General features: G+C 60.8%; 112 protein-coding genes and 2 tRNA genes (1 of these 114 running past the window's edge). 56 read left to right on the top strand and 58 right to left on the bottom strand.

The window, feature by feature from the left end; genetic code table 11:
• Positions 1–370, top strand: partial view of a Hint domain-containing protein gene (locus tag JK176_RS00570; protein ID WP_211585901.1) — the 3' portion only. 1493 nt of this gene lie to the left of the window's left edge; only the last 370 of its 1863 coding nucleotides appear in the window; its start codon lies off the left edge, out of view; its stop codon occupies positions 368–370.
• Positions 371–473: 103 nt separating this feature from the next.
• On the opposite strand, the gene hemA is transcribed toward JK176_RS00570, so the two are convergent.
• The gene (gene hemA, locus JK176_RS00565; protein ID WP_211586138.1) at positions 474–1691 is read right to left on the bottom strand and encodes a 5-aminolevulinate synthase; all 1218 of its coding nucleotides are present in this window, start codon (positions 1689–1691) and stop codon (positions 474–476) included.
• A gap of 236 nt (positions 1692–1927) precedes the next feature.
• On the opposite strand from hemA, the gene JK176_RS00560 reads away from it, so the two are divergent.
• Positions 1928–2632 (top strand): pirin family protein, encoded by a 705-nt coding sequence (locus JK176_RS00560; RefSeq protein ID WP_211585899.1) that lies wholly within the window; start codon positions 1928–1930, stop codon positions 2630–2632.
• A gap of 164 nt (positions 2633–2796) precedes the next feature.
• Positions 2797–3186 carry a YidB family protein gene (locus JK176_RS00555; RefSeq protein WP_194266698.1) on the top strand — a complete coding sequence of 130 codons (390 nt, stop codon included), beginning with the start codon at positions 2797–2799 and terminating at the stop codon, positions 3184–3186.
• Positions 3187–3222: 36 nt separating this feature from the next.
• On the opposite strand, the gene JK176_RS00550 is transcribed toward JK176_RS00555, so the two are convergent.
• Entirely contained in the window at positions 3223–4194 is a 972-nt protein-coding gene (locus JK176_RS00550) for an EAL domain-containing protein (protein ID WP_322783032.1), read from the bottom strand.
• A gap of 289 nt (positions 4195–4483) precedes the next feature.
• Between JK176_RS00550 and JK176_RS00545 the strand changes: the two genes are divergently transcribed.
• On the top strand, positions 4484–5743 hold the full coding sequence (locus JK176_RS00545) for an MFS transporter (RefSeq protein ID WP_211585898.1): 1260 nt from the start codon (positions 4484–4486) through the stop codon (positions 5741–5743).
• 18 nt (positions 5744–5761) lie between these two features.
• Here JK176_RS00545 and JK176_RS00540 read toward each other — a convergent pair whose 3' ends face one another.
• From JK176_RS00540 to JK176_RS00530, 3 genes are all read right to left on the bottom strand, one after another.
• Entirely contained in the window at positions 5762–7369 is a 1608-nt protein-coding gene (locus JK176_RS00540; protein ID WP_211585897.1) for an NAD(P)/FAD-dependent oxidoreductase, read from the bottom strand.
• A complete protein-coding gene (locus tag JK176_RS00535; protein WP_099285501.1) occupies positions 7369–7998 on the bottom strand; it encodes a TIGR00645 family protein in 630 nt (209 codons plus the stop codon). The genes JK176_RS00540 and JK176_RS00535 overlap by 1 nt, the downstream gene beginning before the upstream one ends.
• Positions 7999–8062: 64 nt before the next feature.
• Positions 8063–8644: a DJ-1/PfpI family protein gene (locus JK176_RS00530; protein ID WP_206032996.1), complete on the bottom strand. Its 582-nt coding sequence runs from the start codon at positions 8642–8644 to the stop codon at positions 8063–8065.
• A gap of 174 nt (positions 8645–8818) precedes the next feature.
• Here JK176_RS00530 and JK176_RS00525 point away from each other — a divergent pair, with 174 nt between their 5' ends.
• From JK176_RS00525 to JK176_RS00515, 3 genes are all read left to right on the top strand, one after another.
• Positions 8819–9862, top strand: coding sequence for a cation diffusion facilitator family transporter (locus JK176_RS00525; RefSeq protein ID WP_211585896.1), 1044 nt, complete (start codon positions 8819–8821; stop codon positions 9860–9862).
• Positions 9863–9871: 9 nt separating this feature from the next.
• Positions 9872–10765: a cation diffusion facilitator family transporter gene (locus JK176_RS00520; RefSeq protein ID WP_194266703.1), complete on the top strand. Its 894-nt coding sequence runs from the start codon at positions 9872–9874 to the stop codon at positions 10763–10765.
• Positions 10766–10953: 188 nt separating this feature from the next.
• Positions 10954–12396: a chloride channel protein gene (locus JK176_RS00515; RefSeq protein WP_408874177.1), complete on the top strand. Its 1443-nt coding sequence runs from the start codon at positions 10954–10956 to the stop codon at positions 12394–12396.
• A gap of 28 nt (positions 12397–12424) precedes the next feature.
• Here the strand turns inward: JK176_RS00515 and JK176_RS00510 are convergent, their stop codons facing one another.
• On the bottom strand, positions 12425–13219 hold the full coding sequence (locus tag JK176_RS00510) for a phosphatase PAP2 family protein (protein ID WP_211585895.1): 795 nt from the start codon (positions 13217–13219) through the stop codon (positions 12425–12427).
• A gap of 127 nt (positions 13220–13346) precedes the next feature.
• Between JK176_RS00510 and JK176_RS00505 the strand changes: the two genes are divergently transcribed.
• Positions 13347–13646 carry a SelT/SelW/SelH family protein gene (locus tag JK176_RS00505; protein WP_211585894.1) on the top strand — a complete coding sequence of 100 codons (300 nt, stop codon included), beginning with the start codon at positions 13347–13349 and terminating at the stop codon, positions 13644–13646.
• Here JK176_RS00505 and JK176_RS00500 read toward each other — a convergent pair whose 3' ends face one another.
• The 6 genes from JK176_RS00500 to JK176_RS00475 all read right to left on the bottom strand — a co-directional run bounded on the left by JK176_RS00500 (position 13647) and on the right by JK176_RS00475 (position 19537).
• The gene (locus tag JK176_RS00500) at positions 13647–14018 is read right to left on the bottom strand and encodes a response regulator (protein WP_211585893.1); all 372 of its coding nucleotides are present in this window, start codon (positions 14016–14018) and stop codon (positions 13647–13649) included. It abuts the gene before it with no gap.
• A 25-nt stretch (positions 14019–14043) separates the two neighbouring features.
• Positions 14044–15636 carry an HWE histidine kinase domain-containing protein gene (locus tag JK176_RS00495; protein WP_211585891.1) on the bottom strand — a complete coding sequence of 531 codons (1593 nt, stop codon included), beginning with the start codon at positions 15634–15636 and terminating at the stop codon, positions 14044–14046.
• Positions 15637–15640: 4 nt separating this feature from the next.
• The gene (locus tag JK176_RS00490; RefSeq protein WP_211585889.1) at positions 15641–16114 is read right to left on the bottom strand and encodes a GAF domain-containing protein; all 474 of its coding nucleotides are present in this window, start codon (positions 16112–16114) and stop codon (positions 15641–15643) included.
• Positions 16115–16189: 75 nt separating this feature from the next.
• The gene (locus JK176_RS00485) at positions 16190–17230 is read right to left on the bottom strand and encodes a WD40 repeat domain-containing protein (protein WP_211585888.1); all 1041 of its coding nucleotides are present in this window, start codon (positions 17228–17230) and stop codon (positions 16190–16192) included.
• Entirely contained in the window at positions 17227–18225 is a 999-nt protein-coding gene (locus tag JK176_RS00480; protein ID WP_211585887.1) for a GTP-binding protein, read from the bottom strand. Before JK176_RS00480 ends, JK176_RS00485 begins: the two co-directional genes overlap by 4 nt.
• 19 nt (positions 18226–18244) lie before the next feature.
• Positions 18245–19537: an O-antigen ligase family protein gene (locus JK176_RS00475; RefSeq protein WP_211585886.1), complete on the bottom strand. Its 1293-nt coding sequence runs from the start codon at positions 19535–19537 to the stop codon at positions 18245–18247.
• Between the two features lie 90 nt (positions 19538–19627).
• Here JK176_RS00475 and JK176_RS00470 point away from each other — a divergent pair, with 90 nt between their 5' ends.
• The gene (locus tag JK176_RS00470; protein ID WP_211585885.1) at positions 19628–20626 is read left to right on the top strand and encodes an aldo/keto reductase; all 999 of its coding nucleotides are present in this window, start codon (positions 19628–19630) and stop codon (positions 20624–20626) included.
• Between the two features lie 5 nt (positions 20627–20631).
• Here the strand turns inward: JK176_RS00470 and JK176_RS00465 are convergent, their stop codons facing one another.
• Positions 20632–21777 (bottom strand): glycosyltransferase family 4 protein, encoded by a 1146-nt coding sequence (locus tag JK176_RS00465; protein ID WP_211585884.1) that lies wholly within the window; start codon positions 21775–21777, stop codon positions 20632–20634.
• Positions 21778–21837: 60 nt separating this feature from the next.
• On the opposite strand from JK176_RS00465, the gene JK176_RS00460 reads away from it, so the two are divergent.
• Positions 21838–23574 carry a bifunctional diguanylate cyclase/phosphodiesterase gene (locus JK176_RS00460; RefSeq protein ID WP_211585883.1) on the top strand — a complete coding sequence of 579 codons (1737 nt, stop codon included), beginning with the start codon at positions 21838–21840 and terminating at the stop codon, positions 23572–23574.
• Between the two features lie 224 nt (positions 23575–23798).
• Here JK176_RS00460 and JK176_RS00455 read toward each other — a convergent pair whose 3' ends face one another.
• Positions 23799–24464 (bottom strand): HAD family hydrolase, encoded by a 666-nt coding sequence (locus JK176_RS00455; RefSeq protein WP_349291885.1) that lies wholly within the window; start codon positions 24462–24464, stop codon positions 23799–23801.
• Between the two features lie 726 nt (positions 24465–25190).
• Here JK176_RS00455 and JK176_RS00450 point away from each other — a divergent pair.
• From JK176_RS00450 to JK176_RS00430, 5 genes are all read left to right on the top strand, one after another.
• Positions 25191–26642: a glycosyltransferase family 1 protein gene (locus JK176_RS00450; RefSeq protein ID WP_211585881.1), complete on the top strand. Its 1452-nt coding sequence runs from the start codon at positions 25191–25193 to the stop codon at positions 26640–26642.
• The gene (locus JK176_RS00445; protein WP_211585880.1) at positions 26639–28018 is read left to right on the top strand and encodes a glycosyltransferase family 1 protein; all 1380 of its coding nucleotides are present in this window, start codon (positions 26639–26641) and stop codon (positions 28016–28018) included. The genes JK176_RS00450 and JK176_RS00445 overlap by 4 nt, the downstream gene beginning before the upstream one ends.
• A 170-nt stretch (positions 28019–28188) precedes the next feature.
• Positions 28189–29286 (top strand): S-methyl-5-thioribose-1-phosphate isomerase, encoded by a 1098-nt coding sequence (gene mtnA / locus JK176_RS00440; RefSeq protein WP_211585879.1) that lies wholly within the window; start codon positions 28189–28191, stop codon positions 29284–29286.
• Positions 29283–29687 (top strand): hypothetical protein, encoded by a 405-nt coding sequence (locus JK176_RS00435; RefSeq protein ID WP_211585878.1) that lies wholly within the window; start codon positions 29283–29285, stop codon positions 29685–29687. Before mtnA ends, JK176_RS00435 begins: the two co-directional genes overlap by 4 nt.
• Before the next feature lie 44 nt (positions 29688–29731).
• Entirely contained in the window at positions 29732–30658 is a 927-nt protein-coding gene (locus JK176_RS00430; RefSeq protein ID WP_249194079.1) for a DUF2272 domain-containing protein, read from the top strand.
• Here the strand turns inward: JK176_RS00430 and JK176_RS00425 are convergent.
• Entirely contained in the window at positions 30634–31050 is a 417-nt protein-coding gene (locus JK176_RS00425; RefSeq protein ID WP_211585877.1) for a rhodanese-like domain-containing protein, read from the bottom strand. The genes JK176_RS00430 and JK176_RS00425 overlap by 25 nt on opposite strands.
• Before the next feature lie 68 nt (positions 31051–31118).
• On the opposite strand from JK176_RS00425, the gene JK176_RS00420 reads away from it, so the two are divergent.
• From JK176_RS00420 to JK176_RS00405, 4 genes are all read left to right on the top strand, one after another.
• Complete coding sequence (locus JK176_RS00420) at positions 31119–32162, top strand: cysteine synthase A (RefSeq protein ID WP_211585875.1); 1044 nt, start codon at positions 31119–31121, stop codon at positions 32160–32162.
• Positions 32163–32243: 81 nt separating this feature from the next.
• The gene (locus JK176_RS00415) at positions 32244–32969 is read left to right on the top strand and encodes a response regulator (protein WP_099285519.1); all 726 of its coding nucleotides are present in this window, start codon (positions 32244–32246) and stop codon (positions 32967–32969) included.
• Between the two features lie 5 nt (positions 32970–32974).
• Complete coding sequence (locus JK176_RS00410) at positions 32975–34588, top strand: ATP-binding protein (RefSeq protein ID WP_194261842.1); 1614 nt, start codon at positions 32975–32977, stop codon at positions 34586–34588.
• A gap of 88 nt (positions 34589–34676) precedes the next feature.
• Positions 34677–35723 (top strand): aldo/keto reductase, encoded by a 1047-nt coding sequence (locus JK176_RS00405; protein ID WP_211585874.1) that lies wholly within the window; start codon positions 34677–34679, stop codon positions 35721–35723.
• Between the two features lie 45 nt (positions 35724–35768).
• Here the strand turns inward: JK176_RS00405 and JK176_RS00400 are convergent, their stop codons facing one another.
• Positions 35769–37127 (bottom strand): RsmB/NOP family class I SAM-dependent RNA methyltransferase, encoded by a 1359-nt coding sequence (locus JK176_RS00400; RefSeq protein ID WP_211585873.1) that lies wholly within the window; start codon positions 37125–37127, stop codon positions 35769–35771.
• 57 nt (positions 37128–37184) lie between these two features.
• Between JK176_RS00400 and JK176_RS00395 the strand changes: the two genes are divergently transcribed.
• The 7 genes from JK176_RS00395 (at position 37185) to JK176_RS00365 (ending at position 44344) form a co-directional block, all read left to right on the top strand.
• Positions 37185–37883 carry a YggS family pyridoxal phosphate-dependent enzyme gene (locus JK176_RS00395; protein ID WP_249194077.1) on the top strand — a complete coding sequence of 233 codons (699 nt, stop codon included), beginning with the start codon at positions 37185–37187 and terminating at the stop codon, positions 37881–37883.
• 114 nt (positions 37884–37997) lie between these two features.
• Positions 37998–40025 carry a potassium transporter Kup gene (locus tag JK176_RS00390; RefSeq protein WP_194261839.1) on the top strand — a complete coding sequence of 676 codons (2028 nt, stop codon included), beginning with the start codon at positions 37998–38000 and terminating at the stop codon, positions 40023–40025.
• The gene (gene hemW, locus JK176_RS00385; RefSeq protein WP_211585872.1) at positions 40022–41200 is read left to right on the top strand and encodes a radical SAM family heme chaperone HemW; all 1179 of its coding nucleotides are present in this window, start codon (positions 40022–40024) and stop codon (positions 41198–41200) included. Before JK176_RS00390 ends, hemW begins: the two co-directional genes overlap by 4 nt.
• 36 nt (positions 41201–41236) lie before the next feature.
• Positions 41237–42325 (top strand): nucleoside hydrolase, encoded by a 1089-nt coding sequence (locus JK176_RS00380; protein WP_211585871.1) that lies wholly within the window; start codon positions 41237–41239, stop codon positions 42323–42325.
• Positions 42326–42352: 27 nt separating this feature from the next.
• On the top strand, positions 42353–42772 hold the full coding sequence (locus JK176_RS00375; RefSeq protein WP_194254172.1) for a DUF1489 family protein: 420 nt from the start codon (positions 42353–42355) through the stop codon (positions 42770–42772).
• Between the two features lie 142 nt (positions 42773–42914).
• Positions 42915–43889 (top strand): VOC family protein, encoded by a 975-nt coding sequence (locus JK176_RS00370; RefSeq protein WP_349291884.1) that lies wholly within the window; start codon positions 42915–42917, stop codon positions 43887–43889.
• A complete protein-coding gene (locus tag JK176_RS00365) occupies positions 43886–44344 on the top strand; it encodes a hypothetical protein (protein WP_211585869.1) in 459 nt (152 codons plus the stop codon). Before JK176_RS00370 ends, JK176_RS00365 begins: the two co-directional genes overlap by 4 nt.
• A gap of 51 nt (positions 44345–44395) precedes the next feature.
• On the opposite strand, the gene JK176_RS00360 is transcribed toward JK176_RS00365, so the two are convergent.
• The 10 genes from JK176_RS00360 to rimP form a co-directional block, all read right to left on the bottom strand.
• Positions 44396–46384: an FUSC family protein gene (locus JK176_RS00360; protein ID WP_211585868.1), complete on the bottom strand. Its 1989-nt coding sequence runs from the start codon at positions 46382–46384 to the stop codon at positions 44396–44398.
• Complete coding sequence (locus JK176_RS00355; RefSeq protein WP_211585866.1) at positions 46384–47802, bottom strand: nitronate monooxygenase family protein; 1419 nt, start codon at positions 47800–47802, stop codon at positions 46384–46386. The genes JK176_RS00360 and JK176_RS00355 overlap by 1 nt, the downstream gene beginning before the upstream one ends.
• A 65-nt stretch (positions 47803–47867) precedes the next feature.
• On the bottom strand, positions 47868–50018 hold the full coding sequence (gene pnp / locus JK176_RS00350) for a polyribonucleotide nucleotidyltransferase (RefSeq protein WP_099286145.1): 2151 nt from the start codon (positions 50016–50018) through the stop codon (positions 47868–47870).
• A 196-nt stretch (positions 50019–50214) separates the two neighbouring features.
• Entirely contained in the window at positions 50215–50484 is a 270-nt protein-coding gene (gene rpsO, locus JK176_RS00345; RefSeq protein ID WP_011253110.1) for a 30S ribosomal protein S15, read from the bottom strand.
• A complete protein-coding gene (truB, locus tag JK176_RS00340) occupies positions 50444–51445 on the bottom strand; it encodes a tRNA pseudouridine(55) synthase TruB (RefSeq protein WP_194261831.1) in 1002 nt (333 codons plus the stop codon). The genes rpsO and truB overlap by 41 nt, the downstream gene beginning before the upstream one ends.
• A gap of 98 nt (positions 51446–51543) precedes the next feature.
• Positions 51544–51972 carry a 30S ribosome-binding factor RbfA gene (gene rbfA / locus JK176_RS00335; protein WP_194266728.1) on the bottom strand — a complete coding sequence of 143 codons (429 nt, stop codon included), beginning with the start codon at positions 51970–51972 and terminating at the stop codon, positions 51544–51546.
• The gene (infB, locus tag JK176_RS00330) at positions 51969–54731 is read right to left on the bottom strand and encodes a translation initiation factor IF-2 (protein WP_211573971.1); all 2763 of its coding nucleotides are present in this window, start codon (positions 54729–54731) and stop codon (positions 51969–51971) included. Before infB ends, rbfA begins: the two co-directional genes overlap by 4 nt.
• Positions 54728–55405, bottom strand: coding sequence for an RNA-binding protein (locus JK176_RS00325; RefSeq protein ID WP_194261828.1), 678 nt, complete (start codon positions 55403–55405; stop codon positions 54728–54730). Before JK176_RS00325 ends, infB begins: the two co-directional genes overlap by 4 nt.
• A complete protein-coding gene (nusA, locus tag JK176_RS00320) occupies positions 55380–56933 on the bottom strand; it encodes a transcription termination factor NusA (RefSeq protein WP_099286149.1) in 1554 nt (517 codons plus the stop codon). Before nusA ends, JK176_RS00325 begins: the two co-directional genes overlap by 26 nt.
• A gap of 34 nt (positions 56934–56967) precedes the next feature.
• Complete coding sequence (gene rimP / locus JK176_RS00315) at positions 56968–57579, bottom strand: ribosome maturation factor RimP (protein ID WP_099286150.1); 612 nt, start codon at positions 57577–57579, stop codon at positions 56968–56970.
• A 217-nt stretch (positions 57580–57796) separates the two neighbouring features.
• Here rimP and JK176_RS00310 point away from each other — a divergent pair, with 217 nt between their 5' ends.
• The 3 genes from JK176_RS00310 to JK176_RS00300 are packed head-to-tail and all read left to right on the top strand — an operon-like array spanning position 57797 to position 60639.
• Positions 57797–58408: a hypothetical protein gene (locus tag JK176_RS00310; protein WP_211585864.1), complete on the top strand. Its 612-nt coding sequence runs from the start codon at positions 57797–57799 to the stop codon at positions 58406–58408.
• Positions 58409–58440: 32 nt separating this feature from the next.
• Positions 58441–59694 (top strand): AAA family ATPase, encoded by a 1254-nt coding sequence (locus tag JK176_RS00305; RefSeq protein WP_211586135.1) that lies wholly within the window; start codon positions 58441–58443, stop codon positions 59692–59694.
• Positions 59695–59697: 3 nt separating this feature from the next.
• The gene (locus tag JK176_RS00300) at positions 59698–60639 is read left to right on the top strand and encodes a hypothetical protein (RefSeq protein WP_211572967.1); all 942 of its coding nucleotides are present in this window, start codon (positions 59698–59700) and stop codon (positions 60637–60639) included.
• Between the two features lie 21 nt (positions 60640–60660).
• Here JK176_RS00300 and JK176_RS00295 read toward each other — a convergent pair whose 3' ends face one another.
• A complete protein-coding gene (locus JK176_RS00295) occupies positions 60661–62190 on the bottom strand; it encodes an ABC transporter substrate-binding protein/permease (RefSeq protein ID WP_194261825.1) in 1530 nt (509 codons plus the stop codon).
• Positions 62190–62936, bottom strand: coding sequence for an amino acid ABC transporter ATP-binding protein (locus JK176_RS00290; RefSeq protein WP_062030364.1), 747 nt, complete (start codon positions 62934–62936; stop codon positions 62190–62192). Before JK176_RS00290 ends, JK176_RS00295 begins: the two co-directional genes overlap by 1 nt.
• 248 nt (positions 62937–63184) lie before the next feature.
• Here JK176_RS00290 and ccmA point away from each other — a divergent pair, with 248 nt between their 5' ends.
• From ccmA to JK176_RS00275, 3 genes are all read left to right on the top strand, one after another.
• Positions 63185–63820: a heme ABC exporter ATP-binding protein CcmA gene (ccmA, locus tag JK176_RS00285; protein ID WP_211585863.1), complete on the top strand. Its 636-nt coding sequence runs from the start codon at positions 63185–63187 to the stop codon at positions 63818–63820.
• Positions 63817–64482, top strand: coding sequence for a heme exporter protein CcmB (gene ccmB / locus JK176_RS00280; protein ID WP_211585862.1), 666 nt, complete (start codon positions 63817–63819; stop codon positions 64480–64482). Before ccmA ends, ccmB begins: the two co-directional genes overlap by 4 nt.
• Positions 64483–64585: 103 nt before the next feature.
• Positions 64586–67906, top strand: a complete 3321-nt coding sequence (locus JK176_RS00275) for a S41 family peptidase (RefSeq protein ID WP_249194076.1) — start codon at positions 64586–64588, stop codon at positions 67904–67906.
• Positions 67907–67981: 75 nt separating this feature from the next.
• On the opposite strand, the gene JK176_RS00270 is transcribed toward JK176_RS00275, so the two are convergent.
• Entirely contained in the window at positions 67982–68530 is a 549-nt protein-coding gene (locus tag JK176_RS00270; protein ID WP_211585861.1) for a cytochrome b, read from the bottom strand.
• A 142-nt stretch (positions 68531–68672) separates the two neighbouring features.
• On the opposite strand from JK176_RS00270, the gene JK176_RS00265 reads away from it, so the two are divergent.
• A complete protein-coding gene (locus JK176_RS00265) occupies positions 68673–69251 on the top strand; it encodes a YqaA family protein (protein ID WP_211585860.1) in 579 nt (192 codons plus the stop codon).
• 5 nt (positions 69252–69256) lie between these two features.
• Here JK176_RS00265 and JK176_RS00260 read toward each other — a convergent pair whose 3' ends face one another.
• Both JK176_RS00260 and JK176_RS00255 read right to left on the bottom strand, forming a co-directional pair.
• A complete protein-coding gene (locus tag JK176_RS00260; protein WP_211585859.1) occupies positions 69257–71221 on the bottom strand; it encodes a transglycosylase SLT domain-containing protein in 1965 nt (654 codons plus the stop codon).
• Positions 71222–71403: 182 nt separating this feature from the next.
• Positions 71404–72261 (bottom strand): uracil-DNA glycosylase, encoded by an 858-nt coding sequence (locus JK176_RS00255; protein ID WP_211585858.1) that lies wholly within the window; start codon positions 72259–72261, stop codon positions 71404–71406.
• Between the two features lie 99 nt (positions 72262–72360).
• On the opposite strand from JK176_RS00255, the gene JK176_RS00250 reads away from it, so the two are divergent.
• Genes JK176_RS00250 through JK176_RS00240 form a run of 3 tightly spaced genes read left to right on the top strand, consistent with a single transcriptional unit; the run spans position 72361 to position 75475 of the window.
• Positions 72361–74136: a tetratricopeptide repeat protein gene (locus tag JK176_RS00250; protein WP_211585856.1), complete on the top strand. Its 1776-nt coding sequence runs from the start codon at positions 72361–72363 to the stop codon at positions 74134–74136.
• Positions 74133–75047, top strand: coding sequence for a 4-(cytidine 5'-diphospho)-2-C-methyl-D-erythritol kinase (locus JK176_RS00245; protein ID WP_211585855.1), 915 nt, complete (start codon positions 74133–74135; stop codon positions 75045–75047). Before JK176_RS00250 ends, JK176_RS00245 begins: the two co-directional genes overlap by 4 nt.
• A gap of 47 nt (positions 75048–75094) precedes the next feature.
• Positions 75095–75475 carry a hypothetical protein gene (locus JK176_RS00240; protein ID WP_194261949.1) on the top strand — a complete coding sequence of 127 codons (381 nt, stop codon included), beginning with the start codon at positions 75095–75097 and terminating at the stop codon, positions 75473–75475.
• 4 nt (positions 75476–75479) lie between these two features.
• Here the strand turns inward: JK176_RS00240 and JK176_RS00235 are convergent, their stop codons facing one another.
• From JK176_RS00235 to JK176_RS00190, 10 genes are all read right to left on the bottom strand, one after another.
• Complete coding sequence (locus JK176_RS00235; protein ID WP_211585854.1) at positions 75480–75818, bottom strand: hypothetical protein; 339 nt, start codon at positions 75816–75818, stop codon at positions 75480–75482.
• Complete coding sequence (locus tag JK176_RS00230) at positions 75811–76206, bottom strand: response regulator (protein ID WP_194261816.1); 396 nt, start codon at positions 76204–76206, stop codon at positions 75811–75813. The genes JK176_RS00235 and JK176_RS00230 overlap by 8 nt, the downstream gene beginning before the upstream one ends.
• Positions 76203–77264 (bottom strand): chemotaxis response regulator protein-glutamate methylesterase, encoded by a 1062-nt coding sequence (locus tag JK176_RS00225; protein WP_211573957.1) that lies wholly within the window; start codon positions 77262–77264, stop codon positions 76203–76205. The genes JK176_RS00230 and JK176_RS00225 overlap by 4 nt, the downstream gene beginning before the upstream one ends.
• On the bottom strand, positions 77261–78118 hold the full coding sequence (locus JK176_RS00220; protein ID WP_211585853.1) for a protein-glutamate O-methyltransferase CheR: 858 nt from the start codon (positions 78116–78118) through the stop codon (positions 77261–77263). The genes JK176_RS00225 and JK176_RS00220 overlap by 4 nt, the downstream gene beginning before the upstream one ends.
• Positions 78115–78537 carry a chemotaxis protein CheW gene (locus JK176_RS00215; RefSeq protein ID WP_194261813.1) on the bottom strand — a complete coding sequence of 141 codons (423 nt, stop codon included), beginning with the start codon at positions 78535–78537 and terminating at the stop codon, positions 78115–78117. Before JK176_RS00215 ends, JK176_RS00220 begins: the two co-directional genes overlap by 4 nt.
• A gap of 2 nt (positions 78538–78539) precedes the next feature.
• Positions 78540–80588, bottom strand: coding sequence for a chemotaxis protein CheA (locus tag JK176_RS00210; protein ID WP_211585852.1), 2049 nt, complete (start codon positions 80586–80588; stop codon positions 78540–78542).
• Positions 80585–80944 carry a response regulator gene (locus JK176_RS00205; RefSeq protein WP_211585851.1) on the bottom strand — a complete coding sequence of 120 codons (360 nt, stop codon included), beginning with the start codon at positions 80942–80944 and terminating at the stop codon, positions 80585–80587. The genes JK176_RS00210 and JK176_RS00205 overlap by 4 nt, the downstream gene beginning before the upstream one ends.
• The gene (locus JK176_RS00200) at positions 80941–81210 is read right to left on the bottom strand and encodes an STAS domain-containing protein (protein WP_211585850.1); all 270 of its coding nucleotides are present in this window, start codon (positions 81208–81210) and stop codon (positions 80941–80943) included. The genes JK176_RS00205 and JK176_RS00200 overlap by 4 nt, the downstream gene beginning before the upstream one ends.
• Entirely contained in the window at positions 81210–82682 is a 1473-nt protein-coding gene (locus tag JK176_RS00195) for a methyl-accepting chemotaxis protein (protein WP_211585849.1), read from the bottom strand. The genes JK176_RS00200 and JK176_RS00195 overlap by 1 nt, the downstream gene beginning before the upstream one ends.
• A 118-nt stretch (positions 82683–82800) precedes the next feature.
• Positions 82801–83730 (bottom strand): retroviral-like aspartic protease family protein, encoded by a 930-nt coding sequence (locus tag JK176_RS00190; protein WP_194266747.1) that lies wholly within the window; start codon positions 83728–83730, stop codon positions 82801–82803.
• Between the two features lie 201 nt (positions 83731–83931).
• Between JK176_RS00190 and JK176_RS00185 the strand changes: the two genes are divergently transcribed.
• Positions 83932–84008: transfer RNA gene (locus JK176_RS00185), tRNA-Asp, on the top strand.
• Between the two features lie 74 nt (positions 84009–84082).
• A complete protein-coding gene (locus JK176_RS00180; RefSeq protein WP_194261807.1) occupies positions 84083–84433 on the top strand; it encodes a DUF3147 family protein in 351 nt (116 codons plus the stop codon).
• A 9-nt stretch (positions 84434–84442) separates the two neighbouring features.
• Here JK176_RS00180 and JK176_RS00175 read toward each other — a convergent pair whose 3' ends face one another.
• Both JK176_RS00175 and JK176_RS00170 read right to left on the bottom strand, forming a co-directional pair.
• Complete coding sequence (locus JK176_RS00175) at positions 84443–85213, bottom strand: ABC transporter ATP-binding protein (RefSeq protein ID WP_211585848.1); 771 nt, start codon at positions 85211–85213, stop codon at positions 84443–84445.
• Positions 85214–85217: 4 nt separating this feature from the next.
• The gene (locus JK176_RS00170) at positions 85218–86057 is read right to left on the bottom strand and encodes an ABC transporter permease (RefSeq protein WP_194261806.1); all 840 of its coding nucleotides are present in this window, start codon (positions 86055–86057) and stop codon (positions 85218–85220) included.
• Positions 86058–86191: 134 nt separating this feature from the next.
• On the opposite strand from JK176_RS00170, the gene queE reads away from it, so the two are divergent.
• Genes queE through JK176_RS00155 form a run of 3 tightly spaced genes read left to right on the top strand, consistent with a single transcriptional unit; the run spans position 86192 to position 88094 of the window.
• Positions 86192–86833 (top strand): 7-carboxy-7-deazaguanine synthase, encoded by a 642-nt coding sequence (gene queE, locus JK176_RS00165; RefSeq protein WP_211585847.1) that lies wholly within the window; start codon positions 86192–86194, stop codon positions 86831–86833.
• A gap of 2 nt (positions 86834–86835) precedes the next feature.
• Positions 86836–87570, top strand: a complete 735-nt coding sequence (queC, locus tag JK176_RS00160) for a 7-cyano-7-deazaguanine synthase QueC (RefSeq protein WP_211585846.1) — start codon at positions 86836–86838, stop codon at positions 87568–87570.
• Entirely contained in the window at positions 87567–88094 is a 528-nt protein-coding gene (locus JK176_RS00155; RefSeq protein WP_211585845.1) for a 6-carboxytetrahydropterin synthase, read from the top strand. The genes queC and JK176_RS00155 overlap by 4 nt, the downstream gene beginning before the upstream one ends.
• Before the next feature lie 15 nt (positions 88095–88109).
• Here JK176_RS00155 and JK176_RS00150 read toward each other — a convergent pair whose 3' ends face one another.
• From JK176_RS00150 to JK176_RS00105, 10 genes are all read right to left on the bottom strand, one after another.
• Positions 88110–89009, bottom strand: a complete 900-nt coding sequence (locus JK176_RS00150; protein WP_211585844.1) for a fructose bisphosphate aldolase — start codon at positions 89007–89009, stop codon at positions 88110–88112.
• A gap of 191 nt (positions 89010–89200) precedes the next feature.
• Positions 89201–89806, bottom strand: coding sequence for a CatB-related O-acetyltransferase (locus JK176_RS00145; RefSeq protein ID WP_211585842.1), 606 nt, complete (start codon positions 89804–89806; stop codon positions 89201–89203).
• Positions 89807–89927: 121 nt separating this feature from the next.
• Positions 89928–90836, bottom strand: a complete 909-nt coding sequence (locus tag JK176_RS00140) for an NAD(P)-dependent oxidoreductase (protein ID WP_211585841.1) — start codon at positions 90834–90836, stop codon at positions 89928–89930.
• Between the two features lie 19 nt (positions 90837–90855).
• Complete coding sequence (locus tag JK176_RS00135) at positions 90856–91248, bottom strand: cupin domain-containing protein (RefSeq protein WP_249194072.1); 393 nt, start codon at positions 91246–91248, stop codon at positions 90856–90858.
• Positions 91249–91277: 29 nt separating this feature from the next.
• Positions 91278–91820, bottom strand: coding sequence for an Rrf2 family transcriptional regulator (locus JK176_RS00130; RefSeq protein WP_211585840.1), 543 nt, complete (start codon positions 91818–91820; stop codon positions 91278–91280).
• Between the two features lie 118 nt (positions 91821–91938).
• Positions 91939–92613: a GTP cyclohydrolase I FolE gene (gene folE / locus JK176_RS00125; protein WP_228120879.1), complete on the bottom strand. Its 675-nt coding sequence runs from the start codon at positions 92611–92613 to the stop codon at positions 91939–91941.
• On the bottom strand, positions 92610–93509 hold the full coding sequence (gene folK / locus JK176_RS00120) for a 2-amino-4-hydroxy-6-hydroxymethyldihydropteridine diphosphokinase (RefSeq protein ID WP_211585839.1): 900 nt from the start codon (positions 93507–93509) through the stop codon (positions 92610–92612). Before folK ends, folE begins: the two co-directional genes overlap by 4 nt.
• Positions 93506–94303: a dihydropteroate synthase gene (gene folP, locus JK176_RS00115; RefSeq protein ID WP_211585838.1), complete on the bottom strand. Its 798-nt coding sequence runs from the start codon at positions 94301–94303 to the stop codon at positions 93506–93508. Before folP ends, folK begins: the two co-directional genes overlap by 4 nt.
• A gap of 35 nt (positions 94304–94338) precedes the next feature.
• The gene (locus JK176_RS00110) at positions 94339–96732 is read right to left on the bottom strand and encodes a bifunctional diguanylate cyclase/phosphodiesterase (protein ID WP_211585837.1); all 2394 of its coding nucleotides are present in this window, start codon (positions 96730–96732) and stop codon (positions 94339–94341) included.
• Positions 96733–97141: 409 nt separating this feature from the next.
• Positions 97142–97900: a DsbA family protein gene (locus JK176_RS00105; RefSeq protein ID WP_228125396.1), complete on the bottom strand. Its 759-nt coding sequence runs from the start codon at positions 97898–97900 to the stop codon at positions 97142–97144.
• A 232-nt stretch (positions 97901–98132) separates the two neighbouring features.
• Here JK176_RS00105 and JK176_RS00100 point away from each other — a divergent pair, with 232 nt between their 5' ends.
• Positions 98133–99551, top strand: a complete 1419-nt coding sequence (locus tag JK176_RS00100) for a gamma-glutamyltransferase (protein WP_211585835.1) — start codon at positions 98133–98135, stop codon at positions 99549–99551.
• A gap of 52 nt (positions 99552–99603) precedes the next feature.
• Here the strand turns inward: JK176_RS00100 and fliP are convergent, their stop codons facing one another.
• Both fliP and JK176_RS00090 read right to left on the bottom strand, forming a co-directional pair.
• Complete coding sequence (gene fliP / locus JK176_RS00095) at positions 99604–100326, bottom strand: flagellar type III secretion system pore protein FliP (RefSeq protein ID WP_407925761.1); 723 nt, start codon at positions 100324–100326, stop codon at positions 99604–99606.
• 41 nt (positions 100327–100367) lie between these two features.
• On the bottom strand, positions 100368–100673 hold the full coding sequence (locus JK176_RS00090) for a flagellar biosynthetic protein FliO (RefSeq protein WP_211573938.1): 306 nt from the start codon (positions 100671–100673) through the stop codon (positions 100368–100370).
• 225 nt (positions 100674–100898) lie between these two features.
• On the opposite strand from JK176_RS00090, the gene JK176_RS00085 reads away from it, so the two are divergent.
• The 7 genes from JK176_RS00085 to recA all read left to right on the top strand — a co-directional run bounded on the left by JK176_RS00085 (position 100899) and on the right by recA (position 105576).
• Positions 100899–101291, top strand: a complete 393-nt coding sequence (locus tag JK176_RS00085) for a flagellar basal body protein (protein ID WP_099286187.1) — start codon at positions 100899–100901, stop codon at positions 101289–101291.
• A gap of 13 nt (positions 101292–101304) precedes the next feature.
• Positions 101305–101712 (top strand): flagellar basal body rod protein FlgC, encoded by a 408-nt coding sequence (flgC, locus tag JK176_RS00080; protein ID WP_194261792.1) that lies wholly within the window; start codon positions 101305–101307, stop codon positions 101710–101712.
• A gap of 5 nt (positions 101713–101717) precedes the next feature.
• Positions 101718–102065, top strand: a complete 348-nt coding sequence (gene fliE / locus JK176_RS00075) for a flagellar hook-basal body complex protein FliE (protein ID WP_194261791.1) — start codon at positions 101718–101720, stop codon at positions 102063–102065.
• A gap of 2 nt (positions 102066–102067) precedes the next feature.
• Positions 102068–102340 carry a flagellar biosynthetic protein FliQ gene (locus tag JK176_RS00070; protein ID WP_194261790.1) on the top strand — a complete coding sequence of 91 codons (273 nt, stop codon included), beginning with the start codon at positions 102068–102070 and terminating at the stop codon, positions 102338–102340.
• Between the two features lie 59 nt (positions 102341–102399).
• Positions 102400–103254, top strand: a complete 855-nt coding sequence (locus JK176_RS00065) for a flagellar biosynthetic protein FliR (protein WP_349291883.1) — start codon at positions 102400–102402, stop codon at positions 103252–103254.
• A 3-nt stretch (positions 103255–103257) separates the two neighbouring features.
• Positions 103258–104334 (top strand): flagellar biosynthesis protein FlhB, encoded by a 1077-nt coding sequence (locus JK176_RS00060; protein WP_194261789.1) that lies wholly within the window; start codon positions 103258–103260, stop codon positions 104332–104334.
• 204 nt (positions 104335–104538) lie between these two features.
• Positions 104539–105576, top strand: a complete 1038-nt coding sequence (gene recA, locus JK176_RS00055; RefSeq protein ID WP_206032902.1) for a recombinase RecA — start codon at positions 104539–104541, stop codon at positions 105574–105576.
• A gap of 65 nt (positions 105577–105641) precedes the next feature.
• On the opposite strand, the gene JK176_RS00050 is transcribed toward recA, so the two are convergent.
• Positions 105642–106616, bottom strand: coding sequence for a ferritin-like domain-containing protein (locus JK176_RS00050; protein WP_194261787.1), 975 nt, complete (start codon positions 106614–106616; stop codon positions 105642–105644).
• Positions 106617–106670: 54 nt separating this feature from the next.
• Entirely contained in the window at positions 106671–107348 is a 678-nt protein-coding gene (locus tag JK176_RS00045) for an ATP-dependent Clp protease proteolytic subunit (RefSeq protein WP_194261786.1), read from the bottom strand.
• 165 nt (positions 107349–107513) lie between these two features.
• Here JK176_RS00045 and JK176_RS00040 point away from each other — a divergent pair, with 165 nt between their 5' ends.
• From JK176_RS00040 to JK176_RS00010, 7 genes are all read left to right on the top strand, one after another.
• Complete coding sequence (locus JK176_RS00040; RefSeq protein ID WP_211585834.1) at positions 107514–108509, top strand: hypothetical protein; 996 nt, start codon at positions 107514–107516, stop codon at positions 108507–108509.
• Positions 108510–108620: 111 nt separating this feature from the next.
• Entirely contained in the window at positions 108621–109847 is a 1227-nt protein-coding gene (locus JK176_RS00035) for an LL-diaminopimelate aminotransferase (protein WP_211585833.1), read from the top strand.
• On the top strand, positions 109844–111133 hold the full coding sequence (locus JK176_RS00030; protein WP_194261783.1) for a homoserine dehydrogenase: 1290 nt from the start codon (positions 109844–109846) through the stop codon (positions 111131–111133). The genes JK176_RS00035 and JK176_RS00030 overlap by 4 nt, the downstream gene beginning before the upstream one ends.
• Positions 111130–112131, top strand: a complete 1002-nt coding sequence (gene glpX, locus JK176_RS00025) for a class II fructose-bisphosphatase (protein WP_194261782.1) — start codon at positions 111130–111132, stop codon at positions 112129–112131. Before JK176_RS00030 ends, glpX begins: the two co-directional genes overlap by 4 nt.
• Positions 112132–112141: 10 nt before the next feature.
• Entirely contained in the window at positions 112142–113941 is a 1800-nt protein-coding gene (recJ, locus tag JK176_RS00020; protein WP_211585832.1) for a single-stranded-DNA-specific exonuclease RecJ, read from the top strand.
• A 41-nt stretch (positions 113942–113982) separates the two neighbouring features.
• Positions 113983–114058: transfer RNA gene (locus tag JK176_RS00015), tRNA-Glu, on the top strand.
• A gap of 122 nt (positions 114059–114180) precedes the next feature.
• Positions 114181–115257 carry a tyrosine-type recombinase/integrase gene (locus tag JK176_RS00010; RefSeq protein WP_249194070.1) on the top strand — a complete coding sequence of 359 codons (1077 nt, stop codon included), beginning with the start codon at positions 114181–114183 and terminating at the stop codon, positions 115255–115257.
• Here JK176_RS00010 and JK176_RS00005 read toward each other — a convergent pair.
• Positions 115197–115343, bottom strand: a 147-nt coding sequence (locus JK176_RS00005; RefSeq protein WP_211586127.1) for a transposase, incomplete at its 5' end; no start/stop codon positions are given. The two genes, JK176_RS00010 and JK176_RS00005, sit on opposite strands and share 61 nt — an antisense overlap.

Here is a 115343-nt window from a genome sequence, read left to right as displayed (position 1 = left end):
AACAGTCCTGTATCCCATCCGCACCAACGGCGAACAGTTTGTTTTCATGCTACCCGAAGGCTGCCAGAGCGTCCGCATCCTGAGCCCGACCGCCCGGCCGTCTGACCGGATCGGGCCGTTCGTGGATGACCGCCGGATGCTGGGTCTTCTGATTGGCGACGTGACAGTGTGGAGCGATGAACAGACCCGGCATCTGTCCAGCCATCTATCAGACCCATACGCTGACGGCTGGTGGGGCGTCGAAGCCAGTCACGCCCGCTGGACGACAGGCAATGCGCGACTGGACCTCGGCGGGGCGCTCAGAACATCCGGGGGGATTCTGAGCCTCCATATTCTGTCACAGGGGGATCAGGCAGCCGTCGCCGCCTGATCCCCCGACGCCTCAACGAAAACAAAAAAAGGCAGCCCTTTTTCAAAGGCTGCCTTTTTTTGTGGCCTGAGAGAAAGGGCGGAAAAATCCGCCCTCACACCCTTCAGGCTGCCGCGGACTTTGACGTCTTGAGCTGGCGTTCTTCCCACAGCGTGGCAAGCGCCTCGACCAGTTCATCAATCATCTCGTTCGTATGAAGTGGCGTCGGCGTGATCCGCAGACGCTCCGTTCCGCGCGGAACGGTCGGGAAATTGATGGGCTGGATATAATTCCCGAAACGGTTCAGCAGTTCATCCGAGAGGCTGCGGCACAGTTCGGCCTCCCCCACCATGACCGGCACGATATGGCTCGGATTCATGACATGCGGCAGACCTGCCTTGTCCAGTGCCTGACGCAGATAGGCCACGGCCCGCTGCTGACCATCACGCTCGGCACTGCTGTTACGCAGATACCGCACACTGGCCAGCGCACCAGCCGCGATCATCGGCGGAAGAGCCGTGGAGAAAATGAATCCCGAGCCGAAGGAGCGAACAAAGTCACAAAGCGCGGCAGAAGCGGCAATATAGCCACCCACAACACCATATCCCTTGCCCAGCGTTCCTTCGATCACCGTCAGACGATGGGACAGACCAAGCTTCTCGGCCACGCCCGCGCCATGATCGCCATACATGCCAACCGCATGGACCTCATCGAGATAGGTCATGGCGCCATATTTATCGGCCAGATCGCAGAACGCCTCGATCGGGGCAATATCACCATCCATCGAATAAACGGACTCGAACGCGATGATCTTGGGAACGTCGGCAGGAAGTTCCTTCAGGCGACGTTCCAGATCCGCGACATCGTTGTGACGGAAGATCTGCTTCTCGGCCCGCGAATGACGGATACCTTCGATCATGGAGGCATGATTGAGTTCGTCAGACAGCACAACGCAGTTGCGAAGACGTCCTGCAATGGTCCCGAGCGTCACCCAGTTCGACAGGTAGCCGGAGTTGAAAAGCAGCGCGCTTTCCTTGCCATGCAGGGAAGCGAGTTCTCTTTCCAGCTCCACATGATAGTGGTTGGTGCCCGAAATATTACGGGTTCCACCAGCGCCAGCGCCCGTTTCGTCCAGTGCAGCGTGCATGGCCGTCAGGACCTCAGGGTGCTGCCCCATGCCGAGATAGTCGTTCGAACACCAGACCGTCACATCACGGCCCAAGCCATGATGGAAAGCTTTGGGAAAATGACCCGCCCGGCGCTCCAGATCCGCAAAGTAACGGTAGCTGCCATCCGCATGCAGACCGTCGAGAGCGGACTGAAACATCGCATCATAGTTCATCGCGTTTTTCTCCTGCCCGGCACTGTAATCCTGTGACACGGTCTCGCCAAGCTCTCCCGCCAGATAAGACCACATAGCAGCTGTTTATTTCTCAATACTGCAAACCATCCGACCTACATGGTGAGACTGATTTTCCAGCTCTTTTCTGGAAACCTTGTATTTCCATACTTTCCATTTTCTTCACGCACGCCCCATCCCATTATCTTTCACAAGACATCACTCAGGAGCATGCAGCCATGCTGGACATCAGACCTTTTGCCACTCTCGGCCACGCCGATCACGGGTGGCTCGACGCGCATTATCATTTTTCCTTTTCGGACTATCAGGACCGTAACCGGATGCACTGGGGGCGGCTGCGCGTGTGGAACGACGATCGTATCGCGCCCCATAACGGCTTCGGCGCCCATCCACATCGCGACATGGAAATCATCACCTATGTCCGCACGGGTGCCATCACGCATGAAGACAGCCTCGGCAATCGTGGACGAACCGAAGCTGGCGATGTGCAGGTCATGTCAGCCGGTAGCGGAATTACGCATTCCGAATTCAACCGCGAAGACGACGCCACGACGCTCTTCCAGATCTGGCTGATCCCCGATGAGATGGGCGGAAAACCGTCCTGGGGCACTCGCCCGTTCCCACGTCATGAGCGCAACGGGCGCCTCGTCCCACTCGCTTCGGGCTTTCCGGAAGACAACGCCCTTCCTATCCGCACCCGTGGCCGGGTCTCCGGTGCGACACTCAAGGCCGGAGAAACCCTGACCGTCCAGACGGACCGCGCCATGTTTACCTATCTTGTTCCCGCTACAGGCAGCGTGGAAATCGAAGGGCGGATCGTTGGGCACCGGGACGGTGCGGCCCTTCATGATGTAGAAAGCATCACGATCACCGCGCGGGAAGATGCGGAAATCGTCCTCGTGGAAAGCGCAGCCTTGCGCTGACACGACGGAGGGTAAGGTTTTGTGACAAAAGGAGGAAATTCTGTGACAAACAACACAGAAAGGTGTTTCTTCCTCCTCGCATCCTGATCAGGAGCCAGACGTTAGGAAGACAGGGCCACCAGCCCGGAAAAGGCCCGTTTTCTTCTGACAGAAGGAGCCTGACAATGACCATCCAGAGCACATACACACAGAAGTCCGGCAAGGGCCAAACCGAAGCCCAGGCCTCAACGTCGGTTTTCACCCGTTTTGGGGACTGGCTGAGTGGAGCCAGCACCGATCGCTCGGGACTGACTGAAGTCACCATCAAGATGATGAAAGATGACTGTCAGTTCGCGACGACGGTTAGTGAAATCCGCGTTCCCCCCTCAACCCCGCTTTCACCAGAGCAGGTCGAGGATCTCATGGGGGAAAAGAGGATAAACCATATCTGCGATCAGACCGGTCAGTCGCCGGAAGCTGTGGAAACAGCCCTGACCGAAGTGCTTCCGATGCTGGCGTCCATGCTGCGGGAAAATCCGGAACGTCTCTTCAGTTATCAATGTAAGATCAACTGAACACGATTTCCAGATTTCCGAACGGCGGAGGTCTCGTCAGAGACCCTCAGCCGTTCGTGCCATACGACGACGACGCGGTCGTCCGGCGTTTTCTTCAAACCGCTCACTGATCTGGGCCGTCGTTTCCGGGGCGGCCAAAACCGTCCCGGATGCTTCGACACATCCAACCTTCTGTGCAAACGCAAGAAGATCCGGAAAATCCAAACCAATACCTCGAACCTTGAGCCCCAGTGCTTTGACGGCTTCCAGAGCAGCCCGATAAAAAAGCACTGCACCCTCGTCCAGAAGGGGAGCCTCTCCCGACTGCCGCCAAGTCATGTCCGAAGGCGCCAGCAAAGACGTATCAAACTGCACGCCGTCCAGTAATCCTCCGACGGCCCGCTCACGCAGAAGACTCAGGCTGGAGGGGGCGCTTCCAAAGCCGCCAAGGAAAATCTGGCATCCCTGATCGCGCAGGGCTGAAAGCGTGTAACACGTTTCCTTGTCGTCCTGGGCCAAGCCACTTTCCTGAAAAACCAGATCCAGACGACTGACAGGGAAACCACTGTTCTGAAGAACTGTATTCAGTCGACCGTTAAAGTCTCCGTCAGGCGCCTGATCATCCTCCAGAGAAACCATCAGCCGCATCGCCTCCGGCCATGTCGCAGCCTGTGAACACGCGTTTCCCAGGAGATCGGAATCAAATTCCCGCTGTTGCTGTCCCAGACTCTTGCGTCGGCTCTTGCGTAGGGTTCGACGGGGAACCGAGAGCCAGAGCTGGCTCATATCCACCTGCGCCCCGATGACCTTGTCTGTTCCGTTGCGCCCCAGAACGAAACGTGGGAGCCATCGCAGGGGAGGCAGTGCGCTTTTTTGACGCGCCCTGCGACTCCGAAGTGTCGTGGCAAACATTCCCGCACTGGACTCTGCCATAGAGGCAGCATAGTCCGGTTTACCTTCGGGTAGTTCGGACAGCCCATCCACCCTGACTGTCTGGCCGACATGCAGGCCCTGAGGGGTTGTCGCCACCGAAGTCGCTCCCCGTCCTAGATCATCCAATGCGGACACCTCCGTTCTTCATGTCAGAACAATGCCGCTGAACCTCCTAATTTTTCCTTAATGGCGCAGGCATTTCTGCTGTCGTTTGAACCGTGATTGCTGGCTAATACCCGCCCGGCCTATCTGCTTTGGATCCATCCAAACTCTTCGTTCGATCAATCCGGACAAAGCTGCTACGGTTTCATGCCCGGACCTTCTTCCGGGCCTGTGACACCCTTGGGCGTGGGGTCTTTTCCCCTCCGAGACAGGACCATTCTGCATGACGGATGCCACAACCCGCTCCGCCGTATCTACATCTTCCCAAGGCTCTCTTACTGCCCTCCTGCCCTACTGGCAGGTCACTTTTGCCTCCTTTATGGGCTGGTTTCTGGACGCTTTTGACCAGACGACGCTCATGTTTACTCTTCCCGACATCGCCCATGATTTCGGATGCACGATTGCCGATCTGGGGGCCGTCCTGATGGGGCAGTCCATCGGGCGCGCCGTCGGCAATACAGGCTGGGGATGGCTGGCTGACCGCTATGGTCGCAAGCCGGCGTTTATGCTTGGTGTCGTCTGGTTTGCCGTCTTTTCCGCCATGACAGGCCTCTCTCATCACTTTTATGTGCTGATGGCCGTGCAGTTCCTGTTCGGAATCGGCTTTGGCGGCGAATGGACCGCATCGGCCGCTCTGCTGATGGAAAGCGTCCCAGCCTGGACACGTCCCATGGCCTCCGCACTCATGATGTCCGGCTATGAAGTCGGCTATTTCGCCGCGGCTGGCGTGCAGGCCCTGATCCTGCCGCATTATGGATGGCGCGTGCTGTTCTTCATCGGTCTCGTCCCTGCTGCGCTGGCGCTGTTCATCCGGATCGGCGTACCGGAAAGCCCGGTCTGGCTGCGGACCCACGAAGACCGTCTGACCAGAAAGCAGCACCACACAGCCCCGCCACCGCGTCCCAAATTCCGTCTGACGGGTGCAGCGCTTCAGGCGATCGCTTTTATGAGCTTTCTCGAATTCCAGAAAGCCGCGATCTACACCTATTACCCGACCATTCTGCGTGGCAGTCACCACCTGACGCAACAGGCCGTTTTCTGGCCGGTGACGCTCTATTGCCTTGGATCGTTTGGCGGAAAAGTCTTGTGCGGCTGGCTGGCAGAGCGTTTCGGGGAAGTCCGGGTCATGCTCAGCGCGCTGATCGTCGTGATGCTGACGATCTGGCCGTTCCTGAGCGCCCCCACCTGGACCATGCTGCTGGTTGCAGCCTTCGTTATGGGTGCCGCGGCTTCGGGGATTTTCGCTCTTGTCCCGCATTATCTGGCACAGCGTTTCCCGTCCGACACCCGCAGCTTCGGTATGGGGCTGGGCTATGCGCTCGGCTCTATCGGGCAGGGCATGGCGCAGAAACTCGTGCCCATGTTCGGCCCAACCATTCTTACACTGCCGCTCTCAGCCGAAATCTTCGTGCTGGGCACCAGTCTCGTGACGGGTGCCATCGCTCTGATCCGCCCCAAAGAACTTCCCGGCGAACATATGTGAGGGCTGTGCGGTGGTCTCTTAAAGAGAGGCCGCCAGCCACTCCGCCACCCGGATGCCATCAATTCCGGCGGAAAGAATACCACCAGCATAACCTGCCCCCTCGCCTGCCGGGAACAACCCGCGCAGGGTCGGGCTTTGCCCGTCACGGTCACGACGCAGGCGGATCGGCGAGGATGTGCGCGTTTCCACGCCTGTCATGACAGCATCGTCCATAGAGAAGCCGCGCAGCTTGCGTTCAAACTGCGGCAGCGCCTCACGGATGGCGTCCGTTACGAAGGGCGGCAGACACAGTGTCAAATCCGTCGGCGTCACACCCGGCTGATAGGACGGCACGACGTCCCCCAACGACGTGGAAGGACGCCCGGCCAGAAAATCCCCAACCCGCTGGGCAGGGGCGTTGTAATTGCTGCCCCCCGCGACGAACGCCGCCTTTTCCCACTGTCGCTGAAACGCCATGCCGCCCAGAACGTCGTCCGGGAAATCAAGCTCGGGCTTTACCTCAACAACGATGCCGCTATTCGCATTTCGCTCGGCCCGCGAATACTGGCTCATCCCGTTGGTGACGACCTGCCCTTCCTCGGAGGTTGCCGCCACGACCTGCCCGCCGGGGCACATGCAGAACGAATAGACCGCACGGCCATTCGAGGCATGATGGACGAGTTTATAATCCGCAGCCCCCAACATCTCATGCCCGGCACTGGCCCCAAAACGGGCCACGTCGATCACGGATTGCGGGTGCTCGATCCGTACGCCGATGGAGAACGGTTTGGGGTCCATTTCTACATGGGCTTCACGCAGCATTTCAAACGTATCGCGCGCCGAGTGTCCGACCGCCAGAATAACGCGCTCCGCCGGAAGCGTTTCACCGTTCGACAGATGCAGGCCGCGCAGACGACGCTCCGTTCCTTCGCCTGCCATGTCGAAACCCTCAACACGGGTCTCGAAGCGGTACTCGCCCCCCAGACGCTCGATTTCAGCGCGGATGAACATGACCATCGTAACAAGACGGAACGTGCCGATATGGGGTTTGGAGATCGTCAGAATTTCTTCCGGGGCACCCGCCCGGACGAATTCTTCCAGAACATGCCGCCCCAGATGTCGCGAGTCCGAAACCCCGGAATAGAGCTTGCCGTCAGAGAACGTCCCTGCCCCGCCTTCGCCGAACTGGACGTTGCTCTCAGGCGTCAGAACGGATTTACGCCACAGGGCGAACGTATCGACCGTCCGTGCCTTCACGTCCTTACCGCGCTCGATAATGATGGGTTTTAGCCCGGCCTGCGCCAGTGTCAGCGCCGCCATGATCCCGCAGGGACCCGCGCCGATGACCACAGGACGCGGTGCCCCCTCGGGCAAGGTCGCCTCGGGCAGATGATAGGTCGTGTCCGGCGTCGGGCGGATATGCTGATCGCTCGCATGGGCGGCCAGAACCGCAGCCTCGTCCGCGACATCACAATCCACGTTATAGACCAGCACGATATGGCCGCGTTTGCGGGCATCATAGCCGCGACGCGCCACAGTCAGGCTTTGCAGGTCTTCAGATGGAATGTTCAGACGCGCAAGCACGGCGTCGCGCAGCGCCTCCGCCGCATGATCGAGCGGAAGGCGCAGTTCGGTAATGCGGATCATCAGTGGTGCCCGTTCCCCGAATCATTCCCTGCTTTTCCTGCAACCGGCGGCGCAGGATCGGCATGATGCGTGTCGGGGGAGCCTTCCATGATCCGGTCCATGATGGCCATCAGCACGCCCGAGACCACGAAAGCGAGATGGATGCCCACGCTCCATTCCAGAGCGCGCGTCGAGGTCTCATCCACACGGATGAAATCCGCCAGCACATGGATCGCGGACATGGCCACGATCGAGGCCATGAGCTTGATCTTGATGTCCCCGAACGTGACATGCCCGATCCAGCTCGGATAATCCTCATGGCTGCGGATATCGAGCCGCGAAACGAAATTCTCGTAGCCTGAGAACATGACGATCAGCAGCAGATTGGCCAGCAGGACCAGATCAATCAGATCCAGCACGCCGACGAAGACGTCGTCGAAATCCAGCCCCGTCGCCTTCAGCACCAGTCCGATCAGTTGCTGGAAGAACTTGAACGCCACCAGCAGCAGCCCGATCGTCAGGCCGAAATAGAGCGGTGCGGCGATCCAGCGCGTGGCGAAAAACGCACGCTCCATGAAGCCTTCGGCACGGCCGAAACTGCCGGTGCGTCGGGTGGACTGCGGATCGGGAGAAGGAGAGGAAGTCGTCATGCTTCCTCTCTACGATTTCAGGGGATGTTTCGCCACAGTGTTGTGAACGCCGGGCGTAAATCCCTTATGGTGTGATCTGCGTGCCCAGAACCTTGAGGAACTGCCCGATCCAGGCCGGATGCGCGGGCCATGCCGGACCGGTGACGAACTGGCCGTCCGTCACGGCGCCATCCATCGGGAGGGACTGGTACTCTGCCCCAGCGAGCAGCACTTCCGCACGACAGGCCGGATAGGCCGAAATCTTCTTACCCTTGATGACGCCCGCCGCCGCCAGAAGCTGCGGACCATGACACACTGCTGCAACCGGCTTGCCGCTCTCAACGAATGCCCGGACCAGATCCAGCACGCTTTCGTCGGTGCTGAGCTGTTCTGGCGCACGTCCGCCCGGAATAATCAGTGCGTCGTAAGAATCTGCCGCCACACCTGCATAGGTCGCGTTCAGCGTGAAATTATGACCGCGCTTTTCGGTGTAGGTCTGATGGCCTTCGAAATCGTGGATCGCCGTCACAACCTGCTCCCCGGCCTTCTTGCCCGGCGACACCACATCGACCTTATGCCCGACCAGAAGCAGCATCTGGAACGGCACCATGATTTCGTAATCCTCAACGAAATCACCTGCGATGATGAGAATACGTTTTTCGGCCATCGTTTCCTGTCCTTCTTCGTAATCACAGCCCTGAAGACTGTGGTCATTCTTCACCCTCTAACGACACCACGCTCCGCACCGTTCGGCAATATCGTCACGCATGGGGATATAGAGATGGGACGGTCGCGTCACATGCGGTAAGGTTAGGTCTTCATTCTTGCAGCACTGGCCTCCATGACTTCAGATCCCCACCACGCCTGCGATCACGACCATCATGACACCGCGTCGCCGCATGATCATGCAGGACACGACCACGCGGGCCATGACCACCACGATCATGACCACGCGGATTGTGACGGGCACAGTCATGGCTTCGGATTCGGACACCAGCACGTCCATGCGCCGGCAAGTTTCGGCGCAGCCTTCGCCATCGGGATCGCCCTGAACACGGCCTATGTCGCCGGGGAAGCGCTGTGGGGCGTCTGGGCACATTCGATGTCCCTGCTGGCCGATGCGGGGCACAACCTGTCCGATGTGCTGGGTCTCGCGGGCGCATGGTTGGCGCAGGTTCTGGCGACGCGCCCGTCCAGCGCACGGTTCACGTATGGCCTGCGCCGCTCCACGATCCTCTCGGCTCTTGCGAATGCCACGATCCTGCTGCTCGTGACTGGCGGTATCGTTTGGGAATCCGTGCTGCGCCTGTTTTCCCACGAGATGGTACAGGGCGAGATCATCAGCTGGGTCGCACTGGTCGGAATCGCCGTCAACGCCGTCACAGCCCTGCTGTTCATGAAAGGCGCATCAAGCGACCTCAACATCCGCGGCGCTTTCCTGCACATGGCGGCAGATGCCGTCATGGCGTTCTCGGTCGTCATCGCCGGTCTGCTCATTTCGTTTACGGGCTATACGATCATCGACCCGATCATGAGCCTGATCGTCTCGGCTTCCATCGTGATCGGCACTTGGTCCCTGCTCCGCCGTTCACTGGATCTGGCGCTGGATGCGGTCCCGGCGGGGATCGATCCCGAGGCGGTTCAGACAGCGCTCCTTTCCGTCGAAGGCGTGTCCGGTCTGCATCATCTGCATATCTGGGCCATGAGCACGACCGAAACCGCCCTGACCGTCCATCTTCTCTGCGATCCCGCACATCCCGTCCCTCCGGACCGGATCATCGCCAACGCCGCCGCATTGCTGCGGACGCAGTTTGACATCGCCCACCCCACTTTCCAGCTTGAAACACAGCCCTCTGTCTGCGACACGCACCAGCCCTGCTGCTGAGGACGCGTCATGACATCAACCCGCATCAAGGTCGCCCGAGCTTCCATCGCGCTGAGCGTGGTGGTGCTCGCCATCAAATACGCGGCCTATGTGGTCTCGGGCTCCAGCGCCCTGCTTTCGGACGCGATCGAGACCATCCTGAACGTCGTGGCCGCTGTCGGAACGCTCTGGGCCATGTCCGTCGCGGCCCTTCCTGCCGATGACAACCACCCTTATGGCCACGGCAAGGCGGAATATCTGTCCGCCGTCCTCGAAGGCGTTCTGGTCGTTCTGACGGCGATCGGCATTCTGGTCATCGCCGTTCATGACTGGCGCCATCCCGAACCCATTCGCGCGCCCCTCTCCGGCGTGGCGCTGAACGCGCTGGCCGGGCTGGTCAATCTCATCTGGGGCCGCATTCTGATCACGGTCGGGCGCAAACAGGCCTCACAGGCGCTTCAGGCCGCAGGCGAACATGTTGTTTCGGATGTCTGGGCGACCGTGGCACTCGTGATCGGCGTCTCGCTGATCCCGCTGCTCAAATGGGACCGCCTCGACGCCGTGCTGTCCGGACTGGTCGCTCTGAACGTCATGCGCGCCGGTTTTTCCATGATGAAGCATTCCCTGTCCGGCCTGATGGACGAAGCGCCGTCGCCCGAACAGATGGAAGCGGTCAAGGCCGTGATTTCCTCCAGCGCAACCGGCGCGCTGGAAGCCCATGACCTCCGCATCCGCAAGGTCGGCGCCCTGTCCTTCGTGGAATTCCATCTCGTGGTGCCAAGCGCCCTGACCGTTCATGACGCCCACGAAATCTGCGACCAGATCGAAGCCGCCATCCGCTCCGAACTAGGCCGTGCCTCCATCCACATCCATGTCGAGCCTGAAGACAAGGCCAAACATTCTGGCGTTCTTGTCCTGAGCTGAAGATGGCCAAAGCGGCGCTGACTGTGCGGTTTATGACACAGCCCGGAACGGATTCGGTCCACCGCGCCTCATCGGCGGAGAACCCTTGACCCTCCTCCCGCGTTGGTGGCAGGTGCACATCATCAGCGCACGGGTCTGAACCGGGCGTATCCTCCACAGCCCGACCCTCCTTCCCGGACGTCCGAATATTGGCCGATACACCGCCTCCTTCTCCCGTTGCTGCTATTCCCGCAGAGCCTCCGGCCACGGACATACGTTCCTCTGCCCATGCCATGCGCCGAAAAGACCGCATTCTGCATCTGAAGCGTTCGGCACAAGTAACGACAAACCAGTGGCGCCGCACGGCGGTCTACTGGCTCGGCGCGGTTCTGGTCGGTATCGTGGCTGTGCTGTTCGCGAGAGTAGGCGACTGGGCGGCAGGTGTGCGCCATCAGATCATCGCCTGGCACCCTGCCGCCATGCTGGTCGTAGCCCCGGTCGGACTGGCACTCATCACATGGGCCACACGGACCATCTTCAAGGGCGCACAGGGCTCCGGCATCCCCCAGACAATCGCGACCCTGCATATCGAAAATGTCGCGGTCGTGGATCGTGTGCTGTCCCTCAAGACATCCCTTGGCAAAATCCTGCTGACGTCTTTCGGCCTGATCTGCGGCGCATCCATCGGGCGGGAAGGCCCGAGCGTGCAGGTCGGGGCATCCATCATGCACGCCTTCTCGCGCCTGCTGGGACAGTCAAACATCGCCGCACGACGCAGCATGATCCTTGCAGGCGGCGCGGCAGGCATGGCCGCAGCGTTCAATACGCCCCTCGCCGGGATCATGTTCGCCATCGAAGAACTCTCCCATTCTTTCGAACAGAAGACCTCGGGCCGCACTCTCACGGTTGTCGTCCTGTCTGGCGTCACGGCCATCGCCCTGATCGGCAACTACACCTATTTCGGCCATGCGGACGTGGACGTTCCTGTCGGCACGGCATGGATCGCGGTTCTGACCTGCGGGATTCTCGGCGGCCTTGCGGGAGGCAGCTTCTCGGCCATTCTCATCAAAGCCTCACGCGGCATTCCGGGTTGGGTCGGACACTTCGCCGCCACACGTCCGATCGCCTTTGCGGCATCCTGCGGCTTCATACTCGCTCTGATCGGCCTCCTTTCCAAAGGAGCGACCTACGGCACGGGCTACGATCAGGCCAGCGCCATTTTCAACGGCACCGAACACTATCCGGCCTCGTTCTTCGTCCTCAAATATCTGGCGATGATCGTCTCGTACTGCTCTGGCATCCCCGGCGGCATGTTCGCCCCGTCACTCGCCATCGGCGCAGGAATTGGCGGCTGGGTGGAGCAGTTCCTGCCGCACACCACGCCCGGCGCGGTCGTCCTGCTCGGTACGGTGGCGTATTTCTGCGGCATGTCGCAGTCCCCCCTGACCGCAACCATCATCGTCATGGAAATGTGCGACAACCAGCAGGTTACACTTGCGCTGCTGGCCACGTCCTTTCTGGCGTTCGGCGTGTCAAAAATGATCTGCCCGCATTCGCTCTATAGCTGCCTTGCCGACCGCTTCATGGAAGCGAACGATCGCGGCGCCCATCACACCCCGCCCCCGACGGACAAGCAAAAACCGGCACCCTGATTTTTTCAGGAGCGCCGTCCGTCCCGCCTCAGGGTTCGCTGAGCAAAGAGTGCGTCGCAGCCTCCTGTTCTACCGCGCAACGTGCCGCATCAGGCGCCACCGGATGCGCCTGCATCGCGAGCAGTTCGCGCCGTGCCGCTGTCAGATCGTCCTGAAGGTCCGGATTGGCCAAAAGCGCATCCATCAGGGACGACGCATTCAGATAACCGGCCTGAACGTCAGATTTCCAATGCGCGCCACAGACGATCCGGCTTTCCCCGAACACCCGACCACGCTGAAGCAGCGCCGTGGCATGTTCGGGCATCAGATGCGCCAGAAGCAGCGCCATGCCATATCCCGCCGTCGTATGGCCTGAAGGATAAGACGCGTGTAGCCCGAGCCCTTCAGGAGACGTGCAGATCGGCAGATTCGTGCCTACAAAGGGGCGCGTGCGGTGCCAGAATGTCTTGGCTTCGGATGTCCGACGGCCAACAGCATGGCGGATTCGCTCTAACACCCGCGCCAGATGGGGCACCTGTGCGAGGTCGAGATCGAACCCTGCCGCACACGAGAAATCCCGAACCAGATGCGCCGGATCTAGGTCCGCGTCGCTCTGCGCCAGTTGCCAGCGCGGCGTATCCTTCAGGGTGCGCGTGACACGGAACACCCGGTCATCGTCAAGCTGTGCCGCGCTGCCTGCCACGGGAGGGGGCGCCAGAACAAGCCGCTCGTCCGGTGCCGCACTTTCAGGCAATGCCTCGTTATGCCGCGCTGACGGAGCACAGGCAGAGAGAACAGTCGCACATAAAAGCAAGGCAACAGGCAAACGAATGGCAGAACGCATGGACCGGAACATCCCGTCAGAGAGTAATAACCCATACCCTTAACGACGGCCGCCTCTGATGCGAAGGCTTTTCCGCATGAAGCCCTCATGACAGTATCCAAGCTCCAGAGCCCGACAGGATCGCCCCATGACGTCCACTGCGCCCCGCATTTCCATCCGCTACTGCACCCAGTGCAACTGGCTGCTCCGTTCCGGCTGGATGGCTCAGGAACTGCTGTCGACATTCGGTCAGGCTCTAGGCGAAGTCGCGCTGATCCCCGATAGCGGAGGCCGTTTCGAAATTCATGTGGACGAAACGCTGATCTGGGAGCGTAAACGTGACGGAGGGTTTCCCGGCCCGAAAGACCTGAAACAGCGCGTGCGGGACATCATCGCCCCCGACCGGGACCTTGGGCATACCGACCGCCCCTCCAGTCAACAGTCCTGATCAGGTCATTGTTTCGAAAGTCTTTCTGACCTGATCGAGACTATAGGGTTTGGGAACGAACAGACCGCGTATCGGCAGTCGGACCTGATCTGCGGGCATGTCCGCGGATGTCAGGATGATTTTCACGGGAGGCCAGCGCTTGCGTGCAATTTCCGCCAGCTTCTGACCGTCTTCTCCATCAGGCAGATGAATATCGGCGAACAGGTAACGGATCGTCGGGTCCGTCTCAAGCAACGCAATGGCATCCGCCGCCGAACCCGCGCTCAGGGTTCTGAAACCGGCACCTTCGAAATAGTCTTCCGCCATCATGCGAATGAACACGATGTCTTCGACAATCAGGATGGTGGGCCGTGTCTCAGGGTCCTGGGGCATAAAATTCACAGGTCTCCGGTCAGTCTCAGAGTGTTGCGAGCGACAGGGTCGGCGCAGTCAGATCCGCACATAAACCCGTTGACGCGTAATGAAGTTCCGTTTTTCCGTGTCGGCCCAGTCCGGACCTGAGAAGACGGACGCCAAATCCGGTCCGCTTCGGCGGCGTGACGGGCGGCCCGCCTGTCTCCCGCCACTTCAGCGTCATCACGGCCTCTGCGCCCGTAATCGTCCAGCTCAGGGACACCTTCCCGTCCGGAACACTGAGGGCGCCATATTTCACGGCGTTGGTTGCCAGTTCGTGCAGCGCCATCGAAAAGGAGGTCGCCGTATCGGGTCCGAGTTTGAGAAACGGTCCGGACACCTCGACCCGCTCTTCAACGCCCAGCGGCGTCAGCACTCCGCGAACCAGACTGGCCAGATCAGTGGACTGCCAGTTCCGGCGCATCAGCAGATCATGCGCCGCACTGAGCGCCACCAGACGGGATGTGAACGTCGCAAGCGGCCCCTGATCATCCACGTTCCGGAATCCCTGATGCGCAAGACTCTGGACGATGCTGAGCGTATTCTTGAGACGATGCAGGATTTCATGATTAACGATTTCCTGCCGCGCCTCGGCCTCCCATTCGTCCAGCGCCGTAAAAATCCGGTCAGAGCCTGTGCGGATGAAAGAGGTCTCATCCAGCGTCCAGTCTCGTGGCGTGGCGCTATGGACAAACAGACAGCCCGTCAGTTCACCATGATCCATTTTTGGAACAATGATCTGCGCCTCCACACCCAACGCGCGACAGGCCTCCTGTTCTTCCTCCATCCAGGACGGATTGGAAAGATCGTCCAGAATAAGGACAGCGCCACTACGAAGAAAATTGGACGTGCGGCGAAATGTCTGAAATGTAAAAACCCCCGAAATCGGCGGCACATCAGGGCTGCACCAGCCGTGATCGATGGTGAAAACCTCATCACGCATTGTAATGGCCGCAAACCCGACACGCTGGACCTCAAGCCTGCGCCCGAGAAGTTCGCAGGCCTCTGTCAGAGCCTGCCTGCGGGTCGTGGCGGAACGCAGGGCATCCTCAACCGCGAGCAACGTGGTCAGACGACTGGTGGCGTTTTTCTCCGGGGTGATGTCCTGAAGCGTTCCGATCAGTCGGACCGGACGTCCGGTCGCGTCCCTGTCCAACACGCCCTGACGCAGAACCCAGCGCTCTTTGCGGTCATCATCCCGGACAATCCGGTACTCCAGTTTCAGGGGAGCAGAACCGTCCAGAAGTTCTGACAGAAGCGGAATCCGCGCCTTGTCATCCTCATGCACCCGCTGGGCCCATTGTGGTGCAGTCACGACTTCGGTGACGGGCATGCCGATAATACGACAGACTTCAGGAGAAACGGTGATGTCCCCACTGACCAGATCGTATTCATAAATACCCACGCCTCCTGCCGCGCCCGCAGCCTGATGGAGTGCATATTTTTCGCGCGCCTGCCGCCGTTCCGCTTCTGCCTGACGGGCCTCTCGGGCAACACGCTTGCGACGGAGCTGCTGCGCAGCCAGTCGCCGTTCCTGTGCGATCGTCGCCCGACGCAGTTCCATCAGCCGCATGGTCTGTCGGGCCAGAGCGGCCAAGCCGTCATGTTCGCGCTGTGAAAGCCCCTGCGGACGTTTTTGCAGATCTACGACGCATAAATGTCCCGAAAATCTCGTTTTCGGCTGTAAACAACGGATATCCCGCATAGAACCGCAGGCCCGGCGCACCGCAGACAAGACTGTTCCTGCGCGTCTCCGGATCGGCCATCATATCGGTGATCACCACCGGAGCCCGACGGGCTATGACAGCCGCACATCCGGAATTTTCCAGCGCGCCATAGGTCTGATCGGTTCCGACACGCGCGGAAAACCAGAGCTGATCTCCGTCCAGAATACTGACCAGTGCAATTGGCGTGCGGCATAATGATGCCGCAGCGATGGCAAGATCGTCCAGATCGAGATCAGAAAATGCTTCCAGGTCTCCGTAGGCGCCCAGCCCGGCAGAGTTGCCCGGTTGCACGGCGGACGATGATAGAGTCTCCAGATCCGCCTCCTGAACAGGAACCCTGTCCTGCATCAGACAGACATACCGCGTTTCCGCTGCAGCAACAATTGACCCGCTGCGTCAGTACGCATCGGGCACAAACATAGCTCAACCGCCGCTGGATAGATCGATTGCTGCCAGAACCCCGTCTTCTGTCCCGAAGACCAGCGCGCCACCCTGCGGCGTAAAGCCCAGCGACGTCACCTTGCCGCGCTTCGTATCCTGTCCCGAGCACAGCGGCAGCACGCGCTGGTCCCCTCCACCGATTTCCGCCAGAACGACCGTGCCGTCCTCATAACCCGCAGCGATGATGTCTTCCTTGGGATTGGGGCAGACCGCACTGACAAACAGACCCGGCAGCCGCGCCAGTTCCGCCGGAGCCTTGCCCATCGGGCCACCACCCGTGAACGGCCACAGCACAATCGCATCGGCTCCCGCCGTCGCAAGCCAGCGCCCGTTACGCGTGAAGCCCATGGACTTCACCTGCTTCGGATAGCCGCTCATACGCATATTGTGCCCGTCAGACAGGCGCCAGCCATGCAGATCGTTTTCCTGCATGGACGTCACCAGCGCCTCACCACCCGGATGGATGGCAATCGCAATATGGCTGCCCTTCCATTCGAACGGCCGCACGCTGTCGACCTTGGCCTGCACGAACCACATCGACACACCATTATAATGTGACGCCGCAATCCGCTTGCCCTTCGCATCGAACACGATGCCAGTCACGGTGGAGGGATGTTCCAGCACCTTGAGCGTCTGGTGGCCTTCCGCCGCACGGACCTCGATCTGCTTGCCCGACGAAAACGCCAGATGACCTGTCGTACTGGCCACACAGTCGATCCAGCGGCGACCTTCGTGCAACACGTCCGTGCGCCCATCGGCAAAAGTCCGGACGAGCTTCCCGTCCTCCCCGCCCGTCAGAAACGCATCCGGTTCGCAGCCCTGAGCCAGACATAACCCGCCATCATGCACGGAGACGACCGTCCAGCTTTCCGCATCCCGCAGACGATTCCGCGGAATAAGGACAAGCTCCCCATCCACCGTCAACGCCGCAAAGCTGAGCCCGTCACGGGACGACACCACATGAACGATCGGGCTCTCGAACCGGCGCTCAGCACCCCGGTCCGCCAGAAGATCCTGCATCATACCGCAATGCAGCTTTCAAAGCCGCGCCGAAGCTGCGGACGGTTCAGATTGCGCCCGATAAACACCAGACGGGACTCCCGACTCTCGCCCTCACGGAACGGGCCGATGAAATCCCCATCTGCCATCATATGCACGGCCTGAAATGCAAAACGGTTCTGCTCGCCCTTGAAATGCAGAATGCCCTTGGCCCGCAGAATGTCCGCGCCCTGCTCCTGAAGGATCGCCCCGATCCATGCCTGAAAACGGGGCTGGTCGATCGGCTCCTTGATGCTCAGGGAAATGCTGGTGATGCCTTCCTCGTGAGAATGATGGTCGTTCTCCAGAAAGTCCGGCATCGTCTTAAGCGCACGCGCCAGATCGAAGCCACCCCGATCCAGAATATCCGTCAGCTTCACGCCGCCATGCTGCGCCTCATGGATCTGCGCCACGGCGTTGATCTTCTTCAGACGCGCCACAATGTCCTTCCGGCGTTCTTCATCCGCAAGGTCGATTTTGTTCAGCACGATCACATCCGCGAACGCGATCTGGTTGATGGCTTCGGGACTTTCATCCAGCGTTTCCATGACGTTGAACGCATCCACAACCGTCACGACCGCGTCCAGACGCGCCTTCTCGCGGAGGTTTTCGTCCACGAAGAATGTCTGCGCGACCGGGGCCGGATCGGCCAGTCCGGTCGTTTCGACGATGATGCCGTCGAATCGGTTGCGACGCCGCAGCAGACTGCCCAGAATGCGGATCAGATCTCCGCGCACCGTGCAGCAGATGCAGCCGTTGTTCATTTCGAACACTTCCTCGTCAGCATCCACCACGAGGTCGTTGTCGATCCCGAGTTCGCCGAACTCGTTCACAACAACCGCATATTTGCGACCATGCTCGGCCGTCAGGATATGATTGAGAAGCGTCGTCTTGCCGGCGCCAAGAAAGCCGGTGAGAACCGTTACGGGAACGGTTCCGCTCCGTGTCGGCGTGACAGTCGTGTCAGGGGTGCTGGACATAAGGCCTCCGTAATCTGCCTTACGATATAGGCCGGACCCCGCCCGCTTGAAACCCGTTCCGTATCGGCAAGCCCCGATAGGCCAGTGCCAACCCGAACAGCAGGAACCCCCAGCCACTCAGCGGCAGGTTCAGGAAGTCCGACGTCGAGGCGATGGGCCATTCCTGAATCAGCACCGCCGCAAACAGACCGATCGCAATCGCATGGCCGTTCCGTCCCGGCCAGATCGCCTTCAACCATGTCGCAATCATCAAGACGAACAGGATCAGCCCCGGCACCCCGGCATTGACCAGAGCCTGAAGATAATGGTTGTGCGGATGCTGCACACACAGGTCCAGCCACCCCCTCTCAGGCACGGCCTCCGACAGTCCTGGCAGACCATGAAAGGTGGACGGGTCTGAGCAGAAATGCCGGTAGGCGTCATAGCCCTGCCCGATCCAGGGATGCGCCTGCGCCATCACGACCGCATGGGTGTAGATTTCCCCATAAGGCGACTGACCGAAATGCGTGAGCTGCTGCCGCGCCAGTGTCACGAGATGGAAAAAGCTGCCGGGCGAAAACACCCGCGCCACCAGCACCAGAACCGGCAGCATCGCCGCCGCCGCCAGCGCGGCCGGACGCATCGGCCGATACAGCAGCGCGCACACCCCGATCCCCAGAAGCGAGAGCACAAGCGGCATACGCTGCCCCGCCAGAACCATAATCCCGACAGCGAGAATTGTGGCAGCACACAGCCCAAGCGTCCGCATCAGACGACTTCGCGCCTTTTCTGCCACCGCACATCCCACCATCAACAGCGGCAAGATCAGTCGGGACAATGGTGCAGCAGCGCGGGGGTGCTCATACGGCCCCGTCAGCGTTCCGTCATGAAAGCGCGGGATCCCGAACAGATTGCGCCCGAACACGGCCTGAACCAGCATCTGCACGGCAATATAAACCCCGCACGCACAGGTCAGCCACAACACACGCCTGCGCCAAACCGCATCCCGGAGCAGCCAGCAGCCCAATGCGGCCGCCGCAAGCGGAAAACGGATCGCCAGAAGCGCCTGACCCAGCGCGCCATGTCCCGGCGATACCCACAGCGTGCACAGAACCTGCCAACTCCACCAGCAGAACGTGGCGATGACCCAAGGCTCCCGGAGCCAGTCCCACCCGCCCTCACGCCGCCCAATCAGCGAAGAATGGAGCAGCAGCAGAACAGCCAGAAGATCAAGATCGGCCTCACCTGCCACGCGCACATGCGTCAGGGCCAGAGGCAGGACCAGGGCGGCCCATCGGCCGATCCGGGTCACAGTGGAAGGAGAGAAGCGCATCTTAAGGGGATGAAAGGTTTCGGCTTCGCATGCAACCACTTACAGTCCGAAGCGCTTTTTCGTTACTGTCTATTTCGAGTGGAGACAATCATGGCATCCGACACCATCCTCATCCCCGGCATCGACACGCCCCTTTCCCGCGTCGCTCTTGGCACATGGGCCATCGGCGGCTGGATGTGGGGCGGCCCCGACGATGACAATGGCGTCCGCACCATTCACGCCGCTCTCGACGAAGGGATCAACCTGATCGACACCGCCCCGGTCTATGGCTTTGGCCATTCGGAAGAAGTCGTCGGTCGTGCCCTCGCCGAAAAGCCGAACAAGGCCCATATCGCCACCAAACTCGGTCTGCACTGGGCTGGCGAAGACGAAAAGAACATGAAGGTCTTCCGGGACTCCCGCCCGGCGCGCATCCGCAAGGAAGTTGAAGACTCACTGCGTCGCCTGCGCGTGGAAACGATCGATCTCGAACAGATCCACTGGCCCGACGACAAAACCCCGATCGACGAGAGCGCCCGCGAACTCCAGAAACTTCATCAGGAAGGCAAGATCCGCGCCCTTGGTGTCAGCAATTTCTCGCCCGAACAGATGGACATTTTCCGCGAAGTCGCCCCGATCGCCACGATCCAGCCGCCGCTGAACCTGTTCGAACGGACGATCGAAAAGGACATCCTGCCGTATGCCGAAAAGCACAATGCCGTCATTCTGGCTTACGGCGCCCTGTGCCGCGGCCTGCTGACCGGTAAGATGAGCCGCGACACGACCTTCCCCAAGGATGATCTGCGCTCGAACGATCCGAAATTTCAGAAGCCGAACTTCGAGAACTATCTCGCCGCCGTCGAAGAGTTCAAAAAACTTGCCGAAAAGCGCGGCAAATCGACCATAGCCTTCGCTGTCCGCTGGGTTCTCGATCGGGGACCGGTCATCGCCCTGTGGGGTGCCCGCAAGCCCGAACAGGTCGCAGGTGTGAAGGACGTCTTCGGCTGGACCCTGACGGACGAAGAAAAGAAAGCCGTGGACGACATTCTGGCGCGCCATGTGCCGAACGCCATCGACCCGACCTTCATGGCCCCGCCCCAGCGGGACTAATTCTCTCAGGACTGCGGCTTCCGCCGGGCAAACGCAATCGCCGCATGCCGCAGTTCTTCCACGCGACTGCGGGCCGCCCCAACATCAAACAGGGTCGCCCGTTCCCGCCCTTTTGCACCCAGCCTTACCCTCAGACCGTTATCGTCCATCAGACGGCTCAGGGTTTGCTCCAGTTCGCCGGGGGCGTCCGGTGCCGCCAGCAGCGCCGCGTCTCCGACCAGATCCGACAATGCGCCCACAGGAGACGCCACAACCGCCGCTCCACATCCCATGGCTTCCAGCGCGGTCATGCCGAAAGGCTCCTGCCAGCGGCTTGGCACCACAACGATTGCCGCCTCCGCCATCGCGGCCAGAACAACCTCATGAGGCCGATACCCTGTCATCACGATCCCGGCAGCAGCCGCAAGAGGCCGAAGCTGCTTCAGATAAGGCGTTTCGGGAGAGTCCGGCCCGAACCGATCTGCTCCCATGATAACAGCCCGCCATCCCGGATAACGCGCTCTGATCTGATCCCAGGCGCGGACAAACGCATCCACACCCTTGTCCGCCACGACCCGCCCCGCAAACAGGACCGTCTTCTGCCTGTCGTGTGAGACTGGCAGTGCGGAAAGATCCAGACAGTTGGGCTGCACTTCAGTCCGAATCGGGCCGCATCCTTCCCGGAAACGCTGGATGACCCAGTCCGAAACCCCACAGACCAGAACATGCCGCGCCAGATCCTCGCGCTGTCGGACCGACCGCGCGCCCCTCATCCCGCAGGGATCATTGTGCAGAACCAGACGCACCGGCACAAACCGCGCCAGAAACCGGGCCAGATCCGGTCGGTTGTGAATTTCCGTGAGCGCTGGCCGACACGACCGCATCATCGCCACACAGGCAAAACGCAAACGCCACCCATGCGAAAGAGGAACCCTTGGCACGATTAACGGTTGATAACGACCGCCGGGTAAAGGCACGCCCACCGCCCCCGTTCCCACGACGACATCTCCAGCGCCGGCAAGACGGCTAACCAGCAGGGAAATCGCCCCCGCATGACCTGCTTCGTAACGCTCGCGCGGTGGAAGAATGGTCAGGACTGGGGCCTGAATCGTGTCAAATTCGGTCTCAGCAACATTTTGTTGCAGTTTGAGCGATTCCTGACTGTCCGACATTTCCAGTTTCTTAACAGAAGCCAAGGCATCTTACATCGAGATTAACGGATGGAAATGATTGTGCGTATTTCCCAGAGAACAGGTCAGGAAGGAGAACGCCCCTGCGCGGACACACGCCTTCCGAAGACTGCGTCCCGGGAAAATATCAAAACACTCTTTCCGATTCACCATCTCGCCGACGCCTCCAGCGAGGGATTGGCCATTCTGTATCAGGGCCGGATCATTGAGGCCAACAGATCTCTCCTTTCCTGCCTCGGGACCGACCTCCAGAACTTCCCCCCGCTCGAAGAGATCCTTCCCGCCGCTCTAAAAGCCCTGCCGGACAATCAGTACCACTCCGGCCTTCTCATGACGCTGCAGAAAGAAACTATTCCCGTCCAGTTCAGACTGACTCCCCTTCGCCGAAACGACAAAGACTGTCTGGCGCTGGCCGTCACATTCCTCAGGTCTCTTTCTCCCGCCACAGACATTCTGCCTCCGGACTCTGCCCCGGGCCTGTGCAGCAGGACAGAGTTCGAGAGACATCTCGAAGACTTCTTCCTCAAACACGCAGCGCCGCAACCGGCAGGTATTCTCCTGCACGTCAACATCAACCGTTTCCGCACCATCAACGAGCGTTACGGTACCAGAATCACCAACGACCTTCTCGAAGCGATCGGGCAGCGCCTTCAGACATTCCTGAGCGATGACTGCATCGTTGCACGCTTTGGCAGCGACGAGTTCGGGATTTTCTGTCCTTTCCCATACGAACAGCCCACTGAGGCCACACACTGGGCACAGATTACACGGGATATCTTTCACACCACGCTGCCCGTGGATGGACACAGAATCCACGTCACAGCCAGTATCGGCTGCTGCCTGATCCCATTTGATACATATCGCTTCGAGACGGCCTGCCATTATGCCGAACTTGCCCTGAACGAAGCCCGTCGTCTTCAGTCGCCAGACTGGATCAGCTTCAATCCTGTCATGCAGGCAGATGTCCAGCATCGCTGCGAAATGGAACATGACCTGCAACGGGCTCTCGAATCAAACGAGTTTTTTCTCGAATTCCAGCCTCTGATCTGCCTTAAAACAAACAGAGTGGAATGCGTCGAAGCCCTGCTTCGCTGGCAACACCCGGTCAGGGGTGTGATTGCCCCGAACGAATTCATCCCGGTTGCGGAAGACTGCAACCTCATTGTCCCGATTGGCCGCTGGGTACTGCTCGAAGCCTGTGCCCAGGCGAGCAGGCTGCCGGAGCATATCAGGATCGCTGTCAATATTTCCGCAGTCCAGTTCGCACATGACGACATGTATGCAGCCGTCATCCAGACGCTTTTTCAGACGGGTCTCGCTGCGGAAAGGCTCGAACTCGAACTGACGGAAAGCATATTTCTGGACGCTGTACAGCGCAATCTGGAAACCATGGGTAAAATCCGCGCTCTGGGCGTCAAGATTATCATGGACGATTTTGGTATCGGATTTTCAAGTCTCAATTATCTGCGCAGCTTTCCCTTTGACCGGATCAAGATCGATCGTTCCTTCATCCGAGACATGTTGAACGATCCACAGGCCCAGAGCATCGTCAGCGCCATCATGACGCTGGGACATGCCATGTCGATGGAAGTTATCGCCGAGGGTGTAGAAACCGCCGCCCAACTCGACATGCTGCGTCATACATCCTGCACGACGGCACAGGGCTTCCTGATGGGCCGCCCTGCTCCTCTCGCAGATCTGTCAGCCTGTCCGGGGATGACCGATACGACCGTCATACCTCAGAAAAATGCCAGAATCTCCAGAGATCACCTATCCTGACACGTTCCGGATTTACGTTCGTCAGCCAGACGCTCTCTCCTGACAACACGACGGGCCTCACGCAACAGCCGATATTTTTCCACCGCGCTCAGGCAAACCCTCTCCTCAGGGTCACGGCATCCGGACTGCTGCGCCTTCGAGGAAATACGAGACGGGGAGGCCTGCGTGTTCCTGTAAGATGCCATCATCTTTCCAATCAGACTATTTGATACGAATTGTAACTGTCACCTTACAGACTGTCGAGGACTTTCCGGAAACTCATTCTCACACAATGACTTGTCCATTTCTGGAAACAGATCGGACAGTTTGTCAGGTCCCACCATGATCCCTCGAAGGCCTGCCGCATATGCAGCCTGCATGTCGGTCGGCTGGTCTCCAAACAGGACGCAACGCGCAGGATCCAGTTCCCATCGTTGCAACAGATCAAGGATCATACCGGGCGCCGGTTTACGGTCCACGCTATGCCCTCGATAACATTCGACTTCGGCCTCTGGGTGCATGGGGCAGTACCGCCAGTCATCCACAGTCCCGCCATGCTCGCGGATGCTGTCGATAACCCAGTCCATAAGAGCCATAAGGTCGGCTTCGGAATAGAACCCCCGTGCAATCCCGGACTGGTTGGTCACGATAAAAACGTGATGGCCACTTTCGGTCATTCGGGCGATGGCCTCGCGGACACCGGGCTCCCATTCGAACCGTTCGCGCGTTCCGACCCATCCAAAGTCCCGGTTAATGACGCCGTCACGATCCAGAAAAACGGCCGGACGGCGCAAATTCAGCGACATCTCCTGCAGCGTCTTTTCCAACCTGCTGTCATTCGCACAATCGTAAAAATCCCCTGTCAGCGAGAGCCCCCGGAGCGTTCCATTTTCCGCCAACTTTGGAAGCACGTCTTGCTCCAAAGAGCAGGTTTCCGTCAGAATTTCACAGATCGAGACATCAAAAAGACAGAGGCCGGTCCTCACTAAAACTGGCTTTTCCAAGTCGTCACGGTTCTGGTGAAACGACACAAGCCCGTTTGCACGCAAAAAGACTTCTGTCTGCTGCTCCGGCAAAGTGACCGGGCGCAACAGCATCCAGTGCCCATTCCGTGCGTGTGTCAGCAAACGCGCCAGATTGCAGGAAAACAATGTGTTTGCAGGACATATGAGGAATTTTTCCCGCAGATGCGGTCGGGCATGACGAAGCGCCCCCCCACTCCCCAGCCCGGGCGGTGCAACGCTTATGACGATTTTGGCGGGGCTGGGGAGGAAAGAACCAAGACTTTCAATAGCAGTCAAAACGTCCTGCGAGCCTTGTGCAGTCAGAATTATGAACTCGTTGACACCAAAACGCTGCATTTCCCGCATAAGCCAAGCGAGAAACGGCCTATCTCCACGGGGCAAAAGCGACAGAGGCAAGGCGTGTGATACAGGATCTTCCAGCAGAATGACGCATTGACGAACCGTAACGCTGTTCACAACAGAACTCCCCTGACCCAATCAATCCTGCGAGGCGAAGGCTCTGCCTTTTCCCCGCTCCCCTTGCCCATCCGGCGGGGCTTACCTAAACTTTAACACTAATATCGTTTGACAGACCGGCATCCCTGTCGGCCGCCACAAAGCTAGTCCGGACATATGCAAGCAGATTATACCATCTGGATCGACGTCGAAGACATTTTCCAGTATTTCGAAAACAATTCGCGCCCCAGCGGAATTCAGCGACTTGTCTATGAAATCCTGCATGTCATCCGCAAGCAGGCCGCAACCAAACCCGGTATGGGCAATATTGCCCTGATCCGACGCGGACAGAACGAAACACAGCTTGTTTCCACGGTGTCTTTTGACGATCTGGAAAATCTTTTCGTCGTGCGTGCCGATGAAAAAGTCGCACATGACAGTCGCCCGGCGCCCCAGTCGCGCAAAACGCCCCGTGCTTTCGTAAGAAATCTGCGCCACACCGTCATCAGACGCATCGAGAGCCTGCCGCCGGAACTGGCGCGCCCTCTGCTGACGATGGCCGTAAACCAGTTGCGCGCCCTGCGCCTTTTACGCCGTTTCGTGCAAAAACAGATGACGCGCCGTTCGGAAACGGGAAACGCCCGAACACCGGCTGTGATGCAGTCGTCAATTACGACCGACACAGCCAATCAGCCAAAGCCTGGCGATATTTTCCTGATCCTCGGTGCAGCATGGTCGGAGCCCGGCTTCGGCGACCGTTTGGCCAGAATGCGCAAAGCGTATGGCATCCAGCCTGTCCTCCTACTGTCCGATCTCATTCCCGCCATCCGGCCGGAATGGTGTGCGCTGTCCCTGATCCGGGATTTCCGGCACTGGCTGGATACGACCCTCCCGCAGTGCGGACGCCTTCTAGCCATCAGCCACGCTACGGCGAAAACCATTGATGACTATACCCGCAAACATCGCCTGAAGCTGCTGGCCCCCGTGCAGACCGTGCCGATTGGCAGCGGCTTCGGCCCTCCCCGCAAAGTTACAGGCGAACGTCCCAAAGGATTGCCTGCGCCAGAAAGCTATGTTCTGTTCGTCTCCACCATCGAAGCGCGCAAGAACCATATGCTGGCATTCCGCGTCTGGCGTCGTCTGGTTGCTGATCTGCCTCCCGAACAGGTGCCGACGCTTGTTTTCGCAGGACGGGTCGGCTGGCTCGTCTCCGATCTCATGCAGCAGCTTGAAAATACCGACTGGCTGCGTGGCAAGATCCGTCTTCTGCGCGACCCGTCGGATGACGAACTGGCGCATCTGTATGACGGCTGCATGTTCACGCTTTTCCCGTCCCTGTTTGAAGGCTGGGGCCTGCCGGTGACGGAAAGCCTGATCCATGGCCGTCCCTGCGTGGCCTCGAATGCGACTTCCGTCCCCGAAGCCGGCGGCCCGCTGTCGCGCTATTTCGATCCGGAAAATACCGACGATGCGTATCGCGTCGTCCGTGAAACGATCGAAGACCGCGAAGGCCTGACGAAATGGCAGGAGCAGGTCCGGACGCAGTTTAAACCCACCCCGTGGGAGCATACTGCTGACGCCATTCTGGACGCCTGTCACGCCGCATATGTGGACGGGAGAGCGTCATGACCCTTTGGATCGACGTCGACGACCTGCTGTTCCACCTCGTGCATCATGGCCGTCCGAGCGGCATTCAGCGTGTGGTGTTCGAGCTCTGCGCAGGCCTGCGGACCCTACACGGCCACAACGTCCAGTTTGTACGCCGCGGGGCGAACAAACACGATCCGCGCGATTTCCGCACCATCGATTGGTCGGTAGTCGACACGCTGCTGCGGCAGGTCATGAAAGACAGCGGCGCCAAAGCCGCAAAAGCCTCGGCACCGCTGTTTTCCGCCATGCAGTTCGCCGAGAACGAAACACACCGTCAGGCATTAACCGGCATCCTGCAAACGGAAGGACAAGTTCTGGGCGGACTGGCGAGCCTGTGGGCCGGGCTGGGACGACTGGCAGTCAACGAAGGCAAGGCGGTTCTGCGCCGCCGACGTCAGCAGTCAAGCACCGACGCCGCGCAGCACGCCGAAGGAACGCCCTTGGCGGAAGCTGTCGAGGCTGGGGACGTTTTCCTGACGCTAGGCTCACCATGGCATCACGAGAATTATGTCCAGACAGTCCGATGGCTGCGTGATGAACTGCGGGTGTCCTTCGGACTCCTGATGCATGATCTGGCTCCCATCCGCTGCCCGGAATGGTGCCATATCGGCGTGATTACGACGTTCCGGGCCTGGCATCATGCCGTGTTACCGCTAGCGGACATCATCTTCGCCAACAGCCGCGCCACAGCACAGGACGTCCAGTCCTATCTTGCGGAAGAAGGCATCGGAACGGGAATCACGGTCCAGCATGTTCCGATGGGAACGGAGTTCGGACTGGCGGAAACCGTCATGCCAACCGAACGTCTGGTAAGCGAGCCCTATGTCCTGTTCGTCTCCACGATCGAGGCACGCAAGAACCACATGCTCCTCTTCCGGATCTGGCGGCAGATGCTGGAAGACATGCCGGTCGATCAGGTTCCGACACTGGTGTTCGCGGGGCGTCCGGGCTGGCTCGTTTCCGATCTCATGCAGCAGCTTGAGAATACGAAATGGCTGGATGGCAAGATCCGCTTCATCCAGAATCCGTCCGATGCCGAACTGCGACGCCTTTATTCCGATTGCAGCTTCTCGGTCTTCCCGTCCTTCTTCGAGGGCTGGGGCCTTCCGGTGACGGAAGGTCTGGCCATGGGGCGTCCCTGTATCGCCTCCAACACGACATCCATCCCCGAGGCTGGCGGACCGCTCGGACGCTACTTCAACCCGCGCAATCTCCGTGAAGCCTATGCCCTGATCCGTCAGGTCATCGACGATCCAGAAGATCTGGCCGCATGGACCCAGAAAGTGCGGAGCGAGTTCAAACCCGTTCCGTGGACCACCGGCGCAAAAGTCATCCTCGACACCGTCCAGCGTTGAAAATCCTGCGCTTGTAAACGTCTTTGCCCCTGTGCATGAAAGTTTCATGCACAGGGGCTTGAGTCAGGCCCGCAGATCACGCACATGCAGAACCCAGCAGTTCAGTCAGCATGGGGTCGTTCGCGCTCCCGTTGCAGCCCCGTCTTTCCGGCCTTCCGAGGAGCGTTCCCTTGAAAATCAACGGCATTTCCTATCGCAGCCTCTGGCGCCCGTCCGACGATGCCAGCAGCATCCGGATTTTCGACCAGACCCGCTTCCCTTGGGCTGTGGAGCTTCTGGAACTCCGGGACGTCGGCGGCGTGGCCGAGGCCATTACGTCCATGCAGGTGCGCGGCGCCCCGCTGATCGGGGCCGTCGCCGCCTATGGTCTGGTGTTCGCCCTTCAGGACGACGCGTCTGACGATGCTCTGGACAAGGCCGCAGCCTTTCTCGTCGCCACGCGCCCGACCGCCATCAACCTGCGCTGGGCCATCGAGCGCATGGTCAAACACCTCAAGGCTGTTCCGGAAGCTGGGCGTGTCACCGCGGGCTATGCCGAAGCCGACGCCATCTGCGACGAAGACGTACAGGTCAATGAATCCATCGGCCGTCACGGTCTGGAACTGATCCGCGAAATCTGGGAGCGCAAGGGCCGTCAGGGACAGGTCAATCTTCTGACGCATTGCAATGCCGGATGGATCGCCACCGTCGACTGGGGAACGGCACTCGCCCCGATTTATATGGCGCATGACGAAGGCATTCCGGTTCATGTCTGGGTGGATGAGACGCGCCCCCGCAATCAGGGCAGCCTGCTGACGGCATGGGAACTCGGCAGTCACGGCGTGCCGCACACCGTCATCGCGGACAATGCGGGCGGCCATTACATGCAGGCCGGACGTGTGGACATGGTGATCGTTGGCACGGACCGCGTGACAGCACAGGGCGACGTGGCCAACAAGATCGGCACCTATCTCAAAGCCCTTGCCGCACATGACAACAACGTCCCGTTCTGGGTGGCGCTGCCGTCCTCGACGATCGACTGGCGCGTGCGTGACGGCGTGAAGGAAATCCCGATTGAAGAGCGCAGCGCCGACGAAGTGCTGTTCATGACAGGCCTCGACAGCCAAGGAGACGCCAGCCGCGTCCGCATCGCGCCTCTCGGTAGCCCGGCCGCAAACCCGGCCTTCGACGTCACGCCAGCTCGCCTCGTAACGGGCCTTATCACGGAGCGCGGCCGCTGTGACGCCAGCGAAGCCGGACTGCGGTCACTGTTTCCCGATACTCCGTGACGTCTGCGTCACCCTGCAAGGGTTACGCTCCGCTATGGTTTCGGATCATTCGGGCGTTCCTTGCGGGAAACGCTGTTCTGGGGCTAGCCGCGAGCGTCTTTCTGCCCGCACTCTGCATCGGGTTCGGCATGGCCATGGACAACCCGGCAAGCGAGCCCCTCTTCACCCGCTGTATGCTGGTCTATCTCGGCCTCCTGCCGATTGTCTGTATCGTCACGCTGACATTCCTGTTCAGAACAAGACCCATGTCACTGATGCAGACAATATTCTGTGCTGGAATATCCACGGCTCTGCTGGGCTTCTGGTTTCCTCCCGTAGGACTGCCTGCCATTCAGAAAACCTGCATAAAAATAAAGGCATGGCAGGCCGTGGCCCCTCCCTCAGTCAGCCCCCATCCTTGACGCTCTGTGTCACATGCCGTTCAAGTTGAGGTCATGACGGGTACATGAGGATAACAGTGCCAGATTCGCATCTTTTCAGGCGAGCAGCCGCTACGGCCACCCTGCTCGCACTGGCTGCATGTTCCAGCCAGCAGAGTGTCAGCCCGTATCCGGCCCGCACGCCGAACGCCCAGTATGCGAACGGAACTACTGGTCCGGTAGGTTACGACGTCCATGTTCCGGACTTTGCCACCCGCAACTTCGAACCGTTCAACCGGCAGGACGTTGCGGCCATCGCCCTGCGCGAATGGCGGATGTTCGGCTCCCCCGTCTCGGACGACAACCCCGAAGACCGCCCCGAACCCACGGACGCGGCGCTGAAGCCCGAACGCCTTCCGGGCCTTTGGCAGCGGATCGGCGAGTACTGGTGGATCGGACAGGACCCGTATGAGACGGAAGTCGGCTGGACGGGCAAGACGGATTCCCAGGGCACCCGCTTCGAGATCGCGCATGACGGCCATTATGCCTGGTCTGCCGCATTCATCTCGTATGTGATGCGTATTGCGGGCGCCAATGGACGTTTCCCGTATTCCCCTAATCATTCGACCTATATCAACGCCGCCGCCAGCGGGCAGTCCAGCGGCGTGACTGCCCACGATCCCGGAACCTATGCCCCCAAGCTCGGCGATCTGATCTGTGTCGGGCGCGGCAAGAGCAAGACCGTCACTTTCTCCATGCTGCCGACCAGCTACGGCTTTCCAGCCCATTGCGGCATCGTCTCCGCCACCAACCAGAATGCCCAGCCTTTCGGACACGAGCTGAGCATTGTCGGCGGCAACGTGGATGATGCCGTGGCCCTCACCCATGTTCCCACGGATGCCAACGGCATGATCGCCGACAGTTCAGGGCACAGCTACGACAGCCGCTATCCCTGGTGCGCCGTGCTAGAAGTGCATTACGACGCGGATCAGGAACCCGACAGCGGCATGTAAGCCGACGGCAGGCCGCTGGAACGCCAGCCCTTGCCGGGGCCGTGCTGGTCTTCGAATCCGTCCACGATATTGCTGACATCCGCATAACCGGCGTTTTCCGCCAGAAGTGCAGCATGATGTGACCGCACGCCCGACCGGCACAGGAACAGCAGCGGCGTCTGCTGGTCGGGAACAGCGTCGAGCAGGGCGTCAAGGAACTCGCGCTGAAGGTCCGGCTGCCAGGTCACGCACAGAAGCGGCGCGGTCATCGCATCCGCGTCGGGCAATCCCACATGCATCCATTCCGGCGGGGTGCGCACATCCACCAGAACAGGCTGCGCGTCATTCTCAGAGCCCGTTCCATGCTTTTTTTCAAGCATGTCCCACGCCTGCCTTGCTGTCAGAACCTTCATGCTCTTTCTCATCCTTCCAAAACGCGTTCTATAATTCACCCAGCACGGGCCAGCACAGGAGTTACCGTATGACCGACCTCTCTCCGAACCGCCAGGCTGCCACGATCGGATGGCAGACCGTCTCCCCGAGTATGACCGCCGCGATCGGGGGCACGCCCCTCATCCGCCTTGAACGCGCGTCCGAGGAAACCGGCTGCAATATCTACGGCAAAGCCGAGTTCATGAACCCCGGCGGCTCCGTGAAGGACCGCGCGGCTCTTGCAATCATCAATGATGCCCTGAAAAGCGGCGCCCTGAAACCCGGCGGCACGGTCGTTGAGGGAACGGCGGGCAATACGGGAATCGGCCTGACGCTGGTCGCCCATGCGGTAGGCTGCAAGGCCGTGATCGTCGTGCCGGAAACACAGAGCCGCGAGAAGCTGGACTTTCTGCGCATGATCGGCGCGGATCTGCGTCTTGTTCCCGCCAAGCCCTATCGTGATCCGGGCAATTACGTTCATGTCTCGCGCCGTCTCGCCGAAGAAATCGGCGGCTTCTGGGCCAACCAGTTTGACAACACCGCCAACCGCGAAGGCCACCGCGCCACCACGGCCCGCGAGATCTGGGAGCAGACGGGCGGAAAAATCGACGCCTTCACCTGCGCCTGCGGCACCGGCGGAACGCTGGCCGGAATCGCGCTGGGCCTGCGCGATCAGGCCGCAGCAGCCGGAAAGACCGCACCGCGCGTGGTTCTCGCAGATCCGGAAGGTTCCGCGCTTTATGGCTGGGTAAAATCCAACGACCTCTCCATTACCGGGGGTTCGATTACCGAAGGAATCGGTCAAGGCCGCGTGACCGCCAATCTGGAAGGCTCGGCACCTGATGATGCCGAACGTATTCCCGATGCCGAGGCGCTGGAGCAGATTTTCTCCCTGACCTCGAACGAAGGTCTCTCGGTCGGCGGCTCGTCCGGCATCAATGTCGCTGCGGCAATCCGCACCGCACGCCGTCTTGGACCCGGACATACGATTGTTACAATTCTGTGCGACGGTGGTGCCCGATATCAGTCCAAGCTGTTCAACCCGGAGTTCCTGCGTGCGAAAAACCTGCCTGTCCCGCCCTGGCTGGCCTGACCTCGCCGCAGTGCCGTCCCTTTTCGGGGGCGGCACACGCAGTCCGAACGCGGTCACAGCATTCCTGAAAGGCCTCTGGTCATGAGCACGGAAACACTGCCCCATCTTCTGGTCGTGGATGATGACCGCGAAATCCGCGAACTGCTGAGCCAGTTCCTCGAACGCAATCATTTCCGCGTGACGGCTGCCCGTGACGCCCGCGAAGCCCGCAAGGCCTGGGCGAACGGTCATTACCAGCTCGTGGTGCTGGATCTGATGCTGCCCGGCGAGAGCGGTCTTGAAGTTGCGCGCTGGCTGCGCTCGCAGGACAACGTCCCCATCATCATGCTTACCGCCATGAGCGATGAAACCGACCGGATCATCGGCCTCGAATTCGGTGCGGACGATTACGTCGCCAAGCCTTTCAACCCGCGCGAACTGCTCGCCCGCATCCGCGCGGTGCTGCGCCGGACGATCGACGTCGAGGACAAGCGACAGGTTGCCGATACCCGCAAGATCCACTTCGCGGGCTGGTGCCTCGATCCCGTGCGCCGTCGGCTGCTGAACCCGGAGGGTGCGGAAGTTTCCCTCACCGGTGGCGAGTATGACCTGCTGATGGCGCTCCTCGAACGGGCCAACCGCGTGCTGACACGCGACATGCTTCTGGAACTGCTTCGGGGCCGTCAGGCCGGACCGTTCGACCGCGCCATCGACGTCGCGGTCAGCCGCCTGCGTCGCAAGCTCGAAGACGACGGCCGCAACGCGCAGGTCATCAAGACGGTGCGCGGCGGGGGCTATGTCCTCGCGGCAGAAGTCGAGCGTCTCTGACCGGAATGCATATCCTTCCACGATCTCTCGTCACCCGCACCAGCCTGCTGCTGATTGTGGGGCTTGCCATCGTGGAAGCCGCAGGACTGGCCATCCACGCGCTGGACCGCTTCGATCTGGAAGAACGCAGTCAGGTCCATGAGGAGCAGGTGCAGGTCTTTTCGATCTACCGCACGGTCGCGGAAGCCAGCCCGGCCGACCGTCGCGACGCGATCGAAGACCTGCGCGTCCCCTCCAACGTCACGGTCCTGCTTCTCAAAGAGCCGGACCCGTTGATCGAGGGGCATGAAATTCCCCTCCCCCCGAGAGTGTCGTCCCCTTTCCTGCATCATCCGCGCGATGGCTTCCCCCAGCCCGGCATGATGGACGAGAACGGGCCCCATCCGGGTGCGGACATGCCCCCACATATGGGTCCACCGGGTTTTCCCGAACCCGGCATGAACGGCCCGGATTTCCACATGCCCCCCGGCCCTTCCGGTACGCCCTTGGGTGGCCCCATGCCGGGTCCGATGGACGGCCATATGCCTCCCCCGATGGAAGGAACCCCCCGCTTTCCGGGAAGCCTGCACCGGCATGATATGCCGCCCTTCGTGCGATGGGCGCTGCTGCCGTCGTCCCTTTATCCGCGCAAGGTCCTGATCGGCCAGAAGCTGCGAACGCACTCCACTTCGATCCTCCTGCCGGATCGGGACTGCTGGGTCGTGGTCCGGTTCGTCACCCCTCTGCCCAACCCGTTCGGGTCGCCGACCTTTCTGATCGCGTTCCTCGTCATGTCCATTGCCGGCAGTGCGATGATCGTCTGGGCCACACGCCGTCTGATCGCGCCCGTCACGACGCTTGCCAACGCCGCTGAAGCGCTGGGGCGGGACGTCAACACCGCCGCCCTGCCTGAAAACGGCCCTTCCGAAATCCGACGTGCCGCGATTGCCTTCAATACGATGGCCACGCGCATCCGCCGTTTCGTAACCGACCGCACGCTCATGCTGACCGCCATCGGCCATGACCTCCGCACGCCCATCACGCGCCTGAAACTGCGCGCCGAGTTCATCGACGACGACGCACTCCGCAACAAGGTGCTGGCCGATCTGGACGAGATGGAAGCCATGGTTTCCGCCACGCTGGCCTTCGGACGTGACAGCGCCTCTGCCGAACCCATCGTCACGCTGGACCTGCGCGCCCTGCTCCAGACCATCATGGACGAAGCCGCCGAGAGCCTGCCGGACAAGGCGGACGACCTGTTTTATGAACCGCCCAACGTGCCCGTCCGCATCAAGGCGCGCTCGGTCGCGCTGAAACGCGCCCTGAACAACCTCATCCTCAATGCCCTGAAATATGGCGGGGACGCCCATGTCACACTCATTCCAGCCACCCGCCCCGGCGAAAAAGGCAATGCGGTCCGCATTCTGATCGAAGACAATGGCCCGGGCCTGCCTGAAAACGAGCTGGACCGCGTATTCGAACCCTTCGTTCGCATCGAAAGCAGCCGCAACCGCGAAACCGGTGGAACCGGCCTTGGTCTGGCCATTGCCCGCACCATTCTGCATGGTCAGGGCGGCGATGTCCGCCTTGAAAACCGGACCGGCGGGGGCTTGCGCGTCATCGTCACGCTGGCCCCATAAACAGAGCATGGACAGAGCCCCGCCTTGATCAATGGCCCGGCTCTGTCCATGCTAAGAGCTTCCCCATCTTTCTGATCAGGTCTTTTCCATGAAACAGCGTGAACTTGGCCGCACCGGCATTGCCGTCAGCGAAATCTGCCTCGGCACCATGACCTTCGGTCAGCAGAACACCGAAACCGAGGGCCACGCCCAGCTCGACATGGCGCTGGACCACGGCATCAATTTCATCGACACCGCCGAACTTTATTCCATCCCGCCCCGCGCCGAGACGCAGGGCTCAACCGAAACCATCATCGGAAGCTGGCTGAAAGCGCGCGGCGGCCGTGACCGTCTCGTCATCGCCAGCAAGGTCGTCGGACGGACGGCCATGCCGTGGTTCCGCCCCGATGGCGAGGAAGCACGCCTCACCCCGCGCCAGATCCGCTATGCGCTCGAAGGCTCCCTGCGCCGCCTCGGCACCGATTACATTGACCTTTATCAGCTCCACTGGCCCGACCGGAAAGTGGGCCTGTTCGGCGAAGGTGGTACGACTTTCCGCGACCTGCCGGAAGACTCCGCCGTTCCGTTCGAAGACACGCTCGGCGTGCTCGGCGATCTCGTGAACGAAGGCAAGATCCGCCATGTTGGTCTCTCCAACGAGACCGCATGGGGCGTCTCAAAATTTCTGGAAGCCTCCCGCACGGGCCTGCCGCGCGTCGCCTCCATTCAGAACGCCTATAACCTGATCAACCGGACTTTCGAGATCGGCCTTGCCGAAATGGCGCTGCACGAGAAGGTCGGACTGCTGGCGTATTCCCCGCTCGCGCAGGGCTACCTGACCGGAAAATATCTGAACGGCGCCCGCCCCGCCGGAGCCCGCACCACGCTGTTCAACCGTGGCCAGCGTTACGAAAAGCCCGGCGTTGACGATGCCATCACGGCCTATCACGCCCTCGCTCGTGAGGAGGGGATCGACCCTACCCAGCTCGCGATCGCGTTCGTCACCTCACGCCCGTTCGTGACATCCAACATCATCGGCGCCACCAGCGTCGATCAGCTCCGTACCATTCTCGGCGCGACAGATGTCGTCATCACGCCTGAGCTGGAAGAGAAGATCAACGCCATCCATCAGGTGCACTCCAACCCGGCCCCCTGAAGGCGGCGCATCCGGCATCGGGGGTACTCCCGATGCCGACCGGCCTCAGACCTTGATCAGGCGCGCGGCAAAGAAGCCGTCCATGCCGCCAAGTTCGCTCCACAGGCCCGGATGGGTGCGGAACATCCCGTCCCATGTCCGGGCAACGGCCATATCGGCCAGTTCCGCTTCCGAAAACGGATCGAACCTCCAGCCACCGCGCGCAATCGCCGCCTTGATCCGCTCCGGGCCTTCCTCATCCTGAAGCGAGCAGACGGCATAAAGCAGCACGCCACCCGGCTTGAGCATTTCATGCGCGGCATCAATCAACGCATCCTGACCTTCCGCCAGCGCCGTCACGTCGCGCGGGCGCTTGATCCACAACACATCCGGATGACGTCGCAGGGTGCCTGTCGCGGAACACGGCGCATCCAGCAGAACCATGTCCACCGGCGCGTCCGGACGCCATGTTGCGGCATCGGCCACAACCGTCTTCGCGGACAGCTTCAGACGCGCGATATTGTCTTCCAGCCGCTGCGCCCGCGCTTCCTCACGCTCGACCGCCACAACCTGCGCGCCCGCCGTTGCAAGCTGGGCCGTCTTGCCGCCCGGCGCTGCGCAGAGATCCACGACGGTCTTGCCCGACACATCGCCCATCAGCTTCACTGGCATCGTCGCCGCGACATCCTGCGCCCAGAATGCGCCGTCCTCGAAGCCTTCCAGCGTTGTGATGCGCGTTCCGGCCGGATAACGGACGGACCCTGTCGGCAGCACCTCGCCTCCTTCCGGCGCGACGGCTCCCGGACGCAGCGTCAGATCCAGCGGCGCTTCACGATGCAAGCCACGCGAAATCGCTCGCGCCCGCTTGCCCCACGCGCTCCACAACCACGGCGGCACATCCAGCCGGTCCACGTCCAGACCATCCAGAAGCTCCTGCCCTTCCCGCGCCACGCGACGAAGCACAGCATTCGCCAGCCCCGCAAACGGCGCCAGACCGCGACGGCGCAGCAGATCCACGATCGTCCCGACCGCGGCATGGGGCGGCGTTTCGAGATGCAGCAACTGCGCCACGCCCATCAGCAGCGCACAACGCACCGGCTCGGGCGGTTCGCGGCGCAATAGCGGCTGAAGCAGTTCGGTCATGCTGCCCAGATGACGCAATGTCGTCGCCGCCAGACGATGGGCCGAGGCCCGATCCCGCGGGTCCAGTCCCTGCCCGGCACGATCCAGCGTCGTCTCCAGCATCCGGCGATGCTCGACCACCCCACAGACAATATCGAAGGCAAGGTCGCGCGTCGGGTCCGGCGCAGGACGACGCTGCGGCGTACGGCCACCCTGTGACGACCCTTGCGGGCGACGTGGTCCAGCATTCCGGGTTCCGGAGGCCGGATTACGGGGAGGCTTGTTAGATGGGGGCTGGGTCATGACAGGCTATCGATCTCTCGCATCCTGCCGAAATCGCATCTTGCGGCCACGGACGCAATGGCGTCTTCTCCCGACATGTCCGATCTTATTGCCCAAAACCTCGCCGCCATCCGTCATCGTATCGCTCAGGCCTGCGAAAAAGCCGGGCGCGCAGAGGCGGACGTGTCTCTCGTGGCCGTCAGCAAGTTCCACCCGATCGAGAGTGTCGAAGCCGCGTTAAAAGCCGGTCAGCGCCTGTTCGGGGAAAACCGTGTGCAGGAAGCCGCCTCCAAATTTCCGCAGCTTCGCGACCATTTTCCGGACCTGCGTCTGCACATCATCGGCGGCCTTCAGACCAACAAAGCCCTCGAAGCCTGCCAGATCGCGGACGTGATCGAGAGCCTCGACCGTCCGTCCCTGTCGGACGCCATTGAAAAGGCCGCACAGAAAGCCGGGCGCCTGCCCGACCTTCTCGTTCAGGTCAACACGGGCGACGAACCGCAGAAATCCGGCATTCCCCGAGAAAAAGCCGATGCGTTCATTGAAGCCTCTCTTGAAAAATTCGGTCCCAAAATCCGGGGTTTGATGTGCATCCCCCCCGAGGATAAAGACCCCGCACCCCATTTCCACTTCCTGCGCAGAACAGCCGAACGGCACGGACTGCCGGTGCTCTCGATGGGGATGTCTGCCGATTTTGAAACCGCCATTGCCGAAAACGCAACGCTCGTCCGGGTGGGAACCGCCATTTTCGGAAGCCGTCCCGCGCCACAATCCTGACGCACGGCTTGCGTCCGTCGCAGAAATCTTGTCATGAGGGGGAGTTGCCGTGATGTGGAGCGCGCTTGACCAGTGCTGCGACAGGAGATGACGGCACTCTACTGACGCCCGTAAATGGAACCAGCAATGCCTGAACATGACGGTGACCGCGCCTCAAACTCTCCTCATGGCGTAGGGATTCCCAACGACTCCGGCGACGTCGTCCAGACGATCGAGCAGGCCCGTTCGGAAGGCCATACCCACGAGATCGGCGGCGAAGATGACGGTTCCAGCCACAAGCGCCCCGCCGGCATGGGCGCGCTGCTTACGGTTCTGGGCGTGGTTTACGGCGATATCGGCACAAGCCCGCTCTATGCGCTGCAATCCTCCGTCAGCATTGTCAGTACGCCCAAGATGCCTGCCCAGCCCTGGGAAATCATGGGGCTTGCGAGCCTGACGTTCTGGGCGCTGATGCTCATCGTCACCATCAAATACGTCATTCTCATCATGCGGGCCGATCATGATGGCGAAGGCGGCATTATCGCCCTCATGTCCCTCGCCCAGCGCGTCTGCAAATCGCAGCATTTCCGATGGCTTTTTGGCCTCGTAGGCATTGCAGGAACCTGCCTGTTCTTCGGCGACAGCATTATCACCCCCGCCATTTCGGTCCTTTCAGCCGTGGAAGGCATCGAAACCGCCGTGCCGTCGGCCAGCCACATCATCATCCCGCTGGCAATGATCGTGCTGGTCGGGCTGTTTTCGGTTCAGGTGCTGGGAACCGGCAAAATCGGCAAGGCGTTCGGCCCGATCATGGTGGCCTGGTTTGCGGTTCTCGCCATTCTTGGCGTCAAGGGGATCTTGCTCTACCCCCATATTCTGCTTGCCCTGTCGCCGACCTTCGCGCTCGAATTCATCATCATGCACGGCTACCTGTCGTTCATCGCACTCGGTTCGGTCGTCCTGTCCGTCACGGGTGCGGAAGCGCTTTATGCCGATATGGGCCATTTCGGACGCGCCCCGATCCGCAAGGCCTGGCTGTTTTTCGTCCTGCCATCCCTGACGCTGAACTATTTCGGACAGGCCGCCCTGCTGATTCATAATCCGCATGCCCTGTCCAACCCGTTCTATCTTCTGGTGCCGCACTGGGCGCAGATCCCGATGCTGATCCTTGCGACCTTCGCAACCGTGATCGCCTCGCAGGCTGGGATCTCGGGCAGCTTCTCGCTGTGCCGTCAGCTCATCCAGCTCGGCTACCTGCCCCGCACCCGCATCATGCACACCAACGCGTCGGAAGAAGCGCAGATCTATCTGCCGTCGCTGAACTGGATTCTGGCCTTCGGCGCGCTGGTTCTGGTGTTGTCGTTCCGCACGTCCTCGGCCCTCGCCGCCGCTTACGGCATCGCTGTCACGGGAACATTCCTGTGCACCTGCGTGCTGGCCATGGTGGTGTTCCGCCGCGTCTTCAAATGGAAGACCGCCACGGTCGCGATCGTCTTTGGCTTCTTCTTCATCGTGGACAGCATTTTCTTCTCCGCAAACGTGCTCAAGATCCCCGATGGCGGCTGGGTCCCACTCGCGATCGGCATTATCAGCACCATCATCATGACCACCTGGAAGCGCGGACGCAGCCTCATCGCCGCCCGTCAGCAGGCGGATTCCATGCCGATGGGCTCTTTCCTCGCGCGTCTGCCGCAGTCCCGCACGATCCGCGTTCCCGGTCTGGCCGTCTTCCTGACCGCCAACCCCGATATCGTGCCGAACTCGCTGCTGCATAACCTCAAGCACAACAAGGTTCTGCACGATCACATCCTGTTCGTAACGGTCCAGAACCTCGACCAGCCGGAAGCCGAGCGCGGACACCGCGCCATCGTTCAGGAACTGGCGCCCAACATTCACCGCGTCATCGTCCGCTACGGCTTCATGGAGATGCCCAATCTCCCCCGCGCCCTGCTGGAACTGAACGCGCTCGGCGTGGCGTTCGACGCCATTCAGGCCTCCTATTTCACGTCCCATGAACTCGTCGTCCGCTCCCGCGTGCCGAAGATGCAGCTCTGGCGCATGTGGATCTTCCTCCTGCTCCAGCGCAATGCGGCCTCCACGACCGAGTTCCTGCGCATCCCGCCTGACCGCGTGGTGGAATTCGGCGTCCGGATTGCCATTTGACGCCTGTGTCACAACCCGAGCCGCTATCCCTCTACATCCACTGGCCGTTCTGTCTGGCGAAGTGCCCCTACTGCGATTTCAACTCCCATGTTCGGGACGTGATCCCGCAGCAGCGCTTTGCCGCAGCCCTGCGCCGTGAACTGGCCCATGATGCCGCCCGTCTGACGCGCGATGGCGTCAAACGCCCCCTGCGTTCGATCTTTTTCGGCGGTGGCACGCCGTCGCTGATGGCCCCCGAGACCGTTGCAGCCCTGATCGAGGACGCGCATCGCCTTTTTGACGCACAGGATGATCTGGAAATCACGCTCGAAGCCAACCCGACCAGCGTTGAGGCCGGAAAATTCGCGGCATTCCGCCAGGCCGGGGTCAACCGCGTCTCGCTCGGCATTCAAAGCCTGCGGGACGATGCGCTGCACAAGCTCGGCCGCGAACACTCCGCCACGCAGGCCATCCGTGCGCTCGAAACCGCCCGAACCCTGTTCCCGCGCATTTCCTTTGACCTGATCTACGCCCGCCCCGGCCAGAGCGACGCCGACTGGACGGACGAACTCACCACAGCGCTCGACCTCGTGGCCGATCACCTGTCGCTGTATCAGCTCACCATCGAACCGGGCACGAAGTTCGAAGCCATGCACCGGCGCGGCGAACTCACTCTGCCCGACGAAGACACCGCCGCACGCCTCTATGACCTGACCGGCGACATCGCCGCCCGTCACGGCCTGCTGCCTTATGAAGTCTCAAACTACGCCCGCCCCGGCGCCGAGAGCCGCCATAACCTGACCTACTGGCGCTATGCGGACTATATCGGCATCGGCCCCGGCGCCCATGGGCGCCTGACGCTGGACGGCGAACTTTACGCCACCCGCCGTCACCGCGCGCCCGAACCCTGGGCCGAACGGGTTGAAAAGACCGGCTCCGGCAGTACCGAAGAAACCCTTCTCACGCCGGAAGAAAAAGGCCGCGAAGCCCTGTTGATGGGCCTGCGCCTGTCCGAAGGCATCAATGAAGCCCAGTTCGCCGCCCGCACGGGCCGTGCACTCATGGACTGTGTGGACCCTGCTCTGCTCGACGCGTGCATTGAGGAAAACTACCTTGAGCGGAACAACGGTATCCTGCGCGCGACGGGCGAAGGACGGCTTCGTCTTGAAGCGATACTGGCGCGCCTCGTCACTTGAGGGCATGATCCGGTCTTAATCCATCTGGAAGAGACCATGCGCCGATCCATTCTCTCTGCCCTTCTGGCTACCTGCACCATACTCGCCCCGCTTGCCGCAGCGAACGCCGCTCCTGCTCCGAATTACGTCGTGCTCGACAACGACTTCCTCGGTCCGGGCGGCTCCAACATCCAGTCCATCATTCCCCTGCTCAACCGCCCGGGCGTGACGCTGCTCGGCCTGACGTCGGTCGTCGGCGATGACTGGGAAAACGCAGGCACGGCGCATGCCCTGCGCTTTCTGGAAATCGCTCGCCAGACCCAGATCCCTGTCGCCGATGGCGCCACCACGCCGCTGGTCAACACCGTCGCGGAGACGAAACTGCGCGAACAGCAGTTCGGCATCATTCCCTGGAAAGGTGCATGGGGCGGCCTCGGCTCCATCGAACACGTCCCGGCCACACAGCCTCCCGTCGGCAAGCTGCCAGAAGGCACGCCCCATACCGCCGCCGACGCGCTTCCAGCCGCCATGTTCCTGATCCGCGAGGTCCACGCCCATCCACATCAGGTCACGATCATCGCCGCAGGTCCGCTGACGAACCTCGCCCTCGCCATCCGGATCGACCCGACTTTCGCCGAAACCGCCAAACAGCTCGTCTTCATGGGCGGCCTGCTCGATGCCAGCATGATGTCCGTCACCGGCAATGCCGATTTCGCATCCGACTTCAACCTGATCATGGACCCCGAAGCCGCCCAGATCGCCCTGACAGCGCCATGGCCCGCCATCACCTGCGTCGGCAACGTCTCGAACGACATCATGATGACGCCCGAACTCGCAAACCGCATCAATGCAAAGCACAACGCCGTCACGGATTATCTGCAAAAGTATCAGGCGCCGCTACCGCTCTGGGATGAACTGACCTCCGCCATCGCCGTTGATCCGACACTGATCACGAAATCCGTCACGGCCATCATGAACGTCAATATCGACCACGGGATGGATTACGGTCACGCCCATATCTGGCCGGATTCAACCGCTCCGAAGGGCATGGGTCTGCGGAAGGTGAAGATCGTGCAGTCCATCGACAAGACGCGCTTCATCAACGATTTCGTCTCGCAGTCCCAGAACGCCATGGGCACGCACTGAGAGTTTGAAAGAGGGCACCCGACATCTATGCTGAACATCATCAAACTGGCCGTCGGCTGCCCGAGCATCGAAGTCCTGCGCGAACGGCTGAACCATTACCGCATCAACGGCCACGCCACCGTCCAGACCCGCACCATGCCCAAACGGGCCGAGGAAGTTCTGGACGGCGGCTCCCTGTATCGCGTGATGGATGGCATGGTCCTGTGCCGCCAGCCCATCATCGGTCTGGAAAGCGCCCAGCGCGCGGACGGCAGCACAGGCACGCTGATCGTCGTGTCAGACGAGATCATCCCGGTGCAGCCACGTCCGATGCGCCCGTTTCAGGGTTGGCGCTATCTGGAACCCAAAGACGCGCCCCCCGATCTGGGCAGCAGCCTTGGTCATGACGGCATTGCCGATCTCCCGCCACAGCTTCGGAAGGAGCTGGCCGAACTCGCCCTGATCTGATCCCCCAAGATCTGCCCCCTCAGGGCCGCGCCACATTTTTGCTGCATTCCGGGAACGGAATGTGACGTTAAACGTCATGCCTTTATTACGGGGAGCCACAGGATGCTCCCCTCCGACCTGCCGATCGTCCCGAAGGCGCACCGTGCAGATCAGAACAGAAGGAGTGCCGCCTTTGCCGCCCTTTTCCCGCCTCTCCCGAACAGGCACGGTCGCCGTCACGCTGTCAGCAGCCCTCACCCTCAGTATCAGTCTGACAGCTTTCGCTCCCGATGCGCTTGCACAGACAGCCAACACCACTGAAACGCCAGCCGCGCTCTCAAAAACCCTACCCGGCAAAATCGTCTACACACAGCTCACAACGCCCGATCTGGCAAAAGCCAAAGCCTTTTATGGCGCACTGCTGGGCTGGAATTTTCAGGACCGCCCCGTCTCGCGCGGCCATTATGCCGAGGCGCTGGTCAACGGCCATGTCGTAGCCGGGCTGGTCGAGCGTCCTCTCCCCGACACGGCTAATCCACCCCAGCCGCTCTGGCTTCCATTCATTTCGGCACTCGACGTCCCGGCGGTGGCCAAGGAATCGCTCCAGTGGGGCGGAAAAATCCTGTACCGTCCGACCGTTGTTCCGGGCCGTGGCGAACAGGCCATTATCGCCGACCCGCAGGGCGCGCTTTTCGCCGCTTTGCACGCCCCTCAAGGCGACCGCAACGATACGGACGACACGGTTCAGGGCGACTGGATCTGGCATACAATCCTGACCCCGGCTCCCGCAGCCAGCGCGGGATTCTACCAGAAACTCTTCGGCTATCAGGTTGAAGACGCACCTCCGCCCGACACGCACCAGCACTATATTCTGGACTCACAGTCCATCGCCCGTGCGACCGTCAATCCCCTTCCGGCGCGCCTGCCGCCAGATGCGAGCGCGCGCTGGATCGGCTTCGTCCAGGTGGACAGCGTCGGGAGTGCCGCCGAAAAAGCCGTGCAGCTTGGAGGACGTGTTCTCGTGCAACCCCATCCCGATCATCAGAACAGCATGATCGCCGTCCTCGCCGACCCGAGCGGCGCCGTTTTCGGCGTCATGGAATGGCATGATCCCAGCGCGGCAGGAGATGCGAAATGACCCGTTGGACAATAAAATCCTTCCTGCGCCTTGGCGGTACGCTCTGCCTTCTGGGACTTTTGTCAGGCTGCGGTGACTATGAATATGGCGGCCCCGGCCAATACGGCACCTATTATGGCGGCGGGGGCTATTACAGCAGCACTTATAATCGCGGCTGGGGCAGCACATGGGGCCCAGGATGGGGCTGGGGACCGGGCTATTACGTCGGCCCCTATCCCGGACGCGGCCCGGGGCGGCCTCCCGGCGTACGTCCCGGTCCCCGGCCTGGAGGACCCGGCCATGGTCCCGGTGGACAGGGGAGGCCCGATGGCAGACCGGGAGGTGGGTTTGGCCATGTACCTGGTGGCGGAAGACCCGGAGGCGGTCAGGGACCGGGAAGGCCGGGCGGCGGAGGAATGGGCGGTGGCAACCATGGGGGTGGCCAGGGCGGTCGTGGACCCGGTGGGCGCCGCTGAACCCCATCATATCTGCTCATGGAAACCGGAGGCGGTTCTCCGCCTCCGGGATCAGACAGTCTTGCGGCCCGCACGCTCCAGAGCGGCGATCTCGGCCATGACATCCCCATTTTCGATCTTCTGGGCAATGTCTGCGAAGGGCGCGCCCGCCTCAAGAGCCGCAGCCGTAGCACTCCAGTGTTCCCCGGCCTGAGCATCACCTTCACATAATCCAGCCGAAATATCGAACCGCAACAACGTCGCCTCCCCGCTCAGACGACGCAGCGCCCGCAACAGGGCATGAGCCTGCGTCGCGCGTTCTCCCACTGCCGAAACCCCGCCCAGAACGGGAAGCGAGCCTCTGGCAAACTCGGCCCGTGTGGTATCGATCCCAGCCTGACGCTGGACACGATCTGTTGTCACAGGATTTTCCCGCTTCAACACAGCCGAAACATACCGCAGATTGCCGATCACTGCCGCCTGCAACAGGCCATCCATGTCCTGCCCCCGTCGCTGCGGGCAGACCATGAACGCACACAGCAGTCCGATGACACTGCCGAGCGTGTTATCCAGCACCCGCATCCACGCAATGCCCTGAGAGGGCATGAGCATTTCCGTCACGACGATAAACTGCGCGCTGATGAACACGACCAACATGGTATAATTGACAGCACGCATCGCGATCGCCCCGATCACAAAGAGCGCCACCGCCGCCAGCATCTGCGCAGAACCCGGCAGAAACGGCGTCAGCAAAAGTGCGAGCACACCCCCGCCCAGCGTCCCCAGCACGCGTTCGAGCGCGCGCACCAGCGTTGTCTGACCGGAAGGCTGGATCACCAGAAGCACCGCGACCAGCGCCCAGAAACCATAATCCAGATCCAGCCACCAACTTGTCAGATAGGTTGCCAGCAGACCCACCACGAGACGCAGCGCATGTTGCCAGATCGTCGGCGTCAGACGCGCCGCATGACGTGGCAGTTCAGCATCGAACGGGAGCCGCGCCTTTTGCGCCAACCCCTCGGCCAGTGTTCCCAGCGTCCGCGCACTGGTCGCCACAAGTTCGCCAACCGGCCCTGCCGTGACAGGAATACTCCCCGCCAACGCCAGCCCTTCAGCGGCCAGATGTTCAAGATCAGGCGCAGGTTCGAGCGCCGCGTCGCTCGCGTGCTGACACAGAGCGGAAAAAGCCGCCAGCGTACCCCGCGCCTCAAAATCCAGCCCACGGGTTTCGACAAGATGCTCGACGGCGAGCATGGCGGTAAACAGACGCTCAGCCCCGGCCAGCGAGGCAATCAGCCGCCCGCGCATACCGTAACTCGCATGTCCGGCATCGATCTGGAGCGCCAGCCCCCGGGCCCGCTCGATGGCCGTACGCACATTCTGCCGGTGTACGGTTTCCTGAAGTCGCCCCGCTGCGATCTCGCCCGCCATGACCGACAGCAGCCGGTAACAGGCTCCAACAGCCCGTCGCGCAGGGGCGTAAGGATGCTGCGGCCAGACCACAAGGCACAGAAATGCCGCCCAGAGTCCCCCGCCACCAAACGCAAGAGCAACGACGAGAGCGTCCTGAAATCTATGCGCCGGAAACCCGGTGCCCGCCAGCATGACACAGCCCAGCAGCGCACAAAGCAGCGCGATGGACGGCGACAGCGCCCTAGCCAGACCCGCCATCAGCCCCGTCAGCGCAAGCCAGGGCAGCACACCCCAAAGTGGGTACACCGCAATCAGCGACGTCACGCCTCCAAGGATCGTGCCGCACGCCGTAAAAAGTCCAAGAATACGAAACTGCTCACGCGCCGTCCCGCCCGGCTCGATCAGGCAGCTCCAGAAGGCGGCAAAGCCAGCCCAGGCCAGAACGGCCTGATGTTCATAAATCGCGGGAAGCAGCGCTACGACCGTCGCCACCGCCGCCCGGGTTCCTTCTGCCGGAGCAATCTGCTCCGGGCTGACGGGAACCGAATGACGCGCCAGAAACTGCTTCAGAAAATCAAGCGGTCTCTCCCGCCCCTGTGAGGCGCGGGCGGGAGGCGTCTGGCGAGGAAGCGGCGGGTCAGAGGCCATCAGCGACCGGTCAGAATACGCTCCACGAGCTGGCTGACCGTCGGGACAAAGCCGTTCGCGTAGAACGGGTCAGTTCCGAAACGCCACGCATTCGTGCCGCCGAACATAAGGTTATGGTCGACCACATTATCCTCATCCGCACCGGGCGGAATATGGGAAATGGTCTGGAGCGTCTTCTGAATGCAGAAAGAGCGCGGATCCGCCTTCTGGCCGTTGGTATACGGCTCACGCTGCATCCAGTTGGAGAACCGGCACTGCGAGAGACATCCCATGCAGGCCGTCTGGTCGGCAAGAATTTCGCGCGCACTTTCGGGCGTCACAAACACCAGCGTATCGTCCGGCGTCCGCAGAGCCTCGGTAAAGCCCGCAGCTTCCCAGTCTGCAATTCGCGGACGGTCGGCGGCCGGGACGAACACTTCGCGTTTGCGGGCACCAACGCCATAGGACGCCTCGTAGCCGTCGCCAGCTTCCTGACTGTACGGCACCTGACGCTCGGAGCGCTCACACAGATCCTGCAGGAAGCTGTTGCGGACGGCCGAGGAATAGAAACCGGTCGGGGAGAAGCGGTTGAGATACACATCCCCTTCCTTCAGCGTCAGCAGACGGCGCTTCCAGGCATCGGGGATCGGGCTTTCCTGCGTCAGAAGCGGGCGGGTTCCGAACTGGAACACGATCGGCCCCAGCTCCGGATTGCCGATCCAGTCCTGCCAGTCCTCAAGATGCCAGACACCACCGGCCATGATGATCGGCGTCTCGCCCAGACCATAACTCCGCATGACACGGCGCAGTTCGAGAACGCGCGGATACGGATCTTCCGGCGAAAAGGGATTTTCCGTGTTGGACAGACCGTTATGGCCACCCGCACGCCACGGATCTTCGTAAACAACGCCGCCCAGCAGTTCAGGCGCCTTGCTGTACGCACGCCGCCACAGAGCGTTGAACGCCCGTCCCGAAGAGACGATCGGATAATAGGGAATGCCGAAACGGACCGCGATGTCAGACAGACGGTACGGCATGCCCGCGCCACAGGTCACGCCATGCACCAGCCCCGGAGCGCCTTCGAGAATCCCGATGATGACCTCTTCGGCCCCACCCATTTCCCAAAGGATGTTGACGTTGATCCGGCCTCTGCCGCCCGAAATCTCGTGAGCGATCTTCGCCTGCGCGATACCGCCATCAATCGCGTAACGGATCAGTTCCTGCTGACGCTCACGCCGCGTGCGACCATGATAGACCTGCGGAACCGGATGACCGTCCTGATCGTAGCTGTCCGCATTGACAGCCGAAATGGTCCCAATCCCGCCCGCAGCGGCCCAGTGTCCGGCCGAGACGCCCGTAGAGACGGAGACACCTTTGCCCCCTTCGATCAGAGGCAGCACGTCCTGACCACCAAAACGGAGGGTATCAATAGATTTCATGGGGACTGGCTGTCTCCGAAACTCAGAAAAAAAAGGGCGGGGCCTTGTGAGCCCCGCCCCAACACTCACTCGGCGTCGCGACGGGGCGGACGGGCCGGTCGGGCCCCCACGCTCTCCGTGATATCGGCACCCGTGGCCTGATCGACAACCCTCATGGAGAGCTTGACCTTGCCGCGGTCATCAAACCCGATGACCTTGACCTTCACGGCATCGCCCTGCTTGACGACGTCGGACGTCTTCGCAACGCGGCCTTCAGCCAGTTCGGAAATATGAACCAGACCGTCACGCGGACCAAGGAAGTTCACGAATGCACCGAAATCGGCGGTCTTGACGACCTTACCGTCATAGATGCGGCCGATTTCCGGTTCAGCGACAATGCCTTCGATCCGGGAGATGGCCTTCTGGGCCTGCTCGTCGTTCGCAGCGGCGATCGTCACGGTGCCATCGTCGCCGATATCGACCTTCGCACCCGAATATTCGACGATCTCGCGGATCACCTTGCCACCGGAGCCGATCACGTCGCGGATCTTTTCCTTCGGCACGGAAATCGTCGTGATCTTCGGAGCATTGCCCGAAACATCCGAACGGCCTTCCGTCAGCGCTTTGGACATTTCGCCAAGGATATGGATCCGGCCTTCACGGGCCTGCTCCAGCGCAATCTTCATGATTTCAGGCGTGATGGACGTGATCTTGATATCCATCTGCAGCGCGGTCACGCCGTCAGCCGTACCAGCCACCTTGAAGTCCATGTCGCCGAGGTGATCTTCATCACCCAGGATGTCGGACAGCACGGCGTAGCCCCGGTCTTCCTTGATCAGGCCCATGGCAATGCCAGCCACCGGACGCGGCAGCGGAACGCCCGCATCCATCAGCGCAAGCGAAGAGCCGCAGACGGTCGCCATGGAGGACGAACCGTTGCTTTCCGTGATCTCGGAGACAACGCGCATCGTGTACGGGAAGGCTTCCTTGGTCGGCAGCAGCGGATGAATCGCGCGCCATGCCAGCTTGCCGTGACCGATCTCACGACGGCCCGGGGAGCCCATGCGACCACACTCGCCAACCGAATACGGCGGGAAGTTGTAGTGCAGCATGAAGTTGGAACGGTATTCCCCTTCCAGCGCGTCGATGATCTGCTCGTCCTGACCCGTGCCGAGCGTTGCGACCACAAGGGCCTGCGTCTCGCCACGCGTGAACAGGGACGACCCATGAGCACGCGGCAGGATGCCGACTTCAGCAAGGATCGGGCGGACCGTCTTCAGGTCACGGCCATCAATGCGGATGCCGGTCTTGAGGATGGACCCACGAACGACCTGCGCCTCAAGCTCCTTGAGCATCGGCTTGGCAAGTTCGACGTCCAGACCTTCCTCGGTCAGGATCTCGTTGATCCGGTCCTTGGCTTCGGCAACCTTCTTGTAACGAGCCTGCTTCTGACGCTCTTTGTAGGCGTCCGCCATCAGCTTGTTGCCGACCTTCTCGACGCGCTTGCGAAGGGCGATTTCTTCCTTCGTCAGCGACGGCAGATCCCACGGAGCTTTCGCAGCGTGCTCGGCCAGCGCGATGATGGCGTCGATGACCGGCTGGAAGGACGTGTGTCCCAGCGTGACGGCTTCAAGCATCGTCTCTTCCGAAAGCTCGCTGGCTTCGGATTCGACCATCAGCACACCTTCGGCCGTACCAGCGACCATCAGGTCGAGCGTGCTGTCCTTGAGTTCGTCATGAACCGGGTTCACGACCAGCTTGCCATCGATGCGGCCAATACGGGCGCAGGCAACCGGACCAAAGAACGGAATACCGGAAAGCGTCAGCGCAGCCGAGCAGCCAATCAACGACACGAGAGCCGGATCGTTCTCGTTGTCGTAGCTCAGAACCGTTGCGGTGATCTGGACTTCGTTGCGGAAGTTTTCCGGGAACAGCGGACGGATCGGACGATCGATCAGACGGGCGTTCAGGACTTCGGCTTCGGACGGACGGCCTTCACGCTTGAAGAACCCACCCGGGATCTTGCCGGCGGCGTAAGCCTTTTCCTGATAGTTGACCGTCAGCGGGAAGAAGTCCTGTCCCGGCTTGACGCTCTTGGCGCCAACGGCGGTGCAGAGCACAACCGTATCGCCATAAGTGATCATGACGGCGCCGTCTGCCTGGCGAGCGACCTTACCGGTCTCCAGGATCAGGGGGCGTCCGGCCCATTCGATTTCCTTGCGGAAATAATCAAACATGCATGTTTTCCCAAATTAAGGGTGAAACCATCTCCGGGTGTCCGGCAGGTGGCGGAGCAGCGTTTCGGACGGCATGGCGGTGATGGCGGGAAGTCCCCGGCACGACACCATGTGGCCTGAAACGCCGGTCGCGCACCCGCACCGCCGGACAGGCGATGGCGGGGGTGTCCGGGAGCATGCTCCCGGACAGATCAACTCAGCGACGCAGGCCGAGACGCTCGATCAGGCTCTGGTAACGGGCCTGGTCCTTGCGCTTCAGATAGTCCAGCAGGCTACGACGCTGGCCGACCATCATCAGAAGACCACGACGGGAGTGGAAGTCCTTCTTGTGGGTCTTGAGGTGCTCGGTCAGGTTGACGATACGCTCGGACAGGATGGCAACCTGTACTTCCGGCGAACCCGTATCCGTCTCGCTCTGCTTGTACTCAGAAATCAGTGCCGTGCGGCGTTCTGCGGTAATCGACATCGTGTTCTCCAAAAAACTCGTGGTTTTCCAGCATCCGCGCTGCCCTGAGCCGCCCATGACGGACATGACACAGACCCAGCACGTGCTCTCCGATCATCGCGCGCCACAGATGGTCTTCCCCCTGTGACGATGCCGGCAGAGGATGCACGAGGTCCGAAGGGTCTATCGACTGCCCCCAGACAAGCACCCTTCCCTCCGCATCGGTGACGGCCAGCGCCGGGATGTCGACCAGCGCGGTCGCCGCATCCAGCAGAGGAGCCGGAAGAGCATCGGCGTTGTCCACAGTTTGAGTCGATTTGTCCAGTGATATCTGATCGATCGTCAGGGCGTGGCTCAGATCGAATGGCCCGCACTTCGTCCGCCGCAGCACGGAAATATGCCCGACCGTTCCACAGGCCAGCGCAATGTCCCGCGCCAGCGAGCGCATATAGACGCCCTTGCCCGACTGCACGTCAAAAACGGCCGTATCCGCATCCGGACGTTCCACCAGCGTTATCGAATCGATCCGCGCCGGACGGGGTGGAAGCTCGGGCGGACGGCCCGCACGCGCCATATCATAGGCCCGCTCTCCCCCGACCCGAAGTGCCGAAAACACGGGGGGCACCTGCATGACATTGCCTGTCAGCGCAGGCAAAACGGCAAGAATCTGCTCATCGGTAGGCCGGTTCGGCGACGTCGCCAGAACCTCGCCTTCAAGGTCGTCCGTCGTCCGGCTTTCCCCGAAAGTCAGCGTGAAACGATAACGTTTTGTCGCATCCATAATGTAGGGAATGGTCCGTGTCGCCTTACCGAACGCAATCGGCAGCACACCGGATGCCAGCGGATCAAGCGTCCCGCCATGCCCCGCTTTTTTCGCATCAAACGCCCAACGGAGTTTATTGACCATATCCGTGGAGGTCGGACCCAGCGGCTTGTCCAGAATCAGCCACCCGTCGATATCGCGTCCACGTTTCCTGCCCATACATCCCGTCCTTGCTTGTGAAGGCCGCTGATAAACCAGCAAGGGGGCAGAATGCAAAAAAACGCCCCTCACCGGACGGGAGGAGCGTTTTTAAAAAATTATTCCGGATCTTTTTCCAGATCCCGCCGGACTTCCGGAGACCGCATGATCTCGTCGAGTTCCATGGCGTTATCCAGCGCCGTATCGGGCTGGAAGTGGATTTCCGGAACCGTCCGGAGATTGAGGGCCTTGGACAGCCCCGTTCTCAGGAACGGTGCCACCCGCTTCAGGGCAGGCAGCAGAACCTCCACATCGCTCCGCCCCAGACGCGTCACGAAAGCCGTGGCGTGTCTGAAATCCGGGGAGATGCGGACTTCCGTGACCGTGATGCGCACATCCAGAAGTTCCGGATCGCGGAACTCCGTCCGGGCGAACAGCTCCGCCAGAACACGGCGGACCTCTTCGGCCACCCGGAGCTGCCGGGTGCTGGGCCCCTGGGCAACAACACCTGCCGGGCCCTTCAGGTCATGTTTCGAACGCGAACTCAAGCCGGGATCACTTCCATTTCGTAGCACTCGACGACGTCGCCTTCGCGCAGGTCATTGTAACCCGCAAACGAAAGACCACACTCGTAACCGCGCGCCACTTCCTTGACGTCATCCTTGAAGCGCTTGAGCTGGCTCAGCTCGCCCTCATGAATGACCACGTTGTCACGCAGCAGACGCACGCCACAGCCGCGCTTGACGAGGCCCTCCGTGACGTAGCAACCCGCGACCTTGCCGGTCTTGGTGATGTTGAAGACCTGACGGATCTCGGCGTAGCCCAGGAACTTCTCGCGATGCTTCGGCGCAACCTTGCCCTTGACCAGCTGCTCCACATCATCCGCCACCTGATAGATGATCGAGTAGTAGCGGATATCCACACCCTCGCGCTGGGCCAGTTCACGGGCCTGCGTGGTGGCACGGACATTGAACGCCACGATGATGGCGTCGGAAGCCTTGGCAAGCTGGATGTCGCTTTCCGTGATCTGACCGACACTGGCGTTCAGAACGCGAACCGCGACTTCCTCATGAGCCAGCTTCTGCACCGTCGCGGAAATCGCTTCCGCAGAACCCTGAACGTCTGCCTTGACGAGGAGAGCAACCTCCTTCTGCACACCAGCCTGAATCCGGGCTAGCATCTGATCGAGGGTGCCACGGGCTGCAACCTGCGAGGCTGCCTCCTTGTCCTTGATCTTCCGCTGACGGAACTCGCTGATCTCACGGGCCCGGGCATCGTTTTCGACAACGACGAACGGCTCACCCGCACCTGGCACACCCGTCAAGCCAAGAACCTCGACCGGCATGGACGGACCAGCATCCTTGAGCTGACGACCACGGTCATCAAGCACGGCGCGGACACGACCCCATTCAGAGCCAGCCACCAGAATGTCACCCCGACGCAGCGTGCCCTTCTGGACGAGAACGGAAGCCACAGGGCCACGTCCACGATCCAGACGGCTTTCGATCACCACACCTTCGGCAACGCGGTCCGGATTGGCACGCAGATCCAGCATTTCGGACTGAAGCAGAATGCACTCTTCCAGCTTGTCCAGTCCGGTCCGCTTGAGAGCCGAAACCTCGACGTCCTGGGTGTCGCCGCCCATTTCCTCGACCACGATCTCGTGGCTTAGCAGTTCCTGACGGACACGGTTTGGATTGGCACCCGGCTTGTCGATCTTGTTGATCGCCACGATGATCGGAGCATTAGCCGCCTTGGCATGCTTGATGGCTTCGATCGTCTGCGGCATCACACCATCATCGGCTGCCACGACCAGCACCACGATATCGGTGACAGACGCACCGCGGGCACGCATGGAGGTGAAGGCCTCATGACCCGGCGTATCGATGAAGGTGATTTTCTTCCCCGACGGAGCCGTAATCTGATACGCGCCGATATGCTGCGTGATGCCACCGGCTTCGCTTGCCGCCACGTCCGTGGTGCGGAGCGCGTCAAGCAGGGAGGTCTTGCCGTGATCGACATGACCCATGACCGTTACGACCGGAGCACGCGGCAGCAGCTCGTCGGCGCTGTCTTCCACGCCTTCGATACCGATTTCGACGTCGCTCTCGGAAACACGCTTGATGCGATGGCCGAATTCCTCAACCACCAGCTCCGCCGTGTCGCCATCGATGCTCTGCGCAGCCGTCGCCATGACGCCCATTTTCATGAGTGCCTTGATGACTTCACCCTGACGGGACGCCATACGGTTGGCCAGTTCGGCCACCGTGATGGTTTCCGGCACGATGACATCACGCACGACGCGGACCTGATCGGAACGCAGACGCTCCAGTTCGGCCTGACGACGCTCGCGATCGCGCTGACGGCGGACCGAAGCCAGCGAACGCGTCTTGTCGTCATCACCTTCGATCGCAGCACGAACGTCGATACGCCCGGAGCGACGGTCGCTACCACCAGCCTTGCGGGACGGTGCCGACGGACGACGTGCCGGTGCAGCAGGCGCCCCCGGCCCCGTACGACGGGGTGCAGGACGACGCTCGTCGTCACCACCAGCGGCGGCTGCGCCGGAACGCAGATGAAGTGTCTCGTTATTGCGGGCAGCAGGCGCAGCAGAGGGTGCAGGACGCGACGGCTGAACCGGACGCGGCGGCATGATGGCGCGCTCGGCCAGCGGACGCAGACGCTGAACCGGAGCGGCAAGCTGCACACCACCGGTCGAATGCGTACGGGGGTCCAGCGGAGCCGAACGCTCGGCTTCCTCGGCTTCACGGGCGGCAGCTTCAGCAGCAGCCTGTTCTGCTGCACGTGCAGCAGCTTCGGCAGCAGCCTGTTCCCGTGCGGCCTGCTGTTCGCTTTCCTTCAGAGCGGCGATTTCCGCCGCTTTCTGCTCGGCAATCAGACGCTCTTCCTCAGCGGCGCGACGCGCAGCCTCGGCGGCAGACATGATCTGGATCTTTTCTTCTTCACGCCGTGCCGCTTCTTCAGCCGCAGCCTGACGCTGCCCTTCCAGGGCACGCTGGCGGGCGGCCAGTTCGGCTGCCGTCAGGGCACGACCACCCGGCCGACCACCACGGGCCGCTGCACCGGCACCTGGGCCAGTGGCATTGCGCTTGGGTTTACGCACTTCAACCTGCACGACCTTGGAGCGGCCATGACTGAAGCTTTGACGCACGGAGCCAGCATCCACAGTACGCCCGACCTCCGGCCGTCCAGCGGGGCGAAGCGACAGGCGGCTGCTTCTGGTCTGTTCGCCGCCCTGTGATGGGGTGTTGTTTCCGTCCTGGTTGCGCTCGTTGCCGTCGCTCATAGTTCCGCCTGTTCCTTACTGACCCCTTCAGGGTCTGGGAGCGGACGTCCTGCCACTCCCGAAAATCTCTCATGTTCGGCGATCAGGCGCTGTGCCAGCGCACCGGGCGCCATCACCGCATAGACCGCCCGGTCCCGGCTGAACGCCGATTCCAGGACCCGATCGGGAACTGTCACAACCGGCAGAGAACGCCGGCCCGACACCAGTCTGGAAAATTCGTCCGGACTTGCACTTTCCGAACGGATCACCACCCCTACCCTGCCGGAAGTAAGCCACTCCCGGCATTTCTGAAACCCGCAGACCGTCTGACCGGCTCTCCGAGCCAGACTGACTGCATCCAGCATCCGCTGTACCAGAGCCCCACCAACAAGATCGGCAAGGTTTTCCGGTACGGACACCTGAGCCTTTGCCGCTCTGGCGAAAGCCTGTCGTGTTCGGGCGCTATCTAACACATCCCGGCTGGCACTCAACCACATTCCCCGGCCCGGAAGTTTTCCGGCGAGGTCGGGGACAACCCTGTTATCGGGGCTGACCACGAAGCGGATCATGCTTTCGGGCGGCTTCTGCTCTCGCGTTACAAGGCATCGCCGCTCCGAGCCGCGACGCCCTAAAGCACCACGAACGGGACCATTATCAGTATCAGAAAGATCAGACGTCGGTCGACTCCCCGTCATCGTTTTCCGTTTTTACCGAGTCGGCTTCTTCGCCATCGAACCAATGCGCACGGGCTGCCATGATGATCTCATTGGCGGCATCCTCGTCGATAGCCTCGTCACCGAGGATCTCCACCAGTTCGTCACCTGCGAGATCCGCCAGATCGTCGAGCGTCTTCACGCCCTTCTCACCCAGCGTCACCAGCATCTGGTTCGTAAAGGTGCCCAGTTCGGCCACGTCATCCGTAACGCCCAGCGCCTTGCGCTGATCGTCCAGAGCCTGCTCCTTGCTGGCCAGATAATCATTGGCACGATGCATGAGCTCTTCAGCCACGCTCTCGTCAAAGCCTTCGATATCGTTCAGCTCGCCCGGGTCCGTGTAGGCCAGTTCCTCGATGGAATGGAAGCCTTCCGTCACCAGCAGACCTGCAATAACGTCATCGACGTCCAGCGCCTCGACGAACTGCGAGGAGCGCTTGCGGAACTCTTCCTGACGACGCTCCGATTCCTCGGCCTCCGTCAGAATGTCGATGTCCCACCGGGTCAGCTGACTGGCCAGACGCACGTTCTGTCCACGGCGACCAATGGCCAGCGAAAGCTGCTCATCCGGCACCACGACTTCAACGCGGCCAGCTTCCTCATCCATCACCACCTTGCTGACTTCAGCAGGGGCCAGAGCATTGACGACGAACGTCGCAGCCTGCGGGCTCCAGGGAATGATGTCGATCTTTTCGCCCTGTAGTTCGGCCACGACGGCCTGAACGCGGGAGCCACGCATACCCACGCAGGCACCCACCGGATCAATCGCGGCATCGCGCGAAATCACGGCCATCTTGGCGCGCGACCCCGGATCACGGGACACAGCCTTGATTTCGATGATCCCGTCATAGATTTCCGGAACTTCCTGCGCAAACAGCTTGGCAAGGAAGGCCGGATGCGTCCGGGACAGGAAAATCTGCGGGCCACGCGGCTCGTCACGCACGTCATAGATATAGGCGCGGATGCGATCAGAGTTGCGGAAAGATTCGCGGGGGATCAACTCGTCACGACGAAGCAGGGCTTCGGTATGACCGATTTCCACCATGAGATTGCCGTACTCGGTCCGCTTGACGGTCCCGTTGACGATCTCGCCTACGCGGTCCTTGAACTCATTATACTGGCGCTTGCGCTCATATTCGCGCACGCGCTGTACGATGACCTGCTTGGCCGTCTGTGCGGCGATACGCCCGAAATCAATCGGCGGCAGCGGATCGACCAGATGCTCGCCAGCCTTGATTTCCGGCTGGAACTTCCGGGCGATATGCAGCGGGATCTGCGTGTCTTCGTTCTCGACCTGCTCGACCGCCTCGGTCCAACGGCTCAGACGGACCTCACCGCTCTTGCGATCAATCGTCGCGCGGATGTCCTTTTCATGCCCGTACTTTGCACGGCCAGCCTTCTGGATGGCCTGCTCCATCGCTTCGAGCACTTCCTCGCGGTCGATATTCTTCTCGCGGGAAACTGCATCAGCAACCAGCAGCAGTTCGGGACGTGTAACAGACGTGTCCATCAGATCGGACCTCCAGCCAGCATGAGACGGGTCATCACTTCTTTCCCGGCTTTTTCGGATTCAGTTTGGGCGCCTGGCGCGCTTCGCCGCCATCTTCCCCTTCAGGATTGAGCCCTGCAAGAGCAGCGCTCGCCTCGATCAGCGCATCGGTCAGGACCAGACGGGCCTTGCGGATATCCGTCAGCGGCAGAACCGCCTCGGTTCCGTCATCCAGACGGATGAGGGCATTGCCATCCCGCGCACCCATGACAGTCCCCGAGAACCGGCGACGGCCATTGAGCGGCACGTCCAGTTCCGCCTTGGCGAGATGCCCTGCGAATCGTTCCCAGTCCTTGGCGCGCGTCAGCGGACGGTCGATCCCGGAGGACGACACTTCCAGCATCCATGCACCGGGGATCGGATCGTCAACGTCCAGAATGGCGCCGACGGCGTGACTGATCTGCTCACAGTCTTCAACCGAAATCAGAGAGCCATTCGCACGATCCGCCATGATCTGGATCGTCGGGGTATCGCGCCCCAGCACCGAAAGACGCACGAGTTCGTAGCCCAGATCGGCCAGAGTCGGCGCGATCCGTTCCGCGATACGGGCTTCCAGCCCCGTAAGGTGAGGCAGTTCGATGTCGGAAGAGGCGTGCTGCTGAGACAAGACAAAAAAAGGCGGCCCGTCAGGGCCACCCCCCAAATGAGCGGAAGATGAATGGAATGTGCCTTATGTAAGTCACCTCCCCTCAAGACGCAAGAGGAACGCAAATCCCTTTATTCCTGAACAGCTTGTCCATTCGGCGAGTCGAAAGATTTGTTTACATTCCGATGCCTCGAAAGCCCTTGTCTTCGGACGCTGTCAGGAGTGAGATAGTTTCGAAATGACCGTGCAGCCCGATCCCCGTCCAGAACCGCGCCCGCAGCCTCTGCCCGCCGATCCCGCTTCCCGGAGCCGGGCTCTGTGGGGTGGAGGTGGCCTGATCGCGGCCCTGACAGTCGGGGCGGGCGCTTTTTTTTACACCCACAACACAGCCACACCGCCCGCGCCCGCGATAGCTTCGCCATCCCAGAACGTCCCGGCCGTCCCCGCCGCCCAGACCGCCGCAGTTCAGCTCTCGATGCTACCGCCCGCAAAAGCCCCTGCCGCGCTGGCCAAGAGCGGTTTCAGCCCGGCCGACCGCGCCCGCATCCTCGCGGCCGTGAAGGACGGCAAGATGCGTCTCGTGGAAATGCCGGTTCTGGATGCTTCAGGCGCCGTCGGTCAGACCATTGACGTCACGGTCTCAGGCCTGACACAGCGCGTGATCCTGAACGGCAGGTTCCAGCATCTCATCATCCCCATTGTCGAAGCCGGACAGATCCTCATCGCCCCGGTCAGTATCCCGCATGCGCCTGCCCTGATCGTCGGCGCCCTCACAGCCCTTGGCCCCGAAGCCCTGCCTGCCCTGACGACGCTGGACCAGCGCGTCCTGCTCAATGTGATCGTCCAGTAAGGAACTGCCCGGTGTTCAAGTCTCTCGTGCCCATGCTCAACCGGGCCATGCCGCTGATGATGGCCGCCTTCCTTATTCTGGCGGTGATTCAGGTCGCGGTCATGCTACACCTGTCGCTGAACGGACTGTGGGCCGCCATCGAATGGGGGCGGCGTTTCTATCTTCCGCTGGCAGGCATCAGCGCCCTTCTGGCAGTCACGGGGCTGGCGTATGAAACATCAGCCGAAAAACTGGCGCGTCGCGGACTGCGCCGCAGGAAAGGTCTCATCATGGATGTTCTCAGCCGTCTGACGAACCGCGGAGCCCTTGAAGAACTCATGGCCCGCGAACAGCGCGAAACCGTTCTCGACGCCGACGAACTGGCCGCGTCCCTCCGCGCCCGCGTCATCGGACAGGATCAGGTCTGCGAGGATATCGCCCAACAGATGCGCCGCCGTCTGGCCCTTCAGGTCCGTGGGAAGCCCGTGGGGATTTTCCTGCTCGCCGGCCCTCCGGGTACCGGCAAGACCTATCTCGCCAAGCAGATGGCCAAGCAAATGGAACGCCCCCTGCTGCATTTCGACATGACGCAGATGTCCAGCGCCCATGCCGCAACACAGCTTTTCGGATCGCCCAAGGGCTATGTCGGCTCCGACACGTTCGGCAAACTGACAGGCGGCCTCAAGGACTATCCGGACGCCGTGGTCCTGCTCGACGAAATCGAGAAGGCCCATCCGGACGTCTTCAAGAAGTTCCTGACCGCATGGAATGATGGCCACGTCACGGAGGCCTCCACCGGCGAGCAGGTCTCGACCACGCGCGCGATCTTCATGCTGACCTCCAACATCGCCACCGAAGCCCTGACCGAAATCTCTGATCGCCTCGCCAACGAGCCTGAGAAAATGCGTGCCGAATCGGTCGAGGCCCTGCGCAAATCCGGCTTCGCGCCCGAAGTTCTCAACCGTCTGGACCGGATTTTCATTTTCCGTGCCCTGAGCGGTCTGGATCTCGCCCGCGTCGCAGCGCTGGAAATCGAAGCCATGATCGAAGGCTACGGTCTGCATGTGGAAACCGGCGGGATCGACGCGGGCGTCCTGTTCCAGGTCATGATGAAGCAGAAGAATCTCGGCACCGGTGCCAGTGCACGCGATCTCGTTCGCTCTATTGAGGAGATGGTCAGCGAAAGCCTGATCGTCGCGCGTCAGCAGGGTGCCAAACGCGTCCGCCTCGTTACACAGGACAACGGGACAGTGGTCACGGAAATCGCCAACGATTCCGAAGCCCAGCTTGGTCGCGTGAGTCACTGATTCATGACGGCATTCGGACGGCTCTGGCGGCGCGCGCCACTCTGGCGCACCAGCGTAATCGTAACGGTCGGCGCGCTTGGCATGGCGGCCTTCTACCCCACCCCGGCGCTCAAGAAAGCCATGCCGTGGCTTCCAGGCCATCTGCCGGGCGCGATACCGGATAATGCCGCTTCCGGCGCCTCACAGCCGGACGCGCAAGGGGCACAGTCCAATGGCGCGCCCGGCCTCGGTGACCAGATCGGCGTTCCCGATCCGGGCATCACCGAACACGGCAGCCTCACCATTGCCGGACGCATCCTCCCGCTTCCGGCCGGAGACTGGCACCCGATCCTGACTGCCCGAAGCGGCGCACACGGCGAACTCTCCCAGCAGGTTCTGGCCCGGACCGATCGCGGCGTGGTCTCGGGCGTCATCGTCGTGCGCGCCACGCAGCAGCCCGTCCCGGCCGATCTGGCCGAACAACTCGAAACCCCCTGCCATGACGACCGCGACTACGCCGCGCATATTTCAGACAAACCCGGCGTCTCACAGGAGTGCAGCTACACCAGCAACGCCGTCCTCGAGAACCAGAGTGTCAGCAGTGACCCATTCATCACAGCCGCGTTTAACCGAATGCACACACTCGGCTTTCCGGTCCCGAGTCTGATGATCAATGTCGGCTGGTATTATGCCGCAGCGGCAGGCAAAGGCACCGCTCACATCGAAACGGTCGAAACACTCGTTGCGCCCATTGAACGGGGATCGCGCCAGCTTCTGGCACCGCCCCAATACTGGAACAAAGCCTCGGTTCACAAAAACCCGGAGGCTTCCCAGTTCATTGACGCGCTGGACCGGTGGATGATCGGCTGGTCAAGGGTTCTGCGTCAGGGCTTTGACGGAACGCTGAATACGGCAACGCTCGTGCCCCCGCTCATCAACGATCCATCCGCGCCCCAGCCGTCCTGAACCGAGCCCGGGCACCCGACTTTAGTGGTGCCCGGCTCCCGAGAAGCCGCGACCCAGCCGCCGCTCGGCCATACGCGCCAGCCGCACGAACGGCAGTCCGAGCAGCAGATACGCCATGCCGACCATAATTCCCGTCCCGAAATAATCGTAATAGGTCGAGGACAGACGCACATAGGTCTGGCTCAACTCCGTCAGCGTGATGACGGAGACGAGCGAACTGTCCTTGAGCAGCGAAATGAAGTCGTTGGTCATAACCGGCACAACCGTCCGGAACGCCTGTGGCACAATCACGAGCCGCAGCGCCTGCCAATGCGTCATGTTCAGCGCAATCGCAGCTTCCATCTGCCCACGCGGCACGGACAGAAGCCCGGCGCGATAGTTTTCCGCCTCATAGGCCGCATAGTTCAGGCCCAGCGAAATCACACCCGCCACGAAAGGCGATAACCGGATCCCGAAGGCGGGCAGTCCATAGAAAATGAACAGCACCTGAATCAGAAGCGGCGTCCCGCGCACGACCTCGACATAAATGCCCGCCACAAACCGTAACGGAGCCGCGCCATAATGCCGCGCCAGCGCGAGCAGAAGGCCAAGTGCCACGGCCAGAACCATGGCCAGCGCCGAAACCGCGAGCGTCATCAGCGCCGCCTGCCCAATCAGCGGCAGGAAACTGACATAACGCCGCATCAGAACGCGCCAGCCGCTGCCGGTCGTGTTCGCCATGGCCTCCTGATAACGGTTCCACTCCGTCGGTGCGATATCCGGCTGGCTGTTGTCGCCCGTGTAGTTCGCCATCAGCGGCGTCCACAGGTTCCAGCGCGCCAGAATGCGATGCAGCGTCCCGTCCTTGATGATCTCGCCGAGCGCCGCATCCACCTGATCGCGCAACTCCCGGTTTTCGGGCGAGAACGCAATCCCGTATTCCATGCTGCCGATCGGCTCACCCACGAGCTTCATATCTGGCGAGATACTGCCGTAATACAGCGCGATCGGCGCATCGAGCAGGATCGCATCCAGCCGTCCGTTCCGCAGATCCGAGAACGCATTCGTCTCTTCTTCATAGGACCGAACGTTCGAGCCGCCCTGTCGCCGCAGCATCCGCTCTGCCGTCGTGTCCTTGATCGTCCCGACGGTATGACCCTTGAGGGCCTCCATCGTGTCCAGCCCGGTCTGATCATGCCGGACGATGATCCGCTCGCTCGTCACATAATACGGGCGCGAGAACAGAACGGCCGCCTTGTGTTCCGGCGTCATTTCGATGCCGTCCAGCACCATGCCGTACAGCCCGCGCGACAGACCGGGGATCAGACCGTCCCAGTCGTTCTGAACAAACTTCGCCTTGCGGTGCAGACGCTCGGCAATCGCGTCAGCCAGTTCATATTCAAAGCCGGTCATTCGCGATTCATGAGCCGGGTCATGGAAAACGTAAGGCACATTCGCCTCACCGTCCGACGCCCAGAGCAGATCCTGCGACGCGGCAGCAGGCGCGTCGGCCAGCGCGACAGAAACGGGGCTGACCGCAAGAGCCAGCACAAGCGCAAGAATTTTCTTCATCACAGAAGCGTCCGCAGGAACTGGCGTGTGCGTCCCTCTCTGGGGTTGGCAAACATCAGGTCCGGATCACCGCTCTCGACGATTTCACCGCCTTCGACAAACAGAACACGATCCGAAGCCGCACGCGCAAAACGCATGTCATGCGTCACCACAAGCTGCGTCATGCCATCATCATCCAGCGCCCGCATCACGGACAGGACTTCCTCGGAAAGCTCGGGGTCGAGCGCGGAAGTCGGCTCGTCATACAGCATCACAGACGGCTTCATCGCGAGCGCGCGCGCAATGGCCGCACGCTGTTTCTGGCCGCCCGAAAGACTGTCCGGATAGCGGTCCTTGGTCGCGGCAAGACCGACCTTTTCCAGCAGTTCGCACGCAATGGACTGCGCCTCGTCCCGGGACATCTTCTTGACCTGGATCGGCGCCATCATGACGTTATCGAGCACCGTGCGATGGGGAAACAGGTTGAAGGCCTGAAACACCATGCCGACATGCGCGCGCAGCTTATGGGCCTCGGCCTCGTTGGCGCGGCTCCAGTGCTTGCCCGTACATGCAACCGTCACATCCTCGATGCGGACAGAACCCGCATCCGGATGCTCCAGAAAGTTGAGGCAGCGCAGGAACGTGGACTTACCACATCCCGAAGGCCCGATCATCGAGATCAGTTCGCCCCGCTCCACATCGAGCGACAGGCCCTTCAGAACCTCGTTCCCACCAAAAGATTTGGCGATACCACTCGCCTGCAGCACCAGATCAGCCAGTTCCGGAAACCCTTGAAAAAAGACGCACGATCACACGACCGTGCAGCCCTCATAACGGACCTGAGCACGGGTATCGAGACCTTAATGCAGCGCGCGGCACAATTCATACGATCATCACATTCCGCCCTCCCCACGCACTGGCGCCACACCAGCTCTTGCGAAGGACGCCCGCAGGGTCTCTAAAACAGAAAGACACACACCGGGACAGAACCGAACCCCGCGCATGAGACCTTCCGATGACCACCCCGTCTGATTTTCCGCCACCTCCCACGCCCGGCCGCCTGCTCGATGTCGAGGGCGTCACGGTGTTCCGTGGAGACCGGCTGGTGCTTGACGGGGTGTCCCTGACGCTGGACGCCGGGGACGCCATGATCCTCACGGGTCCAAACGGGGCCGGGAAATCCACTCTTCTGCGCACAATCTCCGGCCTGCGCCGTGCCGATTCAGGCGACGTCGTGCGTTATGGCGCCCTCGCCTGGCTCGGCCACCAAGACGCGCTTAAGCCGGGCCTGACGCTGGCGCAGAACCTTGCTCTGGCTGAAAAGCTCGGAACAAACAGCCTATCCGATGCGCTTGACGCCCTTGATCTCACCCATCTGACCGATCTTCCGGCCCGGCTCCTGTCCTCGGGGCAGAAGCGCCGCGCGGCCTTTGCCCGCGTCATGCTGTCCGGCGCCCCGCTCTGGCTGCTCGACGAACCGACGGTCGGGCTGGATGTCGCCAGCATCGAACGCCTCGGCGCCGTCATGGCCGCCCATCGCGCCAGAGGCGGTGCGATGATCGTCACGACACATGTGCCCCTCCCCCTCGACAACACCCGCTCGCACGAACTGCCCTCGCTCGCGCATGTGGACTCCTTCTGGCTGTCATGACCGCTTTTCTTGCCCTGATCGACCGTGACCTCCGTCTGGCCTTCCGCTTCGGCGCCGACACGCTGGCCTCGCTGCTCTTCTTTATATTATGTGGCAGCCTGTTCCCGCTTGCCCTCGGCCCCTCGCCCGACCTTCTGCGACATATGGGGCCGGGCATTATCTGGGTCTGCGCGCTGCTGGCCTGCCTCCTGCCACTGGACCGTCTGTTCGGAGCTGAACTCGAAGACGGCTCCCTCGATCTGCTGATGCTGACCGGCCCAGCTCCCGCCGCCGTGGCCTTCGCCAAAATGGCCGCGCACTGGCTGACGACGGGCCTGCCTCTGCTGATTGCCAGCATCCCGCTCGGCATCATGCTCGGCATCAAAGGCTCCGAACTCCCGCTCCTGCTGGCCGGTCTTGCGATGGGCACGATGTCCCTCTCGCTTCTCGGCGGCATGGCTGCCTCGATCGTGCTTGGCGCGCGGCGTGGCGGCGTTCTGCTCCCGCTGCTCGTTCTGCCACTGGCAACACCCGTTCTGATTTTTGGCGCGGCCTCGTCCTATGCCGGACAACTCGCCACCTCCCCCGCCGCCAGCCTCGATCTGCTGGGGGCATGTCTTTTCGCCTGCCTGCCGCTCTGCCCCCTCGCCGCTGGACAGGGCCTCAAGGCCGCCGTGGGCTGAGAGAAGTGTTATATCTTAACAGGATGTCATCCGGGGGCCTTTGACGCGATGACACCTTTATGAAACGACTGAACCATATTCGTTTCATATCGAGATCATCGCCATGTCCCTACACCCCTCGCTCAGACATTCCCTCCTGTCCTGCGCCGCCCTGATGGGGCTGGGGCTCGGCGTTGCCCAAGCCGAGCCGGGCTATCTGCGTGAACCCTCGATTTCCGGCCAGACCGTCCTGTTCAACGCCGAACAGTCCGTCTGGAGCGTTCCCCTCGCAGGCGGGCAGGCCCAGCGTCTGACGACCGTGCCGCAGGGCGCGAATGCCATCGACCCGCATCCCGTCATTTCTCCAGACGGCACCCAGATCGCCTTCGCCGCCAATTTCGACGGCCCGACCGAAATCTACGTCATGCCCCGCAACGGCGGCACACCGCGCCGTCTGACATTCGAGAACGTCGCACGTCTGAAAATCATCGGCTGGGACGCCCATGCCGGGGTGCTCTATGCCAGCCCTGCCGCAACTGGCCCCTATTATAGCCAGACCGTCTCGGCCATTGATCCGAAAACCGGCGCAACGCGCGTCTTCCCGCTTTCCGGCGCGAACGATGCCGCGCTCAGCCTGGACGGACGCTGGCTTTATGCTGTCCGCTTCGGCCTCGCTACGACCGGCGATCACATGCGCGCCTATCGCGGCGGCGCGCTGTCCCAGCTCTGGCGCTTCGACCTTCAGAACGGCAAGGAAGCCGAGCGCATCGGCACGCATGACGCCAACCTGATCCGCCCGATGCCCTGGCGCGACCGCCTGATCGTCATTTCCGACGAAGATGGACGTTATAATCTGTGGAGCCTCGCCGCCGACGGCTCGGACGCGAAACAGCTCACCCATTTCACGGATTACAGCGTCCTCGAGGCCGCCATTTCCGGCGATCATATCGTCTTCCGCAAAGGCGCGGACCTGTTCGATTTCAATCTGGCCAGCGGTGAGACCACACCCGTCAAGGTGGACCTGACCTCCGACAACCTGCCCCGCAGCCCGTACTGGCTGGAAAAGCCGACACGTTTCCTGACATCCTCGACCATCTCTCCCAAGGGGGACGCCGCCGCCTTCACCATGCGCGGTCATGTCGTGGTTGCCGGGGCTTCACCCCGCCGCGTCGTCGTGCTCGCCACCCCCGATAACGTCCGCCTGCGTCTCGCCCAGATCACGCCGGACGGCAAATCCGTCATTGCCTTCAGCGATGCGGGCGGCGATTCCGCCCTGTGGCGCTTTGCAGCCGATGGCAGCGGCAAGGGCGAGGCCATCACCCAGCCGTCTTCCACCGAACCCGTCGCACTATCTCTTTCCCCGGATGGCAAATACGCCGCCCATACCGACCTTCTGGGCCGCCTCTGGCTGACGGACCTGTCCACCAAAGCCGACAAGCTGGTCGATAATGCCACGCTGGACGGCACCAACGTTTTTGATTCCGTCTCGTGGTCCCCGGATGGACATGTTCTGGCCTATGTCCGCACACGCGGCACAAACCTGCGTCGCCAGATCGCCCTTTACGTCCCCGCCACCGGCCAGTCGAACTGGGTGACGGACGGTCGCTATGAATCCTATACGCCCAGCTTCTCCCCGGATGGCAAATGGCTGTGGTTCCTGTCCGACCGCACGTTCTCGCTCTCCAATGGCTCGCCTTGGGGAGATCGCAATATCGGACCGGCCTTTCCCAAGCGCACAGGACTCTACGCCCTCGCCCTCCAGTCCGGCGAACGTTTCCCATTCCAGCCCGCAACCGAGCTGGACCCGACGGATAAGAAGCCCGACGCCGATAAAAAGGACGACAAGAAGAAAGACGGCGACAAGAAAAAATCCCTTCCCGCCATCGAATGGGCCGGGATCGCCACACGTCTCTATCAGGCCCCGGTTCCGGCCGGAGACTATGAAGGCCTCGGCGTTTCTGACGACTATCTCTTCACGATCGACAATTCCGGCTCAGGCGATGGTCCGGGCGATCTGAAGTCGATCCATATCGACAATAACGAACACAAGATCGAAACCTACGCGGCCAAGATTTCGGATTTCGACATCACCCCGGACGGCAAAACCCTTCTGACCCTCAGCCGTCGCGGCAAAAACGCGCCGGAACTGCTCCTGACGCCCACGGGCGAGAAGCAGCCCAAGGAACTGGACGGCAAGAAGATCGACCTCGACCATCTGCGCCTGCGGATCGACCCCGGACAGGAATGGTCTGACGAATTCGTGGACGCCTGGCGCCTGCACCGCGACCACTATTATGACCGCGACCTGCACGGCGTGGACTGGAAAGCCGTGCGTGCCCATTTCGCCCCGCTTGTGGATCGTCTCGGAGACCGTGCGGATCTCGATGATCTGCTCGGCCAGATGGTTGCGGAAATCGGCGCCATGCACTCGCAGCTCCACGCGCCCACGACCTTCGACCAGCCCGCTTCCAGCCTCATTGCAGGCCTCGGCGCGCAGCTAACGCATGAGGACAAGGGCTTTCGGATTGCCCACATCTATCAGGGCGACCGCGACCTCCCCGACCAGCAGTCCCCGCTGGCCGCGCCGGGTGTAGACGCCCGGAATGGTGATCTCATCGTCGCAATCAACGGTCAGCCGACTGCAGGCCAGCCCGATCTCGGCTCGTTGCTTGCCGATCAGGCCGGAAAGCAGGCTCTCCTGACGCTCTCTCGTGGCGGGAAAGACCACAAGATCATTGTGACGCCCGTGTCTTATATGAAGGAGCGTGACCTGCGCGCGCGCGACTGGGAAGTCAGCCGCGCGGATATCGTCGACCGCACCAGCCACGGCCGCATCGGTTATCTGCATCTGCAATCCATGGTCGGTGACGACATGGAAGCGTTTGCCCGCGAATTCTATGCCAATATCGACAAGGACGGCCTGATCGTGGATGTCCGCGGCAACACGGGCGGCAATATCGACAGCTGGGTCCTCACACAGCTCATGCGCCGCCCGTGGATGTTCTGGGGCCGCTACGGCAACGCGCCGTCCGTGGACATGCAGCAGTCTTTTCAGGGCCGCCTGATCGTCCTGTCCGATGAAATGACCTATTCGGACGGCGAGACTTTCTCGCAGGGCATCAAGTCCCTGCATATCGCCCCACTGTTGGGTGAGCGGACCGCAGGCGCGGGCGTCTGGCTCTCGGACGGAGACCGCCTGATCGACAACGGCAATGCCCGTACAGCCGAAAATCCTTATTTCGACCTGAACGGACAATGGCTGGTCGAGAACAAGGGCGTCTCTCCGGACATTGAAGTCGAGAACATGCCGGTTGCCACCTTCAATGGACAGGACCAGCAGCTCGACGCCGCCCTCACATGGCTGCGCAAAGATATGGCCGACCATCCGCGCCCAACCCTGAAACCCGCTCCCTTCCCGGCCCAGCAGCCTGCTGCCCCGAAATAAACCGGAGCGTCTCTCCACAAAAAAAAGCCCCTGTCCGAGCACTCGGACAGGGGCTTTTTCATGACATGCCGGTCTTCAGAGCATCCGGTTCATAACCGTATCCCTGCGCCCATAACGATGCAGCAGCGCCGCAATACCATGCCCGGCAATCAGCACCCCTAAAATCCATGACGAAAACTGGTGCAACACATTCACCAGCGGCACGAACACAGGCGCCTTGTGGGCCAATGGCGGCAGATCGATGACCCACATCATGGGGATCGGCAGCCCATGGACAGAACTCCGGACCCATCCCGTCAACGGCACCACCAGCATCATCGCGTAAAGCGCAAAATGCCCGACCTGCACTGCCAGACGCTCCTCTTCCGGAATATCCGATGACATCGTGGGCGGCCGATGCGTTGCCCGCCAGACAAGCCGCAAAACCGTCAGGATGATGATGAACGGCCCGATTTCCTTATGGATCAGCAGCAGGAGCGCTTTCTGGGGCGTTGCCGCATGCGGCATGATCCGCCCCACATAAAACCCCAGCAGCCACAACGGAATAATGATGGCCGCCATGCTCCAGTGGAACAGTCTGGCGACAAGGGAATAACGCTGAAACGGCGCAGGGGTGTTGTCCATGAAACGGCACTACTCCGGAAGAACGGTTCCACGTCCTATAGCCGTTCGTTTGCCGAAACACATGTTGCACAGAGTTACGGATTTGCAAGCTCCCGCAGGCCGGGTAGGACAGTACGCACATTCACAGGAACATCAGGCCGCTATGCTGACACTGCTCTACACCCGCATCACCGAACTGGCCGCCTCGCCGCGTGCCGTCTGGTGGCTGATTGTTGTCGCCGTGGCGGAATCTTCCGTGTTTCCATTGCCCGTGGACCTGATGCTCGTCCCCATGCTACTCGCCAACCGTGAACGGGCATGGTTTCTGGCCTTTGTCTGCACGACTGCCAGCGTCGTGGGCGGGCTGATCGGCTGGGTGCTGGGTGCGTTCCTGATGAAACATATCGGCATGCCGATCGCGCATTTCTATCATGCCGACCAGCGTATCCTGAATCTGGAAGCGATGTTCCGCCGCTATGGCGTCTGGATCATTCTCGCCAAGGGCCTGACCCCTCTGCCCTACAAGTTCGTCACGCTGGCGGCGGGGGCAGCGCATTTCCCGCTGCTTCCGTTCATTGCCGCCAGCGTCGTCACCCGGGGCGCACGCTTCTTTCTCGAAGCCGCCCTGCTCCGCGCTTTCGGAGAACCCATCCGCGATTTCATCGAAAAACGTCTGGCGCTCGTTCTGTTCGGCGCCCTGATCCTGATCGCAGGCGGCATCGCCCTGATCGAATTTCTTTAAGGACCTTAGTTCAGGGCCATGCGCTCATGCGCCATGGCCTGCTCTTCACCAAAAGACGGCCATTCCGAACGCGTCAATGCCTTCAGAGACGGAGACGGCAGCCCCATACGGTGCGCATACAGCCACGTATAGGTCAGGGCGCGATGGACATAATCGCGCGTCTCGTTATTCGGCAGCGTTTCCATGAAAAACAGCGGGTCATGCATGTCCGCCTTCTGCGCACCTTCCCAGCGCGCAATCGCTCCCGGCCCGGCGTTATAGGACGCCAGAACCCGAACCAGATCGCCCCCTTCAGGCGGCGTCACCGTCGCAACACGGCTCGACTGGTTCGCGAGATACAGCACATAAAGCTGTCCGATCTCCAGATTGGAAGACGGATTGTGCAGACGGCTGACCATATCGGGAGCCACCGGAATCACCGCCACGCCATGCGAATCATACGTCATGTGCGACGTGGTGACGAAGCTCGCCGTCACCGGGCGGATCTGCATCAGACCATGCGCACCGGCCCCTGACGTCGCCGACGGATCGAAGTTGGATTCCACCCGCGTCAGCGCATAGACCAGCGCCGGATTCATCCGAAAACCATGGCTGGGCTTCAGGGCGGGCAGAGGCAGCGGCGTCGGCGGCGTCACCTCAGATTCCCGGTGCATGACCAGAGAGGCAAGCTGCTCGGACAGATCCTCATAACCCGCCGCCTGAGCAACCAGCTGAAGCGACCGCGACCGCGCGCTGTCGGAAGCGACATCCACCCACATACGCCGGATCAGGTTTTCGGCCCGCATCCGTTCGCCGATCTGAAGCAGTGCAAAAAGCTGACGCCCCTGCGGAAGGGCGCCCACAGCCTCAACATCAATTTCCGCAAGTACAGGCACCGGATCATGCAGCGTGACCTCGATCCGCCCATCGGGCAGACGCGCATGGCCATGACGCCCAAGTTCCAACGTCTGGGAAGCCAGCATGCCGTAAAAGGTTTCGTGATGCGTGGCGGCGCGATGCAGCCACTTTACATAACCCGCCATGTCATGACGCCGTCCCTCAGCCCGTGCTGCCCAGAACGCGGCAGCCGCACGGATTTCCAGTGCCGTGACAGGCGCATTGGCCGCAGACTGGAACAGGTCATAGGCCGCCTCGACATGCCCTTCGCGCCAAGCAGCAAGCCCGGCAACATAGGCGGGCAGCCCAACCTGATGATCGCCACGGCCAAATCCAGCACTCGCATTCCGCAACGCCGCAAGGGTTTCCCCCTGTGACAGCAGACCCAGTGCAATCTCACCGTAAAGCTGCGCCGCGTAAGGGGCGCTCATCCCCGGCGTGATGTCCACGAGATGCAACGCACTTTCCGCCCCTCGCACGCCCGTCAGAACCCGTTCCTGAACCGTCCGGTCCAGCAGCGGATTACGGGCAAATGCATGCATCAGCGGATCAACAGGAGCGACCGCGCCCTTCATATCGTCAGCCCGCGCATCAGCGGCAAGCGGACGAACGAAAGACTGCACCTGAACCGTTCCCGGAAGTGCAATTTTCAGCAGAAGAGCCTGAATGGTCGATGCATCGGGCTGGGACGCATAGTCATGCAGCCATTCCCGAAGCTGTTCGGCCGCAGGATGCGCGCCCGGCGCAAGATAACGCTCAGCCAGCACATCCGGCAGCAGGACATGATCCGTCAGCAGACGCATCTGTTCCTGAACAATACGGGAATTGCCTTCGCGCTGCGCCTGAAAGATCAGCCGATAGCGGTTGGCCATGGCCGCCGTCAGCGGATGGGGCAGCGAAACAACGCCATCCCCGCCCAGAGACGGCCGGGCTTCGGCAAACGCAGTCTCGTCCCCGGCCGGTTCCGGCTGGGGGGTGAGGTTGCGTGTGCTGTCCGCACGCGCCGGAGACAGTGAGCCACCGGCCAGAATCAGTACGCTGACGAGCAAAGCCCGGGCGCTACTGCCTGAAATGAAAGGGGGTGTCCTTCGCATAGCAGCGGGTTGCTACCCGCTTTGCAGGGCCTTGGCAAGAACTTGTTAAGTTCTACACGCCCTTGGACTGGGCAATGATATAACCCAACCTTAAAACAATCCAGTGGCAAACACCTGTCATCGCGCGTTTTTTTACGTTTTTCCGAAGTTTTTTAACGGTAGTATTTGTACCCAACTAGTCCTCATTCTTCTGGAGAGAGTTTCTCCATCAGAATCAGCAGATCCTGCCAGGCATTCCGCCGCGCAGCCGCGCTTGCCCGCAGTTGCAGAGGGTGCCGCATCGGCAGAAGTGGCACCGGAGTCGCAAGCCCCGGAACCGCTACGTCCGTCCACCGCCCCCGCATTCGCCCGACAGCAGCATCCGGACCCACCAGCATCTTGAGCGGCGTCACCCCCATCGTCACCAGAAACCCCGGTCGACACAGGGCGATTGTCCGCAACAGAAGCGGAAGACAGGCCTGCATTTCCGCATCACTCGGCGTTCGTCCGCCGGGCGGCCGCCAAGGCAAGGCGGGCGCCATCGAAATCCCTCCGCGCTCCAGTCCCGCAGACCGCAGCATTTTCTCCAGCAATGCCCCGCCCTCGCCCGCAAACAACGTGCCGGAACGGTCTTCATCCGCATCGGGGGCCTCGCCGATCAGCATGAACGGCGCGCCTTCGACGAAAACCGGCTCCAGTCGATGCGTGGCGGTTCGGGCCAGAAACAGATCGCCCGGCGCTTCGGTCAGGCGCATCAGTGTCGGCAGATCCGGCGCTTCTTCCACCGCCCGGGCGGACAGCCCGCCCGCCGACACGCCAGCCGCCTTCGCAGGCATCCGGCGCGCTCCGTCGCCTCCCGAAAGAACCGCAGGCAAATGTTGCGCAAAATCCTGCCGCTCCGTCCCGACACGCGGCGGCAGTTGCGGCGTCGCCTCGGCCAGACGGTCCACCGGCATTTCACACAGGGCCTCGTCCACACCCCAGTCATACTGGAGTTGAAGCGCGGCCAGCAGATCGGCACGGCTCAGAACTGCCGACACATCACTGACTGGGGGCGTCATGGTTGATCCGTCCTGATGGCCTCCCACTCCGTCGCCACACAGCCCCCAAAGGGATGCCGGTTGGCGTGGAGCCTCAAGAGGGCTAGAGTTTCTTCCATTATGCAGATCACACGCGGCTGGCCCAGATCATTCGAGGAATTTTCCCGCCCGCTCCGTCTGGTGCTTCCCGCTCTCGCGCTGGGCAGCGGCCTGACAGGGAGCGCGCTGGCCGCCCTGCCTCCCGCCATAAAACCGACCGTTAATCCAGAGAATTCCCTGACCGGCTGGATGCTGGCGGCAACAGTCATGATGGAGCGCGGAGACGTTCCCGCAGCCAATCTGGCCCTTTCCCATGCCCTACCGCTCGCCCCACATAACCTTCAGTTACAACACGACGCCCTGCGTTATGCCGCTATGGCCGGCCATCAGACCGAAGCCGTCAAACTTGCCAATGCCCTGCCCGATCAGGGCGCCGGCAGCGATATCGGAACACTCATTCTCGCGCAGGACGCCTTCGCCCGACAGGACTGGGCCGCGATGCGCCGCATCCTCACCCGAAGTTCCCATCACGGTCCTCTTGTCACAATTGCAGCACCTGTCCTCATGGGCTGGAGCCTCGCCGCCGAGGGCCAGCCCGACAAGGCCCTGAACTTGCTGGCAGAAGCCGCAGGTCAACCGGCGACCCGCAGGCTCTATCTTCTGCACGCAGCCATGGTCGCGGAACACCTGCCCACTCCCCTACTCGCCGGACAGCTCTATCGCCGCACAGGAAACGCGTCCGGAGATCCACTGACGCTCCAGATCCTCTACGCGCAGCTCTATGGCGGCTGGCTCGAACGACATGGCCACCACAAGGAGGCCAGCGACGCCGTCTCCGCTCTGGGCGTGACATCTCCTCTGGCCGCCCTCGTCATCGGCCCGATCGAAGAGGATCTTCCAAACCTTAAAAAACCAACGCCGGCACTCGGCGGGGCCGTTCTCAATCTTCAGATGGCCCTCATGATTACGGACGCCATCCAGCAGGACGGCATTCCACGCGATCCCGCCATCATCGCCCTGCAACAGGCCATTTTCCTTGATCCCGGCCTGACACTCGCACGCATTTTTCTGGCTGATACCTTCCGCGAGGCCAACCAGATCTCCAGCGGTCTGGCCGAGTTGAACAGTATTTCGCCGTACGATCCCCTTGCTGCCCTCGCCGCACAGGAACGGATCAACCTTGCCCTGCGCTCAGGAGACCTCGCACAGGAAGCCGATGCCCTGCACCGCGCTCTCGCCCTGCGTCCCGAGAACCCGGAATTCCTGATCCAGCTTGCCGAAGTCGAAGACCAGCGCAGCCATCATACAGACGCAGTCGCACTCTACACCCGCGCCCTCAAGGCCTCCCCGCCCCGTAAGGAAGTCCTCTGGCCCATCCTGCTGGGCCGCGCGATGGCCGCTCAGGAAAGCGGCAACTGGCCGATGGTGCAGGACGACATGAAACATGCGCTGGAACTCGCCCCAGACCAGCCCGAAGTCCTGAACTTCGTCGGCTATGCCAATATCGAGCATGATACCGATCAGGCTCAGTCCCTCGCCATGCTGAAAAAAGCCGTCGACCTCCAGCCTGCGGATGCGTCCATTCAGGACAGTTACGCCTGGGCTCTTCTCAAATACCGTGCAGACCTCAAAACCGCGCTTCCCATACTGGTACAGGCCGCAGAACACGCGCCCGGCGATGCCGAAATCGGCTACCATCTCGGCGTCGCCTACTGGTATCTCGGACGGCACACCGAGGCACGGGACCAGTGGAACCAGTCCCTCGACGACAATCCCCAGCCGCAGGACCGCGCCCTTCTGCTACAGGCGCTCCAGAACGGCGGCCCCCATCTCGCAGCTTTCGAACAGAAACCATGACCTTCCCAGACGCCCCCCAAGCCACAGCACACGCCAAAATCAACCTGTTCCTGCACATCACCGGCCGACGCGACGACGGATACCACCTGCTCGACAGCCTCGCGGTTTTCGCAGGCGCCGCAGACCGCATCACGCTTGAAGGCCCCGCCGATACGATGTCGCTGACGATCGACGGCCCCTTCGGCCAAGGGTTGGAAGCGGACGATCAGAACCTCGTGCTACGCGCCGCCCGCGCCCTTCAGGCCAAGGCCGGCACAGCATTTAATGGCCTGACCGAATCCTTTCGTCTGAAGCTGGAAAAGAATCTGCCCGTCTCTTCCGGTATCGGCGGCGGTTCTGCGGACGCCGCAGCAACGCTGCGCCTGCTGGCCCGCGAATGGAACGCGGATCAGGCCACACTCTTTCCGATCGCCGAAAAACTGGGCGCAGACGTTCCCGTCTGTATCGCGCAGCGTCCGGCTCGGATGCAGGGGATTGGAGAAATCCTCGCACCGGCCCCGGTCCTGCCTGATGCGGGCCTCCTGCTCGTCAATCCCGGCGTCGGCGTCTCGACACCCGAGGTCTTCCGGGCCTTCGCCGCGGGCGGCGGCATTACGGAGCGGCCTCAAGCCTTCCTGCCTATCCGCTGGGACAGCGCAGAAGCCATGGTCGCCGACCTGAACGCCACAACCAACGACCTTCAGACTCCGGCCCTGTCACAATGCCCGGTGATTGGCACTGTTCTGGCGTCCATCGGCAGCCTTCCCGAGTGCCTTCTCACGCGTATGAGCGGTTCAGGCGCCACCTGCTTCGGGATTTTTCCCAATCCCGACAGCGCTAAGGATGCCGCACGGATCCTGAACGAACAGAGCGCGCGTCTGAATTGGTGGACATGGGCCGGAGGCTTCCACCACACTGGGTCTTCAACCTGATCACATCACAACCGGGCAGGGAGTCGAACATCATGACAGCCCCACGCATGCAGGTCACACGTTCAGAAGATGGCAAGACAGCCATCCTGTCCTTTCTTGAAGGCAGCGGCGTTTCAGGCAGCCTGTCTCTAGACGAGACCCAGTTGTCCCAACTGATCACAAGCCTGGGTCTGGCTCATGCCGCCCTGATCGAAAAACGCCCGCCAGCCCCCATTGCAGGCGCGCGCTTCACGCCGGTCTACACCACAAACTGGGCTCTTCAGATCGACGCCCTGACCGAAGGATCAATGCTGGCGTTCCAGCATCCGGCCTATGGACCGGTTGGTGTCGTGTTTGGTCCCCAGGACGTCGAACAGATTATTCACGGCCTGCAGAAACAGCGCACCATGATCCGCTCCAACCCGCAGGATGCCAGCACACCAAGCTGATCCCTCAGAAGAGTTCAACCTCTCCGGAACTTACTGCCGGTTGGGGGGCTTCCGCCAGCAGACGCTGACGGATCTCTCCCATCGTCAAACGATCCACAACTGACCGCTGAACCTGCACAGTCTCTACCTCAGGCTCACGGCTCAGCCCTTCACAGCAGCTCGCCACCTGATCCAGAACCTGGGCGATCCTGTCGAAATCCTGCAACTCCAGAGGATTTTCTCCCAGAAGCGCCTTCAGACAGACGGTCTCCAGTCTTCGCAGTTCCTGAAGACTGATGGCGAGCTGTACCCCAAGCCCTTCAAGGACCTGAGGCAACGGAAGTCCCTTCGAAACCTCAAGCACCGCAGATCGGTCCGAAAACAGCTTCGATGCGGGATTTAAGCGAGCTGGCCGTAAAAGGCTTGGCAAGGAAATTATTCACGCCCTCCGCAATGGCCTGCTGCACCAGTTCCTTGCTCGCTTGCCCGGTCAACATGATGAAACCTGTTTTCGCAGTTCGCGCATTGCTCCTGACAGCCTTCAAAAGCTCAAGCCCGTCCATGTCCGGCATGTTGAAGTCCGAAATGATAAGATGAACCGAATTGCTCTTCAGATGCTCCAGAGCTTCCACCCCGTTGCGGACACCGGCAATCTGCACAAAACCGATCTGGGCAAGCGTATTGCGCAGGATCGAACGGATAGAGGTCTGGTCGTCCACGAGGAGCACGGACATGGAAGAGGCGGAAATCATGGATACGTCTCCAGAGAACGGCGTTCACAAAGATTGAGAATAGCGGGACCAATGGCGGACAGCGGAAGCTGCGTGTCCACCGCACCCAATTCAAAAGCAGCGCGTGGCATGCCATAAATGACAGAACTTGCCCGGTCCTGACCGATCGTACAGGCACCGGCATGACGCATGGCCAGCAGACCCTGCGCACCATCGCACTCCATTCCGGTCAGGATGACGCCCACAGCATTTTTCCCCACTGTGGCGGCAAGAGAATAAAACAGTTCGTCCACGGATGGCCGATGACCATTAACGGGGGGCGCCGTTACCAGTTGGCAGACATACTCACCAGGGCGCGCCCCACCCCTGATACGCAGATGACGCCCCCCACCAGGCGCGACATACACAACACCCGGCTTCAGCACATCGCCCTCTTCCGCCAGCCTGACGTCCGGTTTCACAACCCTGTCCAGACGGCGCGCAAAGCTCTCGGAAAACTGTTTTGGCATATGCTGCACGATGACTGTCGCGGGGCAATCCTTCGGAAAATGCTCGAGCACATCCGTTAGAGCTTCCACGCCACCGGTCGAGGCACCGATGCCAACGACAGTTCCGGTTTTCGTGGCAGCCATCACTCTGGCTCCCAAACTCCCCCCTACCGATACGGCAGGTTGCCCTTTTGTGGCGCCTGCTCGAACAATCGCGTCTCCCAACCCGGCAAAAGGCTCCTCTCCGCTCCCGAGCGCCATTTTCGAATACCACTCAGCAGCCCCCATCCGGAGCGCCTGCTCCACCAGCCCCTGATGACTGGAGAGACGACCCGACACCATCACCACAGGCATCGGGCGCAACCGCATGATCTTTTCAAGAAACTGCAATCCATTCATGGACGGCATTTCGTAATCAAGCGTCAGCACATCAGGATTCAGCCGTACGATCAGATCGCGTGCCTCAAAAGGCGTTCCAGCCGTCCCAACGACTTTGACGCGAGGATCACGTTTGAGAGCTGCTGCGATCAGCGCCCGCGTTGTCAGAGAGTCGTCGACGACCACGACCGTCAAAGGCTTTGAACCGCTCATGGAGACATCTCTCCGGTCGAAACCTTGCGATAGGCATTATACCCAATACTTTCCATTCCAAAGCGTTCAGGATGAGCAATACGTTCCGAATGTCCCAGATAAAGCTCACCACCTGGAAAAATGCGCGCCGAGAGATTGCCCCAGAGCCTGTCCTGAGTTTCCCGGTCGAAATAAATCGCGACATTCCTACAGAAAATGGCGTGAAACCGCGATGAAAACGGCCATGGCTCCACCAGATTGAGGCGGCGAAACCGGATCATGTCCCGAATTCTTTCAGACATGACGACCCGATTGCTTTCGAGCCGACAGAACGACAGCACGCCGGCCTCAAACAAGGCTTCCGCTTCCACAGAATTATAACTGCCCAGCTTGGCCTGACTGAGGATGTCGGCATCAATATCTGTCGCCAGAATCTTTGCTTTCAGTCCCGAAATGCCAGACAGACACTTCAAGACTGTCATAGCGATGGAATAAGCTTCTTCGCCGCTCGAACAGGCTGCCGACCAGATCCTGAGTTCCTCGCCACGTTCAATGCGCGAGTATAATTTCTGGCGCAATAACTGCTCAAGATACGCAAAATGATGCTTTTCCCGATAAAAGCTGGTAACGTTTGTCGTCAGCGCCGAAACAAGATGATTTCTTTCATTAACTCCAGCGCCACTTACCAGAAAATTACAATACTCATCAAAAGAGCCAAACCCTTCCTGCCGGACACGGCGTGAAATTCTCGAATAAACAAGGCTTTTCTTCTTGTCAGATAAAGAAATTCCAGCAGACGTTTTGGCAATCCCTGCAATAATCCGAAAATTTTCGTCCGATATCTCCTGTTGATCCTGAAGCTCCATCACTGTCATTGCAAACTTCCTTCAAACAGCGAGGCCACATTCACAGAAAAAACCAGACGCCCTCCCAAGGACAGAATGCCGTTTGAATAGTATTTGAGATTATCGCTGGAAAGCTCTGGAAGGGGTCGGAAGTCTTCTTCGTCAATATCCGAGATATCCGTCACATTCGAAACCGAAAAACCAATAATCTTCTTGTCGTCTTTCAGAAAAATAATGGCCTTTTTTTCATCGTTATCATCAGAAACCCCCATCATCTGGGCCATGTTCACAAGCGGGATCACGGAACCGCGGACATTGACCACTCCTTCCACAAAAGCCGGAGCTGCCGGAAAAGGCGTCGCTTTCGCCCATTCCTTGATTTCCTTCACGGCAGAAATCTGAACAGAAAATTCCTGGCTCCCCAAGGAAAAGACCAGAGCTTTTTCCATGATCATACCCTTTCCTCCAACGAACCTTCCCGTTTTTTCAGAAGCTCACCAAAGAGAAATTCAACGTCCAGAATAAATGCCACGTTCCCATCCCCAAGAATGGTCGCTGTTGAAAAGCAGGCGATTTTTCTATAGTTGTCTTCAAGATTCTTTACTACAAACCTTGAATGATCAATGATTTTATCAACAATAAATGCAAGTTTTTCTTCGTTTTCATTTTCAATAACAAAACATATCTTTTGATTCAGTCCATCAGAAGACGTTCCAATAATATCAGAGGCATAAATGACGGATAAATAGCCGTCCCGATAAGGATATCCGTATTTCCCTTCTCCAACATGAAAAGCTTTTTTCGCGTCGAATATGATTGTCTCAAGGACATTATTGACCGGAATTACAAAATCCTGGCCTTCGGCCTTGAAAATAATTCCTTCAATAACTGACAACGTAAACGGCAGTGAAATCGAAAACGTTGTCCCCTTTCCTTTAGCAGAGCTAATAAAAATCCTCCCGTTGATCTGCTGAAGACTCTGCTTGACCACGTCCATTCCCACGCCGCGTCCCGAAACATCGGTGACTTCTGCAACAGTGGAGAAACCGGGCTCAAAAATCAGGGAATAAATTTCCTCCCGATCCAGTCTTTGCCCTCTTTCAATAATCTTTTTTTCAACCGCTTTTTCGTAAATCCTGTCGGCATCCAGACCGGCGCCATCATCCTGAATTTCGACGATGATCCGTCCAGAGCGCTGAAACGCCCGAAGTCTGAGCAGCCCTTCCGGATCCTTGCCAGCCAGCGATCTGGCCTGGGGACTTTCGATACCATGATCAATCGCATTACGGACCATATGCGTCAGAGGGTCGGACAGTTTTTCGAGAATGGAACGATCCACCTCGGTGTCTTCTCCCTCCAGCACAAGCCGAACCTGCTTTTCCGTTAGTCTTGCCGTCTCTCGGACAACCCGGCCCAGCTTCTGGAAAACGGTTTTGATCGGATAGGCCCGCATGGTGATGACGTTTTCCTGAAGCTCGTGAATAAGCTGCTCCTGCGCCGTCACGACATTTCCCAGAACAGAATCTCCGTGAACCTTGTTACGCCGCATCTGTGATTGAATGGCACCCTGATTGATCACCAGCTCCCCAATCAGATCGACAAGCTTGTCGATCCGCTGGATGTCGACACGGACAGTCGCGGATTCCTTGCGCTCGGCAGGCTTCTTGATCTGAAGATCTATTTTTTCTTCAACCTCCACAGGCAGAGATGCGGGACCGTCAGCAACATTGTCAGCTATGAGCGTAACCGTCGCTTGAAGATCGTCTCCGGACCATTCGAAAATTTCCTCGACGTCACCACGCGACTTCTGAGTTTCCAACAGGAGATTCCACGTTAGATAACTCCGTTCAGGTGAAATATCGCCAATCAGTGGAACCGCGTCAGTATCCACTTCAACCTGAAGCGTCCCCAGTTCCTTCAACGCGATCAGAATATTCCGGACATCGTCGCCGCGTTCGTAAAACTCAGTCGTTATTCTCAGGGAAATCGAAAACCGCTGGTCGACCGGCGCCTCGATTTCAATTTTGACTGGCGCAAACGCCATTCCAAAGATGTCATCCATCTCGACATCCTCGGGGGACGGCTCCGGTTCGGACGCTCCTGAATCAAGATATCGCTCCAGTTCAGCCACAGTATCGGAGGCAGCCTCACAGGCCGTCCCTTCATTTTTAAAAGCTGTAACGATATCGAACAGAGCATCCTTACACTTTAAAAACGTCGCGATGCTCTCAGTTGTGACGGACAAGTCTCCTGACCGAAACAGGTCAAGCACACTCTCAAAAAGATGGGAGAATTTTACCAGTTCCTCCATCCCAAAGGCCGCTGCTCCGCCTTTGATGGAATGAACGCACCGGAAGATCGTGTTGATCTTTTCTTTGTCTTCCGGCTCATCGCTCAACGTCGTCAGTTCTTCTTCAAGGAGAGCGAGCTGTTCATCGCACTCGTCAAAGAAAATCTGTCGGATGGCATCCATATCATCCGTAAACTCTGTCGCACTCATGCGCTGACCCGCCTGACTGCTGCAAGCAGTTTAGGGCCGTCAAATGGCTTGACGATCCATCCTGTCGCTCCGGCCTCGCGCGCAGCACGCCGAAGCTCATCACCAGATTCCGTCGTCAGAAAAATGATCGGAACAAACTTCGTTTCATCCCGAGTACGCAGGGCCTGCGTCAGTTCCAGCCCGTTCATACGCGGCATGTTCAGATCCGTTATGATAACGGCAGGTGGAAATCCCTTGATCTTTTCCAGAGCATCCACGCCGTCTTCAGCCGTTTCGACGTCGTATCCGCCTCCGCGAAGCTCACGACTGACCAGATCCCGCATGGTTCTGGAATCATCGACAACCAGAATATTCATGCTGCGCCTTCCCCCTTGAGAAGAAAATCTCCGCCAAGCAGGGTAAGGTTTTCTTTCATTTCATCGGAGACGTTTCTGATTTCAAAAGACGTACCTAGCGTCTGCGCAGTCGCAAATGCGGAGACCAGCAATTGAAAGCAGAGTCCCCCAACACGCTGCACACTCTCTCCATCCAGAAGAAAAGCGCCCTCCTGTTTTTTCAGAAGTTCTGAGAACGGAACCGCATATCTGGTATCCAATATTTCAGGGAGAATGAGGGCGTCCATTACCGGAATTCCTCCCAACCTTCGTCAGACGTCTGAAAAGGACTTTCTCCCCACTGCGTGGTGGCAGTTGGCAGAATGGAGTCTTCTTTTGCCAAGCCAAACGGGTCATCACCATAATCCTGCAAGTGAAACCGCTGGAGACTTCCCACAAGTTCCTTGGCTTCCGCACTCAGATTATGACTGGCAGCCGTGGCTTCTTCGACCATTGCGGCATTCTGCTGAGTGTTTTGATCCATCTGGCTGACCGCAACGCTGATTTCCGAAAGGTCATTCGCCTGGCTCCGCGCAGCCGTAGCAATTTCACCGATCAGAACACTGATTTCACTGACGTTCTCCACGATGGATTTCATCGCGACCCCCGTCTCTTCGACCAGAGAACTGCCACGACTGACCTGCTGTGTGCTGGAGGTGATCAGTCCCTTGATTTCCTTGGCCGCATCCGCTGATCGCTGCGCCAGCGCACGAACCTCGGCCGCGACGACCGCAAATCCCTTACCCGCGTCCCCTGCTCGGGCAGCTTCGACCCCGGCATTCAGCGCCAGCAGATTTGTCTGAAAAGCAATATCGTCAATCAGCCCGAGAATCTGTGCGATATGGATGGACGATTTCTGAATGTCCTGCATGGCCGCCGTAGCAGCCATCATCACTTCTCCAGATCTTTCCGCACGATCACGCGTCTGACTGGCGACTTCGCTCGCATGAACCGAGGCCGCAGCCGTCTTTCGGACGGTTTCCGTAACATTTCCGACAGAAATCGTCGTTTCTTCAAGACGCGCGACCTGAAGTTCCGTACGGCGGGCCAGATCGTCCGCCGCGGATGCAATTTCAGCAGACCCCGATGAAATCGTCGAAATGCTGTCGTTTAGCGAAACCATCACTTTTTGAAGGCTTAACGCCGTTTCGTTGAAATCCTGCCGCAGTCGGTCGTAGCGGGCAGGCAAGGCCTCTTCGAGGCGAAATCCCAGTTCGCCATCGCGCAGATTCGCCATGGCATTCCCAACAATCTCAATCACCCGCTCATGTTCGGCAGCTTCCTGCTGGGCCGACTGCCGTGCGTCTTCAGCTTCGATCCGAACAGCAGCAAGCGCAGACTGCGCCTGAGATGCCAGGATTTCACTTCTCTCGGAATTGGTGCGCGCCTCACCCAGCATGACCTGTAACCGGACCAGACTGGCTTCATGAGCATCTTTCGGCAGGGTCCCTTGGGCGGCAAGCTGCCTGACAGCCCCTGTCAGAGCATCCCCGCGTCCCGCGACCTGAACAAACGCAAAAATTCCCGAAACAACAAACAGTCCAAGAAGCGCGATTTCAGGGACAAGAAACGCCCTGGCAGATGCAGCAGAGAGGCCGCTCACCTTCACCCCCCAGAGCACCCCACAGACTCCGACGATTACAGGAATGGCAAAGGCCAGAAGCAGCCGCCGACGCAGCAGGAAACTCCCTTGTACGGGAACAGAGCGTATGTCGGACATGCCAGGCTGTCTCTCCAGAAACACAGATCACACCATGCCAGCCACAGGCAGCCGGCCAGATAATCTCCTTCCTAGAGAACAGTTGATTGAAACTCCGTTAATGCGCCTCCAGACAGTCTCAGTAAGAGGGGGCCGGAATATCGACATCGTGCTGAACAAACATCCGGTTGCCGTAACGGGGGATCCAGATCCGGTAATGTTTCAGAACATCCGCCCCGAGGAGCGCATCCGTATCGGGCAACCCTCCCCCCACTTTCAGAGAGACATCGTGAAAAACGATATCCCCCACCTGAAGTGTCTCAAAATGATGGAGATAATTTTTCACAGGATCTCGCGTCAGCCCATATCCGGTTGAAACAGGATCTTTTTCCAGCATCGCACGCGTCACACCCGCTGCCCGGGCCGCGTCCAGACTGATCAGGGTGGTCGAGGCTCCCGTATCCAGCGTTGCATCAACCGGATGGCCGTTCAGACGTATTTCCAGAGTGGTTTTGTGGCCTTCGTTATAGATATGGCTGATCGGCACGACGTGGATATGACCCTCCCATCCCGGCGTGGGGATATCACAGTCTTCCGTCTCAACCAGCCGGACACGGTGTGAAGGCATGTCCACAATCGTATCGTAGCGCCCAAGAAAATCACGCCCGAACACCCCCACAACCGGAAGGCCAGCGACCTTTCCGACAAATTTCCCGGCACCGGCAACTGCGATGTTGGTAGCTTTGGAACTCCCCATGTCCAGCGTGTCGATCGTCACGACACGCCCATAGTCCTGACCTCCAACACCATGGATCAGAACCGTTCTCCCCATATCATTCAGACCCAGAGGTTCGACAAAGCTCTGTCCAACCGTCGTGGCGAACGCCCCCGTATCGACAATAAGTGCAACCGGGTGCCCGTTGATTGCGGCCCGCACGATCGGGCTACCCCAGTCATTCAGCACTGGCATGTTCCCGCTCGTGATCAGCTTGCACTGGTGCGGCCCCGTCTCGCACCCGGCCAGCACCGTTCCCAGAAACAGCAGTGCCGCCAGTCGTCCCAACTTCATGAGGCTCTCCCGCCTGTATCGTTCCGTTACACAGGACACGCCCCTTTCCTCCCGGGCAAGGCAGTTTTTTGATCCGAAAGGCTTTTTTTTCAAAAAACCCTCTTGTCACCCCACAGGCAGGCTGATACATCACCGCCACCGACCAAGAGGAAGCCAAACAGCTTCCAGACGGAAGGTCCCAAGACACTGAAAAGTGTCTCTGCGGGTGTAGCTCAGTTGGTTAGAGCGCCGGCCTGTCACGCCGGAGGTCGCGGGTTCGAGCCCCGTCACTCGCGCCACTCCTCTCATGGAGTTGGCCACATTCTCCCAAAAAAAACTCTGAAGAAGCCACTGCCCGTTTTTAGGGAAGACTATGCTGTTCTTCATTCTAAAATGCCTGATTTCAGGGCTCCTGATCGCCGCCGCCTCCAGTATTGCGCGGCGCTATCCTGGCTTTGGTGCGTTGATTGCATCCCTGCCGCTCGTATCGGTTCTGGGTATGATCTGGCTCTGGCTGGAAAAGCCGGACCGCATCGTTATGAGCCGTCATGCGGAAGCGACATTCTGGTATGTGCTTCCCTCACTGCCCATGTTTCTGCTGATTCCGCGACTGCTCCGGGCAGGGCTGCCGTTCTGGTTCGCCCTATTGGCAGGATGTGCGCTGACGATTGTTCTGTATCTCTGCACGACATGGGCGCTCGCCCGTTTCGGTACAGGCGGCTGAAACAGGCCCTCAGCCCGCCTCTTCCAGATAGACGTCCAGAACCTCGTCTGGCGTGCCGTCCATGCGGATATGTCCGTTCTCAAGCCAGATGACGCGCGTACACCATTGCCGCATGATCTTGGGCTGGTGCGTGGACAACACAAGGATTTCTGCCTGCTGGACAAGTTCCTCAAGGCGCGCCTTGGCCTTGTTCATGAACACCCCGTCCCCCGCGAGAAACCATTCATCCATCAGCAGGATCTGCGGAGATGACGCCGTCGCCAGACCGAAAGCCAGCCGGACACTCATGCCCGCACTGTAAACCTTCATCGGCATGTCCATATAAGGGCCGAGTTCGGCAAAATCCTGTACGTCCTGCTCGATCCGCTCAATCTTCTGGCGTGAGAGACCCTCATAGCGTCCCTTGAGGCGAATATTTTCACGCCCCGTCAGTTCGGGATTCATGCCCAGACTGCTGTCCAGCAGCGTCCGCATCGTTCCATCAAGCTGTACGCGTCCCGCAACAGGTTCGTAAATGCCCGCAAGCGCACGCAACAATGTGGTTTTTCCGGCGCCGTTGCTGCCGATCAACCCCAGCCGCTCGCCGGAATTCAGCGTGAAACTGATCTCGCGCAGTACGCTCACGATCGTGCGCTCCCGCATGTCGCGCATCAGATGAGCGGAGGGTGATGATGGCGCAAAGCGGGCCAGCGTTTTACCGACCTGCCGCTTCAGGGAGCGGCTCTGCCCATGATACAGCGGAAAATCGATACAGAGACGATCAACAATAATCCCGGGCATCAGATCAGATCCAGTAAGGAATGCGCGACCGCATCCGGCAGAACAGAATGGCCGCCAGAAGCCACAGAAGCACACTGTGCCCGAGAGCCGCTTCCCAGACGATGGACTCCACCGTCTGGCCCAGAAGCGGCGCACGCACGATTTCAAGCAGCGGATAAAACGGATCAAGCAACAGATAGTGTCGTCCGGTCGTGATCAGTTCCGGCTTCCAGATCACCGGAGTCACGAAAAAGAAAATCTGCATCAGAGACGCCACGATGGGCGCAATGTCCCGAAACCGCGCGCCCAGCATCCCGATCAGCAGAATGACGCAGAAACTGTCCACGATCCAGAGCGGCAGACTGAACAGCAGGCTCCAGATCTGCTGCGGCCAGACATGGAAAACCGCAAACACGACAACAACGACAACCATGTTATGCAGCAGAATCAGCAGATTCCTGACGATCACCTGCGTGACGGGCAGACTGACCGGAATCCGCATCGCATGGAACAGGGACGTGCTCTGCGTAAAGACTGTCCCCGCATCGTTGATGACGGTCCCGCCATATCCCCACAACACGATCGAAAGTGACAGGAACGGCAGATAGGCTTTCAGATCCATGTGGAAGAGATAGCCGTACACCACCCCCATCGCGCCGATCATGACAGCCGTGGACAGCGTCAGCCACAGCGGCCCCAGAATGGAGCCGCGATATCGCATCTTGATATCCAGCCAGCCGAGCGTCACGGCCAGCGGCAACAGCCGCAGACCCGCCTGCAGATCGCTCCACGCGGCGCGGACGAGCCCCCAGCCGCGCAGAGGCTCAAGGGTCAGAACAGGAGAACGGGCATTCATGTCTTCCATGCGCCTTCCCTACCATGAAAGCAGGCGCTGCCCATCCCCCTTGCCCGCGAAACATCCCACTTCGCAGAACACCTTTAGCCCGACATGATGATTTCCCTTGCATCCTGCGCCATCCTCGCCGACATGCTGCGGTCATGTCTTATGCTGTGAAGGAAATGTTCGTGACCCTCCAGGGCGAGGGTGCACAGACAGGCCGTGCCTCGGTGTTCTGCCGGTTCGCGGGCTGCAACCTGTGGTCGGGCCGCGAACAGGATCGCGCCACGGCCGCCTGTACGTTCTGCGATACCGATTTCATCGGGACGAACGGCGAAGGCGGCGGCCGCTTCGACACCGCCGAGGCTCTGGCCGCCACCATCGCGGCCTGCTGGACCGGCACCGCCGATGACAGCGGTCGCCGCTATGTCGTTTTCACCGGTGGCGAACCTTTGCTCCAGCTTGATGATGCCCTGATCGCCGCCGTAAAGGCCCAAGGGTTCGAGATCGCCGTGGAGACCAACGGCACGATCGCGGCCCCGGCCGGAATCGACTGGGTCTGCGTCAGCCCCAAGCCGAACAGCACGCTCGTCCAGACCGAAGGCGCGGAACTCAAGCTGATCTACCCCCAGCCAGACCTGCCGCCCGAACTTTTCGAGACACTGTCCTTCCGGCATTTCTGGCTTCAGCCGATGGACGGCCCCGACCGCATCGCCAACACACAGGCCGCCGTCGCATACTGTCTGCGCCACCCGCGCTGGCGCCTGTCGCTCCAAACGCACAAGCTGATCGGAATCCCCTGACCATGAGCACGAACACGGCCATCAGCAGCAACACTGCGCTCGTCCTGTTCTCCGGCGGGCAGGATTCCGCAACCTGCCTCGCCTGGGCCCTCTCCCGCTTCGATCGGGTCGAGACGGTCGGATACGCCTACGGACAGCGCCACGCCATCGAACTCGAATGCCGCGACACCCTGCGCGAGCGGATGGCCGCGTTTTCGCCAGAGTGGAAAGCACGCCTCGGCGACGATCACACGATCGACCTCGCCTCCCTCGGCGCGCTCTCCGAAACGGCCCTGACCCGTGAAGCGGAGATCGGACTGAGCGAAAACGGTCTGCCCAACACGTTCGTGCCGGGCCGCAACATCATTTTCCTGACCTTCGCCGCCGCCCTCGCCGTCCGCCGCAATGCGCGCCACATCGTCACCGGCGTCTGCGAAACCGACTATTCCGGCTACCCAGACTGCCGCGACGACACAATCAAGGCCCTTCAGGTCGCCCTGAATCTCGGCATGGACCAGCGTTTCGTACTGCATACGCCGCTGATGTGGATCGACAAGGCCCAGACCTGGGACCTGACCGAGCAGCTTGGCGGCCAGCCCCTCGTGGACCTGATCAACCGGGACAGCCATTCCTGTTACATGGGAGACCGTACGCATCACCATGACTGGGGCTATGGCTGCGGCACCTGCCCGGCCTGCAACCTGCGGGCCGACGGATGGCGCCGCTACCAGCAGAGCCGCCACGGAGGCGCCGTATGACCGCCGAACTCGTCTTTACCCGGCGTTTCTGCATGGGGCACCGGCTCATTACGGGCGCCAGCGAACGCTGCGCCATCCCGCACGGTCATAACGAATATGTCCGCGTCACGCTGCGTCCGGCCAGACAGACGCGGCTGGACGGCCACGCAAACATGATCCTGCCCTTCGCAGAAGCCAAGACACGCTGGCACCATTTCGTGGACAACAGCCTCGATCACGCGCTCCAGCTTTCGGAAACAGACCCGCTGCTCGCATGGTTCCGCACCAACGAGCCCGAACGCGCCAGCCGGATCGTCGTCACGCCCGGCGACCCGACGACCGAACTGATGGCAGCCCTCATGCTCGCCAAACTGACCGCCATTCTCGCGGATCAGGGCGACATTCTGCGCGTTCATGAAATCGAACTGGAAGAAACCCCCACCAACACCGTGCGCCTCGGCGGCAATCCGCAGCATTACCTGCCCGCCGTCTCAAGGCCCCCGGAACAGTGCTGGTGGAATAAAGCGGACGCCAGCATTTCCTGACGTCCGGACCAAGCTTTAGGCCTTATGGACCGAAGCGTCGTAAATTTCCCCGATCACCTCTCCCAGCGCAGCATCGAACTGTGCATCATCCATCTGATGCCGCAGATCACCGATCAGCGCGCGGGAGAAGCTCGCAATCATCCGGTGGTTGTGCCGCAGCTTCTCGCAGGCCTGATCCAGCGGATAGCCTCCTGACAGCGCCACAACCCGAACCATCCGCGGATCACGCGCAATATCGTCATAGAGGTCCGCAACTTCCGGAATCGTGACCTTCAGCATGATCCTGGCGTCTTCGGGCAGTTTTTGCAGCTCTTCGAGGACGTAATCGTGCAGAAGCTGCTCACACGCGGCCTTGTCCGGGCTCTTGATAAGCACTTCCGGCTCAAGAATGGGCACCAGCCCATGTTTGCGAACCTGTTCGGCCACCGCGAACTGCTGGCGAACAATGGCCCGGATGCCACTTTCGGAGGGTAGACGGATGGTGGAGCGTTCTTTCGTCCCGTAAACGCCCAGTTTGGCCGCACGCGCCAGCAGGGCATCCAGATCGGGCATCGGCTTCATAAGCTGAACGCCGTCCGCTTCCGCCTCCAGCCCCTTGTCGATCTTCACAAACGGCACAACGCCCCGTTCGCGCCACAGATAGGCCGGAACGGGCTCACCATTCACGTCGCCGTCCATCGTGCGCTCGAACAGAATGGCGCCGATCACCTTGTCGCCGGTGAAGGAAGGCGCCGTAATGATCCGAACCCGCATGTCGTGCATAAGCGCGAACATCTGACTTTCGTCAGAATATTCGCTCTCGGCAATGCCGTACTGCTTCAGCGCGCCCGGCGTGGAACCGCCACTCTGGTCCAGAGCGGCAATAAACCCGCCTTTGTTGGCCATCTGTGACATCATCTTGTCTGCGGTGCTCATCAAGATCCCCTTCGATACAGGAAAACCGTCACCGCTCCCGAAGGACCCCACGGATCACCCCGCCTCGCAGTGCGTTTCCCGACACAGTCCAATCGCGCCGATGCCCGGAATGGTTCCTGCCCGACAGCTTCGGAAAATCATAGCGCACCCCCGACACCCGATGAAGCGGCTCACCGCTCACCAAATCAGGATCAGCTGTCTTCAGAGCCGTTATGACCATTTTCATAAAGCGCCAGAAACGCCTCGATATCGTCGCTCATCAGCGCTCCGCAGCGCTCTTTCACCAGAGTTTCCGGCCATTCCCACCACGCCAGCGCCAAAAGCCGCGCAATAATGCTTTCCGAAAACCGGTACCGGATCACTTTTGCCGGATTACCCCCCACAATCGCATAAGGCGGTACCGATTTCGTCACGAGCGCCTGCGCGGCAATCACGGCCCCGTCGCCAATCGTCACGCCAGACATGACTGTAGCCTGCGCCCCGATCCAGACGTCATTGCCGATCACGACCTCTCCCTTGCTGGAGTGATCGTATTGCCCCTCCTCGGCAGCAGGCCAGAAATGCGAGAGCGTTTTGAACGGATAGGTGCTGACCAGATCGGCCCGGTGATTCCCCAGAATGATCGTGACACCGGGACCGATCGAACAGTAGTCGCCAATCCGCAGCCCGGCTTCCCCGACTTCCAGAACAGTAGGAACGCCGTAAGTATGCGGGCCGATCTCCCAGCCCCACTCATCCTGCTGATACGCCAGCGCATAACGTGTCAGGGCCTGAAAGGCGCGATTTCCAAACGACATGGGCTCATTCCTTCATGCTGATGCCTGCGGAAAAGCCGAAGCCAAACACAAAGAACCGCAGCCGGAAGGCCAGCATGCCCCTGTCGCACCGGAAGTCCATGCGCCTCGAGAAAACGTGATGTCAGACGCCCACCCAAGGCACTCTTGCTGGCTCAAGTCCGAGAAGCGCCTTCGCCTTGCGATTACAAGCCCCGCTCAGACTGTTCTGATAATAGACGCTCTCTTCTCCGCCATGCCTGACAGTATCGGCCTCATCCACATGCGGCGGAGCATCGGCCCCAACCCACGCTGCATAGGCTGGCAACCATCGAGACAGCGCGGTCGGCTGGTCATCAACCACGTTATAGAACCCCGCAGGTGCCGCCAGAGCCGCAACCGTCGCCTGTGCCGCATCGTCCACATGAATGAACGAAAACATGCCCCGCCCGCCTCCAATCACAGGCACCTCACCCTTGCGGACATGCAGGCTGAACGCACCATCCGGCCAGTACCAGGTGCGCGGCCCGTAGAAAAACCCGTATCTGAGCGCGACACCGTCCATGACGCCATCGCCCAGAACGCGCCGTTCCAGCGCCTCATACATCCGCGCACTCTCCCCGATCCCGCCGGGAGCCTCCGTTCTCAACCGCGAGTCTTCAGTCGCAAGCACTCCCTCACCATTCAGGTAAAACCCGCAGGACTGCTGCACATAACGTCGCACACCCACAGCCCGAGCAGCATCATGAAGATTGCCCCCGCCTTCCAGACGCAGCACGCGGTCCGCAGGCAGTCTTTGCGCCAGATCGAACGGACTGGACGGCAGGGACGTCAACTGATCGATCACAGCCTCCGGCCGTACCCGCTCCAGCAGAGCGAACATCTCCGCCCGATCCAGCGCATTCCCCACCACCGGCCATGCGCCAAGCTCCTGAATGATGGAAGCATTTTCAGCCCGACGCACCATCCCCCAGACCTCATGCCCCGCCTTCACCAGACGCGCGATCAGAGGGCGCCCCACAGCACCGCTTGCCCCAGCCAGCAGAATTTTCATGATCCGTTTCCTTCAGACATTACTTCGCGGGCAAGACGAACGGCGCAGCCTTGTCCTTGACGAAAAACGCAAGAAAACGGGCAGGCTCGGTCTGGCTGGCATTGCGTCCGACGAGATGCACATCATCCGGTCCCTCAAAGAACGTCTGCCCCGGATGGAGGGTCACAGGCTTCCCACCCCTGACCTGCATGACGACACCGCCCTGCAACACATAAACGAACACCGAAGCCCCATGCCGGTGGATCGGGTCCGACCCGCCGGGCGGATAATCGACGGTCAGCATGGCCCCTTCTTTTCCCAATATGCCCGGCAGATCATGGGCCAGAAGCGGCGTGACCTTCGTCGCGGCATGAAGGGACGACGTGCAGACGCACAAAGCCAAGGCGCCAAGCGCAATAAAACGACGCATCATTCTGTATCCTGATGTTGGATGGGAAAAAATCAGTCCGTATCCGCAGACCGTCGCTGCCTGACTTTACTGATCCGGCGGGTCTGGGAGCGGTTCTCAAGCCATCCCTGCGCCTCTCCCAGAAACGCAGAGGGCGCCTTGTCCCGGACAGAGGACGCCAGATCGGCCAGAGACGTCCGTGCCAGTTCCTCGCGCATGGTCTGCTCGGCCCGCAACATGGCCGCATGAATGCTGCACACGCCCTTCGTGGCCCAGTGCGGCGGCGTGTCATCGAACAGGACGCAACGCCCGCGAATTTCCTGACAGTTGAAAAGGCTCTTCCGGCCTTCAGCCGCATCCACAACGTCCAACACGCTGATCTGTGCCGGAGGGCGGGCCAGCCTGTAGCCGCCCCTCACCCCTTCGGAGGCCGCAAGAATCCCGGCTTTCTCCAGCTTCGGAAGCTGCTTGGCGATAAAGGCCGCTGGAATGTCCTGAAGCTCCGCCAGATCCAGACTGCTGACCGGTTCGGGATGCTCCACGAGCCACAACAAACTGTGCAGGACGTATTCGGTGCTTGCGCCATAAAGTGCCATACGCAGACCATATAAGTCCGCGTTTTGATTCGCAAGTCATCCACGCGCAGAAACGCAGGCCTCAAAAGCCTTGAAAAATCATCCGTTTTTCAGACTGCCCCGAAACGCCCGGCGCGGATTACCCGCGCAGAAGGGACATAATTTCCATCCGGGCCGCATTATCGTGCTGCCAGCTTCCCCGTGCGATGGACGTCACGGTCGTGGAACCGGGCGAACGCACACCGCGCATGCTCATGCACATATGCTCTGCTTCAATCACGACCAGCACGGCTTCCGGCGCCAGAACATCTTCCATGCCCTGCGCGATCTGGTCCGTCAGACGCTCCTGAAGCTGCGGCCGACGCGCAAACCCTTCCACCAGCCGTGCAATCTTACTCAATCCCGTCAGACGCCCCCCCGCTGGCAGATAGGCCACATGCGCCTTGCCATAAACCGGCAGCAGATGATGCTCGCACATCGAATGGAAGCGGATATCCTTGACGATCACCGCACCATGATGCCGGTCCGCCGAGAACTGCGTCTTCAGATGATCCCGCGGGTCCTGATGCAGCCCGCTGAACACTTCCAGATACATCTTCGCCACGCGCTGCGGCGTATCGAGCAGTCCCTCGCGATCCGGGTTTTCACCCAGCGCCTCAAGAATTTCCCGCACAGCCCCCGCAATCCGCACTTCCGCATCCGCAGGCAGCGGCAACGCTCCCATCGGACGACGCTCCTCGGACGAGAGGCTCTCCTGATTGTCCGACTGATAGGCCGATGCAGTGGCTACGGTCGTGGCGTTCAGGTTGGTCATGCGGGTTCAGGCTCCTCTATGCCCCAACGGCCCGTGCCATCAGGGACGCGCCGGGTCACATCCCCCGGGCTCCGCGGCAGGACTGCTAGCGCGTCCCGCACGCGACGTCCACCAATGACATGATCTGGATCAATTTCCGCCAGCGGTTCCAGCACAAAAGCCCGCTCGAACAGACAAGCATGCGGCAGCCTCAGAACCCGGTCCCGAACCTCCCGCGCGCCATAATAAAGAACATCAATATCCACGGCCCGCGCGCCCCAGCGCACGCCCGGCACACGTCCCAGCTCCGCCTCGATCGCTTTGCACTCCCGCAGAAGCGCATGAGGCGCCAGCGTCGTCCGTCCGGTCGCACAAATATTGACGAATGTCGGCTGCTCCACGCCGCCCCAGGGCGCACTGTCATACAGCGACGACACCTTCACGATCTCCAGCCCTCCCACAAGCGAAAGCCGATCCACAGCCGCCGCCAGAACAGCCTCCCTTTCTCCAAGATTGCTACCCAGAGAGAGCGCAACCTCGTAAACCCGGGCCTGTTCCACCACCACGGCCGTTCCCGACACCACATACGGCACCGGCGCGGACGGTTTGCGAACTTCAACCCGAACCCACTCCACACGCTCAAGCCGCGCCAGAACCGCTTCGGCAATCCGCCCGGCGACCGTCTCGATGAGCTGTAGCGGCTTTCCGGTCACGATGTCCGACGCGATATCACACAGCGTCCCGTAACAGACGGCCTGTTCGTAATCATCTCCTGCAATCGCATCCGACAGGTCCGCACGGATCTCGATATCCACCACGAAACGCTGCCCGATCCGCGTCTCTTCGGGCAGGACACCATGATAGCCAAACAGACACAGATCCCGCACAAAAACAGACGTCAGGGCAGGCACAATCATCGGACATCCTTCAAAATCTGACGCATTTTCAACGCATCCACATGCTCGCGCACATCATGCACCCTCAAGACCGCAGCGCCCTGCTCCACCCCGTACAAATGGGTCGCCAGCGTTCCCGCCAGCCGCTCAGACGCCGCACGCCCCAGAAAATGCCCGAACATGGATTTGCGCGACACCCCCAGCAGAACCGGCAATCCATATTCGGTTCGCAGATCCCCCAGCCGCGCCACGGCCTCCACATTCTGCACCTGTGTCTTGCCGAACCCCACACCCGGGTCCAGCACAATCCGATCGCGCATAATTCCGGCCTTTTCCGCCAGTTCCAGCGATCGATCGAAGAAACGTCGCCAGTCCGCGCGCAGATCCAGTGCCTCGTCCACGTCATGACGGTTATGCATCACAATCACCGTCGCGTCCGAATCCGCCACCACGGCAGCCATGTCCGGGTCAGCCTGCAACCCCCAGACATCGTTGATGACCGACGCACCAGCCTCAAGCGCCCGCTTCGCAACAAACGCCTTGGTCGTATCCACCGAAACGACCACTCCATCCTCAACCAACTGCCCCACGACCGGCGCAAGACGCGCCCATTCTTCTTCCGCCGCAACCGGCACGAAACCCGGCCGTGTGGACTCAGCCCCCACATCCAGCAGGTCCGCCCCATCCGCCACGAGCGCTCGCCCATGGGCCAGAGCCGCTTCAGGCCGAAAAAAGCGGCCTCCGTCAGAAAAGGAATCCGGCGTGACGTTCACAATCCCCATGACCGCCACCTGCCCGTTTCCAAACCGGTTCATGCTGCCGTTCCCATCCACAGTCTCCACATATCTTTTCAGGACAGGTCCGCCACCCGGCGCGCCCAGAAGAGCGGTACGTCTTCCTCCGGAACCGGACGCCCCAGATAGAACCCCTGAACTTCCGTACAGCCCTGCTCCTGCAAATGGCGGCAATGCTCCGGCGACGAGACGCCCTCTGCCGTCACCGCGACGCCAAGATCCCGCCCCAGCGCAATCACATTCCGCACCACCGCCGCGCTGCGCGCATCCAGCAACATGTCCTGAATAAAGGCCGCATCCAGCTTGATCTTGGAAAACGGAAACTGTCGCAGATACATCAGCGTCGAAAATCCCTTGCCGAAATCATCCAGCGCAATTCCAACACCCCTGAATTCCAGTTCGCGAAAAGCATGGTGTACACGGGGCCCCACCTCAAGCGCCTGCGTCTCCGTCACTTCGATCTGCAACCGGTGGGCCTCCAGCCCCGTATGCGCCAGAACCTGGAAAATACGCCCCGCAATATCGGGGAGAGAAAAATGCGTCGCCGTCATATTGACCGAAACCCATAATGGAACCGGCCAGCGCCGCGCTGCCCGACATGCTGTCTCCAGAACCCAGAAATCGAACTCCAGCCCGCTCCCAGTCTCGACAATCGTATCGATAACCTTTTCGATCGACAGATGTTTGTGCGCCGCCCCCTTCCACCGGGACAGCGCCTCAAATCCGATCACCATTCCGGTCTGGGCATTGACGATGGGCTGATACACCAGCGCGAATGCTTTTTGCCGCAAAGCCTGACGCACATCCCTGAACAGACTCTGCTGACGGCTTCCCGCCATCTCCTCGCACGGATCAAAAATGCTGTAACGCCCGACCCGCTCTCCCCGCGCATCCCGCAGCGCTGTCTCGACAGCCTCCACCAGCACCTCACCGTCACCGGTCGTCGATACCGCCATACCAATCGCGGGCTCCACGTCGATGACATCCCCGGCTATGCTAACAGCGCCGCTCAGCGTCAACAGGATCTCCAGCGCCAGCGCCTCAAGAAACTGGCGTTTCCGCTCGACCGGAATTCCTGTCACAACCGCCAGATCCATCACGCCGTACCGCGCTACGAAACATTCCTCCGCGCCGTTCAGATCGTCAGGCACATTCCGTGCAAGACAGGCCTTCAGTCGCGAAAGGCTCTTCTGAAGAACCTCTGCAGCCTCGTCCGGCGTCACCACACGTCGCCGCCCGAGACTGAAAACATCCAGCGAGATGAGAACGACCACGAACGCCTGAGCGCCACGCATCGTCTCCAGAAGACTTTTCTGAAGATGCTCCTGACAGGCCAGTCGGTTCGGCAACCCGGTCAGAGCATCATGTCGCACGCGATGAAAATGCCGCTCCCGCACACGCTGGAGAGCCGTCACGTCGGCGCCCACTCCCAGATATCCCCGAAACACTCCGCCCCGGAACACCGGCTCTCCCGTCAGCATCCACCAACGCGCGTCTGACCCGGCCACGGCCCGAACCACCAGTTCCCGAAACGCCAGCCGATGCGTCAGACAATACGCCAGATGTCGTTCTGAAGAGATCGAACCAGACTGATCAAAGCTGGCCGCGGGTATCTCCAGCAGGCTTGCCAGCGTCCTGCCCGCGATCTGCGTTTCATCACGCCCCAGAATCCGGCAAAGCCCCGCCGATGGGTTGCGCAGAACACCCGCCTCGTCCGTCTCCCAGAGCCAGCGCCCGGTCGGTGCCGCAGAGCGCCGCGTGAGAAGCGACAGGATATCTGCCTGCTCCCGCTGTTTCAGACGCGCAATCTGCATCCGCCACAACAGAACACCCACCAGCCGGCTGATCCCCACAACGAAAAGCCCGCACACCGTCGCCATAAGAAAGAACGACGCCGTAAACAGGACCGACCGGTAAAAACAGCCCTCCAGCAGCGCCCCATAGGCCCCTGCGATGATCGGGACGACCATGGCCTCAACGGCTCCACTCACCGGAGCGCAGAGCAGAAGGGGCGCCATCAGCCCAAAACACACACCAAGCGTCAGAAGATGGATGTCTTCACAATGCAGCCGAAACACCAGAATAATGAAAACGAACCAGACGAGCCCCAATGCCCCATTCAACATCCGCAACGCCCTGCGGATCGCCGCGTAATCCGCAAAACTCCGCATGCTTCTGATGTTTGGCTGAACCCGGGAAAACCAGAGCAGTAAAGCGCCTTCGATCCCCACAAACAGGAAAAGGGCCAGCCACCAACTCGATGACCACACACCCAGCGCCACCACCGGCGCGCTCACCGCCTGCGCCAGAAGATGAATGGGAAAAAGGAGCCTCAGGGAACGCAGCTGCCCCCTGTTGAACGCAGTCTGAAAATACGCCGGAACCTGCGTCGCCTGAAAAAACAGGGCTTTTTTCAAAACGGGGGAACGGCTGCGGTTAAAAACGCTCAAGACGGCCCATCGCACAACCAGCGATTGCCGGAACCACCGTCTCAGGCGCGTTCCCCCGGAAGGCCGCCGGTCCGGCTCCTCAGCACAGGGCCCGTCCTGACACCCTGCTGCGCCAGAAACCCCGGATCCCCGTTCCCCACCAGCGCTGCTCCCCGCGCCGGACTGTCTGTCGTCTTTCATACACCATCATACCAGTGGAGCACGTCAAAAGTCCGAAACGACTTCGTCAGGATCAGAAGAACGCCGTTTCACGAAAACAGGAAAACCATACCGGCAAATACGCGCTTGCCAAACCCCGGAAAACCGGTTCCGCACGAGTTCCTTTAACGTTCACGAAGTCTCCCTTCGCGAACGTTAAAAACACCAGCCATTTTTAACTTTTCAGCAAGGATTTCTCGTACCCAAACCCTCAGGCTTTACGCGCACGCTCCAAAAACGCATCCATCTGATCTGCCTCAAGCGCCCCCGGCGCGACAGCCGCCGTACCAAAAATGAAGGTCGGCGTCCCATCCAGACCAACCGCGCGTCCCTGATCCAGATTGGTCGTGATCAGCGCCACGGTCTGGGGCGAGCTCATATCCGCCGTCAGCTTTTTCGCATCCAGACCATTGGCCTGCGCCAGAGCGACGATCCGCTCCATGCTGGGCTTGGTGGTGTCTTCCATCAGCGCCTTGCGCATGACGTCATATTTGCCCTGCGCACTGGCCGCGAAAATGGCCCGCGTGTCCAGAACACTGTTGCTCCCCAGAACCGGCACGACCTTCTCGACCAGCCGCACGTCCGGATGACGTGTCAGGAAACGATCCACCTCGCCCATCATGGACCGGCAATACGAACAGCGCGGATCGTAGAACTCCACAACCGTGACCTTCCCATGCGGATTGCCCCGGATGGCAAAGTCAGGAGCGCTCTGAAGCTCGGACTGATGCGCCTTCACAGCAGCAAGGGTCGAATCCTGCTTCTGCTCCTCGGCCTTTTCACGGATCGAGCGAATAGCATCCGTCAGGATGCTTGGGTCGTTCTGCAATGCGTCGCGCATGATGCCGACGATCTCGGCGCGCTGGGCTGGCGTGAAAGACGTGGCCGGAGCCGCCAGAGCCTGTCCGCCCACAAGAAAGGCCATTCCGGCAACAACAGCAGACGCCGTGGCAAGCAGATGGTGTTTCAATGGAAAGCTCCGGATCAGCTGAAAGAAAGACAGAACGTCTGATCCATACGCCATAAAGAACGTCCACCGCAAAGAGAAGACACCAACTCGCCCCTCCCACAAACCGCAGATTGCCGTTATGAGGGAACAAGAGCCGGAACCGGACCCACGGCGCAGACCCGTCTGCCCGCGCCCGTCCTCCGCAAAGGCCACGAGGCCGGACAGTCGTGACCAGACATTGGAGAAACGCCAGGTGGCGCATCGTCAGCACCAGATTTCCACCCCGGACGCCACACAGACCCGTCGCATCGCGTCCCGTCTCCCGGCCTCACTGATGGCCTCGGTAGCCTCGGGCCTCCTTCTGGGCGCCTGCTCGTGGATCCCGGGCTCCCACCTCGTGGGCATCAGCGAAACAGCCGCCCCCGCAGGCGGCAGCATCGGCACGGTCGTCGCCGACGAGCCCCAGGCCGCGCTGGTCGGCCATGACGTGCTGGCCCGCGGCGGCAACGCTGCCGATGCCGCAACCGCCACGGCCCTCGCCCTTGGCGTTACCCTGCCCTCCCGCGCCTCCTATGGCGGCGGCGGAGCATGCCTGATCAGCCGACCCGGCGAAGCGGCGCAGTCCATTTCCTTCCTGCCCCGCCCCGGCACCAGCAAAGGCGCCGACCGCCCAGCCGGTACGCCTGCCAGCTTCCGTGGCCTGTATCTGATGCAGCTCCATTTCGGCACGGTCGAGTTCAACGATCTGATCGCCCCGGCCCTGAATCTCGCCAGCACCGGCATTACCGTCAGCCGCGCTCTGGCAACCGATCTGGCCGCCGTCCACACGGCCCTTCTCGCGGATGAAAATGCGCGCGCCATTTTCGGACGCGGCGAAGCCAACACGCTCGCCGCCGGCGACAGTCTGGCCCAGCCACGCCTCGCAGGCTTCTTAGAGCGCATCCGCGTCGCAGGCGTCGGCGACCTCTATAACGGCGCCCTCGCCGACGTTTACGTCACTGCCGCCCAGAAAGCAGGCGGCGGTCTGAACGACGACAACATGCGTCAGACCCTCCCCGTCCAGACGGACGCCCTGACGACCCATCAGGGCGGCATAAACGCCGCATTCCTCGCCCCCCCCGCCGATGGCGGCCTCGGCGCGGCGATCCGATACACGACGGGCGCTTCCGCACAGGGTGCTGTCGCCGCATGGCGCGCCTCGGGTAACACGACCCTCGCCGCGGCTCAGGCCGCTCTCGACAGCGGCCGTTCCGGCAACGCCAGCCTGCCCTCCCTTCCTGCTTCGACATCCTTTGTCGTAACCGACCATTCCGGTATGGCCGTGGCCTGCGCCCTGAGCGAAAACAACCTGTTCGGAACAGGCCGCATCGCTGGCAGCACCGGCGTTGTCCTCAGCGCCTCCCCGGCCCGCACGCCACAGCCCCTGCTTTCGGCTGCAATCCTGCGTGACCAACGCAGCCTGCGCGCCGTCATTGCGGCTTCAGGCCAGAACGAGGCCGCGGACGCTGTCGGAGACGCAGCCCGTGCCGCCGCCCATGACGCCCCGATCCCCCATGAAGGCGCAGGTCGCATCAACGCGATTGTCTGCCACGGCGACGATTCGTGCCGCGGCGTCACCGACCCCCGCGCCGCAGGCCTCGCGGCAGGCACCACAAACGACAGCACCCACTAACAAAAAAGCCCCGCCGATTGTTGAACCGGCGGGGCTTTTTCATCTCCGGATCCTATCCGGTAAAACTTCGCACCAGACTTCCCGCGACCAGTGACCATCCGTCAACGACCACGAAAAAGATCAGCTTGAACGGAAGCGACACGGTACTCGGCGGCAGCATCATCATGCCAAGGCTCATCAACACGCTGGACACCACCAGATCGATGACCAGAAACGGTAGATAGAGCAGAAATCCCATCTCAAAACCGCGCCGCAACTCCCCGATCATGAAGGCCGGCACCAGCACACGCCAGGGCGTATCGCCAATCTTCGCAGGCGGTTTCTCATGCGCAATATTGAGGAACGTCGCCACATCCGCAGGCCGCGCCGTCACCGCCATGAAATCGTGAAACGGCTGGGCCGCCGCCGTCAGCCCCTCCATTTCCCCAACACGCCCCGCCATCATCGGCTCGATCCCCGCATCCCACGACTTCTGAAGCGTCGGCTGCATCACGAACAGTGTCAGAAACAGCGACAGCCCGATCAAAACCGTATTGGGCGGCGTCCCCTGCGCGCCAAGCGCACTGCGCAGCAGCGACAGAACGATCACGATCCGCGTAAACGCCGTAATCATCACCAGCAGGCTCGGCGCCAGAGAGAGAACCGTAATCAGCGCCGTAAGCTGCACCAGACGACTGGTCGTCCCAGCTCCCCCGGTCGCTCCGTTCTGCCCCAGATCAATGCTCACGGACTGCGCATGCGCCAGCGACGGCACACACACACACGTCAGCAGCATCACAAACGGCAAAAAGGCTCCAAACCGCATCAGAGCCTGCCTCACGCCACGTCCTCCACAGCGGAGTCATCCAGCGCCGAGGCAAACGTCTCCCGCTCCGTCCAGTCCATCAGGATGTCCTGATTGCCCCCCGTCAGAACCAGAACTTCCCGCGTGCCATACCGCACAACCGAAAGACGCCGCGTCCGGTCGAGCGCCATCTGCCCCACAAGCGACAACCCAGCCTGCCCGCCCCGCGCGCCATTTTTTTTCTGCTCCAGCAACCGCAACAGGGGCCGGCTACAGAAAATCAGCACAACAATGAAAATCAGCGCGGCAATCGCGTTCGCGCATTCATGCAGGGTCATAGGTCAGTCATCCTCATTCCCCGGCATGATGCCCAAGATCAGTTAATGACCGCTTAATTGACGACGAATTTCACGCAGGAGGCGGACGGCACTCCTCAAAACAGGCGATGCATATCGGTCGCCCACCCCCGAATCTGCGGCTCAGGCAATCATTTATTAAAGATTTCACGCCATCATGCCCCTCGCCGGCATTTTCCCGGTTCCTGCATGACGGAGACTGTCGCGATGCGTAACATCGACTCAACAAGCGCAGGCGGCACCGACCTCTTTTCTCTGGGCCGTGACCGCATGAACTGGCTTCAGGCCCGTCAGCAGGTGCTGGCTGGCAACATCGCCAATTCCGATACGCCGGACTATCAGGCCAAAGACGTCTCCCCGTTCGAAGCCGCTCTGGGCGAATTCGACATCACACCCACCGTCACGCAGCCCAATCATATCGGATACACCGCCTCTGGCGCGCACGTCATCGAAACGTCGTCGGAACAGTCTCTGGACGGAAACCAGATCTCCCTGGACCAACAGATGGAACAGGTCGCGGATGTAAATGACCAGCAGCACCTCGCTGTAAACGTCTATTCCAAATATCTGAGCATGTTCCAGACAGCGCTCGGCAAATAAAGGACGCTGACGGATGAACCTGTCCACCACCATCGGTATTTCCGCAAGCGGCATGGACGCACAGTCCCAGCGCCTGCGTATTGTTGCGGAAAACCTCGCCAATCAGGATACAACCGGCTCCCAGCCGGGCGCTGATCCCTACCGCCGCAAAACCATCACCTTTGCCGAACAGGTGGACAACGAAAGCGGTGCCTCGACCGTCGGCGTCCAGAACATCGGTCAGGACATGTCGGATTTCGACACCCGTTACGACCCGTCCCATCCCGCCGCCGATGAGCGCGGCTACGTCAAGGTTTCCAACGTGGATTCCATGACCGAGATGATGGACATGCGCGAAGCCGAGCGCTCTTACGAAGCCAACCTGAACGCCATGCAGAGCAGCCGGACCATGCTGTCCCGCACACTCGACCTGCTGAAGTAACCCAGATGCTCACCTCCCTTTCCCACGCCCATAACGCCTACGCCGTCCAGAGCCTCCAGAGCCGCCTTGAGGGCGTGACGGACGATATTGCGGACGGCCTTCGCACTCCATCCACAGCAGGCAGCAGCAGTTCCGGAACAGATTTTGGGTCCGTCCTCTCGCAGTCCGTCAACAGCGTAATCGACAGCGGCCATGATGCCGAAGCCAAGGCTGCTCAGGGCCTCACAGGCGGTGGCGACATGACCCAGATCGTTACCGCCATTTCAAACGCACAGCTTGCCCTGCAGACCACGACCGTGATCCGCGACCGCATGGTGCAGGCGTATCAGGACGTGATGAAAATGACGATCTGACCATGCAGGCCATCGATCTGGGCGCCATTCTGGAGCAGACGTTCATCGTTGCCCTCAAACTGAGCGCCCCCGCCCTCCTGACCGCGCTTGGCGTCGGCCTTCTGGTCTCCCTGGTCCAGGCCGTAACGCAGCTCAATGAAGCCACGCTGTCCTTTGTTCCAAAGGTTCTCGCCATCGGGGCCGTCATGGTGATGGCAGGGTCCTTCATGACCGCGACGCTCATCGGTTTTGCCCGACACCTCTTCGATCAGCTCATTCTCGTCGGCACGACCTGAGGCTGCCGCCTTTCAGACCCGGATTTGACTGACATGCGCGCACTCAAAGAAACCGTCCTGTGAACACGGGTCTTACCGATACGGCGGTCCCTCCAGTGCTTCAGGGCCTTGACCTCAGCGGCCCGGTTCTGAGCGTCTGGGCCCTCGCTTTCGTGCTGGTTCTCTCCCGTACTGGCGGAGTTGTCATGCTCATGCCCGGCGTTGGCGAACAGTCCATGCCGATGATGGTCCGCGCCGGATGCGCCATCACGCTGACGGTCCTGCTCCTTCCGCTCGTCGCCCCTTTGCTCATGCAGACACATCTGGACGCACTCGCGCCTGTCGCCCTGTGCGGCATGATCGCCGTCGAACTTTTCGCGGGGGTTCTGATCGGCTGGATGGCCCGACTGATCTGCATGGCCTTGCCAATTGCCGGTCAGATCATTGCAGTCTGCATGGGCATTTCTAGCGTCCTTCAGCCCGATCCGGATCTCGGGTCCGGCAGTTCCGCTCCTGCCCGTTTCCTCAACCTCCTGGCGCCGCTCGTGCTGCTCGTGACGGGTGCTTATATCCTGCCCATCCGCGCCATCCTCGGCAGCTACACCATTATTCCTCCCGGCGGTGCGCTCCTCCTCGCCAACACACATGCACACTGGAATCTGCTGGGCGATTCCGCACAGGGTGTCATCCAGCTCACAGAACACAGCTTCGCTCTGGGACTGGAGCTCAGCGCCCCTTTCCTGATCCTGTCCCTTGTCTGGCAAGGCATGCTGGGCATCATGACGCGCCTTCTCCCGACGCTACAGATCTACAACGCCGCCAGTCCCCTGCAACTTCTGGGCGGCATCGCCCTTCTCGGCCTCACCCTCAGCACCATGATCGCCATCTGGCAGGGACAGGCCTTCGACGTCCTTCGGGCCCTTCCGAGCCTCTGAACGATGTCTGACTCCGACGACAAAACAGAAGCCCCGTCAGCCCACCGCCTCCAGAAAGCGCGCGAGGACGGCCAGATCGTCATGTCCCGCGAGGCCATGAGCTTCGTGGCTCTTCTGGGAGGATTTGCGGGAATCTTCATGATCCTGCCCTACCTCGTGACGGATTTTGTCCACAGCATGAAAGCCCTCATGGCCAATGCAGGCACCGTCCCGATGGCACAGGGCGGTTTGCTGAACAGTACGAATCACGCCATTGAAGCGGGCCTGTCCCTGGCCGTACCCCTAGCTGCCACCGTGGCCGCCTTCTGTCTCGGTGCCGGATTTCTGCAAACGGGCTTTCTCATCCACCCCGGCTCATTGCTCCCCAAACTCGAACGGGTCTCTCCCCTCGCCGGCTTCAAACGCATCGCAGGCGGCGGAACCCTGCCGGACACGTTCAAGGCCCTCGCAAAATTTGCAATCTTCGCCGTAGTTCTCTGGCATATCAGTAAAAACGCCATTCCAACCGCGTCACGCATGGTCGGATTGGAACCCGGCCCCCTCCTGAAAATGATGACGGATCTCGGATTCAGTGCCGCGGCCTCGATGATCGGCGCACAACTGGTAATCGCGGGCTTCGATCTTTTCTGGATGCGCTTTCGCCATATGTCCAAGCTGAAAATGAGCCGCGAAGACCTCAAGGACGAGTATCGAAATGCGGAAGGCGATCCGCATGTGAAAGGCCGCCAGAAAGCCTTGCGAGCCAAAGCCGCCAGACAACGCATGATGGCAGCCGTCAAGACCGCCACTGTAGTCGTCACCAACCCGACGCACTACGCAGTCGCTCTTGTCTATGAAAAAGGCAAAGGTGGCGCTCCGAAAATCGTAGCCAAAGGCATGGATGACGTCGCCGCCAGAATCAGGGAAATCGCACAAGACAACCGCGTCCCGATCGTCGCCAATCCGCCTCTGGCCCGTGCCCTCTTCACCCTCCCGCTGGAAAGCGAGATCCCGGCCGAGCACTTCAAGGTTGTCGCGGCCATCATCGCTTATGTGTGGAAACTCAAACGCCCCGCAGGCCTTTCCGCCCCCTTGAGGTAAGCCTGCCCCTCGCACAGGAAAAAAATCTTCCACCAAAGCCTGTCTTCCCCTTGGCGTCACAGGGTGCAGACATGATATGCGTCCCAGAAGAACATTTGCGAACACAGGCAGGCGACAGCCATGACTGACATGGCACTTTGCGAGAATGACTGCCCGGTCTATCGTGGTTTCCAAACGCCAGCCCGAACCTATTGCGAGGATTGAATGGACAAGACCAAGGCGCTTGAAGGCGCACTCAGCCAGATTGAGCGTGCTTTCGGCAAGGGCTCGATCATGCGCATGGGCCAGCGGCCAAAAGTGGAAACGAATGTGATTTCCACCGGCTCCATCGGGCTGGATATCGCGCTGGGGATCGGCGGCATGCCCCGCGGCCGCATTGTCGAAATCTATGGCCCGGAAAGCTCGGGCAAGACCACACTTGCCCTGCATGTTCTGGCCGAAGCCCAGAAGAAGGGCGGCACCGTCGCCTTCATCGATGCCGAACATGCGCTCGACCCCGGTTACGCCCGCAAACTCGGCGTCAATATCGACGATCTTCTCCTGAGCCAGCCGGATGCCGGCGAACAGGCTCTGGAAATCGCCGATACGCTCGTCCGTTCCGGCGCCGTGGACGTTCTGGTCGTGGATTCCGTTGCGGCCCTCGTCCCACGCGCCGAGCTTGAAGGCGACATGGGCGACAGCCATGTGGGTCTGCATGCCCGCCTCATGAGCCAGGCTCTGCGCAAGCTGACGGGAACGGTCTCGCGCTCCAACACGCTCGTGATCTTCCTCAACCAGATCCGTATGAAGATCGGCGTGATGTTCGGCAATCCGGAGACGACCACGGGCGGCAACGCCCTGAAGTTCTACTCCTCCATCCGCCTCGATATCCGCCGCATCGGCTCCATCAAGGACAAGGACGAGGTTGTCGGCAACCAGACCCGCGTCAAGGTCGTCAAGAACAAGATGGCCCCCCCGTTCCGTCAGGTCGAGTTCGACATCATGTATGGCGAAGGCATCAGCAAGATGGGCGAACTGCTCGATCTGGGCGTGAAGGGCAACATCGTCGAGAAATCCGGCGCATGGTTCTCTTTCGACAGCCAGCGGATTGGTCAGGGACGTGAGAACGCCAAGCAGTTCCTCCGCGATCATCCGGAAATGTCGTCCGAAATCGAACGGCGCATCCGGGCTGAAGCCGGTGTTCTCGCCGACGCCCTGATGACGGACCCAGAGCCCGACGCAGACGGCGCTTCGGAAGACTGAAACGAAAAAGGGCTCCCGTAACGGAGCCCTTTTTTATTGCCTGCGTCTCTTGCGAAAAGAACCGCTCAGGCCGCAACCCGGTTGCGAACCCGATCCCAGAGCTTCGCACCCTTGATGATCGCGCGTGCAATTGCAGGGGTCGTCGTCGGCCGTAGCAGTCGTGGATCATAGCCGGCAAATCGGCGGTCGTTTTCATCCAGACAGAGCTGCATGAGGTCCGGAACCTTGACGTCCATGGCCGTCATGTCCTTGGCACCCGTCACCGTGAAGTTGTTATCCTGTGTATGTTCTTCGCCGTTTTCGTCGATGGAACGCGCCAGTCCCATCCGCTCGTAAGCCAAGAACAGCCACACCCCGATCACACGCAGCTCAAACCAAGGCCGCTTCCACACCGGCATGGTCGCCCGATGCCAGGCCAGCCAGTTCGCAAACAGCAGGATATGGCGGCATTCTTCCTGCATCACCGGCTCGAACGTCTCGATCAGTTCCTGCGGGAACAGCCCGGCCCGCTCGGCGAGGGCAAACAGTCCGAACGCAAAGAAGCTGTCCACACATTCCGAAAAACCCGTGACCAGATAGGCCCATTCCGTGTCTTTCGGCGTGATGTACGGAGGCTCCGGTGCCATCGGAATCTTGTAGGCCTCGACCAGCTTGGACAGAACTTCCTTGTGCCGGTTCTCTTCCCACGCATTCCGCGAAAGCGCGTCTTTCATGTCCGGATCGGTAATCATGTCCGCATAGGCGGCCATACGAAGGCGCGCCTTGCCTTCGGTCTGGACCGCAATATCCCAGATCGGCAGGGACGTGATGCGATGCAGCGTCTCCGGATCAAGTTCAGGCCAGTCGATGACGGAGGGCTTGTACGGATTGAACGTGTCGCGGAACATCGCAGCGACAGCCCGCTTGTGTTCTTCCGTACCGGGCTTGAGCGGACCCTGGATCGGGCTGCTCCAGTGGCGCGCTTCGTAGTCAACGCGCTCTAGCGTCTTCTCCGACGGTGCGTCGGGAAGATGGGAATAGATTTCGGCCAGACTTTTCATGATGGTCTTCGCGGCGTGCCCGAAGACACGCCGTGCCCCTTGGAGCTTGTAGTTTTACTTCAGATCGGTCGCAGAATTGATGATACGGTTCACAAGCCCGTATTCGATCGCTTCCTGCGCCGACATCCAGTAGTTGCGGTCCGTATCCTTGGCGATCTTTTCGTAGGTCTGCCCGGTTTCTCTGGCGAAAAGACGGTTCAGACGCTCGCGCATCTTGATGATCTCGCGCGCCTCGATGTCGATATCCGTGGCCGGACCGCGCACCCCGCCCATCGGCTGATGCAGCAGAAAGCGCGTGTTCGGCAGACAGACGCGCCGCTCGGGACGGCCAGCCGCATAAATCAGCGCTCCGGCGGAAGCGACCCAACCGGTCCCGATCATGTTGATCGGCGCAATCGAATCCACAAAGCGGATCATGTCATGGATGGTGTCGCCACTCTCCACATGACCGCCCGGCGAGTTCACATAGACATCGATCGGCTTGTCGGACGTTCCGGCCAGCGCCAGCAGACGACCGGTCACATCACGCGCGATCTTGTCGTTGATACCGCCGAAAATCAAAACTTTCCGCTGATCGAACAGACGGCCTTCAAGCTCGCTGATCGGGCTGTTCAGCGTCTTGTTGTCTTCCTCGCGGGTTTCGCGCTCCGGAGCATCCGGCTCGTCATCCAAGCGGGTCGGGTTCATTCTGGTGATATCCATATCGTTTCCAGATCCAGCATGCATCTTCATACCCCCTATCCTGCGCTTCGTTTTCGTCGGTGCCAAGTCCTCCTTCCGTCTCAGGTGGACAGGACCACTCGCCATCCCCGTTCCGAACGGCTAGTGTCCGCCATATTTCGACATTCCAAAGACGGCAGGAACGGCACAGTGGCCCCAGGGATCAGCAGGCAGCCCATGACAGCGGCAACACGCAGAACTGCGGGAAAAATCCCGTTTCTCCTGCTGATGACCGCGCCACTTCTGACGGCCTGCCAGCATCGGGACATGACCGACACCGTCACCGGCTGGTGGCATGGCTTCGAAGGCGGTGAAATCGCAAAATTGCGCGCGCCTCCGCCGGGGGAAAACCTGCCTTACCCCCATGTCGGCCGCACGCCCACGCAGGCACCGAACCTCCCGACCCCGGAAGCCCGCCTGTCGCTGACGACCCGCCTTGAAGCGCAGCGCAACCTCGCCCAGCGCGAAAGTGCTGCTCAGGGCGCTCTGCCGACCATCCCGCCGCCGCCCAAACCTACACCGGCGGCCGTGACGACCGCCAACGCCGAACAGAGCGGCATGACCATGACAACCGTTGGCCAGCCGGAGCCCGAAAGCCCGTCGGCCATCAACCCGGCACCCGACACACCCTCCACGGCCTCTCCTGCGCCAGCTCAGGCTCCGGCAAAAAAGCCCCCTGTTCAGGCACAGCCCCCAGCCCTGGAAGCCGAACTTCCTCCCGTGGTGGCCAAATCCATCCCGCCAACCCCTCCGGGCGAATTTCCGAAAATCGGAGACCTCCCGCCCCCACCGCCGCAGTTTCCGGGGTTCGACCTCCCGCGTGACGCCATGCTGAGCGATCCTGTCCAGCCGGATATCGACACCTCAACACCCGAAGGTACCCTGATCCGCTTTCAGCCCGCCACCGACCACGTCATGGGCAACCCGCAGGGCGATTACCAGCATATCGTCTCACAGCGCGGCAACCGCCCCCTGACCATCCGGGGCTTCGGCGCCTTCATGAGCGCGGACGCCGCACTTGCCCCTGCGGACCAGAACCGGGAAATCGCTCTCGGCCTGCTCCGCGCCCGCGTGGTCGCCCGCGCCCTGATCGAACGCGGCGTCCCGGCCTCCTCCATCATCCTCAAGGCCGAAGCCATCGGCGACGGCGTGCGCGTCACGATCGGAGGCTGACCGAGAGGCCGAAAGACACATTGTGAGATCTGTCACAGTCAGACTGTTCCACTCCTGAAAAAACCTGTCTATCGTCGCCTCTCCCTTTCACCCTCTGCCCCAGAGCTGGTCATGACCGAAGAGTTCCACCGCATCCGCCGCCTGCCGCCCTACGTGTTCGCTGAAGTGAACAAGGCCAAGGCCGCCGCGCGAGCCGCCGGTGACGACATCATTGATCTGGGCATGGGCAACCCCGACAGCGCACCACCCGCGCATGTCGTGCAGAAGCTGATCGAGACGGTCGGCAATCCGCGCGCTCACGGTTATTCCGTCAGCCGTGGCATTCCGGGCCTGCGCAAGGCCATGGCGAATTATTACGAGCGCCGCTTCAACGTCTCGCTGGACCCGGAAACCGAGGTCATCGCAACGCTGGGCTCCAAGGAAGGGCTAGCGAACCTCTCCGCCGCCATCACGAGCCCCGGCGACACGATCCTCGTCCCGAACCCATCGTACCCGATCCATCAGTTCGGCTTCATCATCGCCGGAGCCTCCGTCCGCTCGATCCCGGCCACGCCGGACGAGGACATGCTCCGCGCTCTGGACCGCGCCGTCCGTCATTCCGTGCCCAAGCCCACGGCACTGATCGTCAACTTCCCGTCCAATCCGACGGCTTTCGTCGCGAACCTCAATTTCTACAAGGAACTCGTGGCCTTCGCGCGCCGGGAAAACATCTGGATCCTGTCCGATCTGGCCTACGCGGAAATCTATTTCAATGAGAACGAGCCGCCCCCGTCCCTCCTCGCCGTTCCGGGTGCCAAGGACGTGGCCGTCGAGTTCACGTCCATGTCCAAGACCTACTCCATGGCGGGCTGGCGCATGGGCTTTGCGGTCGGCAATCCGAAGCTGATTCAGGCCCTGACACGCATCAAGTCCTACTTGGATTACGGCGCCTTCACGCCCATTCAGGTCGCCTCCGTCGCCGCACTGAACGGCCCGCAGGACTACGTGTCCGAAATCCGCGCCATGTACAAAGACCGCCGGGATGTTCTCCTGCGTGGCCTTCAGAGCGCCGGATGGGACGTACCCGTGCCCGCAGGCTCGATGTTCGCCTGGGCCCCCATTCCCCCCGCCTTCGCCGAAATGGGCAGCGTCGCCTTCTCCAAACTCCTGCTCAAGGAAGCCGGGGTTGCGGTTGCACCCGGCCTTGGATTCGGGGAATACGGCGAGGGCTTTGTCCGGATCGGACTTGTCGAAAACACCCAGCGGCTGCGTCAGGCGACGCGGGCCATCAAGAGCTTCATGACCCGGCACGGCGCCGGGGCCGGAACCGCTGACCTTCTTGGAGCTGCATCATCGTGAAACCACTGCGGATCGGACTGGCTGGACTTGGAACTGTCGGGATCGGTGTCATTCGTCTCCTGCGTGAGAACGCTGACCTGATTACCGCCCGGGCCGGTCGGCCGATCGAAGTCGTGGCCATCACGGCCCGTGACCGCACGCGCGACCGTGGCGCCGACCTGTCCGCCATGCGCTGGCACGACAGCGCCACCGCCGTGGCGCAGGACCCGGAGATCGACGTCGCCGTCGAACTCATCGGCGGCTCCGAAGGTCCGGCGCATGACATGGTCCGCACCGCGCTCGAACGCGGCCTGCCGGTCGTGACCGCGAACAAGGCCCTCGTGGCCCTGCATGGCGACAGCCTCAGCCGCCTGTCCTCGGAAAAGAACGCTCCCCTCCTGTTCGAGGCGGCTGTGGCGGGCGGCATCCCCGCCATCAAGCTCGTTCGCGAAGGTCTGGCCGCAGACCGCCTCCTCAGCGTCGGCGGCATCCTGAACGGGACCTGCAACTACATCCTGACCGAAATGCGCGCCACGGGCCGGGATTTCACGGACGTCCTGACCGAAGCGCAGGCCAAGGGCTATGCCGAAGCCGAACCCTCCACGGATGTGGATGGCTGGGACACGGCCCACAAACTCGCCATTCTGGCCGGTCTGGCCTTCCGCCCCATCGCGTTCAAGACGCTCTCCGTTCAGGGTATCCGCGACATCACCGCGACCGATCTGAAGTTCGCCGACGAACTCGGATACCGCATCAAGCTCCTCGGCATGGCCCGGCAGGCTGACAACGGCAGCGTCGCAGCATGGGTCCGGCCCTGCCTCGTTCCTACCAAAGCCCCCATCGCCGCCGTCGATGGCGTGTTCAACGCCGTCTCCACGCAGGGAGTCTTCAGCGGTCCAATGACCATCTCCGGTCGTGGCGCGGGCGAAGGCCCGACCGCCAGCGCCGTCGTCGCCGATCTGATCGATCTGGCGCGGGGAACCGCCATTCCGGTGTGGGGCACAGCTTCCGTTTCACCCGCTGCCGACTGCGCCAGTCTCGCTGATTTGAACAGCGCTTTCTATTTACGTCTAAACGTTCAGGACCGTCCGGGCGTAATGGCAGAGCTGACATCGGTTCTCCGGGACCACGATGTCTCCGTTCACTTTGTTTCCCAGCATGATGCTGCAACCGGATGCGCCGACCTGACAATCATCACCCATCAGGTTCCTGAAAAAGCCATTCATGCAGCCGCAACAGCACTCGCCGTCCTTCCTGTCGTGACCGGAAAGCCGCTTGTGCTCAAAATCGAGGATCCCCTTGCGTGATCGACCCTCAGAACATCCCCCCCTATCGCGTCACTGACCGCAACCTTGCCCTTGAGCTCGTCCGCGTGACGGAAGCGGCCGCAATCGCTTCCGCACACTGGACCGGTCGCGGCCAGAAGAACGAGGCGGACGGCGCAGCCGTACAGGCCATGCGCGCCGCCTTCGACACCGTCGCCATTGACGGCATCGTCACCATCGGCGAAGGCGAGATGGACGAAGCCCCGATGCTCTATATCGGCGAGAAAGTCGGCTCTGGCGGACCGGCGATGGACATCGCGGTCGATCCGCTCGAAGGCACGAATCTCTGCGCCAAGAGCCTGCCGAACGCCCTGACAGTCGTGGCGCTGGCCGAGCGCGGCAAGTTCCTCCACGCGCCTGACATCTACATGGAAAAGATCGTCGTCGGCCCGGACCTTCCGGAAGGCGTAGTGGATCTGGACGCCTCGATCGGCAACAATCTCCGCTCGCTGGCCAAGGCCAAAAAGCGCAACGTGTCGGACATGGTCCTGTGCGCGCTTGACCGTGAAAGACATGAAGAGCTGATCGCTTATGCCCGCGAAGCCGGTGCCCGCGTCATGCTCCTCAGCGACGGTGACGTCGCAGCCGCCATCGCAACCTGCGTAGACGGCGGCGGTGTGGATCTGTACGCCGGTTCCGGTGGTGCGCCCGAAGGCGTTCTGGCCGCCGCAGCCATCCGCTGTATGGAAGGCCAGATGCAGGGCCGCCTCCTGTTCGAAGACGACACCCAGCGTCAGCGCGCCCGCGAAATGGCGAACGGCCTCGACCCGGCCCGCAAGCTCTACCTGCACGACATGGCCGCCGGCAACGTCCTGTTCTCCGCAACAGGCGTCACATCCGGCCCGCTCCTGAAGGGCGTGGAACGTCCGAGCGCCACCCGTGCCCGCACGCATTCCATCGTGATGCGTTCAAAATCCCGCACGGTGCGCTATATAGAGAGCCATCACAGCTTCAAACCACAGGCAGAACCCGCGTCCTGAACGGAGAACCATGCTCGCAGACGATACGGGCGCCGTCCTCGGCGTAACCCGAAGTGCAGGAAACCGCCGCTGGATCTGGCGCGATCCCAGACTGGCGGAAGCAGACAACCGGCTGGCTCTCGCTCTCGCCCAGCAGGCCAATATTCCTGAACTTCTGGCCCGTATCCTCTCGGCACGAGGCGTCGCACCCCACGACGCCTCTTCGTTTCTCAATCCCCGCCTGCGCGACGCCATGCCCGACCCCTCCTGCCTGCAGGACATGGACCGGGCCGCCGAACGTCTCGCACAGGCCGTCCGCAACCACGAGCATGTCGGCCTGTTCGGCGACTACGACGTGGACGGCGCCTGCGGCACAGCCCTCGTCTGCGACACGCTGCGCGAACTCGGCTGCACCGTCAGCACCCATATCCCCGACCGCCTGACCGAAGGCTACGGCCCCAACACCGCAGCCCTTGAAAACCTGCTGTCACAAGGTGCGACCCTGCTGGTCTGCATCGACTGCGGCACAGCTGCGATCGACATCCTCAACGGCCTGACAGACCGTGCCGACATCATCGTTCTCGATCACCACAAACCCGACGGAGCCGCCCTGCCAAAAGGCATCGTGGTCAACCCAAACCGGCTGGACTGTGCGTCGGGCCTGAACAACATCTGCGCCACAGCCGTCGCATTCCTCACTATGGTCGCCACGATCCGACTCCTGCGCCGCACCAACTGGTTCGACGACGAACAGGCCATCCCCGACCTGCTCCAGCGCCTCGACCTCACGGCCCTCGCCACCATCTGCGACGTCATGCCCCTGACCGGCCTGAACCGCGCACTGGTCATGCAGGGTCTGCGCGTCATGTCGCGTGGAGAGCGCCTCGGACTGGCCACGCTCTCCTCCGTCGCAGGCGTGAAGGAAGAAGCCAGCGCTATGGCCTGCGGCTTTGCCCTCGGGCCTCGCATCAATGCCGGAGGCCGCATCGCACAGGCCGATCTTGGCCTGAAACTCCTGCTGTCCGAAGACGTCGTAGAAGCCCGCGCCCTCGCGGAACAACTCGATCGCGTCAACCGCCAGCGCCAGACCGTCGAATCCACCATCCTCGATTCCGCGATGGAACAGGCCCAGCAGCAGCTTGATGCAGGCCACGCCGTCATCTTCCTGCATGGTGAAAACTGGCACCCCGGTGTGGTTGGCATCGTCGCAGGCCGCCTGAAAGAGCGCTACAATCGCCCTGCCCTGGTCGCCGCCCTGACCGATGGCATCATTAAAGGCTCAGCCCGCTCGGTTCCCGGACTGGACCTCGGAACCGCCATCATCGCCGCCCGCCAGAACGGCCTCCTCCTCACAGGCGGCGGACACGCCATGGCCGCCGGGTTCTCCCTTGCCGCAGACCGCGCGGAAGACTTCCACGCCGCCCTGAACACCCAGCTCTCCACGGCACTGGCACTCCCCAAACAGGACGCGCTGAAACTCGACGGCATCATGACACTGGCCGGAGCCTCCATCGCCGTCGCCGATCAGCTCGCCCGACTGGAACCTTTCGGCCCCGGCAATGAAGAACCCGTTCTCGCCATCAGCAATGTCCGCTGCGTCAAAAGCGAACGCATCGGCAAGGACGGCAACACGCTCCGCGTTATCCTTCAGGGCGAGGACGGAAACACCCGCCTGCGGGGTCTGGTCTTCCGTGCAGGCGACAAACCCTTCGCCCCCCTGCTGGAAGACCGCGCCATGCCGCTGCTCCACGTCGCAGGCACATTGCGCGCCGAAACATGGCAGGAGCGAAAAAATCTATCTTTTTTCATTTCCGACGCAACAGCCGCTTGACGCCCCCCGAAACCCCCTCTATACACCCGCTCACGCCTCCAGTCCCGTTCGTCTAGAGGCCTAGGACACTGCCCTTTCACGGCGGCAACACGGGTTCGAATCCCGTACGGGACACCAAATTTTTGGTAATGATATCAGCAGATTAAAGCTATATCGGGCGCCAGAGCCAAAAAATTAAGTAGCGATTTTGGACCAATTCTGGACCAATGACGATTCCGTCTCATTTCGGAGTTCGTCTCATGGCCCGTATAAAGTCCGCCGAAAATGCTAAAGATCCCGCCACGGGACGTCCGCTGCCCGATGGTGTGAGTTGCCGGGGGCCAAAGCAATACAGGGCCCGCAAGCTGGTCAACGGCCAGCGGATCATCAGAACATTTGACACCGCCCGTCTTGCCCGCGCGTGGCTCGAGGAAACCTCGGTCAAAGTCCGCGAAGGGCGTCATATCGACGTCCGGGCCCTGGACGGCCTCGTGCTTCGAACTCTGATCGAGCGCTACCGTGACGAATGCCTGGCTCACCGCGACGCTGACCGGACAGGCCATATCCCGGCACTGCTTCGCGATCCCATCGCAGACCTGAAGCTTTCTCGCCTGACGGTTCCAGAAGTTCGAGGCTTTCGCGACCGCCAGGGCAAGGATCTGGCCCCTGCGACAGTCGTCAAGCGGCTCAACCTTCTGGCCTCCATCCTCAATCATGCCATGAGCGAATGGGATGTTCCGCTCACGCTGAATCCGGCTTCAGGCCGTATGATCAAGCGGCCAACGGGCGCCGATCGCAAGCGCAACCGACGACTGCAGGAAGACGCTCCGGAGAGCCCAACGACCCCCAATCCTCCCAACATGACAGAAGCCAGCGAATATGACCGCCTGCTTGCCGCAGTGACGTCCGAAAGCCATCCGGATGACGTCTGGTTTGTGAGATGGGCCATCGAGCAGGCCACCCGATTAGGCGAAGCCGCGTCCCTGCGCTGGCGCGATGTTAATCTTGTGGCACGAACAATTTCGCTCCGACACACAAAGACCCTGCATCTTGCCGAGGAGATGGGACCGGAATTACGCCCGCTGATGCCCGGGGCACGAGCGCTCCTCTACGACAAGCTGAACACGCTTTCTGCTCCACCTGATCCGGATGACCTGATCTTCCAAATCGGCGATGAACGCGCTTTTTCAGTACGATACGGTCGGCGTGTTAAAAAAGCAGGGCTTGACGATCTGACGTTTCACGACCTCCGGAATGAAGCCACTAGGCTCAGGACTCATTCTTTGAGGCAGAAGATGACGCTTGCTGCGATGTGGATTGCGGACATGAATGTATGAGCGCAGCGCTCATATCGGGTCGCAACACGTCGCCAGTCTTTCAGCTTTGCGAACATGTTTTCGATCAGATGGCGCTTTTTATATAG

It is taken from the genome of Gluconobacter sp. Dm-73, from assembly GCF_018256215.1.
Classification (GTDB): Bacteria; Pseudomonadota; Alphaproteobacteria; order Acetobacterales; family Acetobacteraceae; genus Gluconobacter; species Gluconobacter cadivus.
The sequence above is the reverse complement of the archived record's forward strand: the minus strand, read 5'-3'. Positions and strand labels throughout refer to the sequence as shown.

Coding starts and splice junctions, on each gene's coding strand:
- hemA (WP_211586138.1), bottom strand. CDS start 1,691: ATGAACTATGATGCGATGTTTCAGTCCGCTCTCGACGGTCTGCATGCG.
- JK176_RS00560 (WP_211585899.1), top strand. CDS start 1,928: ATGCTGGACATCAGACCTTTTGCCACTCTCGGCCACGCCGATCACGGG.
- JK176_RS00555 (WP_194266698.1), top strand. CDS start 2,797: ATGACCATCCAGAGCACATACACACAGAAGTCCGGCAAGGGCCAAACC.
- JK176_RS00545 (WP_211585898.1), top strand. CDS start 4,484: ATGACGGATGCCACAACCCGCTCCGCCGTATCTACATCTTCCCAAGGC.
- JK176_RS00540 (WP_211585897.1), bottom strand. CDS start 7,369: ATGATCCGCATTACCGAACTGCGCCTTCCGCTCGATCATGCGGCGGAG.
- JK176_RS00535 (WP_099285501.1), bottom strand. CDS start 7,998: ATGACGACTTCCTCTCCTTCTCCCGATCCGCAGTCCACCCGACGCACC.
- JK176_RS00530 (WP_206032996.1), bottom strand. CDS start 8,644: ATGGCCGAAAAACGTATTCTCATCATCGCAGGTGATTTCGTTGAGGAT.
- JK176_RS00525 (WP_211585896.1), top strand. CDS start 8,819: ATGACTTCAGATCCCCACCACGCCTGCGATCACGACCATCATGACACC.
- JK176_RS00520 (WP_194266703.1), top strand. CDS start 9,872: ATGACATCAACCCGCATCAAGGTCGCCCGAGCTTCCATCGCGCTGAGC.
- JK176_RS00510 (WP_211585895.1), bottom strand. CDS start 13,219: ATGCGTTCTGCCATTCGTTTGCCTGTTGCCTTGCTTTTATGTGCGACT.
- JK176_RS00505 (WP_211585894.1), top strand. CDS start 13,347: ATGACGTCCACTGCGCCCCGCATTTCCATCCGCTACTGCACCCAGTGC.
- JK176_RS00500 (WP_211585893.1), bottom strand. CDS start 14,018: ATGCCCCAGGACCCTGAGACACGGCCCACCATCCTGATTGTCGAAGAC.
- JK176_RS00490 (WP_211585889.1), bottom strand. CDS start 16,114: ATGCAGGACAGGGTTCCTGTTCAGGAGGCGGATCTGGAGACTCTATCA.
- JK176_RS00485 (WP_211585888.1), bottom strand. CDS start 17,230: ATGATGCAGGATCTTCTGGCGGACCGGGGTGCTGAGCGCCGGTTCGAG.
- JK176_RS00480 (WP_211585887.1), bottom strand. CDS start 18,225: ATGTCCAGCACCCCTGACACGACTGTCACGCCGACACGGAGCGGAACC.
- JK176_RS00475 (WP_211585886.1), bottom strand. CDS start 19,537: ATGCGCTTCTCTCCTTCCACTGTGACCCGGATCGGCCGATGGGCCGCC.
- JK176_RS00470 (WP_211585885.1), top strand. CDS start 19,628: ATGGCATCCGACACCATCCTCATCCCCGGCATCGACACGCCCCTTTCC.
- JK176_RS00465 (WP_211585884.1), bottom strand. CDS start 21,777: ATGTCGGACAGTCAGGAATCGCTCAAACTGCAACAAAATGTTGCTGAG.
- JK176_RS00450 (WP_211585881.1), top strand. CDS start 25,191: ATGCAAGCAGATTATACCATCTGGATCGACGTCGAAGACATTTTCCAG.
- JK176_RS00445 (WP_211585880.1), top strand. CDS start 26,639: ATGACCCTTTGGATCGACGTCGACGACCTGCTGTTCCACCTCGTGCAT.
- JK176_RS00430 (WP_249194079.1), top strand. CDS start 29,732: ATGAGGATAACAGTGCCAGATTCGCATCTTTTCAGGCGAGCAGCCGCT.
- JK176_RS00425 (WP_211585877.1), bottom strand. CDS start 31,050: ATGAAGGTTCTGACAGCAAGGCAGGCGTGGGACATGCTTGAAAAAAAG.
- JK176_RS00420 (WP_211585875.1), top strand. CDS start 31,119: ATGACCGACCTCTCTCCGAACCGCCAGGCTGCCACGATCGGATGGCAG.
- JK176_RS00415 (WP_099285519.1), top strand. CDS start 32,244: ATGAGCACGGAAACACTGCCCCATCTTCTGGTCGTGGATGATGACCGC.
- JK176_RS00410 (WP_194261842.1), top strand. CDS start 32,975: ATGCATATCCTTCCACGATCTCTCGTCACCCGCACCAGCCTGCTGCTG.
- JK176_RS00405 (WP_211585874.1), top strand. CDS start 34,677: ATGAAACAGCGTGAACTTGGCCGCACCGGCATTGCCGTCAGCGAAATC.
- JK176_RS00400 (WP_211585873.1), bottom strand. CDS start 37,127: ATGACCCAGCCCCCATCTAACAAGCCTCCCCGTAATCCGGCCTCCGGA.
- JK176_RS00395 (WP_249194077.1), top strand. CDS start 37,185: ATGGCGTCTTCTCCCGACATGTCCGATCTTATTGCCCAAAACCTCGCC.
- JK176_RS00390 (WP_194261839.1), top strand. CDS start 37,998: ATGGAACCAGCAATGCCTGAACATGACGGTGACCGCGCCTCAAACTCT.
- JK176_RS00380 (WP_211585871.1), top strand. CDS start 41,237: ATGCGCCGATCCATTCTCTCTGCCCTTCTGGCTACCTGCACCATACTC.
- JK176_RS00375 (WP_194254172.1), top strand. CDS start 42,353: ATGCTGAACATCATCAAACTGGCCGTCGGCTGCCCGAGCATCGAAGTC.
- JK176_RS00365 (WP_211585869.1), top strand. CDS start 43,886: ATGACCCGTTGGACAATAAAATCCTTCCTGCGCCTTGGCGGTACGCTC.
- JK176_RS00360 (WP_211585868.1), bottom strand. CDS start 46,384: ATGGCCTCTGACCCGCCGCTTCCTCGCCAGACGCCTCCCGCCCGCGCC.
- JK176_RS00355 (WP_211585866.1), bottom strand. CDS start 47,802: ATGAAATCTATTGATACCCTCCGTTTTGGTGGTCAGGACGTGCTGCCT.
- pnp (WP_099286145.1), bottom strand. CDS start 50,018: ATGTTTGATTATTTCCGCAAGGAAATCGAATGGGCCGGACGCCCCCTG.
- rpsO (WP_011253110.1), bottom strand. CDS start 50,484: ATGTCGATTACCGCAGAACGCCGCACGGCACTGATTTCTGAGTACAAG.
- truB (WP_194261831.1), bottom strand. CDS start 51,445: ATGGGCAGGAAACGTGGACGCGATATCGACGGGTGGCTGATTCTGGAC.
- infB (WP_211573971.1), bottom strand. CDS start 54,731: ATGAGCGACGGCAACGAGCGCAACCAGGACGGAAACAACACCCCATCA.
- JK176_RS00325 (WP_194261828.1), bottom strand. CDS start 55,405: ATGACGGGGAGTCGACCGACGTCTGATCTTTCTGATACTGATAATGGT.
- nusA (WP_099286149.1), bottom strand. CDS start 56,933: ATGGACACGTCTGTTACACGTCCCGAACTGCTGCTGGTTGCTGATGCA.
- JK176_RS00310 (WP_211585864.1), top strand. CDS start 57,797: ATGACCGTGCAGCCCGATCCCCGTCCAGAACCGCGCCCGCAGCCTCTG.
- JK176_RS00305 (WP_211586135.1), top strand. CDS start 58,441: ATGCTCAACCGGGCCATGCCGCTGATGATGGCCGCCTTCCTTATTCTG.
- JK176_RS00300 (WP_211572967.1), top strand. CDS start 59,698: ATGACGGCATTCGGACGGCTCTGGCGGCGCGCGCCACTCTGGCGCACC.
- JK176_RS00295 (WP_194261825.1), bottom strand. CDS start 62,190: ATGAAGAAAATTCTTGCGCTTGTGCTGGCTCTTGCGGTCAGCCCCGTT.
- ccmA (WP_211585863.1), top strand. CDS start 63,185: ATGACCACCCCGTCTGATTTTCCGCCACCTCCCACGCCCGGCCGCCTG.
- ccmB (WP_211585862.1), top strand. CDS start 63,817: ATGACCGCTTTTCTTGCCCTGATCGACCGTGACCTCCGTCTGGCCTTC.
- JK176_RS00275 (WP_249194076.1), top strand. CDS start 64,586: ATGTCCCTACACCCCTCGCTCAGACATTCCCTCCTGTCCTGCGCCGCC.
- JK176_RS00270 (WP_211585861.1), bottom strand. CDS start 68,530: ATGGACAACACCCCTGCGCCGTTTCAGCGTTATTCCCTTGTCGCCAGA.
- JK176_RS00265 (WP_211585860.1), top strand. CDS start 68,673: ATGCTGACACTGCTCTACACCCGCATCACCGAACTGGCCGCCTCGCCG.
- JK176_RS00260 (WP_211585859.1), bottom strand. CDS start 71,221: ATGCGAAGGACACCCCCTTTCATTTCAGGCAGTAGCGCCCGGGCTTTG.
- JK176_RS00255 (WP_211585858.1), bottom strand. CDS start 72,261: ATGACGCCCCCAGTCAGTGATGTGTCGGCAGTTCTGAGCCGTGCCGAT.
- JK176_RS00250 (WP_211585856.1), top strand. CDS start 72,361: ATGCAGATCACACGCGGCTGGCCCAGATCATTCGAGGAATTTTCCCGC.
- JK176_RS00245 (WP_211585855.1), top strand. CDS start 74,133: ATGACCTTCCCAGACGCCCCCCAAGCCACAGCACACGCCAAAATCAAC.
- JK176_RS00240 (WP_194261949.1), top strand. CDS start 75,095: ATGCAGGTCACACGTTCAGAAGATGGCAAGACAGCCATCCTGTCCTTT.
- JK176_RS00230 (WP_194261816.1), bottom strand. CDS start 76,206: ATGATTTCCGCCTCTTCCATGTCCGTGCTCCTCGTGGACGACCAGACC.
- JK176_RS00225 (WP_211573957.1), bottom strand. CDS start 77,264: ATGAGCGGTTCAAAGCCTTTGACGGTCGTGGTCGTCGACGACTCTCTG.
- JK176_RS00220 (WP_211585853.1), bottom strand. CDS start 78,118: ATGACAGTGATGGAGCTTCAGGATCAACAGGAGATATCGGACGAAAAT.
- JK176_RS00215 (WP_194261813.1), bottom strand. CDS start 78,537: ATGGAAAAAGCTCTGGTCTTTTCCTTGGGGAGCCAGGAATTTTCTGTT.
- JK176_RS00210 (WP_211585852.1), bottom strand. CDS start 80,588: ATGAGTGCGACAGAGTTTACGGATGATATGGATGCCATCCGACAGATT.
- JK176_RS00205 (WP_211585851.1), bottom strand. CDS start 80,944: ATGAATATTCTGGTTGTCGATGATTCCAGAACCATGCGGGATCTGGTC.
- JK176_RS00200 (WP_211585850.1), bottom strand. CDS start 81,210: ATGGACGCCCTCATTCTCCCTGAAATATTGGATACCAGATATGCGGTT.
- JK176_RS00195 (WP_211585849.1), bottom strand. CDS start 82,682: ATGTCCGACATACGCTCTGTTCCCGTACAAGGGAGTTTCCTGCTGCGT.
- JK176_RS00190 (WP_194266747.1), bottom strand. CDS start 83,730: ATGAAGTTGGGACGACTGGCGGCACTGCTGTTTCTGGGAACGGTGCTG.
- JK176_RS00180 (WP_194261807.1), top strand. CDS start 84,083: ATGCTGTTCTTCATTCTAAAATGCCTGATTTCAGGGCTCCTGATCGCC.
- JK176_RS00175 (WP_211585848.1), bottom strand. CDS start 85,213: ATGCCCGGGATTATTGTTGATCGTCTCTGTATCGATTTTCCGCTGTAT.
- JK176_RS00170 (WP_194261806.1), bottom strand. CDS start 86,057: ATGGAAGACATGAATGCCCGTTCTCCTGTTCTGACCCTTGAGCCTCTG.
- queE (WP_211585847.1), top strand. CDS start 86,192: ATGTCTTATGCTGTGAAGGAAATGTTCGTGACCCTCCAGGGCGAGGGT.
- queC (WP_211585846.1), top strand. CDS start 86,836: ATGAGCACGAACACGGCCATCAGCAGCAACACTGCGCTCGTCCTGTTC.
- JK176_RS00155 (WP_211585845.1), top strand. CDS start 87,567: ATGACCGCCGAACTCGTCTTTACCCGGCGTTTCTGCATGGGGCACCGG.
- JK176_RS00150 (WP_211585844.1), bottom strand. CDS start 89,009: ATGAGCACCGCAGACAAGATGATGTCACAGATGGCCAACAAAGGCGGG.
- JK176_RS00145 (WP_211585842.1), bottom strand. CDS start 89,806: ATGTCGTTTGGAAATCGCGCCTTTCAGGCCCTGACACGTTATGCGCTG.
- JK176_RS00140 (WP_211585841.1), bottom strand. CDS start 90,836: ATGAAAATTCTGCTGGCTGGGGCAAGCGGTGCTGTGGGGCGCCCTCTG.
- JK176_RS00135 (WP_249194072.1), bottom strand. CDS start 91,248: ATGATGCGTCGTTTTATTGCGCTTGGCGCCTTGGCTTTGTGCGTCTGC.
- JK176_RS00130 (WP_211585840.1), bottom strand. CDS start 91,820: ATGGCACTTTATGGCGCAAGCACCGAATACGTCCTGCACAGTTTGTTG.
- folE (WP_228120879.1), bottom strand. CDS start 92,613: ATGACCAACCTGAACGCCACGACCGTAGCCACTGCATCGGCCTATCAG.
- folK (WP_211585839.1), bottom strand. CDS start 93,509: ATGATTGTGCCTGCCCTGACGTCTGTTTTTGTGCGGGATCTGTGTCTG.
- folP (WP_211585838.1), bottom strand. CDS start 94,303: ATGAACCGGTTTGGAAACGGGCAGGTGGCGGTCATGGGGATTGTGAAC.
- fliP (WP_407925761.1), bottom strand. CDS start 100,326: ATGCTGCTGACGTGTGTGTGTGTGCCGTCGCTGGCGCATGCGCAGTCC.
- JK176_RS00090 (WP_211573938.1), bottom strand. CDS start 100,673: ATGACCCTGCATGAATGCGCGAACGCGATTGCCGCGCTGATTTTCATT.
- JK176_RS00085 (WP_099286187.1), top strand. CDS start 100,899: ATGCGTAACATCGACTCAACAAGCGCAGGCGGCACCGACCTCTTTTCT.
- flgC (WP_194261792.1), top strand. CDS start 101,305: ATGAACCTGTCCACCACCATCGGTATTTCCGCAAGCGGCATGGACGCA.
- fliE (WP_194261791.1), top strand. CDS start 101,718: ATGCTCACCTCCCTTTCCCACGCCCATAACGCCTACGCCGTCCAGAGC.
- JK176_RS00070 (WP_194261790.1), top strand. CDS start 102,068: ATGCAGGCCATCGATCTGGGCGCCATTCTGGAGCAGACGTTCATCGTT.
- JK176_RS00060 (WP_194261789.1), top strand. CDS start 103,258: ATGTCTGACTCCGACGACAAAACAGAAGCCCCGTCAGCCCACCGCCTC.
- recA (WP_206032902.1), top strand. CDS start 104,539: ATGGACAAGACCAAGGCGCTTGAAGGCGCACTCAGCCAGATTGAGCGT.
- JK176_RS00050 (WP_194261787.1), bottom strand. CDS start 106,616: ATGAAAAGTCTGGCCGAAATCTATTCCCATCTTCCCGACGCACCGTCG.
- JK176_RS00045 (WP_194261786.1), bottom strand. CDS start 107,348: ATGAAGATGCATGCTGGATCTGGAAACGATATGGATATCACCAGAATG.
- JK176_RS00040 (WP_211585834.1), top strand. CDS start 107,514: ATGACAGCGGCAACACGCAGAACTGCGGGAAAAATCCCGTTTCTCCTG.
- JK176_RS00035 (WP_211585833.1), top strand. CDS start 108,621: ATGACCGAAGAGTTCCACCGCATCCGCCGCCTGCCGCCCTACGTGTTC.
- recJ (WP_211585832.1), top strand. CDS start 112,142: ATGCTCGCAGACGATACGGGCGCCGTCCTCGGCGTAACCCGAAGTGCA.
- JK176_RS00010 (WP_249194070.1), top strand. CDS start 114,181: ATGGCCCGTATAAAGTCCGCCGAAAATGCTAAAGATCCCGCCACGGGA.